We start from the raw sequence: 115,343 nt of genomic DNA on the forward strand, positions 1-115,343 counted from the left end.
TGGTATTGCTACAAATGCAGTATTTGCTTGGATTGACAAAGCAGACTGGTCAAGTAAGCTTATGCTCCAAAAAATGAGAGACGGATTAGGTTTAGCAGAAAGAATTGGAGGCTGACATAATGAAACTTTGTTTTAACCAAGCGACGACGCTTGAGAATTCCAACTTGGACAAAGATCTCAAGTACTGCGAAACACATGGTTACGACTATATCGAAATCCGTACAATGGATAAATTGCCTGAGTACTTAAAAGAACGCTCAATTGATGAACTAGCTGAATTTTTCAATACGAATCATATTAAGCCACTTGCTTTCAACGCTCTTGTGTTTTTTAATAATCGTGATGAAGTCGGCTATAAAGCGATTATCGATGAGTTTAAAAAAATGATGGTTATGGCGGAGAAGCTAGGTGTGAAATACGTAGTGGCGGTTCCACTTGTAACAGAAGATAAAATTTTGAAAGAAGACATTAAAAAGAGCTGTGTCGAAGTGTTAACAGTGCTATCTGAGATCGCAAAACCGTACGGTGTGAAAATTGCGGTGGAATTTGTTGGCCATCCACAATGTACAGTAAATACATTCGGTCAGGCATACGATATTGTTGAAACTGTCAATCGTAACAATGTTGGATTAGTGTTCGACTGCTTTCATTTTCATGCAATGGGATCTAATTTGGAAGACCTGAAAAAAGCGGATGGATCGAAAATTTTTATTTTACACATTGATGATACAGAGGATTTTCCAATCGGTTTCCTGACAGACCAAGACCGGGTGTGGCCGGGGCATGGCACTATAGATTTAGACAGTATATTATCTACATTGAAAGAAATCGGTTATTCTGACGTTGTCTCTGTTGAATTGTTCCGTCCGGAATATTATGAACTAGATGCAGAAGAGGCCATTAAAACAGCAAAAGAAACAACAATCCAAGTGATTTCAAAATACTTTGCGCTTGAGACTGTGTGAGTGAATCATGATAATTTCGGGAAACAGAGGTGATAGAATCATGCCTTTAGTATCAATGAAAGAGATGCTTTTAAAAGCAAAATCAGAAAATTACGCAGTGGGACAATATAATATTAATGGTTTGGAATTCGCCCAATCGTTTTTACAGGCAGCCGATGAAGAACGCGCGCCTATTATCCTAGCGGCTTCTGACCGGCTTGTCGATTATCTTGGCGGATTTAAGACGATTGCTGCTATGGTGAAAAGTCTTATAGAAGAAATGAACATTACTGTTCCAGTTGCCCTTCATCTTGATCATGGAGTGAATGTGGAACGGTGCAAGAAAGCGATAGATGCCGGATTTACATCCGTCATGATTGATGGTTCCCACCATCCAATTGATGAAAATATTGAAATGACCAAGCAGGTTGTCGACTATGCCCAGCAGAGAAACGTTTCTGTTGAAGCGGAAGTAGGAACCGTCGGAGGGACGGAAGATGGGCTCGTCGGTGGAATTAAGTATGCAGACCCCAATGAATGTATGCGGATTGTAAAAGAAGCGGAAATTGACGCACTTGCAGCTGCTTTGGGTTCCGTTCATGGTCCATATCAGGGAGAACCGAAACTAGGCTTCGAGGAGATGCAGCAAATTACCAACATGACGAACGTACCTCTCGTTTTACATGGAGGCTCAGGCATTCCGCTACACCAAATCAAAAAAGCGATAGAATATGGGCATGCTAAAATAAATGTCAATACAGAAAGCATACAAGTCTGGTCAAAAGCGATTCGGGAAGTTTTAGCAGCTGAGGGTAAAGTGTACGAGCCACGTTCTATTATAACACCTGCAAAAGCAGCTGTTATCGCTGGCGTAAAAAGTAAAATGTTTGAGTTTAACACAAGCGGAAAAGCGTAAGTTAAAAAGGTGTTCCCAATTACCGTTGCGGGCACCTTTTTGTATATGCCATGTTCAGAAATATCGATTAAAATGATTTTGCATAAAGTGGAAGTGATGATGCATTGAATACGTTACATACAGTCCCAAATAGGTTTTTATTTTTAGTACTTTCTTTTGTCTTTTGGTTTTCACATTTTATTTATGTTCCTATTTTATCGCCTTACCTTGAATCAATGGGAGGAGATTATACATTTATCGGCATTGTATTAGGTAGTTATGGACTAATGCAATTTCTCTTCAGGCTTCCATTTGGCATATTTTCTGATCTTGTAAAAGTAAGAAAGCCTTTTATCATCTTTGGAATGGTTGTCAGTACGTTGAGCTGCATGACATTTGCATTGACTGATAGTTTAGGGTGGATCCTATTATCCCGCTCGCTAGCGGGTGTTGCCGCAGCAACGTGGGTAGCGTTTACTATTTTATTTTCTAGTTATTTTGCTGAACGTGACCTTCACCGCGCTATGGGCAGTATCTCGTTTGCTGTGGTTACAGCACAGCTTCTTGGAATGATGGTCAGCGGATATATAGTTGATGAATGGGGGTGGCACGCGCCGTTTTGGATTGGCGGAACTATCGGTTTAGCTGGTATCGTCCTTTCACTTTTTATTTTCGAAACGAAAGAAAGGGTTCAAAGAGAGCCGGTTAAATTGAAGGAACTGGTATCTGTTATGCGTGAACCGGTGCTTTTAAAAGTTTCATTTCTATCGATTTTGGCGCATAGCATTATTTTTACGACAATGTTTGGTTTCACCCCGACGTATGCGTTAAAAATCGGACTGCAAACGAGTGATATAGGCATTATTATCTTTTCATTTATGATTCCTCATGCCATTGCCACCTTATTTAGCGGGAAAATATTTGTACCTCTATTCGGTCAATGGAAGTTACTGAAACTAGCATTCGGTCTTACAGCCATTTTTACATTCTGTACGCCATTTATTGATACAAAAGGGATGCTTTGTTTGTTTCAAGGATTGACTGGGTTCTCATTAGGCATTCTTTTTCCATTGTTTTTAGGAATGGCGGTGGAGTCGATTCCCCTTGAAAGAAGAGCGACAGCTATGGGGGCATATCAAGCAATCTATGCGTTCGGGATGTTTGCAGGTCCTTTTATTGCTGGAGTTTTGAATTCATATCTCGGGATTTCAGCAGGGTTTTATTTCTTGGGATTATTAGCTTTCGTCGCTGTGTTTTTTATAATTGTATGGAATCACAATGAAAGTACAGCAAATGAACAAAAATTGAAATTGAATGGATAAAGCAGAAGTGGAGCATTAACTGATGAAGATTGGTATAGTCACAGATATTTTGGGTTACATGCCATTTGAAGAGATACTTGATACATGTGTGGATTTGGGGATTAAAGCGCTGGAGTTAGGGTTCGGCAATTGGTCGAAAGCTCCACATATCAATTTGGAGGCATGGTCGGCATGAATTTTGACCCGATTCATTTATTTTAGATGGGCGGTGACCCCATTTCTGCTCTAAGAGAATTAGGAAGCGCGGTGAATCATGTTCACGTGAAAGATGTCCGGTTAGAAAGAGGAATATATGGTGTCGAGGGATTGATTGATGTTAAATCAATGGAGCGCTTCGGCGACCGGACATGGAATTACGTTGCGCTCAGAAATGGGCATGACATTGGCTAGTGGAAAGAGTTTTTTACTATCATTAAAATGATAGGTTATGAAGGACAGATTGTTCTCGAAATGGAAGATTTAACAATGAACCCATTAACAGGCGTGAAAAAATCTATGAATGTTTTGAAAGAAACGCTCCGAGTTAATTAGATATTTAAACATAATGTCTAAATTAATTTATAATAGACTTAATGAAAATGATAAATAGATAAAATAGGCAGGTGGAGATTAGAATATGAAAATGAGCGATGTGGCGAAATTGGCCAACGTATCTCCTGCAACCGTTTCAAGAGTGCTCAGACAGCCAGATTTAGTCAGCGAAGATACAAAACAAAAAGTGCTGCAGGTGATTGAAGAGATGAATTATAAACCTCACATGATTGCCAGTCAGTTTAGAACGAAAGAGACAAAGATTATTCTAGTTGTTGTTCCGGATATCACAAGGCCCTTTTTTTCCGAAGTGCTTCGAGGCATTGAGCATACAGCTGTTGAAAATGGCTATCAGGTTATTTTGGGAGATACGGAAAATGATATCGAACGGGAAAAAGAATACATTGATTTGCTGTACAAAAAGCAGGCGGACGGGGCACTGCTACTAACGGCAAGAATGAATAAAGAAAGCTTGGAAAATCTTTCAAATCAATTTCCGATTGTACTGGCGTGTGAATATGTTGATGGGCTGGATATTCCGACTGTTTCGATTGACAACGTTAGTAGTGCTAGAAAAGTAACAGAACATTTAATCAAGCTAGGACATACACAAATTGCCCATATTACCGGACCCATGAACATCATCCTTAGCAGGGATCGTCTGGGAGGGTTTAAGCAGGCAATGATGAATCATCGATTAAAGGTCAACCCGGAATTTATCCAAGAAGGGGATTACGGCATCGACTCTGGTTATGACCAGATGGTGAAACTATTATTGCTGGAAAACCGGCCGGAAGCAGTGTTTGTCTTTAATGACGAGATGGCCCTGGGAGCCGTTAAAGCGATACAAGACCATGGATTAAGCGTTCCGGAAGATATTGCAGTCGTGGGTTTTGATAACTTGAAGATAGCCTCGATTTTTAGTCCTCATATTACGACCATTGACCAGCCTAAATATGAAATAGGAAAAAAAGCGACGAATTTATTGTTGACCTTAATGAAAGGCGGAACGGTTGAAAAGAAAAAATTTGTTCTGAAGGATGAGTTAATCATTAGGGAATCATGTGGTTCCAAAATGGAGAAAAGCATAAATGCCTAAAAAGTTTTGACAGATAGTTTTTGCTACTAAATTAGGGGCTTCCTTTATGGGTAGCCTTTTTTGGTCCAAAATAAATTAAAGAGGAAAAATTATAGAATTTATACTATTCACCGTAAACCTCGATAGAATACATTTTATTAAAATCAACCTAAAAATCTAGGATAGTTTCTATTTGTTCTAGTTTTACTGTCTAAATGATGGCTTTTTTGTCTTCGTAAACATGTGCCTACTTTCGTAAGAGAAAAAGGGGAACATCGATCCAACTATTCGTAAAATCTTGATTTTACGAATAGTTGGATATAAGAAAGATGTTTGGTATAATATTCTTATAATCATTAGGGAGCGTGCCTTATGAAAACAGAAATGTTTCAATCAATTCAAGATTTCCTAATAAGCAAAATCAATCCGACTTTCATTATTGTTTTTGGTTCTTATGCTAAAAACTCTACACATAAAGAGAGTGACATTGATGTGGCATTCTATTGTGAGAATCAGTCACTTACTACATATGAAATATTCAGACTCGCTCAAGATTTAGCGGATAACTTAAAAATTGAAGTTGATTTGGTTAATCTTCGTACAGCGTCAACTGTTTTCAAAGCACAAATTTATACTACCGGTACGGTTATTTATTCAAAGGATGAAACAATACTTAAAAACAATCAAATGACTGCCCTTAGCATGTACGCAAAATTGAACGAGGAACGCGAAAATATTTTAAAAAAAATAGGTGAAAGCGGGACTATTTATGAAAAATGATGTGATTTTAAACAAAATCAGTGTTATTGAACGCTGTATCAACCGCGTTAAGGATGTTTATGCGAACGACCCAGAAAACTTAAAAGACTATACGAAACAGGATTCCATTATCCTCAATATACAACGTGCATGTGAATCCTCAATCGACTTGGCCATGCATATAGTAGCTGAACAACGTCTTGGATTGCCTCAGACCAGTAGGGATGCCTTTGATATGCTGCAAACTCACTCGATTATCGACGAAAACATAGCCAAACGCCTTAAAGCTATGGTTGGATTTCGAAACATTGCAGTACATGATTATCAAACCCTTAATTTAGACATCTTGGAAAAGATCGTCGATAACCACCTCGGTGATTTTACGGATTATACAAAACAAATTCTATCTTTTAATTAAGGGGGTTCGATGAGATACAAAATTCGAGACTATCATATTAATACGAATGACGAAGCAACAACGGTACGTGAAGTTTTTGAATCTAAAGAAGAGGTTGAAGTAGCTATAGCGGATCTAATATCAAATACCCTGGTGGATATGGTTATGTCAAAGTGCCGGATTTTTAAAAATGATTTCACGTTCTTTTCACATCCATTTATACGTAAAAATTGTATTTTACGCAAAAATGATAAATTTTAACAAAGGAGCTACCGTATGGCCAATACCAGACAACATCAAGTTCATGAACAAAAATTGGAACAGCTGGTTAAGTCCATGCCTTTCTACATCGCTGAATATGTCGATAATAAACTGGATACTCGGTCCCCTTCCACCCTCTTGAATTATGTTCTTGACTATAAATTATTTTTAGAGTGGTTGATAGCGGAAGGTATTGCTGAACAGGAAATTATTAAAGATATCCCTCTTTCAGTGTTGGAAAAATTGAAATTAGTAGAAGCTCAGTCTTTTATAAAGTTTTTAGAACGGCGAAATATTCCCATCAATAAGGAAGAAACGAAAAAGGCTGAAAGGGTATCAGTAAATCGGAAAATTTCAGCATTACGATCCCTTTTCAAGTATTTAACGACTCAAACAGAAAATGATGAAGGTGAACCTTACTTCTATCGAAATGTCATGCTTAAGATTGAAGTGAACAAAGTGAAAGAAACATTAGGGGCGCGCGCTTCCAGAATATCGACTAAGATTTTTCACAACAATGACGATGCTCGATTCCTTGATTTTGTTAAGCATGACTATGAAAAGGAACTACCTGAAAAATCTAGGAAACTCATCTATTTTAAAAGAGACAAGGAACGAGATTTTGCGATTTTATCCCTCTTCCTAGGAAGCGGGATTCGGGTAAACGAATTATCTAACTTAAGGTTACGAGACTTGGATTTTGAGGAAAAACAAATACATGTTTTACGTAAGGGCGGAAAAAAGGATGTCGTAGCTGTCTCTCCTCCATCCATGCAGGACATTAAAGATTACCTGGCTGTACGACAAGAGCGCTATAAGGGGTCAAACGATGATACGGCATATGTATTCTTGACTAAGGTGAATGATGGAGCAACCCCTATTTCCAACCGTGCCATCGAGGCTCTTGTAAAGAAATACACGAAGGCCTTTAAGTCCAATAAATCCATGTCCCCACACAAACTAAGACATACTTACGGCACAAACTTAATGGAGCAATCAGGGGATATCCATTTGCTGATGACTCAGCTTGGTCATACTTCAACCACTACAGCAGCCCTTTATACAAACCCTGAACAGGAAAAGGCCAAAAAGGCTGCGGAACAGTTGGGAGAGCGCAGAACTAATTATAGTGACAAGGATTAAATGATGGAAAAAAGAGAAGATTTTCTAGTCTTCTCTTTTTTAGTATGGAGTGCAAACTTTGAGAGACATGTATTCAACATGTTTGTTAATAGATTCCACTTTTGTCCGTGTCAATTTTCTTTTTGAGACATTATATATTATGAGTACTGCTTGTCCAAATTTGAAAATGAGAGAGGGATTTAATATGAGTCATAATGATATTCTATCAACCGGTGTATTAAGAAGACACTCTGCTACTTTATTTCTCACTGTTGAAGCCATGAATGTTGATCCAGATGACTTTCGTACAGTAACCGTTCAAATGTTTGACTGGTCATCAGGTTCTCCTGTTTTATTACCAATGGTAGATCCGGCTTCACAAACACTAGCCCCTAATCAATATGTAACTTTTAGATCAACAGCTCTTCCCGTTACGACTTTTGCTTATGAAGTAAGAATAATCCATCCGGATGACAAAGATGTTGTTACAAATGTTTTTGGACTTAATGATGTTGTGTTTAATCCGCAAGAAGGAAATAATGTTTTACAACATGACTTAGCTAAATTGAAATTGAAATAAAACATACTCGCGAAAAGTATATATTTATAGAACGAAATGTTTAGCAAAAACTATGTAATGAAGGATTAGTAAACCCTAGATTTATAGGTATGATCCTTTTTTTTGATATTTATTTTATATTTAACGATTCACCTGATTTGAATTCCATTTAAATTAATCACAGTATCAGACTGATTGGCTGATATTTTAAGTGAATTCGGACGGGCATAAATGATAATAACAAATAAAGAATATTCTTGGTGATGTAGAACTAAGGCTTTACTTGTTTGGTTAAGAGAAGGTAGAATCCAAAATCACTAGATTTTGTTCCATAATTTCTTTTATTTTCATTCTACGAAAATGATACAACGCGATTGGTTGATTAAACTTTGACATCACCATAGGGTCAGGAGAACCATTTTAGACCGGACAGTAGGCTCTGAAAAAGAGCATCTCTTTAGAGGCCATTATAAAATCCAAAATAACTATTTTGGTATTTTTGTTAGCATGTGCCCTCGCATGCTCGTCCTCATATGAATATACTACCAAGAAACAAAAAAATAAGGACTCCATCGTCAGGATACTAATGTGCTTCGATTCCCATCGTTTACCGTGAATATTTCTGTTCTGTCTCAATATTTGAAGAATACTTTTCATTTTGATACATTATTTCATCCATAGTACTACCTAGAATAAGTCTTATGTAAATTAGATATTTCTTTTAACACAAAGAGGACTCCCTCCTTACACCCTCTTGATTAAATCGATATATCCATTATGAATAGCATAGTCGAACAAGATCTTCGGGTTAGTTACGATTAAAACTCTTTATGCACACAGCTTCATAAACTTTTCGAAATTACTGCATATAGATTCCAATTGGAATCTATATGCCTCGTTCAACTGCTTGTAATCTTTGTACCAAAATTCGAAAGTTTTTAGGGCTCAAAGCTGTACTTGCATTAACTGTGGCCAATTTTGTTTAAATAATGATTAAAAGCACACTAAAAGCTCCTCGTTAAACTTGCAAACGTGTATTTTTTCCATTTACTTTAAATACAATTCACATGATTTCTGGGGGGCATCGTTTCGATCCTCCAAATCATCACAAGATTATTGAACGTCGGCGAAACTCTACCCTATCAGACCACGTAATTCAACCACAGCATTTTGAGTGATAGTGATGGTGAGGATTTTAATTGGGGCTTCTACATTGCTCAATGTTATTATAGGAGTAGACGAAGATATGCTTGCAGCTTATGAAAAGGCATAATTTAAGTTTCTTGTAGCCCCGGTTGCACCCGTGGCTTCTGTTGTCCCAGAAGATAGGTTTTTTCATCCACTTCAATGTTCATTTGCATTTGTATTTACATTTACTATGTCGCAATCCTTAATTTTTTTCAGGTGAGTTTACATTCACTACAATGTTTTGCACTACCTTTTGTCCGTTGCATTGGCATTTTCTATGTCCACAATCCTTACATTTTTTACCCTTAGGCAATTTGGTATCCTCCTTTTAACAAATATTACTGTATCTTATGAACCTAGTATTAATTGGATTGGATGAAAACACCTAATTTTCAAAAATGTAGAACATTTATTAAAACTCTGAGTAAGTGCTTAAAATTCACTAGACTAGGTCATACTTTATTCATGTTTTGTTACCCAGCCATTAAAGGGGCACACGACTTTTTATAAAAATAGAACAATGTAGATAAATATTTTAGTGTGACACGAGGCCTATAAACATGAAAAGACCGCAATGTATTCGTGAAGAAGAACGTTGCTGTCTTTATGCCTCTTTGTATCTGATGTGAAAACCAGTCATGTTCCATGTCTACTACGTGAAATAATTCATTAGCTGAAGGAAACAGAACGTAGGTCGATTTTATGGTTTTTTCGGTGGGGATCTTTTGATTCAAGATTTACTTTTAATATTTTGGTACTTGCTTAAGAAGGTGCATTTTAAATTCCTAGAAACCAAAACAACACTCAAGCTGCAGCTGGGTGTTGTTTTGGTACATCTTCAATTAATTAGGCTCTACGGCCGTCCCATCAAAAGCAGATTGATAGATTTTTCTAATATCGTCTTCTAATAAAGGTAGAGGGCTTCTAGCCAAGATTCTCGTTTGCTTCACGCCATCTTGGGTTAGGCTCTCTACAGCTGATTCCGGTACATCAAAGCCAGATAAAGTAGGTGGGATACCAACATCTTTCACAAGTCTCTCGAGTTCTTCTACGCATTTGTATGAAGCTTGTTCTTCAGATAAGTAGGTTGAATTTCCACCTAATGCATTCAAAATATCCGCCATCTTCTTTGTGCAGCTTTTACGAATATAGGCCATTACATAAGGTAAAAGGACCGCATTTGATTCACCGTGAGAGATATGGAATTGTCCTCCTAGTGGATAAGCTAATGCATGCACACCAGCTACTCCAGCGTTAAAGAATGCAAGGCCAGCTATATAACTTCCATTACTCATGTCAATCCGTGCTTGCTTGTCACTTCCGTCCTCTACCGCCTTGCGAAGGGATCGTCCAATTAAGCGAATCGCTTGAAGAGCTAAACCGTCAGTCGTCGGGCTTGCATTTACTGAAATATAGGCTTCTACTGCGTGAGTTAGTGCATCAATTCCTGTTGCTGCTGTTACTTTTGACGGAACAGATACAGTCAGCTCTGGGTCAACAATCGCAACATCTGCGAGTAGATAATCGTGTGTAACAACATCTTTTGTCGTTTCTAAGGACAGAACAGAGATATTCGTTACTTCTGAGCCTGTTCCAGACGTAGTAGGAATGAGGATTTTAGGTAATCCCCTCTTCTCTATACTTTTCGTACCAGTTAAATTTAAGTAATCAGCTGCAGATCCTTCATGGCCAGCCAAAACTGCTGCTAATTTTGCTAGATCGAGTGCACTTCCTCCACCGACACCAATAACCATTTCAAACTCACCTGTTCGAGTAAAGGCAACAAGCTTCTCTCCTGTTTCTACAGGTGGTTCAGGGATTACATCAGTGTATAAAGTGACAGAATAGCCTTGCTCTTCAAGTGGAGCTGTTATACGCTCCGTTAGACCAATCTTCGCTAGCATTGGATCTGTAACGACAAGAATTTTCTTTGGTGAATATTTCTCAACTTCAGGTAACAATTGCCTCAAAGCTCCCCACCCTGTATAAGTTAACGGAGTAAAAACTAACTTTGCAATATTCATAGATATCCCCTTCTCTCTTACTCGTAATAGCCTTCATTGGATTTACGGAATGTTTTAAATTGATTAGCATCATGCCCAAACCATACTTGGGAATTTGTTTGATTGGCTATTCTCCGTATTTTTTCAACTGCATTGGAATATCCAAGAGAATCATAGATAATACCAGGTGGCTGAATGGGCGGCCCAAAGCTTTCAGCTGTATAGATAGTGTCAGAAGCTAGAATAATCCCACCGGTTTCTGGCATATTGATTTGAAGCCCCAGCATTCCCCATGCATGTCCACTTCCGAAATTTAGGATATTAATTCCTTCTGCTAATTCAAGATTGTCTTCACTGCGTTTTACTGTTTTCCATTGAAGGTTATTTTTTATCCAGGCATCAATATCTCCCCAGATATAAGCACCCTCTTTTTCGTTTCTAGCATACGTTTGAAGCGCACCGTTTAGCTCATCTTCATGAACAATAATCGTAGCATTCGTAAATAACTCTAAGCATCCAGCATGGTCAAGATGAAGATGGGATGCTACTACGTATTTAATATCTTCGGGTCTTACCTTTAGCTCCTCTAGGCGATTATGAAGATAGCATTCCTCTCCCATATCAATTGGAAACATTTGTTGAGTTGCTTTTCCCCATCTGCCTTCTGGTCCCATAGAGTTAGGGTTACAAGCAGTATCGAATAGGATTTTACCTGCCGGATGGTCAATAAGAACAGTATAGACAGGGAACTCTACAAATTCAGTTTGTGCATTCGGATTGCTTACTGTCGCTGGATTATGCATTGCAATCATCCAGTTTTTATCCATACTCATACGACCGTTGTCCATTACATAAAGTTTCGGGTTAGGCTTAACAATATGAACCATAGTGCACTCCTCCTTAAAAAGTTGTTTTTATTGTAACGAATTTTAATTCGGTCATTTCTTCAACTGCATATTTAATACCTTCACGTCCGTAACCACTGTCTTTAATACCACCATAAGGCATATGATCCAGTCTAAATGTTGGGATATCATTAATAATGACGCCACCGGACTCTAGCCTTTTGGCAGCATTCAATGCATTCATGATATTTTGGGTATAGATGGCCACATTCAGTCCATACATGGAATCATTGACCATATTAATTGCTTCATCGAACTCATTATAGGGAACGATTGAAACAACTGGAGCAAATGTTTCTTGGCAAGAAACAGCCATATCATTTGTGACATTCAGTAAAACCGTTGGTGTGAATACGGACCCTTCACGTTTCCCACCTAGACCAATTTTAGCGCCTTGCTCAATTGCTTCCTTGACCCATGACTCGATTCGGTCCATTTCTTTACGATTAATCATTGCACTTATATCGGTTGTTTCTTCCATCGGATCACCGATTGTTAATTGTTTTGCCTGTTCTATAAAGTGCTTACTAAATGCCTCATAAATGGATTCATGAACATAAATTCTTTGCAGCGAAATACAAACTTGACCTGCAAAAGCGAATGCACCTTCTACGCATCGGGGAATAATTTTTTCTAAAGGTACGTCTGGTTCAACAATTAATCCAGAATTGGAACCTAGTTCTAACGTAACTTTTCGCAAACCTGCCTTTTCCTTAATCAGCTTGCCTACCCCAACACTTCCTGTGAACGTCACTTTTTTGACTCTTTCGTCTGTAATAAGAGCATCACTGAGTTCTCTTCCATCTCCTGTAATCACTTGAAGAGCACCGTCTGGAAGTCCGGCTTGCTGGAAGATCTCAGCAATCAAATACGCACTTAAAGGTGTTTGTTCTGCAGGCTTCAAGACAACTGTGTTTCCGGCGGCAAAGGCTGGTCCTAATTTATGGGCGACAAGATTGAAAGGGAAATTAAATGGGCTAATGGCCACCACAACACCTAATGGTTCCCTCCAGGTAAACCCTAGTCGATTTTCACCACCAGGCGCGGCATCCATAGGAATGGTTTCCCCGTAAATACGTTTCGCCTCTTCTGCTGCAAATTGGTATGTAGCGATGGTCCGGTCTATCTCTCCCCGTGCTGCTCGAATAGGCTTACCAGCCTCAAGCACCAAAACGTGAGCTAACTCTTCCCTTCGTTCATGAAGGATTTGAACAACCTCAAATAAAATCTCTGATCGCTTATAGGCAGGCATCTCTTTCATCGTTTCATAAGCCGCCTGTGCCCCTTCAAAAGCCTTTTTGACATCAGCTTCGTCTGCCATACTAATGTTACCTATAACATCTCCACTATATGGGGAATGAAGTGCATAGGTTCTATCTTTTGTTTCCCATTTACCATTAATGAATAAACCTTTCGTCTCCATTCAGCGCCTCCTTAAACTTTTTAAAAATTACAAAATATTTTAATGCAAGAACCGTGCCAACATCCGGAATGCTGTATTTTACAGATGTTTATTCATTGTCGAAATCTGATAATGGTGATAAAATTCACCACAATAGAGGCGGTTGTAGTAGCAATAGGCTGTTAAAGGTGGTGAAATAATTCACCAGATGGTGATTATATTCACCATGCCTGGAAGGAGGCTGATGTTCCCCTGAACAAAGATATTTTAGAAAGCATTTTCTCATCCATGTCAAATGGGGTCATTCTTGTGGACCATAATGAAAAGGTTCTGTTAATGAATGCTTCGGCACAAAAGTTATTAAATTATGATCATCAAGACTACATCGGTAAAGATGTTCGCGAGTTTGAACCTAATCTACAAATCTCTCACTTTCTTCAAAGTGGTGAAAGTACAATTGGAGTGAACATGACCATTGCAGGGTTACATTGTATGGTTAACCAGACCCCCTTATATCAGGGTGACAAGTTGATTGGAGCTGTATGTGTTATTCAAGATATATCTCAAATGGAACAGTATCGCTCCCTCTTAAGTCAAATGGAAAAAATCATCGAATTTTCCACAGACGGCCTTTATGTCGTTGATAAAGAAGGATTGACACTCATTGTCAATTCAGCCTACGAGGAAATGTCAGGGTTCCAAAGGGAAGAGCTCATAGGTCATAGAATGAGCGATTTAGTGAAACAAGGTCATTTTGACCAATCCGTCTCTCTCCTTGTCTTACGGGAAAAAAAGCGGATATCTATTCTTCAACAAATTGGTCAACATAAAGATGTCATGGTAACAGGAAATCCCGTTTTCGATGAGGAAGGCAACATTCATATGGTCGTCACAAGTGTCAGAGACATTACTCAGTTAAATGACCTGACAAATGAGTTAAAAAAGGCAAAAAGTTTTTTAGAAATGAGCCCAAATCGTTACACCTTTTCCTCCGACGGAACGGATGAAAAGGTAATATTTCAAAGTAGTCAAATGAGGGAAATAATCGAGAAAGTAAAACAAATTGCTTCATTCCCAACAAGTGTTTTACTTTCTGGCCCTTCAGGAGCTGGAAAAGAGGTTATTGCCAATTTAGTTCACCAATTAAGTGATCGAAAAGATAAGCCGTTTATTAAAGTAAATTGCGGGGCTATCCCTGAACAGCTATTAGAGTCTGAACTATTCGGATATGAAAAAGGAGCGTTTACCGGGGCGAGGCAGGAAGGTAAAGTCGGCCTCCTTGAGCTTGCAGACAAAGGAACAGTTTTGCTGGATGAAGTGGGCGAACTGCCCTTTTCCTTGCAAGTCAAATTACTTCGTGTCCTACAAGAGAAAAGAATTCAAAGACTCGGTGGAAGCAAAGTAAAGCAATTAGACATTAGAATTATTTCGGCAACTAATAGGAATCTACAAGAATTAGTGAGAAAAGGCGAATTTCGTGAAGATTTGTATTATCGACTACAAGTTATTGAATTATCTATTCCTCCATTAAGTCAGCGACCAGAAGATGTTGAAATCTTACTTGATCACTTCTTTGCATATTTTTGTAAATTATATAATGTCGAAAAGCATGTATCATCTGAAACAAAACATATTTTACAAAGCTATCATTGGCCAGGGAATGTGAGAGAATTACGGAATTTAGTTGAGAGTATGATTGTTTCAGTCCCATCGTTTACGATTGAGCCCGTGGATCTCCCCCCACATTTCAGCATTCATAGCTACTCAGAATCAGCTCATACCTTAAAACTAAGAATGGAACAGTTTGAAAAAAGAATGATTATCGAAGCTCTACAAAAGAAACCTTCGATAAGAAAAGCAGCTGAATATTTAGGTGTCGATCACTCAACCCTTGTGAAAAAAATTAAAAAGTGGAATATGACAATTCCTCCTAGAGCTTGATCTCCTTTCATACCATTGACTGGGATAGTTTTTAAAACTATAAACTTATGATATTTCTTTTATAGAATGTAGGATTATTTCATAATCCTACATTCTATAATAATCAGAGTTTAGATTCCTTCCCCTATACCAAGGGAGGCAACTTTTGAATAATAAGAGAAAAGGAAATCAATAATGGGGATAATTAATGAAAATATATTAGGGATATGAAATTATATCTTATACCATAAACCTCGATAAAATATATTATTAGAATAGCCTATAAATCTAGGACACCCTGACATTGTCCTAGATTTATAGGCCATTTATCTCCGAAAAAAAGTAATATGACTTTGGATAAATGAGATTATTTTTTCTTATTCCCTTTTTTCAACGGCAAATGATAGATGTTTGCATTATCAATCATTTTTTTTGCCAACGCAGCTGCGTCCTCTTTTTTCATAGACGGTTCTCCTCCCGATTGTCTTTTTATTCATCTTGGACAGGCTTTTCAAAAGTTATACATGCTTCCCCAGCCACTCTCATATAAATAGAATTAGCCGGGGACTAAATGACAGTGTCCTAACTATAAAATGAGATTTGGAGGGAAAAAGGATGTTAAAAGAAAAGTTGAGATCCACCCGATCGGATAAAAAACGAGATGTCAGGCCAACAATTCCGGTTACGCTAAAGGAATGCATCTACCGGATTTCCTATATCACGAATACACCGGTTAAGGATGTGTGTGTGGATATTTGCGAGGCGGGTGTCGTTTCGAAGAAGGTCATGGAGCATATGTCCGTCTATTTCCGTCGCCAGATTTGGTTGGATCAAACGTTATATAGAGGAGACTTAGCTAATGCCTCAATCAAGAGTGAAATTCCAGCCGGACAGAAGGAACGAATCACCATGCGGTTTTCCCAACGATCTTTTGAGAACATTAGGACCCTAGGCTACGCGTTGGATGTCACACCGACGACGGCTGTTGCCTTGCTGCTGGACGCCAGTGTGAAAAACTCGGATTTCATCAATGAGTATGTCCGGATTTTTTTAAGCAAACACGTGGATGAAGGTAGAATGAGGGAGCTGAAACAGGTCATGACATTCGTCAATAAGAACAATCCATATGAGGAACAGATATCCTGGAGCGCGATTACCTCGTTCATAGTGGATGAAATGAAAATCGGGACCAGCAATTTATCGCAATCAATCAATGGGTGGCTGGATAAACTGAAATAGCAGTACGTTTACGTACTGCTAGACTCTTCGTCAGACCATCAAACAGATACTGGGACTAAAAGAAAAACAACACAAGATTCTCCTGGTGAAGGCAAAACGCAAAAAAAATCTCGACATGTATATCCCGAATTGCTTCCAGGGTCTATGACTATGCTTAAAAAGTATAGACCCCTATTTATTCCAGTCGTCCAGGAAGAGAGAACAACCCCTTACCCCTACTTAGGCCTATCGGCAGTTAATTAAGCTGCAGAAAGTGCTGGCGTCGAACATGCCGGCAACTATACTTTACGAAAAACGTTTGGTTATTGGTTTTACAAGGCCACGAAGGATATCGGCATACTGAAGAAAAAACCCACAACTATTGTTCACTTTATTGTTTTTACACACTTGACTTGGATAAGGAATAAATAAACAGCAAAGACTAAGGCTTTTAAATCCCCTTAAGAGCCCCTTTTAGCGTCCTTACTTTTCGACTCATTGAAAAAATACTCAAAAAAATTCAAACAAATGAGATAGCCCATTAAATTGGTTTAACAATGGATTTTTAACACCTCTCTAAAAAAAGAATAAGAAAACGACCCTTTTATTCACTGTCCAACCATCTCCCCATTTCCTTCAGAAAAACCGGATCAACTATCCCCACCAAAATTAACAGCCTCCAATAAATAAAACACGCAGCCTCATCTAACCACGTTAATTACCTCATCTCTCCCAATTCCTTACCTTTACTACACTCTTCCTCCCCACTCTCTCTTACTTACTAATTCTTGCCCAGCCCGTTTACTCCATTTATACATATAACCTACTCTCTACTCCAACAAAATGTGAGTCCCACATAAGCCCACCCTGAATGTTGTAAGTCACACGTCATCCCATTTATAGTGAAATGTTGATATCGTTAAAACATAGGTTTTGCCTAGATATCACCCTCGGTGATATCAGTTTTTCCTTATCCTCTTCCTTTCTTTATTCATTCTTTCCAGAATTTCATAGCCTTTTTTATTAGAAGTATAGACGGTGACGTGTTTTTGTTTTGCTGAAGCTCTTGATGCTGTTTTTCAACCCGATTTAACTGCTTATTAACTTCAAGAAAATTAGCTTTTTCTATCTTCACTCCTCTTTTCATCTTGACTTAAATTAAAAACACAATTTAATAAATCCTCACATGTTGATTTATTAAACCGTTTCAAAATGGAAACCTATTAATAGAATACACGTATCCAACATGCGATGATCGACAGCTCATCCCTTATATAAACAGGGCGCAATTTTACATAGAATAAAATCTGCGTTTTTTGAACCAAAGAAGTTGGTTGATTTGCTAAAGCAAAGTTGTATAAAACGGACAAATCTCTTGGCAATTTACACTTTTATTTTTACAAAAGGTACTTACAACAGCGCACATCTTATGAATTGATATAAAAAAGGGAATATCCTTTTCGACTTGAAGAAGAATTGGTGGAAAACAAACTTTTTCTTTAAGAGTTTTCTATGGGTGTCCAATCTAGTATAAAACCAGATTCATATAATATCTCAGAGTTTATAAAGGGGGGAATTAATTTGGCTAAGGATAAAAAATGTAAGGATTGCGGACATAGTAAATGTAAATGCAATCATAAAAAATGTAAGGATTGCGGACATAGTAAATGTAAATGCAATCATAAAAAATGTAAGGATTGCGGACATAGTAAATGTAAATGCAATCATAAAAAATGTAAGGATTGTGGACATAGTAAATGTAAATGCGAATCTAAACAAGAACAAAAGGCAGAGCAAAACGTTAAAGTGATTGTAAACGTACCTGCTCAAGCACCTCAAGGTCCTCAAGGTGTTCAAGGACCTCAAGGTGTTCAAGGAGCTCAAGGACTTCAAGGTGCTCAAGGAGCTCAAGGAGCCCAAGGTGCTCAAGGACCTCAAGGAGCTCAAGGTGTTCAAGGTGTTCAAGGTGCTCAAGGAGCTCAAGGTGTTCAAGGTGTTCAAGGAGCTCAAGGTGCTCAAGGACCCGGCGTAACCCCTGCATTTGGGTCATTATATTCAAGTGATGATGATGGTAAATTAGCTAAAGAAGAAGTTGCTATGGATTTTGACTTCCCTGGTCCAGTTTTAAATGTACTAGCAAATCCAGCAACAGATTCAGTAATTATACTGATCGGTGGAGTATATGAAATAAGCGCAGACGTGTTAATATCAACTTTTGAGGGAGTAGTACAATTTGATATTAGAAGTAATAATGTAATTATGCCCGGTTCGCGATTTACAATATTCGGCAACGATATCTTCAATACTATCATCACAACCGGAAAAACGTTCCAAGTTCCTTTAGTTATAGGCGATAGCATAACAGTAGTTCCGTCGTTTGTATCCGGTTCTGTTTTTTATTTCTCCGCATCACTTACTGTAAATCGTATAGGGCCTTAAGGTCATGGCAAGGCTCCCGTTTTTCAGTTCGACTGTGCTTGAATCCCGTTACTGCCAGCTTTTTTATGTAACAATCCTTTATGCTATGTTATTAGTTGAAACGGCTGCCAACTTTAAACATATACAAGGACTTTTCTATTAATTTTTTGATTTTTAATCAAATTCCCTTTGTGATTCACGCTTTGTCAAACATCAGCCCACTATAGGGACATAAAAGGGATATTGAACAATAGCCAATGATCTCATCAAATATCTTCTTTTTTATGCTAAGTAGGTGTCCTATGTCAGTAAACTTTAAAAAAATGCGAGTCCCCATAAGCCCACCCTATCAATGTTGTATGTCCCACGTCAGCCCATTTATAGTGAAACAGTGATATCAGTATTTCCTTATACTTTTATTCCTTTCTTTATTCATTCTTTCCAGGACTACATAGCCTTTTTATCAGAGGTATAGACGGTGACTTGTGTTTGGTTTGCTGTTTTTTAACCCGATTTAAAAGCCTATTAACTTCCAAGAAAATCAGCTTTTTCTTTCTTCATATCTTCCCCCTTTTTCATTTTGCTTAAAGTAAAACACAATTTATCCTCTACATGTTGATTTATTAACCCGTTTCAAAATGGAAACCTATAATAGATTGACATATCCAACATGCCAAGATCGAGAACTCATCCCTTATAAATAACAGGGCACAATTATACATAGATTAAAATACGTTTTTCAAACCAATGAAGTTGGTTGATTTGCTAAAGAAAAGTTGTAATAAAACGGGCCAATACCTCGGCAATTTACACCCTTAGTTTATCCTGACTGAATCGGTGATTGAAAAAATTTAAACACCGAGAAAGCCGTTTAAATCGTTCTAACTTTATAAAATCGTTCAAAGACCATCTTAAACACGCAAAAAAATATGTACTGGTTTCCTCTTAAAAATATCAATTATTAAAAGTTAGTAGAATGAAATGAGCTCCCTTTACGTTTAGGCTGTTCTTTTTTGATAATTATTTGTGATAATATGTAACATTTGATTTTGCTTCTGTAAATTGTAATAACCTTTCTAAACATAATAAAATTGCTGTGTAGCCCAGAGACAAGTAAGCCTAATAAACCCGTGTTGAGCCCGTAATTCCTTGATTTAATAAGGGCCATAATCTAACCTCAAAATCAACTTCACTTAACAAAAAAGTCATCTATTAGGAAGTTAGATTCCTGATAGATGACTTTTGAAAAGTTTATTTGATTTTAAAGATAGAAATCCATAGTATACCAAGAGAGTTTCATATTAAATGCAAGAATCATCGAATGTTTTACTGATAAAAAAGATATAGTGTCTGAAAGTGAGTACTATCATTAATACGTACTATTAATTGTATATAATTATCCCTTCAATGTCCCCTCATTCTTTCAATATAGGGATTAAAGTATTCAATCTTTAATGTCCTTCCATCCTTTACTTGTCTAGTTCCATTTCTTTTTTTAACCGGTCTACGAAATTCTCATTGATATAATCTCGGACAAATTTGTCCTTTTTCTCCAAATCGATGTCTTTTCTGAAAAATCCAATTCGCTTCAGGCGCTGATCGTCAGGTAACCTGGTCCAAGCCTGGTTCGCTTCTTCTTCCAATGAGCTCTCAATTTTCCTTTGAATCACCATGGCTTGAAAGCTTTGATTCTTTTTTTCTTCTGTTGACGGTGGCTTGGGTAGGCTTGTGATTAATTGTTTATATTGATTTTTCAGCTCTTCAATTTGGCTGGCAGCCAACTCTTCATAGGTTCTTCTAACTTCCTCGGATATCTGCTTTTTTATGCTCTCTATATCGTCTACATGTGGTGCAGGTTTGTCCTCTTTTACGGGAAACGGGCGTAATTCAAAGTGATTGGGGAGATCTCTTGATATGGCGGAAAGCGCCCATTTCTCCCCCCTTCTTTTTTTGATGAATATTGCTATTTTCAAATCCAAATCATCGTATATCTTCTCTTTCGTTTCCATCGTTCGATTGATGTAATGAATGCTGCTCTTTTCCAAACGTTTAAACCAGCCATCAACCGTATTGATATGTACATGTTGATTATCGAATACTTTGTTCAGCTCTTCTACAAAATCGCTTATTCTCCAATGCCTATTTTCTTTCATGTATTAACCCTCCCCTATTTTTAGGTGCAATGGTTTATGTATTTCTATAAAAAATCGTAATTTGTGTTCCATATGTGTTTAGTGGAGTACATATTGTGTACAACATGTACATAAATGTTAGAGAACAATCTATATATGGTCCACTAATATCTTCATCATACTCTCTATTTTAATATAAAGAATAAAGAAGTTAAAACAAAATGAGTTGAATAAAATGATTCATGTATTCTAAACTAAAACTTTTCACTCCAATTGTAGACTACATACTATATATAGACCACAAAAAGTGAACGGATTATTGATTTGTGTAGACTATTTATGGAGTGTTGACCATAAGTGGTGCATAAAAATAGCGTTGTTCTTAGTATTAGACATCCCGTCCTGTTATTCCTCTATATTAGTTAGAGGGTTGGGCGGGACCTAGCATATTGTTTAGGATTTTCTGTAAAGTAATTTGAATGTGACTTTAAAAACCCCCATCTATGGATGGGGGTTAATCGTCTTCTTCGTCGAAATTCAAGAATGTTTTCTGGGCAAAGCTCTGAATCATGGCATTGGTCTTGAAAACAGGCTTTTTTTCCTCCACTGGATCTGTAAGAAGTTGCTGATCGAAATCTAGTGGGGTAGTAGGCTTTGTCACTACCTGATAAAGAAGCTGACTGATCAATGCCTTCGTATTGGGGTGCTTCACCCATTCTTTTTGATCGGCAGTTAAACCCTCGGGTAGGGTAATGGAGATTTGCGCATTATCTGCATTACCCAGGGCTTTTTGCGAAACGGCCTCAACAAAAATAGGAGCAATTTCGCTGCTGAATTTCCGGCCCAATTCATTCTTCTTTTGGGTTAGATAGTCTACAACATGTAAAGGGGTATCAGGTGGCAAGCGAAAAGAGACCGTTTTTCCAGGTTCAAAGCGTTCAGTCATGGAAAATCACTCTTTGATTAGGGCTTGTTTTTGTGTGGAAATCCCTTTACTTTGCAAATACATCAACAATATCTTGAAATATGCACGGGTAATCATCCAAATGCTATCATCTTCAGATACAAAGCGAAGAGGGTAGTTCTTTTCAGATTGATTCAATTCAGATAGGTAGGGCTTCAATACAAGCGAACCACCGCCAATTTGATAAGCAAGGCGGATATCTGGGACATTCCGCCACATATCTTTGATCAATTTATATTCCTCTTTTGCAAGAACGGATAGTTCCTCATCGATGATGTCCTTGATGGAAACCCGATTTCCATTTACCCAGATATGATATTGTTCTTCAGGTTGCTCATTTGTAATGATTTCGACCAGGGTCCGACGGCTTTTAATCGTGTATTTGAATTTGGTATACACTTTGCGAATGATGTTATCAAGATAGGTAGAAACACCTTTCTTGATACCGTTACTGTATTCGTTATCAACCTCTGCTTCAGCTGAAATGATAGCAGAATCTGTAGAAAGGCCACCGATATCATTGATTAAGAGGGTTTTTCCTATCAAATCCTCATTTTTGGTGGATCCATCATTGTTTGTTGTTAAATCAACGAATGCCGCGAAACCTTCCGTGTTGACCAGAACTTGTTCAAATTTAATCCGGACGATTTTACCTTCCAAAGATGGTGTTTTCAGGAATTTTACCTCATGCTGTGAACTTTTCAGTTTCTTTCTGAATTCTTTGGCTTTGCCTTGTTTAGTTTCGTCCAGAGGCAGCCCGGTAGATAAATAATAAGAAGCCTCGATCACGCCATCTTCTTCTGTGAACTGCCCGACAGCATCATAGGCAAGGGATGTTAATAGCATGATAACGGGCTGATCGCTATCAGCTTTATCTTGGTCTGGAGTCAATTCATCGTTATTAGGATATTTGGATGCCAATTTTCCTACCGCAAAACTGCCATTTTTATTTTTTAACGCAGAAGAAGTGATTTCTACATGCAAGGCATTCAGAGGGTTCTTTTCCATTTCTACGATTTCTCGGTCTTGTACATTTGCAATAACATTCGGTATGTAAAGGCGGGTTTCAAGGTCTCCCAAAAATCCTTTAACTGCATCATTACCTATATCGATTGATACGAATCTAGCCATATTAGTAAGATTCCTCCTTGGTATTTTTGGATTTTTATTCTACATTCCTTGCAATTGTATGCAATTTGCATACAAAAGTCAAGGGTGCATGCAAATTGCATACACTTATCATTTAATTAATTCTAATAAAGAAGACGTATGCTGCTCAAAAACGAAGAGGGTTTAAGGAACTGATATTTTTTGGCTATTAGGGATAAATAATAGTCCATGTCTTGTTGAGTTAGATTTTGCTCGACAAATGGGACAGTATAATTGAAACAGGAAATGAGGGAGAGTTTAATTTAACAATCTTCTAATAGAGCAGATTTAATGATTATTAAAAGAACAATAATCCGTGGTGTTCTTTTCGTCAACGGACCATCGTTTTACCAACGGTTCTATAATTATTTATGAAAGGGGAGTTACTTCAAAGTAGTAAAGCTCATTTTTTTGTGCTGTTGATTTAAGAAGGCCACATTTTCAGTGGCCTTTTTTTCATCTGAATTTGTCAAACTTGTTCAATGTGTAAAAATCATACTATATTTTTTTTTTCTCTTTTAGCCATTCGAGCATCTTTTCGTCATTTTTATTATTCTGGCGTTTGTTTTCTCTCCTGAGATACCGTGAGAGGGTAGTATGGGCAATGCCAATTTCCTCTGCCGTTTTCCTAATGCTCATGTTCAGAGAATCCATAGTCTCTATCATCGTTTCCGGAGACAAGCTGATTTCCATGTCCATTCCAAAATTGAATGACTGTTGGATGTCTATAGAAGGTGTCGCTGAAGGCATATCCAAGATAAATCCTGAATCATTGGAAACAGCTGATTCAACTTGAGCTAATTCTAAGTTCTGGGAAAGAGAATAAGGGTTTTCTTGATCGATAAGGTTCATTCTTTCAAGGATTTCTTCATTGACAAGCCGGTTGGAGTTGATCATCAGTTTTTTTTGATTTTCTCTTACGACCATCTCTGTCGGTAAAATGATAACATTGACCTTTGACCAGTAATTGTTCACCCATCCTTTTTTTCCAACCCGTTCTTCGTCAATCTCTTCGCTATAGGTCCAGCTCTCAATCACGCTGTCCGCCTTCAATTGATCCAAGACGTTTTCGAATTTATCCCTGATTTGTACCCCGTTATACCTGGGTGAGAAATCCATCACTTTCAATAGTGTGGACACTTTAAAGGGCTGCTGCAGAGTCCGTTTAAGGGTCCTGATTTTCCACTGGAGGTTCAAGTATCGGGTTAATCGTTTATGTTCCCTTTGAGTAAAGTGGCTGTATTGGAATACTTTCAGATCCAATACTCCAAGTGATTGGTTTGGTCCATCCAGGTAGGGGGTCAAGATAGGGGAGGGTTTCACTTGCACCGCATAAATCCCTTTTGGCTGCCCCGTCTTTTTATCATAGGCAACTCGCATCTTTCCAATCTCGAACATCCTTTGAAAGTCCTTGAATTCATACAGTTCATTGTCCTGGATATCTTGTGTCTGGACTACTTTTACCTGTTCATCACCAAGAGATACCCATATGCTTGAAAGGGCAGCCACCCGTTTCATGATATTGAAGCGATCCTCTTCACGAAAATCAATTTCTCTACCATGTGCAGACCGTTTCTTTAAATTTCGAAGGCGGAGGGCATCATTACTATGAAATTCGATATATCCGTCCGGGCTCTTGGGTGTCACCATCCATAAGTATGTAATTAAATCAAAGAGGTCGGCTGTCATTTCATCTAAGGAATTGATGGTGGATTCAATCAGCTCTAGCCACATTTCCTGTTGATCGGAGGTGATCTCGGTTGTTTGTAATTCATGGGGACGGAGTTCAGCCAACCCTCTGAACTTTCCTCTGTTGTCGATTATCTCGGTTGCCAAAAGACCAGTCTCCCCTTCTTTGAAGTCCTTTTTCTTCGTTACGATGTCCCTCATTAAATGAAAATCCATATCCATGCTGGAATAAATGTAATCCCGGTGTAGGGCTTCATCAATTTTTTCTTCGTTTACGCTACGCTTAATTTCATCCGTTGGAAATTCATTGATAAAGTGTCCGGCTAAAATGACCTTTATTGTGTCTTTATAGGTGTTCACAGCTTTTTTTATCATGTTTTTGCTGATAGGTTGTTCAAAGTATAACGTCTGGGTGAACAAGGAGTAGAGGGCGCGAAAACTCAATCCCATTGTATAGCCAGGAGCCTGTTTCCTCACTTCTTCCTCAGTCATATGGTAGGCTTCCTGTTTCCATTTCTCCAGAATATAACGCCGGTCATCAAATAAGGTCTTATTTTCTTCGTATATTGATATTTTTAAAAGTTCATAGTTTAAAATCAGAGAATCAGGTATGTTTTCATACTTCATCGATAACATCCTTTCTAGTACATGCAAGGCATTCTATAAAACTAGTAAACGTGGTGCATTCTATTAGATTCATGCAATAATGCACCACTCTTTTGCTATTATAGCAAGGATTTATGGTTTATCGTAATCAAAATGCACCAATTAGTACACAGAGACCGCAGTTTTTTTAGAAAAAGCACCAATACAGTTCAAAATAGAGCAATCATACTGGTATGTTCAATAAATATATGTAGAGTGAATGCACCAATTCATCTCGTGCTATATATCCGTAAAATCATCTGCGTAACAAATTGAATGAAAGGTGTATGGAACGATGTGCACCAAACGCACCGTTTTTTTGATTTTGAGCGGAACCTGCCTATATAAACCAATCTTAAATGCACCATTTGTAACACATGAATGGAAAGTTGAGCGGAACCTGTATACTAGATCAACCCATTGGTATATCTAGCTTTCAATCATTTTTGTACAGACATTATTCATAGGAACCCTCCTGTGAAATTGCAATTTGAGCGGAACCTGTCTATCTGATATGCACCACCTTCTTATATAGATGAGCGGAACCTGTGTAGCATTTATCAGAAGAGAAATAACTCAAACCCCTGCCATTACAAGGTTTTCATTGTTTTTCTCTATTCCGTACTTTAATCAAAAATGGAACATTTCGACTCATTTCGGTGCAATACTTGAGCGGAACTTGCATAGAAAAAAAAAAGTGATTTTTTTTTACCCCTTGGGGCTCTAAGCTTCAAGGGGCTTTTTTTTTTGGTGCATTTCCCTTAGAGAGCACCATTTTACAAAATTCGATTTCGCTATACTGATAGGAGCAAAAAGATGTACGACAACTGTGATCATTTCAGCGATTGAATTGGGGTCACGGTCGTAAATAGCCAGCGACATGGATCGTTTTTTGCACCACTAATTAAACTACATAACTTCAAAAGGGAGAAGGTGACATAGATGGGGATAAGGGAAATTGGGAATAAAACAGGCCATGTTGTTTCAATCGTTGAAATCATGCAGTTCATGACACATAACAGTCTTTTTTTATATAAGAAAAAGGGCTCTACGGCCCTCTCTGATAGACTGGCAGCCTATGAGGCAAGGGAAGGTAGTAATCTACACAAGAATGGCGCTGTCTTTGTCTCTCCATCGAAAGCCGACCTCACAGAAGGAAAAGGCTATGTTGTCACCTCATATGAAACGCTTCAGGAGAAACATCAAAAATTGACTCACTGGACACCCAATACCTATCGCGGTGGTGCATACTATGACTTCAAGAGACGACTGATCAAAGGTCACACCCGTGAAAATCTGAAGCAGATCAATGTCATGGGCTTTGATATCGATACGAAGGAAGTAGATTTGTACGCGCTTTATTTGGGCTGTGAGGAGCTGGGGCTGCCTCGTCCAAACCTATTACTGGAAACACCGAGAGGTTTCCAGGTCTTTTACATTTTAGAAACGCCATTTTATATACATAAAAATCAAGATTACAAGTCTCTGAGAGTTGCAGAACGATTGTCCGACAATATTCGTAAAGCCGTTTCCAAGTATGTACCGGTGGACAAGAACTGTGTGCCTTTCGGCTTTTATCGAATCCCAAGGGAAGATAATGTCCTGGATTTCTTTGACGAGCCAGCAAACACTAGAGAACTTCTTGCCTGGTCCAAGCAATTCGAAGAACAGGAAAAAAGGAGCTTCCTTCGGGTGGTTTACGATAAAAACGATTCAGCATTTGACCAAACATCTTCAGATTGGTATCGTGCACTAATCCTTTCGACAGGCATCCAAAAAGGATATCAAAGCGCCAGCCGTAATAATGCCCTGATGACGCTTGCCCTTGCCAATTATTCGAGTGGCCGCCCTTTGGAAGAAGCCTATGATGAACTGGACCAGTTTAATAGCCAATTGGACCATCCTTTGAAGAAAAGTGAGTTCGAGCGCACGTTGAGGAGCGCATATTCCGGTAAATATAAGGGCGTAAAACGCGCCTATGTAGATGGATTGTTGGAACTATGGACAGACGGTCGCGTTCAATTCCAAGGTAAAGAAGGCTGGTATAAATTCAAAAAACCACGCGAAGAGCGTGTCCGTTCCCATTATGATGAAAGGGAAGAGGACATCCTTGCCTATTTGACGGTTCATACGAGCCCTGTAACGCCGTTTTTAGAGGGGTCTTTACCTATGCTTGCCAAAACCTTCGGGATGGCGGTATCAACGCTAAAAGAAGTTTTGAAGCGCTCGACTAAGGTAATCAAGCATTCAGTCGGTCAGGGGAGGGGCGCATACACCCAATTAGCGAGCCGATCGATGATGTTCAGGAGTTTGTTGCAGAAGCGACAGGAACGGATTAAATATGCGCAATTGACATTTTCTGAGCTATTGCCTAAACCTAATGGATTTCCACAAAGGCTGATTTTCCCTTCCTTACAAACAGAATTCCTTACTTATGAGGTGGATATTCTATATAGGTCAGGGGCTTCTCCTCCTGGGAAAAGACAGCTAAAATTAATAAGCCAGTCTGCCATTACATATCTATAGTATCCTCTTCTTTGGTTATATAAGAATGCATGCTTAATTCGTCTCTTTTACTATTGTCAAACATAATATAGATTCATATACGTACATGGTGGGCTACTGATTGTCTTTATTATTTGCGGTTTAAAATGATGCCAAACCGCATCTTATAAAGGACAATACCTTCAACAGGAATGGACGGCAGTTAGACGTCATGCAATCATCCGAATCAATCGGGCGTCTGTCCGGAACTATTAGAGACCTTGAATATTCCATTCAAATTGGTGTGAAACATTTTGCGGAAGTGATGAAACAAAATGTTATTAACCTTGCTTTTCAAAGCTACAATTAGAGTGTGGGAGATATTCTAACGAGGTAGCCACTTAAATATGTGGTTGTTAGGGAAGGGTGGATAGGTTACGAATTATGTGAACTATGTTATGCACTATTACAATGGTGGAATTGGCAGAGTGGTTGTCGTGGGAGACGGTTAGCAATTTTTTGATGTAGAAGAAGCACATAACATGATGAAACAATATCTTGTCGATCCTACATATCTGGCTTTGTTTTATTGCGAATGATCGGTGTACATTCGCAGCTTTCCCGGTTGTAGGCTTTGTATATCCACTATTGAGATTTTAACAATTCCTAAAGATTGGGTAAATCTATCAATTTCTTAACTTTAATAGATTATGATGAAAAAAGTTAGTTGAAAAATGGAAAGTGAATCTTCACATTAGGATTATCTCTATTTGCATCAACATTTGTATTTGCAGAAAGGAACAAATATAAAGACAAAAAGCCTTCCTTTGAATTTGGGCTTATTACCGATATCCAATATTGTGATTGTGATGCAGCGGGTGTACGCTATTACCGGAATTCGATAAGCAAACTGCAGGAAGCAACAGATGAACTCAATCAGCATGATCTTAAGTTCACGGTACAAATGGGCGATATGATCGACAGGAATGTGGACAGTTTTAATACCACTCTTCCTTATTTTAACAAAAATGAAGGTCCCAAATATAATGTGCTTGGCAACCATGATTTCGCAGTACCAACAGACCAAGTGGTTGACATTTTAGGCATGAAGAATCAATATTATGACTTTTTTGAACAAGGCTGGCGTTTTGTCGTGTTAGACACCAATGACCTGAGCCTGTATGCAAATGAACCGGGTTCTGCGAAATATCAACAAGCCGAAAAGATGTATAATCAACTACATGCGTCCGGAGCGAAAAATGCTCAGACCTGGAATGGCGGAGTAGGCTCCGAACAAATGACATGGCTATATAACGTTCTTAAAAAATCGGCTAAAAAGAATGAAAAAGTTGTGGTGATTGGGCATCATCCGGTATATCCTGCCAACGAGCACAATGCATGGAATGACGCTGAAATCATGCGGGAACTGGAGTCTGCGGGCAATGTAGTGGCTTATTTCAACGGGCATAATCATGCAGGCAATTATGGCGAGAAAAACGGAATCAAATATGTGAATTTCCAAGGAATGCTGGATACATCCGATACCAATGCGTACTCTGTAATCCAAGCTTTCAAGGATCGCTTAGAGATTGATGGTTTTGGCCGGGAGCCGGACCGCACAATCAAGGTGAATAGCATCCATGAACACGATCAAGAGCAACAAAATGAAAATGACGAACATTAATAGATAGCATCGTTTACCAGAATAAAACAACCAAAGGGGCGAGCGGAAATCCGTTTGCCTCTTTGGTTTGTTTGTCCTAACAATTTCAAAGTATTTTATTTTCTAGCACTGTTACGCAGAATGTTGATTTTTTTCTAGTCATTGTAGTGTTTTTCATATATTTTACAAGAGGTTTAATAATGTGGAATATAAGTTTTAATATGTATGTTGATATTAAAACAATATATTTGCTAGAAACAGTTTATTCTTCGAAACTATGATACTGGAATAAAAGAAGAACAGTTTTTATGCCCTAAATTTTAAATGTAATAATAGTTTTTTTAACAAGCTTTACAAACAAAGACCGTCGATTTTTGGTCTCTTTTTTTTGATTACAATCAACAACTAAGTTTAATAGAGCTAAAAAGAAAGGCTGGTTATGCAAGGTTCCAAAATCTATTACTACCGAAAGGGGGCTGTATTCAGCTATAAGATACCTGATGATTTGGATGAAGATGTTATATCTCAAACAAAATTCATGCAGTTGACTAGAGAACCTTTTACTATATTAATGCATATAAAAAGATAGGGACACTGGCACTTTTTATATCATTGACATCTGTTAAATAATCATTATAGAGGCGTTCGTTTTTTTTAAAAGAGTAGGTTTAAAGTTTGCCTCTAAGGAAAACACTTCAGTGGTATTCTGTTGATTATAGTAACTGCTTTTTGTTTAGCTGTGGTAGTGTTTTCAAAAACGTATAGTCATAATTGTTATTTTATTAATATAGCAGGTTATTAATTAATAACTCTTATCGAGAGGTGGAAAATATGAGGGCTGATGCTGTTTTTGAAGGTGGTGGAGCCAGGGGAATTGCTTTTGTTGGAGCGATTCAAGCTATGGAAGAGGAAAACGTAGAATGGGAAAGACTGGCTGGAACATCTGCGGGAGCTGTAATAGCTGCTCTTTTAGCGAGCGGTTATAAAAGCTATGAAATTAGAGACCGATTAAGTGAAATTGATTTTTCAAAGCTTCGAGGGAAAACGATTTTAAATCGGATACCTATTTTCGGTACCTTTTTAGAGCTTATGGTTCATCTTGGAATTTACAAAAACGATTATTTGGAAACGTGGATGGATTCACTTCTTTCGAAAAAAGGTATTAAGACATTTGCGGATCTTCCAGATGGAAAGTTGAAGATTATTGCTTCTGATGTTTCGAATGGCCAAATGCTAATTTTGCCAGATGATTTAGATCGCTATAGTATGACTCCTGCTGATTTAAAAGTTTCGACAGCCGTTATGATGAGTGCATCCTTGCCATTTTTCTTCCGTCCGGTTATTTGGAGATCAAAAGACCGTAACAAATCCTACATTTTAGATGGTGGCTTACTTAGTAACTTCCCAATATGGATATTTGATACAACAGAGCAACCTCGTTTTCCAACGTTCGGATTCCATTTTGTTAAAGATGAAGTTAACATAGATGCGGTTATACCAACGCCGATCCATCTTTTCAAAAATATATTTAAAACGATGCTTCAAGCCCATGATTTAAGATATATGAACGAAGAAACGATTGAACGCACGATTCAAATTCCAACTGGCCACATCAATGCGACTGATTTTGAACTGAATGAAGATGAAATTGACTTTCTCTATAAATCAGGCTATAACTCTGCAAAAGAATTTTTGGCAAATTGGGATTTTGAACAATATAAGATCAAACGAATAACAAATAGGAAAGAATAGATAGAGAAAAGAAAACGCTATGGCTTAAAAACTGAGCAAGTGTGGTACAAGCTGAGCTGTTACAACGGCTCATTTTTTTATTGTGCCGAGGCAGGTTAGCATTCTTGTAGAGCGATAATTATAGGCTTTGAAAAATATAGAGCCCCCTTCTGCATCGAAAACGTTGTAAATTGGCCAGTATGTTTACATCTCGTTTTTTCATCAGTCCCAACACCTCGAATATAGCATCCACAATCTCAGTATCATCATCACTTTCATATTCTTTGGTGATCTTGTAAAATGAGATCTTTTTCAGTCCAAGTAACCTCAGTTCCCTTCTTTGATATATCTATAGACTCCATAGTCTTTTTGATCATTAAATAAAAACCTGTCATATAAATGACAGGTTAATTCCTAAATTGGAAATATTTTTAGATGTGGCGATTCATTTCCTGAATCGTTCGCCTACCCATGAAACAAATAGCCAAATACAATGCTCGAGTCTTTTTATGAAGGAGTGTAAGATAGACTGGCGCTAAACGAGAGCTGTGTAATATCAGCTGCTGAGGGATCAGTCGATGCAAGCGTCCTTACACGAATACCAATACGATCACCCGCTGCGACTGTTAATGATCCGAGATTTATATTGGTTGCTGTACGGAAAGTACCGGCAGTAATAATATTATTAGGAAATCCAAATCTAAGCGAGCTAGTCAGCGGAGTTGTCACGTAAGGTGAAGAAAGATGATCAATCCCATTATTAGGAACTGAAGGTGCGACGAAAACTGTAAAATCATATTGAAGACCTAGAGTATTTATAGAAACCACTGAAGCAACCAATAAATCTGCGCTTATTTGTAAATTTTGAACGGTTCCCGCAAAGGGAATTGGGAAAGCAAAACCACCTGCTTCTGGTGGCATAGTTGATTGTCCAGAACCGTCAATAACTTCAACCGTGTGATTACCGAAGCCCATTAAAATTGGAGCAGCTGATACTACTGTAGCACCACTGAGGATAATACCCGTTGAAAATGGAATTAATCCTCCAGATCCTCCAGATCCTTGAGGTCCCTGATTGCCTTGAGCACCAGTAGCACCTTGTGGCCCCTGGAATCCTTGAGGTCCTTGATTGCCTTGAGCACCAGTAGCACCTTGAGGTCCTTGTTCGCCTTGAGCACCAGTAGCACCTTGTGGCCCCTGGAATCCTTGAGGTCCTTGTTCGCCTTGAGCACCAGTAGCACCTTGTGGTCCTTGGAACCCTTGAGGTCCTTGTTCACCTTGAGCACCAGTATCACCTTGTGGTCCTTGGAATCCTTGAGGTCCTTGTTCACCTTGAGCACCAGTAGCACCTTGTGGCCCCTGGAATCCTTGAGGTCCTTGTTCGCCTTGAGCACCAGTAGCACCTTGTGGCCCCTGGAATCCTTGAGGTCCTTGTTCGCCTTGAGCACCAGTAGCACCTTGTGGCCCCTGGAATCCTTGCGGCCCTTGTTCGCCTTGAGCACCAGTAGCACCTTGTGGTCCTTGGAATCCCTGCGGCCCTTGTTCGCCTTGAGCACCAGTAGCACCTTGTGGCCCCTGGAATCCTTGAGGTCCTTGTTCGCCTTGAGCACCAGTAGCGCCTTGAGGTCCTTGAACACCTTGTGGTCCTCCAGAGGGTCCTTGAGGTCCTTGAGTCCCTTGAGTCCCTTGAGTCCCTTGAGTTCCTTGGGTTCCTTGGGTTCCTTGAGGTCCTTGAGTCCCTTGAGTTCCTTGGGTTCCTTGGGTTCCTTGAGTTCCTTGAGTTCCTTGAGTCCCTTGAGTCCCTTGAGTCCCTTGAGTCCCTTGAGTTCCTTGGGTTCCTTGAGGTCCTTGAGTTCCTTGGGTTCCTTGGGTTCCTTGGGTTCCTTGGGCTCCTTGGGTTCCTTGGGTTCCTTGGGTTCCTTGAGTTCCTTGAGTTCCTTGAGTTCCTTGGGTTCCTTGAGGCCCTTGAGTTCCTTGAGTTCCTTGGGTTCCTTGAGGCCCTTGAGTTCCTTGAGGTCCTTGATTACCTTGATTGCCATTAGTAGGTACGTTTACATTCACTTTAACGTTTTGCTCTACCCTTTGTTCTTGTTTAGATGAGCATCTGCATTGACTATGTCCGCAATCCCTACATTTTTTATGGGCGCATTTACATTGACTATGTCCGCAATCCTTACATTTTTTATGGCCGCATATACATTGACTATGTCCACAATCCTTACATTTTTTTTGATCGCACTTGCATTTACCGTGTCCACATTTTGAGCATTTTTTATCCTTACTCAATTCCTCACCACCTTTCCATTAATTACATAATATGGAACTACAATTAAAGTTGATTGGATTAAATTGGTTAAGTTGATTAAATTTGACGAATAACTATTATGTAGGTGACTAGCGCCATTGTTCTAGGAAGTCTATGATTATGCTAAAAACGTCCAGAGTCCCTATTTATTCCCGTCCGTTCAGGAAGGGAGAATACCCCATTCTATCTACTCAGGCCTATGGGCAGCTAAATAAGGCCGCAGAGTTCACTGGCGTGGAACATGCCGGCAACCATACTTTACAAAAAACGTTTGACTATTGGTTTTACAAGGCCTACGAAGGATGGAGATGCTGCAACAGATCCTTCAGCATTCCCATCCTTCTGTCACACTTCTTTATATTGGCATTATGGAAATCTATTAATAGATCGACATATCCACCGTTCCAAAATCAGCGATAGTTTATCCCTGGTAAATAAACAGGGCGCAATTATATACATTGTTTAAAAACTACGTTTTGCGAACCAAATGATGTTGGTTGATCTCCTAAAGCAAAGGTGTAATAAAACGGACCAATCCCTCGGCAAATTACACCTTTAGTTTATCCTGGCTAAATCGATAAAAACTGAGGTATGTAGTTAGAAAGAGCATAAGGAAAAACTGCCCCCAACTATGTTGTGGAACTAGGCAAAGCCTAGTGTTTAATGGGTGGAATTAAATTCTTTTAGTTGATGACCTGGGGCATCTAATTTTATCAAGTGGGTTTACATAGGGCAGATGTGCAGGGGAAAATAATCTTAAAGTAGAAGAACATCTCTCAAAATAAAAAAGACTTGATTTTCAAGTCTTTTTTATTTTCCCAGATTTTATTTCTTCTAATTATTTAACACATAAATGGAATGATAGTAACAAACGGTAAACCACCTACTTAAAATATAGAAGGTTTTACTTGGGGACCGTCAGCAAAACGCGAACTTACAACGTTAATGGGATCTGGATACAAAAATAGCCGATTTTCACCACGTTAAGGATGTAATCGGCTTTAGAACTATTCTTGATTTAAAGACCGCAATGATTCTAAGTTGGTAACTCCTTTTGGATCGAAGCGATACTCTCCAAGGAAGTTGATATGTTCCCATCCTAATGGAGATATTTGCTTTAATAAATCCTCCCGTAACATTCCTTTACTTTGAAGTAATTCGGTAGGTTTGCCTAAATAAATTGTATTCCATACACTAATTGCATTAATCAAGATATTTAAAGCACTTGATTTGAGAAATCGGTTTTTTATTATTCATAAAAACTGCCTTAAATGCTTAGACTTAGCAAGTGTAAATCTGCCCAAATAAATGATATGAATAAAATTACTTGACACATTTCTTCTACTTCGTAATACTATATAGTAGTACTAAGTAATAATAAGTAGTTTGTAAGGAGGATATATGAAACATCTAACGGAAATGCTTAAGGGAGTTCTTGAAGGTGTGGTGCTCCAAAAGATTCAAACAGGAGAAACCGGGAACCTACATGTACAGCTGCTGGATGGGAATGATCCAATGATCCGCGGTGTAATCATTTTGAAAGAAGCATAGGAGGAAGTAAAAGCTAGCTCCATAAAGAAAATCGGCTGTATCCAATGGGGATAGCTGGTTTTAAAAATATTTAGAAAATCCAGTGTGACCTACTACGTGTTATGATATACCTGTAGTAGGTCACACTGGATACCGACACCACTGAATAGCGAGGTTGCAAAAATATTTTTAAGAAAAATAGTTGACACCTCCGCTACTCGGTGTTACAGTGTACATGTAATAAGCAATACTGAATAGCATGATTTCCAAAAAGCTATTCAGTAAAAATTTCCCTTAGTACTAAGTTATACTGAATATAAGTCAGACAAAATAGAGGAGGCTCTGAACATGGAAAATTTAACTGAAATGCTGAAGGGTTCTCTGGAAGGCTGCGTGCTGGAAATCATCAGCCGCCATGAAACCTACGGCTACGAGATTACCCGACGCCTGAACGAGCTTGGGTTTACTGAAGTCGTGGAAGGGACGGTCTACACCATCCTCGTGCGATTAGAAAAGAAAAAACTGGTAACCATGAAAAAGAAACCGTCAGATATGGGGCCGCCCCGCAAGTTTTACTCACTTAATGAGGCTGGCCGCCAGGAACTTGAATTATTTTGGGAAAAATGGGATTTTCTATCATCAAAAATCAACGTCTTGAAGTCAATCTAGCTTCATAAGATATTCCGTACGATATTTTTGGAGTGTTTTGTTCAGCTTTATAAAAAAGGAGGAAAATAACATGATGGAAATGTTCAAAAAAATGATTGGTGATAAAAAAGAATACAAGATGATGATGGCACGGGTTGAAGCCCTGCCAGAGGACTACCAGTTTGTATTTAAGAAAATTCAAAACTACATGTGGAATTTCTCAGCGGGCAGCGGGATGGATATGCTGCACATTCAGTATGAATTAATCGAGTTGTTCGAAGCGGGTGCGGCGGAAGGCAGACAAGTGCTGGAAATCACTGGGGACGACGTGGCGTCCTTTGCCGACGAACTAGTGGCAAACGCTAAAACCTATGCCGCCAAGTATCGTGAAGATTTGAATCAGAGTATCATGAAGCGATTGGGAAAAAATAAATTCAATAGATAATACCGACTGAATAGCTGGTTACAAATGTGAATTGCCACCTTCGCTATTCAGTCATATTTTCAACCCGGTAATAAGTTATACAGATTATCAGTCAGACTATATAGAAGAGTATAGGCAATCTAGCTCCGCAAGGCGCTTTTTATAAGGAGGAAAAATAACATGATGGAAATGTTCAAAAAAATGATTGGTGATAAAAAAGAATACAAGATGATGATGGCACGGGTTGAAGCCCTGCCAGAGGACTACCAGTTTGTATTTAAGAAAATTCAAAACTACATGTGGAATTTCTCAGCGGGCAGCGGGATGGATATGCTGCACATTCAGTATGAATTAATCGAGTTATTCGAAGCCGGTGCGGCGGAAGGCAGACAAGTGCTGGAAATCACTGGGGACGACGTGGCGTCCTTTGCCGACGAACTAGTGGCAAACGCTAAAACCTATGTCGCCAAGTATCGTGAAGATTTGAATCAGAGTATCATGAAGCGATTGGGAAAAAATAAATTCAATAGATAATACCGACTGAATAGCTGGTTACAAATGTGAATTGCCACCTTCGCTATTCAGTTATATTTTCAACCCGGTAATAAGTTATACAGATTATCAGTCAGACTATATAGAAGAGTATAGGCAATCTAGCTCCGCAAGGCGCTTTTTATAAGGAGGAAAAAAGTATGAGCAATGCAGCGATTTCTGTAAAAGGGTTAAAAAAATCCTTTAAAGACAATGAAGTCTTAAAGGGGGTGGATTTTGAGGTGCGGCGTGGCGAAATTTTCGCACTGCTGGGCTCAAATGGAGCGGGCAAGACGACGACGGTCAACATCCTCTCGACTCTGATGAAGGCCGATGGCGGCGAAGTAGGTATTTGCGGCTTTGACGTCCAGCGTCAACCGGATCATGTTCGCCAGAGCATCAGCCTGACAGGGCAGTTCGCAGCTTTAGACGGCATGCTCACAGGGCGGGAAAACCTGATGATGATCGCCAAGTTGCGGGGAGTTTCCAATCCCGCTCAAGTCGCCGACAATCTGCTTGCAAGATTCAGCCTGACCGATGCGGCCAACCGCCGGGCGGACAAATATTCCGGCGGGATGAAGCGCCGGCTTGACATCGCCATGAGCCTGATCGGGACGCCAGCAGTCATTTTTCTCGACGAACCGACGACAGGGCTTGACCCCGAAGCACGGATTGAAGTCTGGGATACCGTCAAGGAGCTTGCCGGCGGCGGCACGACCATCTTGCTGACGACCCAGTACCTGGAGGAAGCCGAACAACTGGCGGACCGTATCGCCATCTTGCACGGCGGAAAAATCATCACGACCGGTACCCTTACCGAACTCAAGGAGATGTTCCCGCCAGCGAAAGTGGAGTACATCGAGAAGCAGCCGACATTGGAGGAAATTTTCCTCGCGATCATCGGCAAAAAGGAGGAGATGTAAATGAAAAGCAAAACAGGGGTATTACTAGGGCGTTTAATGCGCAACATCATGCGCAGCCCGGATACGATTATCACGGTGGCGATTACGCCGATTATGATGCTGCTGCTGTTTGTCTACGTATTTGGCGGCGCCATAGAGACAGGCACGGACAACTACGTCAATTATTTATTGCCGGGAATCTTGCTGATGGCTATCGCATCCGGCGTCGCTTACACTTCCGTGCGGCTGTTTACGGATGTAAAGAGCGGGCTGATGGCGCGTTTCATTACCATGCCCATCAAGCGCTCGTCGGTATTGTGGGCTCACGTGTTGACCTCGCTTGTTTCCAATGCGCTTACTGTCGTGGTGGTTATCCTCGTCGCGCTCTTGATGGGCTTCCGTTCCAGCGCTGATATCCTGGATTGGCTCGCGGTAGCTGGGATACTCGGGCTGTTTACGCTGGCGCTGACATGGCTGGCGATCATTCCCGGATTGACAGCGGGGTCTATGGAAGGGGCGACAGCCTACTCGTACCCGCTGATTTTCCTGCCGTTTATAAGCTCAGCGTTTGTACCAACCGAGTCGATGCCTTCGGTAGTTCGCGCCTTTGCCGAAAATCAACCTGTAACCTCGATAGTGGAATCCATTCGTGCGTTGTTGTCAAATCAGCCAGTGGGTAATGATATATGGATTGCTCTTGCCTGGTGCTTTGGGATTATGATAGTGGCTTATATCTTTGCAATGAGGGCGTATAAAAAGCGGGTATGAAGAATATGACGGAAAATATAAAATTAGCAGAGGTACAGCTACAGAGAGGGAAAATTGTAAAATTTTTCACTAAAACCAACGGGGGCGTTAGCTTAATAAGCCAAATTAAAAAATCGGTTCCTAAACATAAAAGGAATCGATTTTTTTCTATGCTGTAATTTGCTTAGCGTTGTAAATCCGCGTTTTGCTGGCGGTACCCCTATTAGGATATTTATGCCCGGCAAATCCAAATGTTCCAACATAGATTCTACTCTACCTCCTGCGTTTAAGAGCAAAAGACGTTTAAATGGTTTGGAATCCTCTTCACAGTTCTTCTTTCTACTTCTTCATTTATTGCAACACATTTACCCTAATTTTAATTCTTAAGTCAGCATCAGCGAATACCCCTGGTTCGCTCGGCGAAACCTCGACCAAATTTATGGATTGGCCTTGTCGGATATAAAAAAGGCAGCCTTGACTATGAAAGCGTTGGCCAACAAAATGTTCGCTCAATTAATGGCCAAGAATTACAAGGGAAGAATGTAGCAGAGAACGTAGCAGTAACGCCAACGAATCAAAGACAAACGATTCAACAAGTTATCGTTAACAGCTTAAATAATCATCCAAATGGTAACAAGAAAAACGAGCAAATCTTAGCAAAAATGAAATTTAAAGAAGCGTTAGATCCTCCTGAAAACTTAGATGCTACAAGTAATGTGCGATTAAATCCTGAGAATAAGTCGATCAATCATGAAACAAGTGGGGGTAGCACTAGCGATCATTCCAGACAAGAGAATATTCCATCTGGAAGTAATGCTACTCACTCCTTACAACAAGATGCCTTACAAAATGTTCAACCGAAATCTATGAATAGTTATCCAAATCAAGAAGATGTTGTTCAAAATATTAAGCCCAATAAAGTGAACAATAATCCATAAAGACAAGAAATAGAACAAGATATAAAATCTGCTCCACAGTCTAATCACAAAGGGAAACAATCCATTGTTCGAGATGTTCAGTCAGGAAACAGCCAGGTAGTTCCGAATCATCAAACGGTGATTCTGGACATTCAAAAAGGTTCAAATGGTTCCGAGTAAACAACGTGTGATTCAAGAAATAGAGAAGGCAAATGTGGCTACACCGCAACAAATACAACAAAATGTACAGAAAATTCTTACAAACGCTAGACTGCCACATGAAGCGCGTCAGACTGTTCAAAGAGTCATGGATGATGTTCATAAGCAAAGGGGTATTGCTCCCGAAACAGTCAAAACAAAAGTGATCCAGGAATTAGAAAAGGTTTCTTTCGGAGCAAAAGAGCCTATTAAACAATTAATTTTACAAGATGCCCAAAAAGCATTTACTGCTACACCGGAACAAGTACAACAAAATATAAAACAAATAGTAGAAACAACAAATGATGTAAAAACAGCAACTACATTGCAACCGAAACGAGAAGAGAAATCTGGATATTTCGGTACATTATTCGGTGAAAAAGTAAATGAATATGAAAGTAAAAGTACAGAAAGAAAGGATACTAGATTCGGTTTTATAAAAATCTATAAGATCCAAAAGTTGAGTGGAATTGTTGACTATATCTCTATAGATATTCCTATTTTAGACTATATCTTTAGAGATATTTAACTATATCTCTAGTATATCTACGCTATATCTAGACTATATCTTTCGATTGAAAAGTGACCCTAAAATGATATCACTAAAAAAGTACCTTGAACCCAATAGGCACAGCCTATTTAGCACCTTCCAAAATGGAAGTGATATCGGGTTCCCTTATGCTCTTTCCTAAAAAAGAGGTATTGAAAGAATGAGGTGACCAAGTGAACATCAACTAGCCGATATTCATTAACCATAAACAGAAAATAATTGAAGAATGGAAGGGATATTTAATAAGTGAGTACATTGGAAATTAGTTTTACGCAAACAAATATAGACATCATGGATGATCTAATTAAAAACAAGCGGGCATTAATAATTATGCTGATGCTGTTAGATTTGCAATTTTATCATTAGAGGATGATTCGAATTCTGTTAGTAATATAAAAATGAAAAAAAATAAATGCTATGTCCAAAAACATAGATATTCTTACTGAAATGGTTGCAGGAGGATTTCATGAAGCAGATGTGAAGGCAATCGGTAGGGCTGAAGACACTTATATTTATGCTGATTCTAAAAAGAATGTAGCAAACAATATACAACGATCTACCACGATTAAATCAAAGAAGGATAATTCCAAAAGTAATTTTTCTCGACTATGAACGGTGGATTTGAGTTAACTAAAGGGTATCTTTCTTATAAAAACTATATAAAAAATATCTAGCAGCAAACAAAACTGGAATGATCAAAATCGTACATTACAAAGACAAGAATTTTAAAGGGAACACAAAAACGACATATAGTGAATGGTGAAATCATGAAAAAATATTGGGTTTTTAAGATTTTAATAATTGTTTTACTTATGACTGCTTTATCAATTTTTTATCTTAAAGCTTTTTCGAAAACAGGATTCGTATTTTTAGTAGTAGCAGGTATAATCGTAGCTGTTTTAAATTTTCTAAACAACAAAGCGTATAAAAAAGAGGCTGATTTTTGTTTAAATCTCTCGGCTTATTCAGTCAAAGACTATTGGATTTTTCCATAGTCTTTTTTTTGCGGTTAACCGTTTTGTGTTTAGGGGGGGCAGGTAGCTAGTTAACCGTTGATATATTTAACTGCGGGGAAAGCCTTAAGATGGCAAAAAATCTCTGTATGGTGTCTGTCTACGGTACCGGACCGTAGGGAGGATAAGGAGTGGACAGACGCACTCTGCCACCCCCTATGATAGTAGTCTTGCCGTATACCGCTACGTACAGTGCGGTTGTACAGACCCTAGGGTGGGTCATATGAAGGTGCTAGCATTAGGAGGTTTGTGGATATGGTGGAATTTTTTCGAATCTGTACGAGGCCTCATAGAGTGCCCTATAGCCATAAAGAAAAGTTTCTGTAGATGGGTTAGACCTCCGCGTCACCACGAATGCATAAGAAAAACAGACATATACCTATGTCTGTTTTTCTTAAAATATATTTAACTCTTTAACACTTTTTTTAACATCTTATCCATGATTCCATCAGACGAATATCCTTGAAGGATTTCTTCAACTTTAGCTGAACCTTACTTATAGGCTATAAGTAAGGTTCACTTAAAGGATATGTTCAAGATGAGTGAAGGGAATTCACACCAGTATGGAGAATATGTGAAATAACAGTCATAACAGTGTGAAGGGAGTGTGAATAATGAAAATAAAAGAGGTATTAGACGAGCTATCCATGAAAGGAAATACAGTAGCCAAGATTGCAAAAAACAAGGCAAATATTGGAGAGGAAAAATTAAAGGAAGCATTGCATAATACAGGGTATGAGTATCATAACAAAAATCCTAAAGTCTGGTTTTATGCAGGTGAAGGAGAACAACCCCTTTATCAATCAGTGTTTGAGTTTATTAACGTACAGACTAGTTTACCCGTTGTGAAACAGGATTCACCTAGAAAACCACAAGTTAATTCACTCGATGTGAAAAGCGTAAGAAATGAAGGTGAACATAATGTTCACACGGGTTTCACACCAGAAGAAGTAGCAATATTGAGGGACCTGATAAGGATATATGTTCTTGATGAACAGCATAAGGAGAACCAGGGAGATAGAGACGATTTATATCAGAGGGTAATCACTTTAGAAAAAAAGGGTGACAAAGTAAGGAAAACCATAGTCATAAATCGAGAAGTTGGGTCTTTACTAGATAAGTTCGCAGACCAACAGAAGTTTAATAAGAGTGATCTCATAGAGATAGCAATATTGGATTTAATTAAGAAATATCAGTGAAGCATAATAAGAAGCTACAGGAGCCCCTATATAAGAGTATTTTAAATTGAAGGGTTACTATTAGGGGTCAAGGCCCCCCTAACAGTTTTTCATTCCCGTATAAACGAGGACCGCATCTCTTAAGAATTTAGCTGTTCCAGGCTGTTTAGCGTCATAGTATGAAGTGAATCTTTCATCGTCTACATATAACTGAGCAACTCCTGCATGTGCTTCTTTCGTATAGCTATCCCAATAAAAGCTTAACCACTGACGATGTAAATCAGCGCCTTTTTGAGCTAATTCTCCAGCAGGATCACCAGTTTTAAATGCAGCATGAAGTGTTTCAAGCACCTCTGTCTCAAGTTTTGTAACCTTTTCATATTGTTTTTGAGACATACCTTTTACTTTTTGATTAGCCTTGTTAACCGCGTCATTCCCGTATTTCTCACGAGCTTCCTTGCCATACTTCATTTCATTGTCATCAACTAACTTCTGCTTAAACCCATCAAACTTTTCTTTATTAGACATTGTAATTCTCCCTTCTGTTAACGAAATGGTTTTATCAACATTTGAAATCAGTAAATCCAATTGATCTCTTTTTTCAAGAAGCTTCTGGCGATGTTCTCTCAGTGCTTTCTCTCTATCAAAAGAGGGTGCGGTAACTATATCTTTAATGCTTTCTAAGCTAACACCTAGCTCTCGGTAAAAAAGTATCTGTTGTAGCTTATCAACTTCATCTTGACCATATATGCGATATCCTGACGAGTTAATTCTTGCTGGTTTAAGAATCCCAATTTCATCATAATATCTCAAAGTCCGAGTACTAATACCGGCTATCAACCCTAGTTTTTGCACTGTATACTCCATTGTCGTTACCTCCTGACAAAATAACTATAAACCTTTACGTTGCGTCAAGGTCAATAGTTATTTGAAATATTTTTATAGTAGATAAACGGCCTGTAGAACCCCCACAAAGTGCGTATCTGCATCTTTGAGACTCACGATTCTGTCTTTTACCGTGTAATCTGTGGTTGGTGCGACTTTGGTTTTAAGATGTTATAGGAAGACGGAAGCTGAATTTATTTATGACTTTTAGTTTACCTCGGAAGGTTAATAATGTGGTTGCCTGAAAAAGTTATTATCAAAACGTCACTTGATTATGTAAAAGAGCAAGGCTGCAAGGTTGATGATATAGGTGGGTTCTCTATTTTCGCAATTAAAACCATTCATAGTTTCTCTTCATTCAAAATTCATATATTAAGCCTGGGTGTTTTTTGATGGTCAATGTTTTCCCATTGCCGAAATTTATTAAATTTTAATAGATGCTAGCCCGTACAATGTCTTACATTTTTGAATTATATATGGGGAGGTTATAAATTTGTAATCTAGCAAGGAAAAAAGGTAAGAAAGAATTATGTATCTTTTTTCATGAAAGGAGAGAATTTGTGGACACGCAATACTTAAATCAATGCATACAAAATATACAAGTTCAAAATGTGGATAATGCAGACGTGGAGGTAGTCAATAACTCGCCATTGGTGATGATTGGTAAAGGACGTCAGGGAGCGGTTTTTCAACTTTCTGACGACATTTGTGTGAAATTGTTTGGTAATACTGAAGACTGTGAACGAGAATACTATGCTCTTTCCCTTGGGCAACACACAACACTATTTCCAAAAGTCTATGCGAATGGACCGCTTTATATAGCGATGGAAATCATTAAAGGGGTCGATGTACGTGAATACTTGCAATCGCAGCCACTAACTATAGAACTTTCCACTAAATTGATTGAGATGCTAATCACGTTTAAAGAAATAGGTTTTGAGCGAATTGACCATCATAAGAGGCAAATTTACCTGCTACAGGATGGCAGTCTTAAAGTAATTGATGTTGCCAGGACTGTTTGGCGTGATCGAGTCTATCCCTATCCCCGTAAATTATTGACTTCCCTAGGTGAAGAAAATAAGGAATTGTTTTTATCCCATGTGCAAGAACTAGCCCCCGAGTTGTATGGAGAATGGATGCACTATATCCGAATGGAAGAGATATCCCGTGAAGTGTACCAAGTACTCATGTCAGAACCGAAAAATACCAATGCTGTCAAAACTCTAAATAAAAGGTTGTTGACAACAAAAGATGAGAATAATTATGTTGTTCAACTAGAAGGCTTAGTACACAAAGTATTTAAAGAAGAATGGGTTAAAACGATGCTCGCACGGGGGGTTGATCCAGATACGGTAATGGGAAAAATCGACGAGTATTGGGACTACCATGAACAGGCATGGGAAAGTGTACTTGAAAAGGGAGGGCATAGTGAAAAGGACAAACAAAAAAAAGGGACAAAAAACGAGATAAGTACAAAAAGCAAAAAAACGGAAATGTTAAATAAGTATTGGGACTTTCTTGAAAAGGGAAGACATAGTGAGAAAGATAAAAATCGAGGCAAAGACAAAGATAAAGACAAACAACAAAACATGACAAAAAACGAGCAAAATCAGACAACAAAAGAGGACAAGAACCGAGATAAAGACAAACAACAAAACATGACAAAAAACGAGCAAAATCAGACAACAAATAAGGATAAGAACAGAGATAAATCAAACAACAAAAAAGGACAAAAACGAGATAAAACAAAATAGCCTCGTCATAAATAAGCGTGACAACCCCGATGATGCTTACAATAAATAAAGAAAAGTTCTATTTCTAAAGCTAAGTATTTGAGGCGGAGCCCAAATGTAAACGAGGAGAGACCAATATGAAAGTACTTGTTATCTGGCGTTTGCTCACAGTTGGAGGGGTAAATGCCGGATGGAGAAACCGCGCGATCTATTTTAAAAAATATGGAATTCAGACAGAATTTCTGTACACGACAGATCACGGTGGGCTACACATTATGCAGGATATAGCTCCTGTTTACTTAACTAAAAACGAACAGGAGATTATTAAAATAATTAAGAAAAACGCCTATGACGCAATCATTGTTGTAGACACAGGTGCTGCCTATAAATGGATTCGTAAAGCAAAGTATATGGGCCCCATAATTGTGGAAGCTCGTACACCAGAACTTATGAAGTTAAAACCTCACTTAAAATCCTTTAAAGGAATTGAACCGGTATCCATCGTTGTTCCTTCACAGTATCAAAAACGGTTAGTGTCCATACTGACTGATTTCATCCCCATCAATGTGATTTACAATGGTGTGGATCCTTCTTTTTTCCGCCCTTTATCTACTGAAGAAATTGATTTCGAGAGTACCCCGATACTACCAAAAAACAAAAAGATTATCGGGTGGATTGGCAGGTTGGACAAACGTAAAAACTGGCCAATGTTGCTTGAGGTTGCAAAAAGGATTAAAAGTGAGCGCGATGATATTGAAATTTGGGTTATTGGAGGAGCACAAAGCGTTCAACGTGAAGAATTTGAAGCCAAATGGCAAGAGGAACAGCTCACAGATATCATCAAATGGTTTCCAATCATTCCCTACCAACAAATGCCGCATGTCTATGCGAAAATTCGTCAATCAGGAGGATGCACTCTCGCTACCACAAAATCAGAATCATTTGGCAATACCTTTATAGAATCGATGGCTTGCGGTGTACCTGTTGTTGCTTCAAATATGATGCCAGTCACAGAATTGGTTGTAAAAGCGAAAACTGGACTGCTCTTTCGTGGACAAAATGTCGAAGACGCGGTTAAGCAACTATACGGTATCTTAGATCAACCAGATTCTTCCTATCATGATATGTCGGAAGCAGCCATAGTTCACATTCAAAATAAATTTGCAATTAATGTGGTGGCTGATCAGTATATTCATTTGTTACAAAATATTTGCGATATGGAAAATGGAGCGAATGAGGAGGGGAATGACACATGATAATGCCCACTGTTTATCAAAAGAAACTGGAAGGGAAATCGAACGCACATCTCATTACATTTAGTGATGGAAAAGATTATGTGGTGAAGTATTTTCAACCAGGCTTTGAAAAAACTTTACCAAATGAATGGGTCGCCTACTGTTTAGCCCGTTACCTCGGACTCCCTATTCCATATGCCCGATTGGTGGAAATTCCACAAGAATTTTCTTCCCAAGTTCCGGAACTGGCGCAGATGAGTCATACCAACTTTCAATTTGCCTCATCGTACGTACCCAATTGTATTGATGGTCACCAAGCTTTCCATGTTTCCAATATTAACAACCACCAGTCGCTAGCCAGTATTATTTTATTTGATTACTGGTTGTGTAATGGCGATCGAACCCGTAAAAACATTCTCCTACATGAAGAAAATCTGAATTCCTACCAATTGTGGGCCATTGACCATGCAGAAGTGTTCGGATCTTACAATTGGCTTCTACCTGATTTAGGAAGGCTTCCAGTTGGGATTCTGAAAAGTGCAACTCACCAAATAATGGCACTATTTATCGAAGACGAGAAACAATTTACCGAGCAACTGGAACTAATTCAGACGATGCCTATTCTATTAATCGAAGAAATTGTTGCTCTTATACCTGACGACTGGGGTGTATCAATGGAGGAAAAAAAGGGAATGGTTACTACGCTGCTGAGCCGCCGCAAAAACATTCTTCCAAAGCTCGTGCAGAAATTCATCCTAAATATATATCGACCATTACACCAAGACCGTGGATAATTACAATGTTTATTGAGTAACAGTCTTTAAATTTGGCACGAAACAAACAAGGGATTGAGCATTATGTACGATTAAATATTTTCTAGGAAGGAATCAAAAGAATTATTTTCGTTATTGAAACCGTTTTATTAGCAAAAAGACTAGCCTTAAGGCTAGTTCTCTTTACTTTGTTCTAAGAAAAGTAGTTTGACAGGGAATTTTATTCAAAGAAAAAGAAACGCTCTCGATAAGATAAGGATTTGTTTCCTAGTAGAAACAAATAGAAGGTTAGGGGAATTAATATTTAGAGTATTAGAAGATAAAAAGAGACTTAAATTGTAAACTTGCTTTTGTATATAATACATTTAAGTGTTTCGAGTGTGATGTAAAAGAAAAGATGATCAAAACTTTTTTCCTAGTTGATGTATGAGCCCACATAGGGTTCTTATCTATGTTTTGTTTCCCAATCAAAATTAATTTCTTTATCATCCCAAGGAATTCTTTTTTCATCTGGTTGGGAAGCGTTATACGACTTTGTCGTACAATACAGAACAGTTGCTGGCTTTTCGCCAAGCACGCGGTAACCGTGAGCCACACCTTTGGGTATGAGTAAAATACTAGGATTATTTTCGCCCATATAATAAACATTTGTTTCACCCTTGGTAGCAGAGTGTTCTCTCAAGTCATGTAAAACTACTTGAGCATTACCTGATGATATAAACCAAAGGTCATCTTGCTCTTCATGGTAGTGAAATGCTTTGATGACGCCTGGATAAGATGTTGTCCATGAAAGTTGACCAAAATGAGATAAAAGATGGTCATCATCTCTTACCACTTCTGCAAAAAATCCTCTATCATCACAATGCTTAATTAATTTTTTTGATATAACGCCTTCAATGGCCATTTTTTTCATCATCTTCCTTTTTTAAGTATTCATGTAATCCTTCTTTCCAATTTCGCAAAAAGATCCCATTGGAATTCAACTTTTTTTGACTTAAAATAGAATACATAGGTCTGGGTGTTTTAAGACCGTATTCTTCCGTAGAAACTGGGATGACCACTGTTTGTGAGTTTAAGAAGGTTACAATTTCGGTTGCAAATTCAAACCAGCTGCAACTTCCAGAGTTTGTGACATGATAAATGCCATGCGGTCTTGTTAGTAGTTTATTAATTGCTATTCCAAGATCTTTAGTGTAAGTAGGACAACCGTATTGGTCATGAACAACACGGATTTCTTGTGAATTACCCGCCAACTTTTTTATGGTATTGACGAAATTTTTCCCCTCATGTCCGTATAACCATGACGATCTAATGATTGTGGTACTATCATTAGCAGTTAGTGCTAATTCTTCGCCTAGTAGTTTGCTTTTTCCATAAATTGTTTGGGGGTCAGGATAATCCTCTTCTATATAAGGTTCAATTTTTTCACCATCAAATACATAGTCAGTACTAATATGAAAAAACTTCACTTTATTTTCCTTTGCTTCACAGGCTAGATAATAAGGTCCAATTCCATTAATTAAATAAGCTTGATCTATATCCGTTTCGCAAAGGTCAACTTGTGTAAAGGCTGCAGTATTAATAAGATAATCCGGCTGGATTTTCTCAATCATTTCTTTTATTTTCGTACGATTAGTAATATCTAATTGTTGTTTAGTATATGGAAATACCACATAACCTTCCTCTTTAAATAACTGAATGAGTTCTTTTCCTAATTGGCCGCCTGCACCTGTAATGACAATCTTCATATGGAAGTACCTTTAAATTTGTTCATGTGCCAACGAACTGTTTTTTCTAACGATTGATCAAAGTAAGAGGTTTGTTTCCAGCTTAACTCGTTTTGTAACTTAGAAGAATCAATGGCATATCTTCGGTCATGACCTTTTCTGTCTTCAACAAATTCAATCAAGTGGTCAGGCTTCCCCATTATTCCTAAAATTTGTTTTACGACATCGATATTTTTCCTTTCATTTCCGCCACCAATATTATAAACTTCACCCCAATTTCCATTTTCAAGAATAAGAGAAATTGCTTTACAATGATCTTCTACAAACAGCCAATCTCTTATCTGTAGACCATCCCCATAAACGGGGATTTTAAGGTTGTGAAGCGCCCTATTTACAATGGTTGGAATGAATTTTTCTATGTTTTGGAAAGGACCGAAATTATTACTGCATCTTGTCGTAATCAAAGGTAATTTAAATGTTTCATAGTATGATCGTACTAATAAATCTGAGCTTGCTTTCGTAGCCGAATAGGGATTGTTAGGTGAAAGAGGGGATTCTTCTGTGAATGGTTGTTGAGTCGAGCTTAAAGTACCATATACTTCGTCTGTTGAAATATGAATCATTTTTTTAGCATTGCCTTTGAGTAATCGTTGTAATAAATGATAAGTACCGACAATATTCGTTTGTATGAACTTATCTGCATTTTTAATACTGTTATCAACATGGGACTCCGCGGCAAAATGAACAATAGCTTCATATTTTTGATCCATCACAGCTTCGATATCTTTCTCATCTACAATGCTTCCTTTAATAAAGCGTAACCTAGAATCAGATGTTAGGGTACGTATTTCTTCAGGATGACTTGCATACGTAAGAGAATCTATAACGGTTATATTGTATAAAGTATTCTTTAGCAAGTAATGAACAAAGTTGAGACCGATGAAACCAGCCCCACCTGTAACTAGAAGATTCATAATTGCCTCCTTTCATTAAATAGCTGTTAATTTTCTATTAATCTTACAAGGTATTTCCCATATTCATTTTTCTCTAATGGTTTAGCTAAGTCCAGAAGTTGTTGTGATGAAATAAATCCTTTTCGAAAGGCTATTTCTTCTATACAAGCAATTTGAACGTTTTGCCGACTTTGAATGGTTTGGATAAATAAAGAAGCGTCAAGTAGTGATTCATGAGTACCGGTATCTAACCAGCTAAATCCTCTACCCAATAACTCAACATTCAACTGGTTTTTCTTGAGGTAACATTCATTCACCGAAGTAATTTCATATTCTCCACGAGAAGATTTCTTAATACTCTTTGCAATATCAATAACGTTATTATCATAAAAATAAAGGCCTGTAATTGCATAATGAGATTTAGGAGTTACAGGTTTTTCTTCCAAAGATATCACTTTCCGATTTTCATCAAATTCTACAACACCAAATCGTTCAGGATCTTTAACATGATAGCCGAATATAGTCGCACCATTATTTCGAGTAACGACTTCTTCTAGTGTTTTAGTGAAATTATGTCCATAAAAAATATTGTCTCCTAATATTAAAGATACAGAGTCCTTTCCTATAAAATCCTCTCCTACAATAAAAGCCTGTGCGATACCATCCGGTTTTTCCTGTGATATATAACTTATTTTGATTCCTAATTGTGATCCATCCCCTAATAAATTTTTAAAACGAGGTGTATCAAGAGGGGTAGAAATGATTAAGATATCTTTAATTCCAGCAAGCATTAGTACGGACAATGGATAATAAATCAAGGGTTTATCATAAACAGGTAATAACTGTTTTGAGACAACTTTCGTTAACGGGTATAATCTAGTGCCATATCCACCAGCTAATATGATTCCTTTCATTATTAAATGCACCTCCTCGAACAGAGATTTAAAAAACAAAATGAATGTAAATATTATCAGTTGCTGAACTTCACTGAAAAATTAATCCTTTTCATCATATGCACCAAGAATGTGATTGGATTCAGTGCAAATGAAGTGCGATTTTTTAAAAATGTATATAGATTTCTTATGAGTTCGAGGTTTAATGACATAAAAAGGCTACAAAGCTAAGTTGAAAACGTGCTTTGTAGCCTTTTATTCTTTTCTTTTGGTTTGCTGAGATAAAAGTAAATCGGGTTTCTATTGATAAAATAATCAGTAAGTGTAAGTATCCTTTAACCCTGTCTATTAGAATAATAACAGGCTGATATGTTATCAATTAAATGAGTTTTCATTGTCCATTCCATAAAACTATTTTGAAATTGTCTTGGGCTTAATTTTTTTCACTGGAACCCATTTAGTTTATAACTATATGTTAAGCTTTATTAACCTACATTCTAATCTAACTCTTTTTTTAACTGTGCAGGTACCCCTGCATAAAGGGTCTTCGCAGGAACATCATTCTTTACAAATGCTCCGCCTCCTATAACCGACCAAGCCCCAATATTGATTTTTTCACGGATAGAGGAACCAATGCCAATGTATGCTCCTTCACCAATTGAAACATTACCTCCAATATTAACTCCAGGACCTATCGTGACATAGTCGGAGATGATATTATCATGGCTAATGTTTGAACTCCTATTAATGATAACAAAATTCCCCACCTGAACATTTGTGGTTATAATGGTTCCTTCACAAATAATCGATCCAACTCCAAGTGTGCTCCTCTTTGATATGAAAACAGAAGGGTGCACTATTGTGTCAGCAATCTCAAAACCTGCATTTTTGGTTTTGGTGACAAACCGCTTTTTTAGAGATGGGTCTCCTACACCAGCACAAACAATTTTAACCTTGTTCCGAAGAGAATAAATATCATGAAGATCGCCCAATACCGGTACATCATCTATTATTATCCCCTTCATTTCCGATCTTTCATCAAGAAATCCTATAACCTCATAACTTGAATTTTCACTCAGATGATTAACCTCACGTGCATGCCCTCCGCATCCCCAGATGACGATTTTCTTCATGGTTCCAATCCTTTGGCAAGTACTTGCGTTATTTGCACAATATCACTTTGTTTCATTTCTTCCCATAGAGGTAAACTCAATATGCGTCCTGAAATATTATTGGAAACAGGCATTAATGTCCGGTTGAATGATGTAAAATAATTTTGTTGATGACAAGTAGGGGAAAAATAGGTTCGTGCTTCTATTTGATTGTCAGCCAGCAATTTCACATAATCTAGATTACTTTGATTTTTAGGACAGAGAACAGGCATAAATTGATGGGCAATTTCCCCTTCTGTTTTTTGGAGTTGCCACTCATTTTTTAACACAGGGGTTTGTTGGAATTGCTCTAGGTACCATTGATAAATTTGTTGTCTCTGTCGACTTTTTTCAGGAAAGGCATCCAGAGTTGCAAGAGCAATGGCTGCGCTATATTCTGATAGTTTGCTATTAAGACCTTGTGATATAGTTTCCCTATTAGTCGAGAACCCAAAATTTCCTGCTTGGCGAATTTGACTTATTAAGTCTTTGTCAGCGCTATATATTAAGCCGCCTTCACCAATACCAAATGATTTAGTAGCATGAAAGCTGAACACGATAGGGCCGGAGAAATTATTACCAAATGCTCCACTACGCCCTGATGTTCCAAAACTAGGGGCAGCATCAAAAACCACCGGTATCCCCGACTCATGGATTTGCTTATAAAAGGATAGGTCTAAGTCTGTTCCAAAGGTTGCGTAGGGAACAATGACCGCCACTTTATCTCCTAATTTTGTTAATGCATCTTTTACAAGTTCCTCATTCATACACCAATCGTCTTTGTTCACATCTACAAAATAAGGTTCTAAACCACACCACATAGCCGCTAAAGGGGTGGCTGAAAAAGTAAAGCTAGGCATTAGTGCAAACTGCCCTTTAGGCCGTTTACTCTGATTAATAGCTAACATCAGTCCACTGGTAGCATTGTTGACCGTGAGCACCGCTCCGTTTCCTTCATAGTATTCGGTTAGGACTCTTTTTTCAAAAAGAGTATTCAATGGTCCGTAATTGCTGTACCATCTGGATTTTTCAATCTGGGATAAATAATTGGCATATGTGTCTTGTGTCACCAAGTTGGGTCGTAAAAACGGAATTTTAAGGATACTTTTCATCTCCGTTTCAATTAATCTATAAATTTAACTTCTTTCTTACATAATTGCCGCTAATTATTCGATTATCTATCCGAAAATATATTTAAATTCCGAATCATGGCTGGTTTTTTCTATAAAGTAGGATTGTTGGAAAGACAGAACTGTATAATGTTATGACGCTGATACTGCTGAGCGATTTAATTAGATCTGAGCTTTTTTTTTAAAAACCTCTCTTGAACTCTTGAATTAAAAATTAAGTCTAGTCATTCATGATACGATTTATGATTGATGGAGATTTTTTGCAATTTTAACCACAATAGTTCTTTGGTGTACCTTCCATTAATATTCCTTGTAAATAAATTTTATGGCTATAAATTGGCGATTAATAGGAATCCTATAATTTTCAAATTTCTTTATTCAAAAATGATGAACAATGACATCCGTTTAGCTATATAAGAGATATCAGCTATAGTGTCAAGTTATGGTAAAAAGCAGGGTGGTTTTAATCGGACTAAAGTACATATACCAAGGCTGAGTTTTCATTATATTTCTGAGGAATTGAAAGATGATTTTTAGCATAAGATTACATTGCGGATTAAGAGAAAATCGGACTAGAAGTAGAAATATGTCAGAAAAACATATTTGTTACATTCTCAGTGGAGATAACTTTTAGGTTTATTGAGTAACCCGATAGTTTATAAAAATTTCCGGTCTAAGGATCATTGTAGTTTTATGGCTCATGTAGAGAAAAAGCAAAGTAAAACAAAGATTGCTTTGCAACAAAAAAGGTATTTTGCTATTGGTCTGAAAATGCCAGAATCAAGAAGTAATGTATTCGTGATGATCTGTATCCATTAGAATTTAGGAATAGAAAAAAATGATCATTACTAAACTACCTCAGGAACAGTTATTAAAAATTATACTCTGCATAAATGTGGATAAAAGGTGATAAAGAAAACGTATGTCAAAATGATCGCGCATGAGGAAATCGACAGGTACTTATCATGCTAGATAATTATAAGACTTAGGTGATTTTCGTTAAAAGCGGGAGAAATAAAGGTTATCGGAAAACCAAAAATGACCGAATAAGGGGGCATTTTTTCTCCCCTTGAAAACATTATATCTAGGAGAGCCAGCATAATACACATATTGCTTTCTTCTGGATAAAAAGGTGGTAATTACGACATGCAAGATGAATTAGCCTCAATCGAAAGAACATTAAAAGAAAGCCTGATTAACGATATACATGATGTGGACTCCTTGTTGCAACTTGGTGAGATATACTATACCAGTGGTCGACAACAGTTATCCAAAATCTGCTTTTCAAAGATTCTTGATATTTCCAATGATATATATGTAAAAGAAAAGTCGAGAACACTGTTATTTAAATCCGAACATGATATTCAAACTAATCAAAACAAGGTTCAACCTGTTCCTGATTTCTTAGATTTACTTATCAAAGAGCTACTCGAGCATTCAATGAATGACTATTACTATAATATCGATATGGAACTTTTTGAGCTTATGGCTGTACCAGTTTCTATTGATCGGATAGTTGTTAACACACAAAACGAGAAAAAGGAAATTCTTAAACACATACAAGGAATTATTGAACTGTTTTACCATCTTGAAGATCAAGCCTCACGGAATTTGTTGATGAAAGTTTTGGCATTTAGATTACTGGGCAATAAGAAAGTAAAGCTACCTCTAAATACTAATGAATATTGGTCTCAAAGGCAATCCCTTCAAAATCTTATTCACGCGAATGAGACTATTAAGACCAAATATCACGGATGGAACCTTTCCCTTTTTGATTTGAGAACAGTAGGATATGACCTCCAGCTATTCTGCATTTCTATTGGACTGAGCGCTACTTTTATGGATCGGCAATATGAGTACGATAAGATTGCACCTGCTATTAAAGCAAGGAAAGCTGATATTGTTATCGATGCAGGTGGGTGTTTTGGGGACACCGCACTTTACTTCGCTCATGAAGTTGGTGAAAATGGGCATGTTTATACAATAGAATTCATACCAAGTAATTTAGAGATTATGACTAAAAATCTAGGCCTGAATGAAAATCTTAAACAGCGCATTACTATTGTTGAGCGACCGCTTTGGAATGTATCAAATGAAAAACTTTATTACATGGATCAGGGAGCTGCGAGTTCTGTTTCATTCACCAAGACGGACGATTTCAATGAAGAAACATTAACGATTTCTATTGATGATTTGGTCAAAGAAAGAAATATTCCTAAAATTGATTTCATTAAGATGGATATAGAGAGCGCTGAAATGAATGCGCTGAAAGGGGCTACTCAGACTATCCAAACTTTTCGTCCTAAACTTGCCATTGCAATCTATCATCAAGTTAATGATTTTGCCAATGTTGTAAACTTCATTGCAGAATTAGATTTAGAATACAAGTTCTATTTAGGTCACTATACGATATATGCCCAAGAAACGATTCTTTTTGCAGTCCCGGAGTAAGAAATGGAAGGAGTTAAATTGAATTGGATATGAAAAATGGTGCTTTGTCTGACATGACACGTCGCCTTGCGGTAATCGATACCACTTTTCCATGGAAACAAAGTGGTTTTCGCTATTGGGAAAATATTGAAATTTTCAAACAGAGACCGGATACTCTTTTTTTTGCAACGGACTTAAATATGGATGAATTTCCTACACCAGTTTATAAGTTTGAGTTTTTTGAAATAATTGCAAAAAAAGAAGGGATTACTGATATATATTGTGTTTTTTTAAATCTTGTTTTAAGTTTGCAAGGTGCCTGTTATCTCTCTGATGGTACCTATATGCCTGGATCAAATCCAAGATTTAATATAAGTCCATTTATAAAAGAGAATGATATTAACATCCACACAACATTGTATCCTGGTGGTGGCCTGGATCCTTCCACTTCTGATCAATTTCTTCGTATGGCTGACCAAAATTGTAAAACGGTATTTACGAACATTGATGAAGTATTAAATGTTATCCCAACTAGCATTTATTTTCCGGTAGTAATCAATACGGATTTCTACTCTTATGTTCCAAAGTCTAAATCTAAACGAATACAATTAACTTTTTCTGCTCATCGTGCTGAACGTAAAGGTTTTCCATTATTGGCACAAGTATTTAATCAACTTGATGAACATTTTCATCTAAATATTATAGGTGATTGGCAGAATGACCTCCATTTACTAACGAATAAAAATTATACTTTTTTTGGTCTACTAAATCCTGAAAGAATAAAGATTCTTTATGAGCAATCCCATGTATTCATTTACTGTGGTACTCAAGATCAGTTTGCTCTGGATGGGTTTCCAACAACAGCAGCAGTTGATGCGATGGCAACTGGATGTGTTTTAGTTTCCACCAATCCTCGTAATGACCAATTTATACTTGAAAGCGGCGTAGACTATCTTGAGGTGGTAGCAGATGTGAACTCAATAACAGACACTTTGATCTGGATCAAGAAAAACTTCCAGCAAGCTATGGAGATTGGGATAAAAGGTGCAACTAAAATCAAAAATAATTTTGATTCTAAAGTTATTGTGAAATCAAAATTATCGCACATTTTCGGCAACAATCAATAATTAAATAAATTATACAGAATAGGAGCATATAAGTTAGGAGAAACGTTTTCTTGATATAGATGATACTGTCGAAAAATGGGGGTCTAAAGTGGATCATCATCTTGAAAAGAGACTCATATTCAAAACGTTCATCAAATCTACAAATTTTATCTGTAACTTTTCTCTTTACAAGTAAACACATCATTTTGTTGGTGGACAACTCACATAATTACTCACCGGACTAGCCTTCAATATTTTTTATTCCCTATAGAGCAACGTAGTCATTGATTGTAACCAATTTTATCGTTATTTAAAAATGAAATTGATCGCCAGTAGCGATATCTAGAACTTGATTACCATTTACCAAAACCTAAATTCTTTTCATTTATTAAACCTCTTGTGTCCCAATTGTTTCAGAACATGAAAAAAAGGGATTTGTTGCAAAATTCAGCTTTAAATCAACAGTTATTCAAGGGAAATATGAATCTGACATTACATTGGAAATGGTATCTGCGCTATAACCAAGTATTCTCATTTTGATAGATAATGGAGGGATTTAGCTTATCAAATGGCTCCAGCATAATTTATAATGGGGATGATATGATGATGGAGTATGACGTCATCTTTTAGCCATCCAATGATACCTGAGAGTCAGATGAAATGTAAATCAATTTAAGAGCTATTGGATGAGATTGTATCACGTTATAGATTCCTAAGAAAACACTATTGATTTTCCCCTTAGAAACAACAAGATAAAAGGCAGCAATGTTCTTCTTCAAGAAAACATTGCGGTCTTTCTATGTTTCTAGGCCTCGTGTCATACTTCACTATCTCCACTGTTCTATTTTAGTAGAAGATCATGTTGTCTTTATTAGCTGGGTAACAAAGGCTGGATAAAGTGTGACTTAGTCTAGTGAATTTTAAGGATATGCTCAGGGATTTTAAAATGGTTCTGTATTTTTAACAATTGGGCGAATTTTATCCAAGCCAATAAACTCCATATTCATAGAATAATGTATGTTTTGTGAAAAGGAGGATACAAAATTGGGTATGGATAAAAGAGATAAAAAATGTAAAGATTGCGGCCATAGCAAATGCAAATGCAATCAAAAAAAATGTAAAGATTGCGGCCATAGCAAATGCAAGTGCGATCATAAAAAATGTAAGGATTGCGGACATAGTAAATGTAAATGTGACAATAATAAATGTTCGGATTGTGGACATAGTCCATGCAAATGCGAATCTAAACAAGAACAAAAGGTAGAGCAAAACGTTAAAGTGAACGTAAACGTACCTTCTCATTGTAATCATGGACCTCGAGGGAATCAAGGACCTCAAGGGAATCAAGGACCTCAAGGTAATCCAGGATCACAAGGAGCTCAAGGCCCACAAGGGTCTACGGGTGCCCGAGGAGCCCAAGGCCCACAAGGGTCTACGGGTACCCAAGGAGCCCAAGGCCCACAAGGTTTTACGGGTGCCCAAGGAGCCCAAGGCCCACAAGGATCTACTGGTACCCAAGGAGCCCAAGGTCCACAAGGTACTCAAGGACCTTCTGGAGGACTTCAAGGTACACAAGGAGCCCAAGGTCCACAAGGTACTCAAGGACCTTCTGGAGGGGATCAAGGCCCACAAGGATCTACGGGTGCTCAAGGCGATCAAGGCCCACAAGGTTCTACTGGTGCTCAAGGAGACCAAGGCCCACAAGGATCTACGGGTGTTCAAGGCAATCAAGGCCCACAAGGCTCTACGGGTGCTCAAGGGGACCAAGGCCCACAAGGATCTACGGGTGTTCAAGGCAATCAAGGCCCACAAGGATCTACGGGTGCTCAAGGCGATCAAGGCCCACAAGGTTCTACTGGTGTTCAAGGAGACCAAGGCCCACAAGGTGCTACGGGTGCTCAAGGAGACCAAGGCCCACAAGGTGCTACTGGTGTTCAAGGAGACCAAGGCCCACAAGGTGCTACTGGTGCTCAAGGAGACCAAGGCCCACAAGGATTTACGGGTGCTCAAGGCGATCAAGGCCCACAAGGATCTACGGGTACTCAAGGCGATCAAGGCCCACAAGGATCTACGGGTGCTCAAGGCGATCAAGGCCCACAAGGATCTACGGGTACTCAAGGCGATCAAGGCCCACAAGGATCTACGGGTGCTCAAGGCGATCAAGGCCCACAAGGATCTACGGGTGCTCAAGGGGACCAAGGCCCACAAGGATCTACGGGCGCTCAAGGGGACCAAGGTCCACAAGGATCTACGGGTGCTCAAGGAGACCAAGGCCCACAAGGTGCTACGGGTGTTCAAGGAGACCAAGGCCCACAAGGTGCTACGGGTGCTCAAGGAGACCAAGGCCCACAAGGTGCTACTGGTGTTCAAGGAGACCAAGGCCCACAAGGTGCTACGGGTGCTCAAGGAGACCAAGGCCCACAAGGTGCTACTGGTGCTCAAGGAGACCAAGGCCCACAAGGTGCTACGGGTGCTCAAGGAGACCAAGGCCCACAAGGTGCTACGGGTGCTCAAGGAGACCAAGGCCCACAAGGTGCTACTGGTGCTCAAGGAGACCAAGGCCCACAAGGTGCTACTGGTGCTCAAGGAGACCAAGGCCCACAAGGTACTATTGGTGCTCAAGGAGACCAAGGCCCACAAGGTGCTACGGGTGCTCAAGGAGACCAAGGCCCACAAGGTGCTACGGGTGCTCAAGGAGACCAAGGCCCACAAGGATCTACTGGTGCTCAAGGCGTTCAAGGCCCACAAGGCGCCACTGGTGCTCAAGGAGACCAAGGCCCACAAGGATCTACTGGTGCTCAAGGCGTTCAAGGCCCACAAGGAGCCACTGGTGCTCAAGGAGATCAAGGCCCACAAGGTGCTACGGGTACTCAAGGAGACCAAGGCCCACAAGGTGCTACTGGTGCTCAAGGAGACCAAGGCCCACAAGGATCTACGGGTGCTCAAGGAGACCAAGGCCCACAAGGTACTATTGGTGCTCAAGGAGACCAAGGCCCACAAGGTGCTACTGGTGCTCAAGGAGACCAAGGCCCACAAGGAAATACTGGTGCTCAAGGAGACCAAGGCCCACAAGGTGCTACGGGTGCTCAAGGCGTTCAAGGCCCACAAGGAGCCACTGGAACTCAAGGAGACCAAGGCCCACAAGGTGCTACGGGTGCTCAAGGCGTTCAAGGCCCACAAGGAGCCACTGGTACTCAAGGCGTTCAAGGTCCACAAGGCGCCACTGGGAGTGGTGCAATTATTCCTTTCGCTTCCGGTACCCCAGTAACATTGACTAGTGTTCTAGGTGGATTACTTGATACTGGAGGTCTTATTGGGTTCGGAAGTTCTTTTGAAGGTGTTACTATTGGTGGAGGAACAATTACACTAAGTCCTGGTATTGGGGGCGTGCTTGACTTCGCATTTGTAGCACCTCGTGCTGGAACTGTATCATCAATATCTGCATTCTTTAGTACGACAGTGGCAGTAACTATAGGTACACCAGTTACTATTAGAGCAGAAATATATACGGCACCTGCAGCTAGCAATACTTTTTCTCCATCAGGCGCCTTTGTACTATTAACACCAGCTTTAGGACCTATAATTTCCATTGGAAATACAGCTAGTGGTACTGCTGCAACTGCACTAGGGGTTACTGCAGGGGAAAAATTATTACTGGTTTTCTCTATAGATACTGCAGTTTCGGTTCTCACTGCGGTTGAAGGTTTTGCAAGCGCGGGTATAACGATTAATTAACATTTTGTTAGTATTTTCTAATTCAAGACATCAGTTGCAGTTTAACAAAAACCGATTAGAAATTGCCCCATAACAATTTATTTGAAAACGGGAAGGATAATAATCTTCCCGTTTTTTTTTGTCTATTCAGTTTAAAATTAACAATTTATCAGTAAGAATCTCCCTCTCCAAAAATCATTAATACAGTTCATCGTATAGTTTGATAAAAAGGGGAATGGGAAGATATTTATGAAAAAATTCTGTTCCAGTTGGTAGTGATGTTGCATGTTCAGTGCAGGTTCCTTTATTTGGTATTGGTGTTACCGGGAACCTTGCTGGTCCTTTATTGTTACCGACAGACCCATCGAGCACAGGTGGGGCACAGGTATTTGTAAACGGAGTGCCTGTGGGTCCAGTCTTTACTTCACTTGCTGGTGCTCCAATAGTTGGTACTGTAACAGCCCTAATATCTGCTGCAGGTACAGTGGAAATACAGGTTGTAGGCATTGGTACAAGAGCTACTTCCGGTCGCCACATTAGTAGTTGAAACTTTGTTGTAATTTATACCAGAGAACCCTTTAATAAGTGTGGGATTTTCAATATATATCCAGCTTTTAAACATGAACGAAATCAAAGGCGTAATACTTATATTGTTACGCCTTTGGCATCATTCAATTTCAATACAAGAGAAAGAAGACTGCAAAGCATTTTTAATAGGAAGCTTTGTGGTCTTTTCATGTTTCTAAATACTGACATGAAAATCGGTAATAAAATTTCGACTTAGTAATTGAAGACGAACACAGAAAAAACGGAATATCCAATGAAGGTAAACCGATACATTATATACTGTACCAAAAGGTGAGAAAGATAGAGATTAAGCAATTTACAGTGATTTACTCCCCTTATGATGAACTAATTAGCCCGTAATTAGTGATAGAAACAAGCATTTATTCGCTTTTTTACATATTGTCGAACAAACATCTTTATCTCTGACGATTACCAAACGTTCGATGTCTTGTCCTTTTGTGTATACATAAGATTAACAAATTTGCTCGAAAGCAAGCTAATTTCTTCTTTATTAGAATTCGTTTTATTTTACGAGATAATTAAAAGGCTCTCTCAAGTTCAGAATCAAGGTAAAGATAACCGGCATCTATTAAAAATGTTATCCATACATTGTTATAATAGGAATAATTTTTAAAAAATACCAAAGGACAATCCAAGGTGAACAATTAAGATTCCCTTAATAACTAATATCCTTAATCCCTTTTTTAAAAAGAAATTAAGTCTTTGTATATGAACAACTGGCGCACATAGCTAGATTTTTAGTCCAAGGTTGTTAATATCATTTCAATCTGCTTGATATCTTCTACAAATTCATGATAATCCTTTACTCGCTCACGATAAGAGTGAAGAGCAGTTTTGAATAAATCGTTCGTATCAAGAAATCCATCTTCTCGTGAGGCAACTATAATATCTAACCATTGACTAAATGTTTTTAGACCTAGTATGTTGTTATTTTGATTCGGATGTCTTCGAAAATAACTAAGAGCTTCCGGAATATACACAGCTTTTCCTTTTGATAATAATGACAACCAGGCAGCTAGATCATTGATAAGAGAATACTGTTTCCCTTTGTATACTCCATAAAGTTCGGTAAGATCTTTTTTTCTAAATAACACTGTTGTCGGTTCACCGATGACATTGAGACAACGGGTTAATGCAACGTTCCCCAACATCTTTCCATCTAAAATTCTTGTTTCTTCATATAGCCTAGCCGTTGCACCGATAGGGGGGAGAAACTGACCTGATTCATCGATGGTTTGTCGATAAGAAGTAACAAGTGAAATATTTTCGAATTCATTAAAAAAATAGATCATTTTTGCGATTTTTTCTTTTTGAAAAACGTCATCATCCATCAAGTAATTGATATATTCCCCTGATGCTAGATCAAAGCATTTGTGCCAATTTTCAAGAAATAAATTCCGTTCGTTTTTATGATACTTGATCTGGGGAAATGAATGTAAATAAGGAACAAGCATATCTTGTACTCGATCATCTGAACTATCATCACAGATGATGATTTCTATATTCGGGTAGGTTTGTTCTAATACACTATCGATGGCTATTTTTAGAGTATGTGGTCGGTTATACGCAGGTATGACTATACTTACTAATGGAAGTACCACGGGATACTCCTCCTTCCTAAATAGTAACATTCCCTCCGATATGGACACTGGGGCAACTGTCACAAAATCTACAATTCGATTATCGCGGCTCTCCTAAATGATTTCGTTTAACAATGAACATAGAAGGATGTACTAACTAACGTACCTGCAAACTGAAAACTAAACTTCTTTGTTTTTTCAACTAGACGTTACTTTAGGAATGGATCCTTTGTGCTGGAATATACAATTTTTACCTGTTTTTAGTAGCGAAGAGATATTAGTAAATCACCTAAAATAGGAGCATCATCTACGATTAAGCCCTTTTAATTCAAGTCGTTCATCCAGAAATTCTGTCCCTTGAATTCCGATTTGCTCACAAAGTTAAAGAACTTTACGACCACAACACCAAATCACCATCGTCTTTCTGAAGGAACCATCCTTCAAACGAACATCTTTGTTTGTGATTTATTTCCATATAGATAAACTTAAGATTCGACTGGATATATTCTCCGGAACTAGCCAAGGCGTATAAGGATACCTATAAAAATGGATGCTGATAATAAGGAGGAGAAAAATAAGTCCGTGATTGGATGTTTTAACTCGTAAGCGAATGAATGATGTCATCGTTTTGTGGACCTTCTGGACCAAATAGGCATCCCGTAGATAAGGCAATTTTCCTTTCAGCTTTTTGAACTGTCCAGTCATTACCTAGAAATCTTTTTGATATAATTGTTTGAGGTACCAAGTATAAATTTGAAGTATCCTACAACCACTGGTACACCAGATTCGTGGATCTGTCGATAGAAGTCGAGGGTCATATATGTACCAAAGGTAGCATATGGAATAAACGTGTCCACTTGATCGCCCAGTATTAGCTACTCACTAAAGGCTCTTCTCATCCATACACGAGTTTTCCGAACGAGTATCTACAAAAAATGACTCTATTCCACACCATATCGTAGCCAGGAGTAGGGTTGTAAAAAATGTGAAATTCGGCATCGAGACATAGCTATTTCCCCCTTGAACGCTTACTTTGGGAAATAACTAATAATAAGCCGGCTCATAGGTTATCCAATACTCGTTGTTCACAGGTTATTGAGGGTGCCGAAAGTACTGTAAAATCGAGATAATTTTATTTCGGACAAATACGTGATCAACGACTCCTTGCTTCATCTAAAATATATTGCTATCGCTTTGGTAATAGACTTCAACTGATGAAAAATTAAATTGATCTTCCCTGAAAATGAATACTCTCTCTGCCACCGTTTCAAAAATAGCTCATGACCAAGCAGTGATTGTGACCATAGACGTCGTTTTTTGCTTGGTGGCTCTAAGATGGAGAGGGGCATATGCATTCTTTTTGAACATCAGCCTCCGTTGATATTGTAATGTTACTGATTCGTTCAAAATGAACGTCTGGGTTTGTCTTTGAGTTGCATGGAGTAATATTTTCTAATATTTCCTATATATATAATCGATGTAAAAAAATTTATATGATGAAGAGAATGAGTAATGGTTATAAAAACTTACTCATGAATCAATACGAATCTATAGTTTGTGTTGGATATTCTGAAAGGGGGATGGATATGTCATCGGATCATACTCCACTATTGACAACTCACCTATTTATTTCAAAGAAAAATTCATGGGATGGATTGGAAGATATGTTAATGAGACTGGCTGAAAGTGGAATCACAGTGAAGTTGTATGGACCTGATGATGCATTATTGGATATAAATCCTAAAAATCCTCGTGTATATGTTTCATTGGGAACGGAGTGGGAAGAATTTAGATCACTGAATGCGTTACCTGTTCACGAGAGAAAACGTTGGTTACATTACAATTCTTCAACAGAAATTCAACCATTCAATTTATTTTTCTGCTGGCTCAAACGGACCGATCCTCTCCCTGAAAGTAAAGCGCTACCTTCGACTCGTTTTTCTTCAGATACTCCTTTAGTGTCCGTGTTCACAGCTAGCTACAAGTCCAAAGACAAAATTCAGCGACCTTATCGCTCTCTATTGAATCAGACTTACTCTAATTGGGAATGGGTTATTGTAGACGACTCCGGTGATGAGGATGAGACATACAACCAAGATTTACTCCCTCTAGACGATCCCCGTGTGAGGAGGTATCGCCAAGATTCCCGCAATGGCTACATAGGGGCAATCAAACGGTATGCAGCAGGTCTATGTACAGGGGAAATTTTAGTGGAAGTAGATCATGATGATGACCTAACTCCAAATTGCCTGAAGAAAATCGTCGATGCATTTCAACAACACCCTGAATGTGGCTTTGCTTATGGGGATTGTGCAGAGGTGCACGTAGGGAGCCACCATGCTCATTGGTATGGTTGGGATTGTGGTTTTGGATTTAGTATTCATTATCGAGTCTGGGTACATGAAATGAATCGATGGCAAAATGTGCAAAGGCACACTACCATCAATGGGAATACAATCCGCCATTTGGTTGGTTTACCTAATCATCCTCGTGCGTGGGCGAGGGATTTTTACCATCTAATTGGAGGCCACCGCGAAGAACTATTGGTTGCAGACGATTACGATATGCTAGTTCGGACGTTTCTTAGTACGAAGTATGTATCTATTCCCGATTTACTCTATATCCAATATCGAAATGAAAATGGAGATAACTCTACTTTTCAGAGAAATAAGCAGATTCAAATCCTCGTAAAAGAACTAAACAGTTATTATTCCCAGAGAATCTACACAAGATTGGAAGAACTGAATTTACCCGAGAGTGTGCCATATAGTCGTATATGGGAGACAACTACAGATAATCCAGCACGAAAAACTGCTCATATCATTAATGAAGAATTATCTAGAGTTTCCATACTATTTCCTATTCCTCACTCCTGTCCTACAAATGAGCACACCCAATTATTTAAAACTCTTCAAAAGGGCATAGATACCAATTTTAATGAAATCGAGGTTGTTATTGTTGGTCGTATTCCTGCTGGAATCGAAAGCTTTGCGTCAAGGGCGCCCATGGGAGCCATCCGCTGGTGGCCAATGGAGGAGAATGATTCAATAGAAACGTGTATCCAATATGCCAAGTTTTGCTCTTCATGTTCTGAGAAAGTAGTAGTGTTGCCTTAACCTCTGCAAGGATGATAAGAGTTGCTGCTATAGGAGCTAGTTAACAAAAAATGCCCAAACTATGACTATTTCAACTTGAATCTTACTTTTATTATCACGCCTGATGACAAGTAAATTAAAAACGGGGAGGGTTAATAAACCTTCCCGTTTTTTTGTCTTCTCAATTATTAGATTAAGAATTTATCAGTAAAAACCTCCCCTTCAAAACCATAAAACAGTCAATCATATATTTTGATACAAAGGGGAAGGGAAAGGTGTTTATGAAAAAACCCCCTCATTAATTATTCGTCACAATTTTTAATATAATTTTAAAAAATAATCAATTTTTTTCACACTCAAGTTATTCGCTCCGTTTCTCATCTCAATAACACACCCCATAACTGAAGGTATGGATCACATGTTGAATAAATTTTTTGCCTAGATCCTTGGTTATTTTCTGACTCTTTTACAAGAGCTAGGCGATACCATATATGGGCTAGTTGAATTCTTTGTTTACTTTATATAAAATTCCTAATATTCAAGAAGCATCTTGGAGTGGTACATCATAATTAAATCATCACAAGTGATTCTTGATTCTTTTTCTTTTATTAAATCTCTAGAACACTCCCCTATGTCTTTTCATGCACAAATTTCATCCTCAATCCATCCTTTTTGTAGTTTAGAATTTTCGATTTCCTTAATAATCCCCTTTTCTCGTTGGTTAAAGACGACGGGGGTGTAACCATAGAGGAAAAAAAGATAATCGTTACTACGATATTGAACTGGCATCGCCCATACACCAAACCTTGGAAACTCCATCTAGCCCCATACTTAATAGTGTAATGGATCTTAATTTGGCACTAACTAACAGGTTGCGAAGCTCGGGATTCTTTCATATATAGCCGACTATAGCCGACTAAACCATGTTAAATAAAAGTGAGATTAAATGCACTACTTACTAGTCCAGAAGTTGTCCTTTTGCATAAAAAAGACTATGGGATGCCAAAATTTTACAATCGATAACTTTAAAGGGAAAATATGGCGGCAACATCCAAAAGGCAGTGAAATATCACATAGTGGAACAAACTTATGGGCCTAAGCGAGTTCGTTCAAATTCCCTACATATATATCAGGTGTTCACCACTTCCAAATTTAATTTTATATTCATAGGATACAGTAATGTCTGATAGAAAGGAGGATAAAATTGGGTAAGGATAAAAAAGATAAAAAATGTAAAGATTGCGGACATAGTAAATGTTTGGATTGTGGACATAGTCAATGCAAATGCGAATCTAAAAAAGAACAAAAGGTAGAGCAAAACGTTGAAGTGAATGTAAGCGTACCTGCTAATGGTACTCAGGGTACTCAAGGCTCTAAAGGGGCTCAAGGCCCTCAGGGATCTCAAGGAGTTCAAGGCCCTCAAGGAGTTCAAGGCTCTCAGGGGCCACAAGGAGTTCAAGGCCCTCAGGGATCTCAAGGAGTTCAAGGCCCTCAGGGATCTCAAGGAGTTCAAGGCTCTCAGGGGCCACAAGGAGATCAAGGCCCTCAGGGATCTCAAGGAGTTCAAGGCCCTCAAGGAGTTCAAGGCTCTCAGGGGCCACAAGGAGTTCAAGGCCCTCAGGGATCTCAAGGAGTTCAAGGCCCTCAGGGATCTCAAGGAGTTCAAGGCTCTCAGGGGCCACAAGGAGATCAAGGCCCTCAGGGATCTCAAGGAGTTCAAGGCCCTCAAGGAGTTCAAGGCTCTCAGGGGCCACAAGGAGTTCAAGGCCCTCAGGGATCTCAAGGAGTTCAAGGCCCTCAGGGATCTCAAGGAGTTCAAGGCCCTCAAGGAGTTCAAGGCTCTCAGGGGCCACAAGGAGTTCAAGGCTCTCAGGGGCCACAAGGAGTTCAAGGCCCTCAAGGAGTTCAAGGCTCTCAGGGGCCACAAGGTGTTCAAGGGGACCAAGGACTACAAGGTGCTACTGGTGCTCAAGGAGACCAAGGCCCACAAGGTGCTAGTGGTGTTCAAGGGGACCAAGGACCACAAGGTGCTACTGGTGCTCAAGGAGACCAAGGCCCACAAGGTGCTAGTGGTGTTCAAGGGGACCAAGGACCACAAGGTGCTACTGGTGCTCAAGGAGACCAAGGCCCACAAGGTGCTAGTGGTGTTCAAGGGGACCAAGGACCACAAGGTGCTACTGGTGCTCAAGGAGACCAAGGACCACAAGGTGCTAGTGGTGCTCAAGGGGACCAAGGACCACAAGGTGCTACTGGTGCTCAAGGAGACCAAGGACCACAAGGTGCTAGTGGTGCTCAAGGGGACCAAGGACCACAAGGCGTTCAAGGCCCACAAGGCGTTCAAGGCCCTCAAGGTGCTCAAGGACCACAGGGCGTTCAAGGCCCTCAAGGTGCTCAAGGCCCGCAGGGCGTTCAAGGACCACAAGGGGATCAAGGCCCGCAAGGCGTTCAAGGCCTGCAAGGTGCTCAAGGGCCACAAGGTGCTCAAGGCCCTCAAGGCGTTCAAGGACCACAAGGTGCTCAAGGCCCGCAAGGTGCTCAAGGACCGCAGGGCGTTCAAGGGCCACAAGGTGCTCAAGGCCCACAAGGGGATCAAGGCCCGCAAGGCGTTCAAGGCCCACAAGGTGTTCAAGGCCCGCAAGGTGTTCAAGGACCGCAAGGTGCTCAAGGACCGCAGGGCGTTCAAGGACCACAAGGCGTTCAAGGTGCTCAAGGACCACAAGGCCCACAAGGCGTTCAAGGCCCACAAGGCGTTCAAGGCCCTCAAGGTGCTCAAGGACCGCAGGGCGTTCAAGGACCACAAGGGGGTCAAGGCCCGCAGGGCGTTCAAGGCCCGCAAGGTGCTCAAGGGCCACAAGGTGTTCAAGGCCCGCAGGGCGATCAAGGGCCACAAGGTACTCAAGGCCCACAAGGTACTCAAGGCCCACAAGGTGCTCAAGGCCCACAAGGCCCGCAAGGCCCGCAGGGCGTTCAAGGCCCACAAGGGGATCAAGGTCCGCAAGGTACTCAAGGGCCACAAGGTGCTCAAGGCCCTCAAGGCGTTCAAGGCCCACAAGGTGCTCAAGGCCCGCAAGGTGCTCAAGGCCCTCAAGGGCCACAAGGTGCTCAAGGGCCACAAGGTGCTCAAGGCCCGCAAGGCGTTCAAGGCCCGCAAGGTGCTCAAGGCCCACAAGGTGCTCAAGGCCCGCAAGGTGCTCAAGGCCCGCAAGGCGTTCAAGGACCACAAGGCGTTCAAGGCCCTCAAGGTACTCAAGGGGACCAAGGACCACAAGGTGCTCAAGGTGCTACTGGTGCTCAAGGAGACCAAGGCCCACAAGGTGCTAGTGGTGCTCAAGGGGACCAAGGCCCACAAGGAGTTCAAGGCCCTCAAGGTACTCAAGGTACTCAAGGTACTCAAGGTACTCAAGGGGACCAAGGCGTTCAAGGCCCACAAGGTGCTCAAGGACCACAGGGCGTTCAAGGCCCTCAAGGTGCTCAAGGCCCTCAAGGTGCTCAAGGCCCACAGGGCGTTCAAGGCCCTCAAGGTACTCAAGGGGACCAAGGACCACAAGGTGCTCAAGGTGCTACTGGTGCTCAAGGAGACCAAGGCCCACAAGGTGCTAGTGGTGCTCAAGGGGACCAAGGCCCACAAGGCGTTCAAGGCCCTCAAGGTACTCAAGGTACTCAAGGTACTCAAGGGGACCAAGGACCACAAGGTGCTAGTGGTGCTCAAGGGGACCAAGGCGTTCAAGGCCCACAAGGTGCTCAAGGACCACAGGGCGTTCAAGGCCCTCAAGGTGCTCAAGGCCCTCAAGGTGCTCAAGGACCACAGGGCGTTCAAGGCCCACAAGGTGCTCAAGGCCCTCAAGGTGCTCAAGGACCACAGGGCGTTCAAGGCCCACAAGGTGCTCAAGGACCGCAGGGCGTTCAAGGCCCACAAGGTGCTCAAGGCACACAAGGTGCTCAAGGCCCGCAGGGCGTTCAAGGCCCACAAGGGGATCAAGGCTCGCAAGGCGTTCAAGGCCCTCAAGGTGCTCAAGGGCCACAAGGTGCTCAAGGCCCGCAAGGCATTCAAGGCCCGCAAGGCGTTCAAGGCCCGCAAGGTGTTCAAGGCCCGCAGGGCGCTCAAGGGCCACAAGGTGCTCAAGGCCCTCAAGGCCCGCAAGGTGCTCAAGGTCCACAAGGTCCACAAGGTGGAGTATTAGCCTTTGCAGATTTTTTTGCATTGATGCCTCCTGATAATGCAGCAACAGTTGCTGCCGGTACAGACGTAAGTTTTCCGCAAGATGGACCTACTAGTGGTTCTGCTATTTCCCGTACTGGTCCTAGTACATTTAACTTATTAGAAATTGGCTTTTATCAGGTCCTGTTTCAGGTGAGTGTGACCGAAGCGGGCCAACTGATTCTAACTCTCAATGGCGCTGACCTAGCCTATACGGTGGTCGGGCGAGCAACCGGTACTACTCAGATAGTAGGAATGGCTCTTGTGCAAACGACAGTGATCAACTCAATACTCACTGTACGAAATCCTGCTGGCAATACCCCGGCGCTTACCATCACTCCTTTGGCTGGAGGAGCAAGGCCTGTTTCAGCACACCTTGTTATCACGCGACTCGGATAGACGGAAAAATAATTAATATGACATTCTGTATCAAACCTGTTGGCTGGTTTGGTAGTAGCATTTAGCCCAATTAAAAACAAGGTACTCTCAATTTTAAAAATTAAACCTGTGATTAAAATGATAAAAGATATGGATTAGTCTGATTGCTATTTTTAAGAATCCTCAATTTTTTTTTGTTGAAATAATGGGTGCTTCGTACTATAAAAAGGTCAAGCAGATATTTAAAATGTACCCTTTGTAAAGGACATTAAAAAAAGGTTAGGCCACATTAAGAAGATGATTTCTGTTTATTCTACAGGGGGCATCTTTTTTTAATTCCATTGGTATCTAAACTAGTTATAATACGTCATATAACTTCTTATTTTCATTTTATGTACATTTATAGTATTACAAGGTTTAATATAGGCTTCATCTTTGAAATGACCAAAAAAGGAATCTATTAGAGTGTTATCCAACAGTTCCTCTTTTTTACATTTATTGCACGATTCCTAGTTTTTTTACGTGTTTCTGAAATGTGGAACTAGTATAGTGTACTCCTTGATCAGAGTGAATATAGGCCCCTTCCGCAAACTTTACTCGTTTATTCTTCATTAAATTTACTAATGTATCTGTAGCTAAATCTAATGTCATTCGACTAGACACATTATAGGCAAGTATTTCATTCGTTGAACTATCTTTAATCGTGGATAAATAAGCCTTCTGTCCATTGTCATAATATAAATATGTAATATCAGTAAGTAATACTTTTCCTGGAATTGCTTGTTTAAACTCTCGGTTTAATAAGTTCGGCAGAACGGTGTGTGTTCTTGAGTAGCTTTCAACGTCTTCTGATTAGGGTTGGTTCTTCTAATTGGACAAACAATCTTGTATTCATTATCAACAACATTCCTGACAGCTGGAGTTTTTCAAAGAAGGAAAAAAGGAAGACCTTACTAGGCTGCTGAACCGCCAAAAAGCTCACACAGAAGTTTATCCAAATACGTATAGACCATTACACCAAATCCATGGATAACTCAATTGCATAAAAAGTGTAATGGATTTTTTAATTTGGCACTTAAGTAACCAACAGATTGCAAGGCTCGGCCACGGCTATTTTGGGATTCTTTCATGTATAGCTGGTAGACCCCGTTAAATAAAAATGAGCTTACTAGGGCTAATAACTAGGCCGGAAGTTGTCCTTTTGCATATAAAGGATTAATGAATGACAAAAGGGAGGCAGCTTATGAAAATCCGAAAGGCCATTATTCCGGCCGCAGGCCTCGGGACTCGATTTTTGCCTGCAACAAAAGCCCAGGCTAAGGAAATGCTGCCGATTGTTGATAAACCAACGATTCAATATATTGTAGAAGAAGCAGTAGCTTCGGGTATAGAGGAAATTATTATCATAATCGGTAGAGGAAAAAGATCAATAGAGGATCATTTTGATAAATCCTATGAGTTGGAAGATGCACTTTTAAGAAAAAATCAGCTAGATGTTTTAGAGGAAGTTCAGAAAATATCTAGTTTGGCAAATATCTATTATGTCCGCCAAAAGGAACCGAAGGGGCTAGGACATGCAATTCTCTGCGCGAAAAGCTTCATTGGAAATGAACCTTTTGCTGTTTTATTAGGAGATGACATCGTTATGTCTGAAACACCTTGTCTGAAACAAATCATCAGTGTTTTCGAGTATTGTAACAGCTCCGTCGTAGCTGTTCAGAACGTACCGGAAAAGGATGTCAGTAAATATGGAATTATTAAGCCAAAAGGGACAATGATTGAGCCTAACCTTTTCCATATCGATTCTTTGGTGGAAAAACCCAAAAGGGAAGAGGCTCCTTCCAGATATGCGATTATGGGGCGTTATGTTTTAAGACCTGAGATTTTTGAAACACTAGCAAAGCTTCCAATTGGACATGGTAATGAATTACAGCTAACAGATGCCATAAATGAGCTAAATAAGCAGCAGGCCGTATTAGCATATAACTTTGAGGGAAACCGATATGATATTGGTGATAAAGTTGGATTTATTAAGGCAACAATAGACTTTGCCTTGCAAAGGGATGATATAAGAGATGAGGTACTTTCCTATTTAAGTCATGTAAATAAGAAAGAAAACCTTCAGATTATAAAGAGAGAGCTTGAATAATATGAAAATAGCTGTTTTAGGTACAGGTTATGTCGGGCTGTCCACTGGTGTTTGTTTGTCAGAAATAGGGCATAGTGTCATTTGTATCGATACAGATGAACAGAAAATTAAAAGCCTACGTCAAGGGATTTCTCCAATATATGAACCGGGTCTGGAGACTTTGCTTGTTCAAAATGCTGCAGCGGGTAGACTGCTATTTACAACTTCTCATCGAGAGGCATTAATTGGTGCCGAGATTATTATTATTGCTGTAGGAACACCGCAAAGGGATGACGGGGGAGCAGATTTATCGTATCTTGAGCAAGCGGCGAAGGATATTGCTGCCCACTTAGTACAGAGTGCTGTGGTCGTCTTAAAGAGTACAGTGCCTGTTGGTACGAATGAATTTATTAAAAAAATTATGGAAGATCAATGTAACGAAAGGTTCACCCTTGAAATGGTTTCAAACCCTGAATTCTTAAGACAAGGGTCTGCCATTATGGATACGATGCAACCAGATCGAATCATTATCGGTTTTGAAAATGAAGAGGCGGCAATGAAAGTACAAGAAATGTATCGTCCGTTGAATGCACCATTTGTATTAACAAGTATTAAAAGTGCGGAAATGATTAAGTATGCTTCTAATGCCTTTTTGGCGACTAAGATTAGCTTTATCAATGAGGTTGCCAATTTATGCGGGGTAGTAGGAGCAGATGTTGAAGATGTAGCAAAGGGAATGGGAAAAGATAAAAGGATTGGAGAATCCTTTTTACAACCCGGTATTGGTTATGGAGGATCTTGTTTTCCTAAGGATGTTAAAGCTTTGCTTCATACGGCCAATTTGCATGGAATACAGTTCTCCCTTTTGAAAGAAACAGTAGCGATTAACGATTTCCAGCAAGAACTCCTTGTAACGAAAGCTATAAAACGTTTTGGAGAATTAAAAGGAAAAAAGGTTGCGATGCTTGGTCTTGCTTTCAAGCCTGAGACTGACGATATGAGGGAAGCGCCATCAATCAAAATTGCACGTTCATTAGCCAAACTGGGAGCAGAAGTGGTAGCTTATGATCCCGTTGCAATAGATAATGCCAAGAAAATATTAAGGGATACAATTAGGTATGCAAGCTCAGCCCACGAAGCGGCATTGTATGCGGACGCAGTATTTATTGTCACAGAATGGAATGAGTTTAGACATTTAAATCTTGAGGCATTGATGAATATAATGAAACAACCGATTGTTTTTGATGGAAGAAATTGTTTTGGGGAAGAACGAATCAGAGCTTGTAAGAAAATTGAATATTATCCAATAGGAAGACCATCAATAATAATTGGAATGACTTAAATGATCAACATTTTCTAACATCTTCATTAATTCTAAAATGATTTTTTTAAGCCGTAGTATAGACTATTCTATAGGCGGGCAAACCGGCGAAGCAGCACCTTTGATAGTTCTTAGGTGCTTTTTTGTATTCCTTAAAATAGAAGTAATTATCTTTGAAGATATAAAGCGAATTATAATCGCTAAGTGACCGTCATTTCTTTGTGTCGATTTGCTTGGTATTTGAGAAACATAGAGGAATACAATAACTCCAATAAAAAGACCCTCTATTTAGTTTACTCTCATTAGTATTACCTAAACAATGGAAATACATAGAGAATCCACGAGTCTATCATATATTGACTTTTTATTAAATTTTCTTTCTTTTGTCAGTCATACTCGTTTTGTTATGTTTCTGGTCCTGATAGTCTATTAATCATTCTTCTCGGCCATTGAAGCCATAGATTAACATCAACTATTAGCATGTTGAATTATTAGCATCATTTGTCTTTTAATTAACATTATGTCATATCACTTACTTCAATCCTCTTTGTATTATGCTACACATACTCACTGCCATTAGCTTTACCGTATGGTATGAGCGCCAGCTATAGCTAATGAATCTTCAACAACTGCTATCTCACTTTTAAACGATTCCAAGGAAATTCGATTCCATTTAGTCCATGCGTACCTATATAGTCGTACATAATATACTTGAAAAGGACCAGAAAATTTGCTTACTATGCTTGAAAGGAGAACATTTACTTGCAAACAGTTATGCATTTGAATTTAAGAGTTGACCCGACCCAATATATCTCACAGATTCGAGAAGTTCCTGATTATGATTATATTCATATGGTACGACAACCTAAGTATATGATAGACCTTTCCCTTCTGGATGAGAAGGTTCATTACCTCAATGAAATTTTCTCTCCAAAAGAATATGTGGAAAGAAATAATATCTCCCTCTTACATGCTCACCATGGTCAATTAGGGATGTTATTACTTCCTTTTAAAGAGGAAACAAACCTTCCGTTGGTAACAAGTATTCGAGGCAGGGATGCAACCCTGGCTAATCAGCCTATTGGCTATCTTGAGAACATGAAAATGCTTTTTGAGAAAGGTGAGCGTTTTTTTCCAGTTTGTCAATATTTAGCTGATAGATTAATTGCTTGGGGCTGTCCTCCAGAAAAGATCAGAGTGTTATATGGGGGGGTTGATCTAAACCAATACAAGTACCGAACTCCACATAAAGAGGGCTCTCAAAACATTTTATCCATCGGAAGATTGGTGGAAAAAAAAGGGCACCATATCTTAATGCAAGCTTTTCAAAAAATCAGAGGTAAATTTCCAAATGCCACCTTGACGATTATTGGCAGAGGGGAGCTTGAAGACCAGATCAAGTCTTTGGCAGATCAACTTAATTTAGGAGATTCTTTTCGATTATTAAATCATCTCCCTAAAGATCAAGTACGAGAACAAATGACCAATGCAGATATATTTTGCGCAGCTAGCTTAGTGGCTGCCGATGGAGATGTAGAAGGTATACCTAATACATTAAAAGAAGCTATGGCGATTGGGGTACCAGTGATCTCGACCAATCATGCCGGCATCCCTGAATTAATAACAAATAACAAAGAGGGAGTTTTAGTACAAGAAAACAATGTAGATGAACTTGCAGAGGCTCTTGAATTTATGCTAACTAACAGAGAGCTGTGGGAAACATATACAGTAGCGGCTCGTCAAAAAATCGAACAAAACTTTAACCTCGTCCAACAGCTTCAACAACAAGCTGAATTTTATGATGAACTAGTAGCCCCTTATACAAAAGGTGAACAAAATTCAGTAGCACCTCGCAAAAAAGATAAAAAGAATAAAAAAGATAAAAAAGATAAAAAAACCCTTAAGAATACTGAACAGCCTCAACAGCAAGTTAAGTATGATGGCGAATCAGTAGAGCCTAGTAAAAAAGATAAAAAAGCCGAAAAAGTCAAAAAAGCCCTTAATTATATTCAGCAGCTTCAACAGCAGACTAAAGATAAAGATAAAGATAAAAAAGATAAAAAAGATAAAAAAGATAAAAAAGATAAAAAAGATAAAGATGAATTAGTAGTAGCATCTAATAAAAAAGACAAAAAAGATAAAAAATCCCTAAATAAAATTCAACAGCAGGCTAAAGATGATGATGAAACAATAGCATCTCGTAAAAAAGAAAAAAAGGCTCAAAAAGCTGAAAAAGTCAAAAAAGCCCTTAATTATATTCAACAGCTTCAACAGCAGGCTAAAGATAAGCAGTCAGGAGGATGATCATGGAGGATTTTAAAACTATTACGGTAACCAAAGGTGAAAAATCCTTAGAAATTCACAATCCCACTACCTATCCGCTGATAGGAATGGGTGCTCAAGGTGCAGTATTTAAACTTGCAGAAGATAAATGTGTGAAAATCTATTCAGATCCGGTACAAGCGAGAATGGAGGAAGAAGCCCTTAAAGCAGGACAACATTTACCCTTTATGCCTGTGGTATATGATACAGGTTCAAACTATATAGTCATGGAATATTTTAATGCTCCAACCTTAAAAGAATACCTTAGAAATTGTACCTATATCCCTGATTCTATAGTAAAGAAACTTCTCTATATATTAAAGGAATTAAAACAAGCAAAATTCACCATGATAGATGCCCCTTTGCGCCATATTTTTGTCCTTGATAATGAGGAACTTAAGGTAATTGACCATGTAAATTCCTTCAAAAGAATGCACCCTGTACCATTAAAATTATTAAGAGATTTAAAAATAATCCTGTTAAAGGACTCGTTCTTAGCCCAAGTGAAAACGCTTGAACCGGATACCTTCAATGAGTGGGAGAATTATTTCAATCAAAATAGTTTGGACTTTAGAAACATTCCTGTCCTCTCTGGAGGGTCAGGGAGTGGAGTGAAAGTGGATAGCGCTATTACACAAACACTAATTGGAAAAGGACATCAAGGTGCTGTTTATCGAGTGTCTGAAGACCAATGCGTAAAACTTTACGGGAAAACTGAACATGCAAATCAGGAAAAAAAGGTTCTCTTATCAAGTCAAGACTTGCCTTTTATCCCGAAAGTCTTTGAAACAGGACCAAATTATATTTTAATGGAATATCTATTAGGGCCTGATTTAAATACGTTTCTAAAAAAACAATCTGTACTTTCTGAGGATATAACAAGACGATTACTCTATATATTGAAAACAATGGAAACATCAGGTTTCAAACAAATTGATGCCCCACTTAGGCATATTATTATAACCAGAAATGGTTTTAAATTAGTCGATCATGTGTACTCGTTTTCACGTGAACAAAAAAGACCTCTCGAGTTATTTAAAGACCTGCGAGAAAGAAATTTTTTAGATTCTTTTCTAGAACAAGTGCAAGCAATAGATCCTGATACGTATGCTGAATGGACAAAAACACCAATACCATTAGATGAAAATGATAATACGCTTGTATAGTCATATAAAATTATTAAGAGATTTAAAAATAATCCTATTAAAGGACTCTTTCTTAGCCCAAGTGAAAAGGCTTGAACCGGACACCTTCAATGAGTGGGAGAATTATTTCAATCAAAATAGTTTGGACTTTAGAATATTACCGTCCTTTCTGGAAGGTCAGGGAGTGGAGTAAAAGTGGATAGCGCTATTACACAAACACTAATTGGAAAAGGGCATCAAGGTGCTGTTTATCGAGTGTCTGAAGACAAATGCGTAAAAATTTACGGGAGAACTGAACATGCAAATCAGGAAAAAAAGGTTCTCTTATCAAGTCAAGACTTGTCTTTTATCCCGAAAGTCTTTGAAACAGGACCAAATTATATTTTAATGGAATATCTAATAGGGCCAGATTTAAATACGTTTCTAAAAAAACAATCTGTACTTTCTGAGGATATAACAAGACGATTACTCTATATATTGAAAACAATGGAAAAATCAGGTTTCAAACAAATTGATGCCCCACTAAGGCATATTATTATAACCACGAATGGTTTTAAATTAGTCGATCATGTGTACTCGTTTTCACGTGAACAAAAAAGACCTCTCGAGTTATTTAAAGACCTGCGAAAAAGAAATTTTTTAGATTCTTTTCTAGAACAAGTGCAAGCAATAGATCCTGATACGCATGCTGAATGGACAAAAACCAATACCATTAGATGAAAATGATAATACGCTTGTATAGTCATAGCTAGGCAAAGCTTAAACTATTTATTATGAGTAAAAAAACCTGGTGAAAAGCAAGGTGACATTTATTCCGCTACGTTCATTATTTTCAATATGGAAAACCTTGTTTTTCATTCCCTCATTCAGTTGGGAAAAGTATATGGTTCTCGTTGTCTCGTTACTGCACCTGTAGTGACAGAGGGCTATTGATTTACTATTTTCTTCCCTAATTTAAAAGAGCATTGCCAAAGCCAGCATTCCCTTTCAAAAGCAAAAAAGACTTGGCACTTGAATTGATTCAGGACTATCCATCTTCAAAAAATGAAATCTTTTTTGTGCTAGTTGATAGCTGATATACGAGTGAAAAAATCATGAGGTTTGAAGCGAAAAAGGATTTCATGTCATTGGTGGATTACGAATGAATTGTAAAGTCAATCCCCCTGAGGGTTGGAATGGAAATTTCTGAGTTTGCCTCGTCTAATATCCAACAAAATGACCTTTGCTCTGTTGCCGTAAAGGATCGAAAGTATCAGTGTATGAATACGAAGGCTTACTCAGTATTCTAGATAATGTCAAAGTCCTATTGTATAGAAAGGATCGGAATAAATACTATGAAAATTTTAGTGACGGGAGCGGCAGGTTTCATTGGTTTCCATCTAACAAAACGTTTGTTAGCTCAAGATATCAATGTTATAGGTGTAGATAATACTAATGATTACTATGATGTTAATTTAAAGAACGATCGTCTCAAGATATTAGAAAAAAACCCTAAATTTGAATTTTATAAAATGGATATATCAAATAAAGAAAAATTAAATCAAATATTTAAAGACAGATCGATTCATATAGTCATCAACTTAGCAGCCCAAGCGGGAGTACGTTATAGTATAGACAATCCAGACTCTTATGTTAATTCCAACCTAGTTGGGTTTGTTAATATTTTAGAGGCATGTCGACAATATAATGTAGAGCACTTGATTTATGCATCTTCTAGTTCTGTTTATGGAGCTAATACTAACATCCCTTTCTCAACTAAAGACTCAGTAGATCATCCAGTAAGTTTATATGCTGCCACAAAAAAGTCTAATGAATTAATGGCTCATACTTATAGTCATTTATTTAATATTCCAACCACAGGACTCCGATTCTTTACAGTGTATGGTCCTTGGGGGAGACCTGATATGGCTTATTACTCTTTTACTCGAAATATTATTGAGGAGAATACAATAAGGGTTTTTAATAATGGAGATATGAGAAGAGATTTTACTTATATTGATGATATAGTTGAGGGAATAATACGATTACTCGATAATCCACCGATATATAACGAAACATGGGATAGAGCTAATCCTGATCCAAGTTCAAGCTATGCCCCATACAAAATTTATAATATTGGTAACAATAATCCCATAAAATTAATGGATTTTATTAATACATTAGAGAATCTAATTGGCAAAAAGGCAAGAATAGAATTCTTACCAATGCAACCAGGAGATGTTAAGGAGACCTATGCAGATATTTCCGATTTGCATGCTGATGTGGGATTCTATCCTGCAACAACAGTAGAAGAAGGTTTAACACAGTTTGTAAATTGGTACAATAAGTACTATATAAAATAAGGAAAAAGGAAGTAGTGAAGAAGTGAATAAAAAATATTGATGGAATCTCTACTTCAGTCAGTAAGGATAAAACCGCCCGTATCAATCACCTCAACTTAGTTAATGATAACAAAGTTGAGGTGAGATACTATGGCTCAAGATGTTCTGTGTGAAGTCGATAACTGCACCTATTGGGGTTCTGGAAACAAATGTAATGCTGATGCTATTTATGTAGTAAGTCATAAGGGTAAACAAGCATCTAAAAATGAAGAAACAGATTGCAAAACATTTAAACCAGAATTTTTTTAAAAGGATAACCAATATTTTGGTTATCCTTTACTATTTTTAGTATTGATAATAACGATCATTTTCATTCGCATTTTTTGAATTACTTTTATTTTTATATCTGGGTTATGCTAAGGTATTCCAAGAAGAGTTATGAATGAAACTGTATCTTTTTTTTGTTTTTAAATAGCAGGAAATGGGCATTTCCCACTTTTTCTTCTATGTAGTCGAGCGAATAATCACCTAATGGATCAGATAAATCGCCAATTGCCCTAGCTAGGTTATCTATTACTGGTATTAAAGTATCAAACTGTCTTTTCTCTTTCCTTGCATTCATCTCATCCATGATATCATGAGCTAGATGTAGGATTCGACGTAAGCGCATTGCTTTTGTTTGCAGATATACTCATCCCCTCTATATACCACTTTATCATTTCCCGCCAGAAGACTCCCTCTTCCAGCGTGTGAAGGGCGAGATGAATAAGCCAAAGTGATCTTTTGACAAACGTATGTTCTTTGGTTAATAATAACTATAAGAGGGTGAAACCAATGGTCGTAAACAAAGCTTATAAATTTCGAATCTATCCAACTAAAGAACAACTAGTTCTAATCAATAAAACGATTGGCTGCTCCCGTTTTGTCTATAACTTCTTTTTAGGCAAACAAAAGGAGAAAGATGCCTACTGGTATATATGTGAAGAAATGAAGCAGAACGGCCAATTACCCTCTAATGAATGGAAAGGTTCTTTTCTGAATAAATACGCAACAATCAAAGAACTTCCAGCCTTAAAGAAAGAGTATTCTTTCCTGAAAGAAGTAGACAGTATTGCCTTACAGAAATCGGTGGAAAATTTAGCAGATTCCTATAGTCGATATTATAAAAAGCAAAACAAGTCACCACGCTTCAAATCGAAAAAGAATCCTATCCAGTCCTATGCAACTAAACATACGAATGGTAATATTGGAATTGCTGGAAACAAAATCAAATTGCCAAAACTCGGTCTAGTTCGTTTTGCTAAAAGCCGCGAAGTCGAAGGGAGAATCATCAATGCCACAATCAGGCGGAACCCTTCGGGTAAATATTTCATTTCCGTTTTAGCCGAAACCCATGTACAAGTACTTCCTAAAACGAATCGTTCGTGCGGTGTAGATGTTGGTTTGAAGAACTTTGCTATTCTTTCAGATGGTACGGTCTATCAAAACCCAAAATTCTTCCGGACGGTCGAAAAGAAATTGGCCAAAGCACAACGGATTCTTTCAAGGCGACAAGAAATAGCCTTGAATCAAAATAAACCATTGGCTGAAGCCAAAAACTATCAAAAACAAAAACGAAAAGTGGCTATCCTACACGAAAAAATTTCAAATGCCCGAATGGATTACTTACATAAAGTTTCTACCGAAATCATCAAAAACCACGATGTTATTGGAATGGAAGACTTGCAAGTGTCGAATATGATGAAAAATCACAAACTAGCTAAGGCTATTTGTGAAGTATCTTGGTATCAATTCAAAAAAATGTTGGAATACAAAGCAAAATGGTATGGTAAACAAATCGTGACCGTATCTAAAACGTTTGCTTCTAGCCAATTGTGTTCTAGCTGCGGTTACCAAAATAAAGACGTTAAACATCTGAATCTTCGTGAATGGGATTGTCCTTTTTGTTCTACTCACCACGATCGAGATATTAACGCAGGACTCAATCTAATGAATGAAGCCATAAGGCTTCTAACCGTAGGAACTACGGGAGTAGCCTAATTAAAAATTGGCCGATAGGCTAATGTTCTTAGGAATCCCCCACTTCAATCAGACCGTAAGGTCGATAAGTGGTGGGTAGTTCAATGAGCTGAGTTTGCGCCTTTTTGTACATCTCATCCTTTTTCACACGTTCTTCTATTTTCATATATTCTTCATAGTTTGGGTACTCCCATAAGGTGATAATCTCATCTTTATTTTCCGTAATCCAGCGGCCGACTAACTTCGCACCATTTTTCAGCTGATTAGGCAAAAGATAGGCATGAAAGAATCCGGTAAATAAACTCACTTTTTCAGGCAGTACTTTGTATGTTTCTCTTCGATATATCATGTTTTTTCCCCATTCGATATGTATTTTCGGCTCGAAGTATGTAGACCCAATGCGAAAATCTGTTTTACACCAAGATCGTTGAAGTCAGACTAACAATTGGGCTCTATGGTCCATTGTTCTTCGACCTACCTCGCCAACCATATAAACAGTATAGTTAAGGGATTAATTTTAAATATATGCCAGAACATACTTGGCAATGAGGTTATTTTGGAGTGTTGGGAGTTATGGTATTAGTTTTGGCGTAACGGTTGATTTAAATGATAACGAAAAAATAAAAAGCCGATGCTAAAAGATGCAAACGCTTTTTATTTTTTCAGAATGTAGCTGTTGTAGTAGTTAATATAATAATCGAAATGAAATTGCCACAAATAATGCAGATGGATAATCTTGAAATGGAATCGGAACTTTCAGAACTAAAAACCTATTAGCATTGTTGGTAAAGCTGTTAGCAAATAAAATAAAGAAAGTTAAATTAATCTGTTTTTAAAAAAATATAGACATCGGTGCAAAGAAACGGTTTACCGTAAGGACAGTTCTCTCTTATGAACTTCCATGAAAATTAAGTTCGGTTCAAAACCAAAAAAAGGAGCACAAAACTAGAGTCAGAAAAACATTTTTTAAAAGTGCTGACCCTTTTGAGTGCCTATTGAGTTTGGTAGATTGATTAAGTGAAAAAGATTCCTATCATAACAAATAAAGTGTGACGTCCTTCTTCGCCAGCCGTAGTATTAGCATATTTCAATTATATATGTGGTGTAGAGCTGCTTTTTGCGCTTTCTGGAGTGCTAACTGGTGCTTGAGTTTAGGACCACAGGGGGGAGGAAAGACATGGGCATAAACATTTTGTATTACAAAATAAAAAAGGTGATGTTAAGCCTATCGACTATATCAAATGTTCAATGAACATGTTGGAAAATAATTGTTTATTTTCTTATGTCCTTTCATTTTCATCCATATACTCACCAATTTTGCGGAACTTATCAAAACGTTGTTGGCGTAGAATTCCTTTATCAAATTGACCAAGTTCTTGCAATGCTTTTCGTAAGGTTTCTTTGATATATTGTGATTGAAGTGGGAGGTCAATATGAGCTCCTCCAGCAGGTTCTTTGATGATTTCATCAATCACTCCTAGTTCCATCAAGTCCTTAGCCGTAATTTTCAAAACTTCGGCTGCTCGTTTTGCTTGTGTGGCGTCCTTCCATAACAATGCAGCTGCTCCTTCAGGCGAAATAACCGAATAAAATGTATTTTCTAGCATGAAGATTCGATTGCCAATACCTAAAGCCAACGCACCACCACTCCCACCTTCACCAATTACAAAACAGATGATAGGTACTCCAAAACTCGCCATTTCACGTAGATTGCGGGCGATAGCTTCAGATTGTCCACGTTCTTCGGCTTCACGACCTGGGAAGGCTCCAGCCGTGTTTATAAATGTAACGATGGGTCGATTGAACTTATTGGCTTGTTGCATAATTCTTAAAGCTTTTCTGTAGCCTTCAGGTTGCGACATGCCAAAACGACGATAGATATTATCTTTTGTATTTTTACCTTTTTGATTTCCTAATACAGTTATAGGCATTCCCTCGAAGGTAGCTATTCCTGAAACTAATGCAGGGTCATCTCCATAAAGTCTGTCACCATGAAGTTCAATAAAATCTTCAAAAATATGATGGATAAAATCTAAAGTAGTTGGGCGTTGTTGAATTCTAGATAGTTGAATTTTATCCCAAACTCCCATATTCTCATTAAGATGAATTTTGATTTCATTGGCTTTTTGCTCAAGGTTATTTAATACTTCGCTAAGGTTAAGATTATGCTTTGTAGATATCTCTTTTAGTTCAGCAATATGGTTTTCTAGTTTTTTTAATACTTTCAAATTCATTGTTGAAGACGCTCCCTGAAATTGAGATGATGGATTTTTAAAATGGTTGTTAATGATTGTTTTAATTCACTCCTATTTACAACCATATCTAGTTGACCATGTTCTAATAAAAATTCAGAAGTTTGGAAATTTTCCGGGAGTTCTTCTCTTATAGTCTGTTCAATTATGCGTCTACCTGCAAAGCCAATTAATGCTTGTGGTTCGGCAATGTTGATATCGCCTAATGAAGCGAAACTAGCAGAAACGCCACCCGTTGTAGGATTTGTTAAAACGGATACGAAAAGAATTTTTTCGTAGTTTAGTTTTTCTAAAGCAGCACTCGTTTTTGCCATCTGCATGAGACTAAGAATTCCTTCTTGCATGCGAGCTCCACCGCTTGCTGAAAACAATATGAAGGGTTTTCGTGTTTTTAATGATTCCTCAATGGCTCTTGTAATTTTTTCACCAACTGCTGAACCCATGCTACCCATTCGGAAGCGAGAATCCATGACACCAATTACAACCGGATAGCCACCTATGGAAGCTTCCCCGGTAATAACCGCATCATTTAATGCAGTCTTTTTCTTATCCGAAACTAATTTATCTTTATATTCAGGGAAGTTCAACGGATCAACGGAAGTTAAACTTTTATTGAATTCCGAAAAAGAACCACTATCTGTAAGCATTGAAATGCGGTCATAAGCTGTAACGGGGTAGTGATATTGGCACTTCGGACAAACATTCAATTCTTTTTTCATAAGAGACTCATCATAAGTTTCCCCACACGATATACAAGTAAAAGGGATGGGGGGAAGGCTTTTGTCTCTTTCAAAAAAAGAGTTCGATTCTATTTTTTCTCCCTTAAATGGATACATCTTCATCAATCCTCCTGTGGTAAAACCGCTATATTACACATTACTCTCCCAATTCTTTAAAATAAGGGAGCGTGATTTTTTGCTTTTTTAAAAATCAAAAATCATTCATAGAGAATGAAGATCTTATGAATGGTGCTTCATAATGATTTTTCTATTCCTTTATTCATGCATTTTTACTGGAAGATATAGATAGAAGTGAATGAATTCGAAACACAGGATTATATTGCCGGGATTTACATGGGCTTGTATAAAAACAGAGTATATTAAGCAAAAAAGACTTCTTCTTATCTTTTGGTTTCCAATTATTAGAAATACAATATACAAAATAGCATCTTCTTTTAATGAGGGCGGTAAGCGGTTCGAGTCATTTAATAAAGTCATAGAAACAATAATAGGCGAAATAGAGATTCATTAGGAAATAATCGGCAACGTGCTGATGACCTTTCTATCCGGGGTAGAGAAAAAACATATGGGAATATTGGGGTGATTTTAGATAGTATCAGGAGGTATCTAAGGAAAATTTAATTATTTGAATTATAGTTTTATTTTCGGTCATTACTTCCATCAATTGTATAAACTCATAATATGCAATTACCAATGTAATTGAATGGGTTACAATGTTTATTCTTGCGTGGATAATATTGTATTGGTTTATCAGACTAGTTAAAAATTTAGATAAAGTTGAATAGTTTTCTTAGGCTAAAGAGGCATGTTAGAAAATACACATTATGAAAGAGGACCATATTAGAAAAATGGAATGTAAATGAAACTTTAAGAGCTATATAATCGTATAGACTGATAGGTATTTCAACCGAAAGTATAATATATCACAACGAACTACTAGACAATAAAGAAAAAATCAGGTGTTTAAGATGTTTATGGCTAAGTTAGGGAAAAGTGCAGCAACTGTTCATTTGCGATACGAAAACTGTTGATATTATGCTGGTGAGACGCTAAAAGTTTGAATCGTTGTAGTAAAATTCCAGGAGGGAAACCAACTTGTTGTTAAGAAAATATCTGTCACAATTAGGAATAGGAAAGGCCATAATCGACCTTAAATTGCCCAAGGTAATATATGGGCTGGGAGAACGAGTAACAGGTGAATTCTTCATAATAGGGGGGATTTGTGAGCAAAAAATAAAACGGTTGGAGTGTGATTTAGTGCAGATAGACAAGATGAACAATACCCAACAGATCATTGACACCACGACCATACTGACAACGAAGTTTATAGAGGAGGAGCAGGAAATCCGTATTCCATTTTCATTCCAGTTGCCGGTTTCCGCTGCGGTGTCATCAGAGCACATATCCTATCGATTCAACACTAGGTTATTTTTTGATAAAGGGGTAATAAGCGAGGACCAGGATATCATTCAAGTAGTAGACCAAAATAGTAAAGAAATTGATGTTGGACAATAATATATATCTGTTTGGATTATGATAATCATATTGCACCCGATTATGGCGGACTATCTTAATTATCTGATCCTTGCAATAAAATTCAGTCTGAATTTTGTAGCCGCACATTATCCTAGTAATAATAGATCGTTATTTTATCAGCGATATACAGAACGACGAAATAAACGGAACAAGCTATTAAAAGCTAAAGGAATACCCCTTCTTCGAAGAGATATTCCTTTTTAATTATGATATAGGTTTTCTGAAATGGATTTTGCACTTTGGCAGCCAACAGTTTTTTTGTCTAAATTGTTTCTGAGGTAGGATATGCTAGTAAAGTAACATCTGAATTAAGTCCAAAAAGACCCATTCCACAGGAAATACTTGAAAAAAATTAGAAATAACGAGGGATACAATAAAGGCAAACTAGGTATAGAAATGTTGACTAAGTCCTTCATAAGTTAAATAAGATGTATATCTTTGATTTCCATGTATTAAATAGACATGTTGCCCCAACTACCTATTACTTATGAAACTACGGATTTATCCTGCTTCTTTTCAACAGTCGTTAACTCAGGATTATTTCCTTCCTCCTCTTTATCTTCATCAGATACTAATCCCTTGGTCGCACTCTTGAATTCGGTTAAAGTACGTCCAAAAGCCCGGCCGATTTCTGGCAGTTTTTTAGGTCCAAAAATAATCAAAGCGATGACCAGTATTAAAATTAAACCTGGAATTCCGATACTTGACAACATGTATAATCAGCTCCTGAAATTTGATTTTTTACTAGCGTCACACAAAGACGAGGCATTATTTCACCAGGGCGATACGTCCATACACCACACGGGTGTTGTACTAATCTCCAATAAGGGCATAAAGTCCTCCCTTAAAATTTAACAAAAAATGCAGTAAAGTACATGATTAACAGTCCAATGGTGAATCCTGAAAGGTTCAACCATGAAACAGATGGTTCCTTATGTGCTCGATGATCTTCAATGAGCATTTTCGTTATCACATAAATTACTTGAAGAATTGCCCCTGCACCAGTACCCAGGAACAAAGCTCCTAAAATTGGTGAGAAGATGAATCCGCCAACCCAAGTACCTACAATGGCGGGGGCGCCTGCGATAACTCCCAGTAGTAAAAAGTCTCTGAATCGAGGTGAGGTTTTTAATAAAGGAGCAGCGATTCCAATACCTTCCGTAATGTTGTGAAGGGTAAATCCTATAATTAAAAAGGTACCTAGAGCGGCTTCACCTAGGGAAAAGGATGAACCAATTGCCAAACCTTCCCCAAAGTTATGAAGTCCTATTCCGGTAGCCATCAACAAAGCCAGACCAAAAGGGGAATATCCTTTCTTTTCTTGCTTTCTTTGTTGATACTGATCAAAGCCGATCAATAATAAGAAGGTTAAAGAAGCTCCAATAATGACAACCATATTGCCCTGGAAGACAGAAGGAGCTTCTGCACCGATTTCAAATCCATCAGCTAGAGTCCCGACAAATAAAAATAAAAGCAACCCAACGGTAAGGGCAAGAATCGAATTAATCCACTTTCGTGAGAAACGTTTCATAAATGGATACCACAACAACCCTAATGTAATCGGGACTATCCCAACGTAAAAGCCTATTAAGCCGTAGTTCAAAAAGTTGCTCCAGTTGGTTTCAGGAGTGAGAGTGGCAGCTGCAAGTTCACCTTCAGTGATAATCCCATTCTCAGTGATTAATTTAATGGTATGTGGATCACCTTCCACCCAGGGGTAAGTGATGGTCACCTTTCCTTCTTCAAATCGTTCAAGCATTGCTTGAGGAGAGACACTGTAATTCCATACTGAATCATTGACCATAACTTGAGAAATCGTTAATGGTTTTGGCCCCGTATTACTAACAGATAATTCGAAACCGTTTTTAGTTACCTTTATTTGTTCAATGTTCAAGACTTCTATCGGTGCAGCAGGATCTTTTTCTACACCTGCTCCATTCTTTAGCACCCACCCCAGAACTCCTATGAGTAATACTAACGGTATTAAACCAGTAATTAGCCATTTTCCCTTCATATTATTATCTCCCCTTCTTTACTCGACCTCAAAGAATCCCATCCAGCCTAACTCAGCGAATTCACTTACATGGGCATGAAACATATATGTTCCCTTGAATGGAAAACGAACTTCAAGAATTCCACGTTCTCCCTGACATTGCATGATGGTATCTGTAAACTGGGAGGGGTTATCGTTTCTACCGGTTGGATAGTACGTAAAGTAATTTGCATGCAAGTGAAATGAATTTAATAAGTCGAATTCTGTTAAATTACTTAGATAGATACGAACGAGTTGGTCTTTTTTGATTTTAATAGGGTGATTCATGTATGCGAAGGCATAGCCATTAACAGTGTAAAACTCGTTTTCGCCGTCTAAATCCAAATCAAATCCATTCATAACCATGTTTAACTCTAATGCCGGCTCTCTTGGCTTCTTTGGATCAATTATAAAATTACCATATAAGCCTTTATGGATATGGCGGGCTAAGGGGAGTACATGGCAATGGTAAATTTGTAATCCGTATGGCTTCGCTTCAAATTCGTATGTGAATTTTTGTCCCGGATAAATGGAAGTTAAACCGTCCATCTCTGGAGGATGGATTCCATGAAAATGAATAGAGTGGGGATGGCTACCCTTATTAATAAAGTGAAACCGCAAAAGATCCCCTTCCGTACAACGAAAAGTTGGTCCTGGAATAGTCCCGTTATAAGTCCAGCCTGGAAATTTAATTCCTTTGGCAATTTCGATTTCTTTATCAATCGCCACGACTTCATATTCCCGAAGTATTTGCCCGCTTGGCAGCTTGGTAACTTCTCCATAATCAAATTCAGTAAGGAGCCGTTCTGCCATTTTATAACCTGTGGTTTTTGTTTTATCACTCATATTTGTATGATTGGAATGATTGCTAGTTTTGTGAGACGAATCGTTGGATGCTTGAGCCACAGTTGGAAATTGTGCCATTTTATTTAAGTAATAAGTTCCAGCTATCCCAAAAGCTCCAGCAGTCCCCATCTTTAAAATATCTCTACGGGAAACCTTGTTCTCATCAGACATTACTTGACCCCCTCCTAAAAAGTTTCCTTAAGTAAACTTTTTGTAGTATAAGCTATACTTTAAGGTAGAGACAACTTTTGTGTCAACTCTTTTTTATTAAATGTGTAAGCGCTGACAATCAAGGACGAATCTGGGGGAGGTGTAGGAATAATTCATGCACCCACTCTATTTATAAGTGTTTGTTCATTTATAGTAGAGAAATAGTACCTTTTCTATAGTCTCCAAAGAATGAACTTTGGATGATTTTGAAAGGGGTAGAAAAACGAATATTTAGTGGGCTTTAGATGAAAATAAACTTAAAAAAAGGAATCATAGCATGAGCAGATAAGGAGACAGTACGATGAGGAATTAAGCGATTAGGGGAATGAAAGGGACTCGTTTTTCTTCTTGTGAGCTTGGAAAGCAAGGAAAATGAGGAAGCCCCTTAATATCGTTGGTGTAAAACGACAGAAGAAATAGACGGATGCATCGAACAAATCAAGGATAAACTTACTTAAAATTCAAAAGGAGATGGAGTTATTTAAAGAAAGAAATTCTGGTTCAATTAAATTGCTGATTAATGAAATAACAAGGGCTTTAGTGCAGACAAGATTTCATGATCAAACTTTATCTCCCTCCATAAGAGTGTTTACTGTTACCTGCTATCTTCTACGGGACTTCCAACCTTCTTAAAGTCCAATCTCAGATCCTTCTGAAACTCCATTGATAATTCCGTATAAACCTCTTTCAACAGCTTTAACTAGTTGTCCTTTTTTCTTTTGTCCCATCGACTGTGATTGACCTCTAACTTCAAAAGGACCGTCCCACTTCCGTTAAGGGCAAAAGCTCCTAAACTTACATTGAAATACGTCAGTCCGTCTAATTTTTGATTTGTTGTTTGTTGAAAAAGGTAGGAATTATCCGATATATAAAGATAACTAGGGTGGTTTTATTGTGGACTCGTATAAAACAGGAGGTAAGTATATGAGTAAGGAACCTTTAATGAAATACGCATGTTTAGAATGTGGCAATGAATTTATTACCCAGGTTCAAATTAAAGAAGTGGAACGGAACCTCGTATGTCCATTTCCATATTGTCAAAGTGAAGTGCAGGTGGTAGTTAGTACAAGTGAAGATAACATGGATCTGTACGAAGAATTAGGAGGCCAGATTAAAAAATGTCAGCAATTAAATGCAAGTCTTGTAAAAAAAATTTTAAAAAATAGGACGACATTATAGTTACAGACAAAAGGGTACATGAACTGAATAGTCTGTCTAAACAGTATAATTCATGTTGCTGAGACTATCTGTAGCGAAATTAAATTTGTTATTGTGTAGAAACTTACCTATTAATTTGGTCTGAGGAGGCTACAGAGATATGGAATTAATCAAAGAAATTCAGTTGGATAGCAAAGAAGTGGAAGAAGCCATTACAGCATATTTAAATAAAGAGGGATTCAAGGCTGTCTCCTTCAAATTCAAGTCAACAAACGTCTTGGGCTTGCCGTATCCCATTAGTGCCTCCATCGTTGTGGAAGATCTCGATTAACAAACAACTACATAACTGTCTGGCAAGTATTTGTGGTATACCAGAAATCCTATAAAAGATAAATTGGATATTTTCTTCTGTTGGGGTCCTAGAGAAAAAAAGGAAAAGTTGCATGAATGTTTTTTAACTATTAATCAGTTGTTTTTACAGGAACACCATGTGTATATCCATAACTCTGCAGCGGTTTTTTTTCTTATGGAACTAAAGGGTCAGGATATTTTAAGAAATAATGGTAGAATAAAGGAGGTATTCACATGGTGAGGTGATATAGTATGAAAGGTTGGCTTTATGGCTTATATGCTCTACTAATAGCAATAGTCTCTATATTTACAGGGGAATTAGTAACATTTATTATGCTGGGCTTTATTTTAATTAGCCTTCAAAATATTCATTCTACATTAAAGGATATACTGAAAGTTAATAAAGAGAAAATTGACTAACGGGTGCTTTACTTCAACGAGGGAGTTGCTTCGGCAGCTCTTTTTCATATGAAGCTAACGGGGTAGGTTAGTTCCAAAAGAATAATAAAGTAACCTCAGTGTTTATAGACTAATACTATGGTGGTTAAATAAAAAAGCAATATTATTCGGACAAATTACGGTCTCCATTCTAAACTGCCGAGAACTGCCATTATGTACTAATGATGTATAAGGTATTCATTCCCTTCAATAATTGATTTCTCTATGTAAGGTAGATTAAACTTTTAAGTATGGGATATAAAGTTTATTATTAAGATAATGCCTAGTAAAAGCTAGCCTCTTAAAAATTATAGTTTTTTAATAGGAATCCCGATCACAAGGCAAGGTGTGTGAAACAGATGGAAATTAACGATACAGATAAAAAAATCTTAGAGATATTAATGCAAAATGGTCGAACTTCGTATTCGGATATAGGAAAAGAACTAAATCTATCACGCAATGTTGTACGTGATCGTGTGCAGCAACTAATGGAAAAAGGTGTTATTGAAAAAATCAGCGCTGTTGTCAACGCTGAAGCTGTAGGAAAAAAAGTATCAGCCTTTTTTGAAGTGGATTGCGAACCTGCCGACTTAGTGAAAGTTGCAGAAAAACTAGCTAAAAATCCAAGTGTTGCAAGCTGTTACCAAATGACAGGACCTAGTACTTTACATATGCACGTTTTAGTTGAGGACTTTTCTTCCTTGGAATTCTTTATCAATAATGAACTATACGGGATAGAAGGTATTTCTCGAGTCGAAAGTCATATTTTACTACGTCGTTTCAAAAGCAGATCAGGATTAAAACTATAATAAACTCCTCTTATAATCGGGGAGTTTATTTTTTTTGAGTAATTTTATTGAAAATTAAAAACTTTTGTAAAAATATGTTTTGTTTTTCCGAAAAATAGTATATAGTTATTTTGAAATCGTGCAATTGTTAATTAATAATTGAATTTTAATTAACAAACGTTAGAAAATAACATTTTTTTCGTTCGTTTTGTAATTATACTACTTAAAAATGAGTGCGTATTACGTTTAAAGGGAGGGGTATTATAATGGCTTTACAGTTAGATCCACATTATTCACCTTATACATCACAACGAAATGTAGTATATGCCAAGAATGGAATGGTCGCTACGTCTCAGCCTTTAGCTGCACAAGCAGGGTTAGATATTTTGAAAAAAGGCGGAAATGCGATTGATGCAGCCATTGCAACAGCTGCTTGTTTGACAGTAGTAGAGCCTACCTCAAACGGAATTGGGGGGGACGCTTTTGCGCTTGTTTGGACTAAAGGACAATTACACGGACTAAATGCAAGCGGTCCAGCACCTATGAATATCTCTATCGAGAAGGTAAAAGAAAATGGACACGAAAGTATGCCAAAGTACGGCTGGCTGCCGGTAACTGTACCAGGTGCTCCGGCAGCTTGGGTAGAATTATCAAAACGTTTTGGCCGACTACCGCTACTAGAAGTTATGAAGCCAGCAATTGAATATGCCGCAAACGGATTTCCTGTTTCACCTACGCTAGGTCGATTTTGGAAAAAGGCATTTGAACAATACAAACGGGAATGTACAGGAGCAGAGTTCGAAGCTTGGTTTGAGACATTTGCTCCTAAGGAACGAGCACCTGAAGTCGGAGAAATATGGTCGTCTCTTGACCACGCTGACACACTAGAAGAAATCGCAAGAACAAACGGAGAAAGCTTTTACAAAGGGGCACTTGCAGAAAAAATTGCAGCAGCTTCTGCGACTTATGGGGGCTATTTAACAAAAGATGATTTAGGAAACTTTAAACCAGAGTGGGTTGATCCCATTAAGGTAAACTATCGCGGTTATGATGTTTGGGAAATCCCACCAAATGGACAAGGTATCGTAGCTCTTATGGCACTAAACATACTAAAAGGATTTGATTTTACAGCAAAAGAAGAAACAAACACATACCACAAACAAATCGAAGCAATGAAACTTGCTTATACTTGCGGCAAGCAATACATTACAGACCCTAAGCATATGGGTGTAACTGCAGAAGAGCTATTAAGTACTTCGTATGGCCAGCAGCGTCAAGCACAGATTGGAAGTGAAGCATGCATGCCAGCTCCAGGTGTACCGCCACGTGGAGGAACGGTATACCTTGCAACAGCAGACGGAGAGGGCAACATGGTATCGTTTATCCAAAGTAATTACATGGGCTTCGGTTCTGCGGTTGTAGTACCAGGAACAGGAATTGCCTTACAAAACCGAGGACATGATTTCAGCCTTGATCCTACTCATTATAATTGCCTTAAGGGCGGTAAGAAAACGTACCATACGATTATTCCAGGTTTTTTAACGAAGGATAATCAACCTGTGGGGCCATTCGGTGTAATGGGGGGATATATGCAGCCGCAAGGGCATGTTCAAGTTATTATGAATACAATAGATTTTCACCTACATCCTCAAGCAGCTTTAGATGCACCAAGATGGCAGTGGAAGAACGAAAAAACAGTAGAAATAGAAAAAACATTCCCATCCCACATTGCAGAAGAATTAGTACGAAAAGGACATGATATTAAAGTGGCGGTAGACTCAGGTTCGTTTGGACGAGGTCAAATTATATGGCGAAATCCTGAAACAGGTGTACTAATTGGTGGCACAGAATCAAGGACAGATGGGGCAATTGCCAGTTGGTAATCCACAGTAAAGGTGCTTCTTGGAGTGATGGCATTTCAATCATTCTATGAATCTTATTTTCAAATAGGAACAGGACACATTCTATTCTTAGGAATAGGCAGTTATTTATTAATGAAAAAAGTGAAAGTACACCCTGGATTAGTAGTATTTGCTTCACTCATATACGGTGCAATCAATTTGTAGTGTAAACACTAGGTAGAGTCTCTATTTAGAGGCTCTACAGATTACACAATAGGGTGTGTTCATAAACCCAACTACTTAATTAACAGATGAGCATTACACTTTATATTTTGAATTTTCAAAAATTAAAGCGCTTTCTTCCCTATATTGATCTTAATTAAAATTAATAGAGTTTAGATGCTTCCTTTACTAAGTTGATTCATGTATTGAACCTATATCATTTTATTATCAAAAAAGGATGTGTTTTCTGTTATGAAATTAAAATGGGTTGTTCTAGCTTTTTTGTCCGTTCTTTACTTGATTAACTTTACAGATAAGGCGATTATAGGGTACGCAGCTATTCCTATTATGGAAGATTTGGATCTTAACTATAGTCAATGGGGTATAGTTGGAAGCAGCTTCTTTTGGTTCTTTTCAATTATGTCTATAGTTGGAGCTGCATTGTCAGATCGAATTGGAACGGGTAAAATGCTCGCTTTCATGGCTATTGGTTTGACAATAGTGCAGTTTGGAGCATTGACAATTTACGGATTACCAATGCTAATTTTGTGTCGTGTCCTGCTAGGTGCTATTGAAGGACCGTTTCATGCAACTGCTATTAGCCATATAAGCAAACATTTCGCTCCTGAACAGCGAGGGCTTGCGATTTCCATTATGAATACAGGTAGCATGATTGCTAAATTTATGGTTCCTCTTCTCATTTACATGATTGGAATTTATGGTTGGCGAATGGTATTGGTTTTTTTAGGAGTATTAAGTATGGTTTGGGCAGTGCTGTGGCTAATGACTTTGAAAGGGGAAAATGAGAGAAATATAGTGAAAAGTGAATCTACCTTAGTTTCCGAGAAAGTAAAATGGTCAGAGATATATCCACTTTTTCTATCTTCTACTTTTATCTTTACTTGCCTTGCTCTTTTCATGGCTTACTGGATTCTTACATGGTCGTTTATATGGATGCCGACCTACCTTGTTAAAATTATCCATTTAACACAAACTCAGATGGGCTATGCTGTAATGTTCATAGGCCTTGGTTCTGCTCTTGGTGGTATACTTATCTCATTTATATCAGATCGGTTACTTAAAAAAACAAAAAATCTTCGACAATCCCGTGTGCTTGTTGCTGGACCATCTCTAATATTAGCAGCTGTATGTTTTTATTCTACAACAGTTGTCCAAAGTACAATTGGAGCAATTATTGCCTTATTTTTGGGAATGGCGTTTGTAAATGGTATGTTTCCACTTGCACCCCAGATTGTGAATCACTTACTTCCTGAACGAAGAGGATTAATGTCAGGTGTTTTGCTAGGGATTGCAAACTTGTCAGGAATTATTGGTCCAGCTGTAATTGGTTTTGTTGTCCAATCTGCAGGAGATAACATTAGGGTCGGTTTTAATTACTCTGTTCTATTGACTGCCACTTTATTATTAATTGCCAGTCTTATTTTCTGCATTTTTACTAAACCTGATAATCATACGAAAAAATCATCGTTATCTTCTAAGGTTATAAATTTATAGAAAATTAACAGATAGGAAAACTAACCACCGACCTCTCCGTATACCGTGTGTACCATCCGGTATAACGCTGGTTCAATTAAGTTAAATTCAGAATTGAAAAAGCCGAAGCACTGAATAAAAAAGAGCATGGTTTGCAAATGAAATTAGTAAGTGAATTAGAACGTTAAAAGCCTACATCCCGTTTTTAAGGATGTAGGCTTTTATTGAATTAATATTAGTTCTTTATTTTAAATGTATTTGTACATTATAATTCTAACACAACTACACAATTGTACAATTACACAAATTCATATTTTCTTCTTTATATTATAGATAATCATTCTTGTTCCACCTGTTTTTTCACTTATATTTTTCACTTGTTGCTTTGAAATAAAGTTTGATCAATAACACCTCATAAGCCGGCATTTTACGATAAATAAAAAGAATCCATTTTGAAAAAAGATTGATCAAAATGGATTCTTATCCAGCAGATTTAAGTTTCGGTTTTATAAAAAAGTTTAATTATTTTCTATCTGTCTGCTCTACAATCGTGCCATATTTGTTGAAAACATTGCAAAGCAAGCCCCTTAGAATGTTGATTCTTCACTCCCACCAATGCTTCATTTCACTGAATCTAACGTCCCATAGTTTAGCGTTCCCGGAAACGATAATCGTAATTTCGTTTTCTTTATAATAAAATGGTATCTCTACAAATTCTGCGCCTTTATTATATTGTTCATTGAACTGAGCTCTTACTTTTCCATCTGCCAGTATAGTGACTTCTCCCTTGAAATCACCATTGTCTGGAATGCCATAATAAGAATAGAGTATGACATCTTTCTTGTTCCCCAAGATGTAAGTGTATGATTTGCTTTTATCCCCTTCACTGTTATACACATTCATTTTTGGTTCTATTTTCTTGCCTGCTACGGTGATACTTGGAAGATTTTCAGTCATAGGCATGGTTCCATTCATTTCTTTCACATCGTGTAATGCTTGAATCGGGCTTTCTCTTGTCGCTACAACATAATTGATAGTTTCCGAGACCACGATTACCCCAACTAGAAGAACACCAATAGATAGAGCCGAAGCAATAAGCTTTTTATAAGAAATTTTTGAAGAAAATCCAACTCTATAGGCGATAAAACCTATCGTTGCACCTAATGTATTGGATATAACATCATCTACATCAAAGCTGCCAAGATAAGTTAAAGCCTGCAGCGATTCCAAAACGAGAATCGTTAAGACAAACAAGGATATGAACTTCCCAAAACTGGAACGATACAACAGAGGAATTACTACTCCAAAAGGGATAAAAGCAGCAATGTTTCCAAAGTTATATAACCACGAAAAAGTTGGTTTTGGAAATTGAAGCGGAACTCCTTCTGGAACAAGCATAAATACATATTCATAATCGCCGGTTGCATGATCTAATCTATTAAAAGCAAAGAACATAAAATATAAAATTAAAATTGTATATAAAATGGTTCCTACAATGATAAATTTCCGTAATTTCGCTTCCATAATCTCTCCTTAATTTCGACATATCATTTACAATAAATCTTATCCTACTAAAATATCAGCTCAAAAAAAACGGGAATATGATAATTCCTGTTCGTTTTTTGTAAACGGTTAAACTTTGTTCAAAACGGTACGACTTTCTTATAAACAATACATCTTATTTCAAACCAACAATAATTGCTAAGAGGTTATTTTTGATTTATTCATGAAATATATATTTGAGAAAAATAAAATTAAAGGCTATGCAAACATTCATCCTATAATAAAGAAGGATGAATGTTTGCTTACTATAAACAATATCTTCACTTAGTATACAACTTTTTTGTCTAGTACATAACTTTATTGTAAAGTATACAATTTTTTGTAATTTAACAGGATCTTTAATCAAACAGTATTTTAAATAATCGAACTTTGTTTTAAATGATCAATCTTTTTTATAAAACTACATCACTGACTCATTTTCATTGAGCAAACGGATTATTTCATTGGAACTATCAGATTAATTATTTGAATAGTCTGAAAATTTTTGATATAATAGAAAAAAGGTCAAGGAGTTGGTTTCCTATGGAAAATAATTTGGCTAATACACCACTACAACCTGAAATAAACGTCAAGGATTCTGAATTTGCTGAAATGGTGATAAACAAAGCCCTTCTTAACTTCCGAAAAGAGCAAATCCGAAAAGAGATTGACCAGTCATTACAGGATAAAAACAAAGAAGAATTCCTACGATTAACAGAGGAATTGAAAAACATTTCTTAAAATGTTGTTTATAAAATGAACTTAACATATTTGTAACTTTAAGAAGTACGCCAAAACGCCAATCCCATTTCTATAAGGGATTGGCGTTTATTTGATTTTTATCGATTAAGCACGATATTATAAATAAGTTATTATTTGTTCCAAAACTCTGTTCATTATTCTGTGTTCAATAACCTACCTGTTTTTATCTTATGTTACAATAAATATAAAGGAAAAATAAGAAAGAGTGATTTGAGTGTTAATTGGATATGCACGTGTGTCGACGGGATTACAAAATTTAGATTTACAGATGGACGCTCTTACGCAATATGGCTGTTCCAAAATTTTTCACGATAAAATGAGTGGGGCAAAAAGACAGCGTCCTGGTTTAGAGGAAGCACTTCAGTATGCACGTGAAGGCGATACGATTGTTGTTTGGCGATTGGATCGATTAGGACGCAATATGCAAGATTTAATTCAAATTGTGAATAGCTTAAATGAACGTGGTGTGGGCTTCCACAGTCTACAAGAAAATTTAACAATGGACAAAAGTAATGCCACAGGCCAATTGATGTTTCATCTATTTGCGGCATTTGCGGAATTTGAACGTAATTTAATTGAGGAACGTTCGGCTGCCGGACGAGCTGCAGCTAGAGCACGTGGTCGTCTTGGGGGGCGTCCTGAAAAATTTGGACCGAAAGATATTGAAATGATGAAGTCACTAATTGAAAATGGTACACCGATTAAAGACGTCGCAGAAAAATGGGGTGTATCTCGAACAACGATTTATCGGTATTTAGAAAAACAGTAAAAATAAGAAACCCAGCTAATCTCTTATGAAGGTAGTTGGGTTTTAAAGCTGCATGGGTAAAATAGCACTTAAAATAAGTGCAAATTATCGCCTAAAGTGACATGCGGGCATACCCTATTTTTTTACCTTTTCCCATAACCAACTCTTCCTTTCAATCTATTTATCTAATTCATTTATTATACAACTTAAATTTTACAAACAAAATCCACTTAAAATAGCATTTTTAATTGTCTACTATGAGTGTACTCTAAATTTACAAATGTTCATTTGAAATAAGGATAAGGTTGTAACTTTGATTTAAATGGATTTCGAAAACGTTCCTATTGGGTGTACTCTATTGGAACGGATTTTTGAGAGTTTTTTTTTCAATAGAAGACTCGATAAGATAAAAGCACTGAACTTAGGTAATTTGGACAAGCATGTATTTTTTCATCCCATATATATAGTAGAAAAAGGAGTGTTGTATATATGGGATGGTATAACAAAAGCTACAATCAGCGTCCTCCACAGCTTCCAATCCCACCAGATCCACCAGAACCACCAGAACCACCAGAACCACCATCAGTATCAGTCTAAGCTGAAATTGGGGTACAGACATCAAAACGAAAACCTGCTTAGCTTGTAATGGGCTGGGCTTTTTTACTTTTTACGGTATGGCGGAAACTATCAGAACCTTGTTATTGAAAAGAAAAGAATGGAAATTAATACAAATAAAAAAACTCCCCGCAGGGAGCTTTCTAATACCAAAACAAAATCCAATCTTTCCTAATCCACGTTTTCCTTCCATCTCTAAACCTTACTATGTAATATTGATCATTTCCGATACCAACGATTATCCCTACTATGAAACTGTTCCATCTTTTCTTTGCCTTGCCTACATAAACTTTCATATTTAACATTTGAATTCCCCCTCTTACTTAATCAAGTGGAGTATATTCTATTAAAATAAACCGTTTAAACCCTCTAGCCATTCAAAATAAAAAAACTCCCCTTATTCATTCACAGGATTTCATAACCCTTGAAAATATATTAACAGTTAAAAGCAATGAGTTCAGATCATTTTGGCTTCGTGGAGGCATAGTTAAATAAAGGAGTAATAGAAAAATCCATATTCTACTAAGTGAGTATTCGAGAGCTATAGCTATCATACCGAGGGAGTTCAACAAACGTAGTGACTAGAACTGTTAAAACGATGAAGATGACGCAACCAAAAGATGTTTGAATCTAATAAGCTATAGTCATTTTTAATCATTTTAATAATCAGTTTATTCTGATATTATAAAAGGGATAAAGATTGGAGGAGGAAATAACATAAAAAGCTTATTTTCAATCTTAAGTACCTTTGTGTTAGTTCTGGTAGGTGGAATGGTATTAGGTACTTCTTCTGCTCAAGCAAGTGTTCCTCAGTATTCTTTTCAAACAGAAGATGGAAAATGGGATGGTGAAATTGGAAATCCTAACAATGGTAGTGACTTAGAGGTAGAACTAGTTTCCCCAATCTATTTAAAGACTTCTTCTGGAAGTAAGTTATTGACTAATTATAGTAACGTATGGTCTCGTCTCTGCAATGCTAGTACTGGAAAGTGCACAGGCTATCATAGCTTAGCAGGTGGAAAGACATTATTCACAGGTATGAAAATAGGTAAATTTTATGTTGATGTGAAAGATGGATACTCTTCTGGCAAAGTATATGGAAAACTACAAATTGTTTTCAAATAACTTGTATTACTTGCTACCCACTCTTAATGGGTAGCTTTTTATATGAAAAGTTTCTAAAAAAAAATTAATATCTAAATATTTTTGTATAATTTATTAAAATTGAGCTTTACTACTGCCCTTTTTTCCAGAAAAGAAGTGAAGTTAACTGAATTGACTAGTACGTTCACAAACGCTACACGAGCCATAATACAACAAGATACAGTAAATGGTGTTTGTGTAGACATGAAATAAAGTTTGATACTTTGTTAATGAACTAACGGGGCAGGTTAGTTGCATAAGAGGTACATATTACCTTCTGTGGATGTAATAATTAATGTTAGAATTTTCATGAGAAAGCGTAAATAAAATGGTCTTCGGGGGCAAATATATGAATTCTTTTTTTAAAAAAATTATGAGCTTGTTCTTTGAAAAAGCTGAACGTAGAGTTAAACCTCTTATGTATGCACAATTAACTGTATTTGTTGGTGTAGTATTTGCTTGGTTTTTAGTGAGGAATAATATTGATAATTATTGGAGCTATTCTGCAATTATGTACCTTATGCTTGGAACAGGAATCCTATTAATTGGCATAGAAAATTTTATAGTTAGAGAAAAAAAGCGTAAGGACTACTTAATTTGGTTTATTAGTGCATTACTCTTTTATTGGATAGCTATTGACTATTATTTCTTCAACTTACAGGTGCGTTAGCTGAAGATCAGAGCTGTCTTTAAGGCAGCTCATTTTCTTACGGAACTAACGGGGCAGGATAGTTCAACAAGGGGATGGATTGTTAAAGAAGATGGTAAATGAACTTAATCGAGCAAGTTAATTTAATAGATTTAAATCGGTTGTTTGATAAAATTACAGAAAATTAAAAAAAGTTCAGGGTGATGTAAAATGAATATTAAAGGATTTTCGATGTCTACTAATAAACAGTATTTAGATGTAGATTTAATACATAATTTTTTGAATCAAGAAGCTTACTGGTCAAAGGGGATACCAAAGGAAACAGTAATAAAGTCAATTGAAAATACGACATTATGTTTTGGGGTTTATAAAGGTGAAATAGGAAATGAAGGTATTGAACAAGTTGGTTTTGCAAGGGTAATAACAGATTTAGCAACATTTGCGTACCTTTGCGATGTGTTTATATTACCAGACTATCGTAAATTGGGATTATCAAAATGGTTAATGGATGTTATCACCAACCATTCCGAACTACAAGAGGTTCGTAGGTTTATGTTAGCTACCAATGATGCACATGCATTATATAAAAAATACGGTTTTAATCAGATTGATAATCCAGAACGATTTATGCAAAAAGTCCGTAAATCCCCATATCAACAATAAGACTATTTCAACAACAGGTGCGAAAGGGATTAGACCCTACATAATCGTGCACAGAATGTCGGATGATTCGTTTCAACTCCTGCTATTCTATTGATATAAGGAGGTCATTGAATGGATTTGCTCAAAAATATGAATGATGCCATTAAATTCATTGAAGAAAATCTTACGAACGAAATCGACTTTAAAGAAGTTGCAAGGCTAGCTTATTGCTCGGAATATCATTTTAAAAGGATGTTTTCGTACCTTGCAGGTATTTCACTATCCGAGTATATCCGCCGAAGACGACTTACGCTTGCAGCGTTTGAGCTTAAAGATAACAACATAAAGGTCATTGATATAGCGATAATGTACGGGTACAGCTCACCAGACTCTTTTGCAAGAGCGTTTCAACATTTGCATGGCATCACACCATCAGAAGCGAGAAGTAATGGCCATTCACTTAAAGCCTATCCACCGATGTCCTTCCAATTATCCATTAAAGGAGGCAGTGAAATGAACTATCGAATTGAAGAAAAAGAGGCATTTCACATAATTGGAATTAAAAAAAGAGTTCCAATCATTTTTAACGGGGTTAATCCAGAGATCGCATCTATGTGGGAAAGTTTAGACGAGAAAACGATAAATGAACTTAAAAACCTATCGAATGTCGAGCCATTAGGACTGCTTAGTGCATCTGCGAACTTTTCCGAAGGAAGGTTGGATGAAAAAGGGGAGCTTGATCATTATATCGGCGCAGCAACAACGAGGGAGTGTCCAGATAACTTAACACAGCTTGAAGTTGATGCATCTACATGGGCGGTATTCGAAGCAGTCGGCCCCTTTCCTGAAACACTGCAAAATGTATGGGGACGTATTTATTCTGAATGGTTCCCATCCTCTAACTATGAACAAATAGATGGGCCGGAAATCCTTTGGAATGAAATTAAAGATGTAACCTCACCAACATTTAGAAGTGAAATATGGATCCCCGTTATGAAAAAGTAAGGATGGACGAAAGATTTAGTCGAAGAGCTGTCCTAAGGCAGCTTTTTCTTATGGAACAAACAGGGCAGGATAATGGAATAAGTGCCAGGTGATATTTGCCATAACGAGCTATAATGATGGTTAGAAAGTGCTTATATAAGGAGATTGAGAAATGCCTGTTATTGAGTATCAGCAATTTATTAAAGCACCAGTTGAATTATGTTTTGACCTTGCGAGGAGCGTGGATATCCATACCAAAACGACAGCGAAAACAAAGGAAATTGCTGTTGATGGTGTGACAGAAGGGCTATTAGAGGAGGGAGATACTGTAACTTGGGAAGCCATTCACTTTGGTATTAAGCAAAGGCTGAAAGCCCAAGTGACATTCATGGAAAAACCAAATAAGTTTGTAGATGTTATGGTGAAGGGAGCCTTCCATTCCTTCGTACACACACATCAGTTTATAGAAGAACCAGGTGGAACTATAATGATAGATAAATTTCAATATAAGTCACCGTTCGGTCCAATTGGAGTTTTAGCTGATAAGTTGTTTTTAGAGAAGTATATGAGAGAATTTATCGTTTCTCGTGCAAAGGCACTGAAAAAGATTGCCGAGAATATGCTCTAACCTTGTTTAACTAACAGGTTGTTGTTGTTGTTGCCTTTTTTTGTTCCAGAAGAGTGGACTTGTTATTATAAAAATGCTTTTAAATTATACAAAAACGACTTGATGGATTAGGAGTAATGGTTGATTAATAGCTGTACTCGTTTTAAAATTACCAGCTCTTAATGAACTAACTGGTGCTTTAGTTCATTAAGAAGAAGAAAAAAAAGTCGATTCCTTAACGTCTTTTACGAACTTTTTTGATTGTTACTTCTTTAAAATAAACTCTGTTAAACAATGCTTTTGATTTTTCTTCTTCAACTAACGAAAAAACGCTAGTTCACATAATCACGCTTATAGGCATGAAAAAAGGATCTTCGATTAAAGATCCTTTTTGCTGCTTGTGAACTAAACTTCCCTGTTAGTCTAAACTCAGATATTTAGTGACGGCCGGTAATCGCATTTTGGGTACCCCAACCATCTGATGAATAAATCCACACTTCGGCCGAAGCTTTATACGGGTCTTTATCCCATAATTGAGGGGTATAACAAGAGGTTTGACCTTTCATTACCATCCCGTTTCCACCGGAAGAAGCACAATCAGTAAATGTTCTCCGAGTAGTGCCATTGGTGTAACTATTTACGATTGCTTTGGCATAATAATTGTACGGAGCAGCAGAATAAAACTTTACATAACCCCAAGCCGTATGACAATAGGCACTTCCTTTTAGCTGTACATATCCAATTTTCACGCCGGTTCTACTATAGATATATTTTGTTTCATAGGTGATTGGACTTTTATCTGCACAACCTGTTGAGTAAGGGTTTGAATAATCATAAGATAGGGCAGATGCTTTATTTATTGGTGTAATTGCAAATATCATTGAAAAGCATAAAACAAACAGTAATAGCCATTTCTTTATAATCCCTTGAGATAATGTCATTTTTTTCTTCTCCTTTAAAATAAGTTTTTAATACCAACTAGTCGGTATTAATCAATTTATTATATGATGAAGAATTTGTTGCGATTAATAAAATATTCAGATTTATTTTAAAAAGGGGGTTGCTATGTTAAATCATCATCAGAAACAATAAAAAAAGAAGCTTCGAAGAGCTTCTTTTTTTATCGACCTAATAGTCGATTCCTTAACATAGGGGTAGCATCAGGAAAATGCGTATTTACAACGATAAGCATTCTGATACAAGTCATATGGACATTATGAACTCTATTTTGTAGGTGATTGGATTGTGTCTAAAAAGGCTCTAAACTATTGAGATTGTGAAAGAATGTACTTAAACTAACGGGGCAGGATAGTTGCATAAGAGGTATTTTCAAATCGGTAAAAATATTACTTTATAGATAATTAAGTAGTTTAGTTTTGTTTTAGAAATGCAGTACCCTCTTGTGATGGGAGGTTATTAAAGTTGTCTACTTTAAACAATATTTTAGGAATAAAGCTATTTATTATCGGAAAAAGAATCATATATCTTAGTACCAATTCATAAAAAATTAAAATTTAATTCATCTAAGTGTATACATCTAATATCACTCATTCGTTGTATAAGTATAGGGGAGACAAAAGATGAAAAAAGAAAATGTATTAACCTCCTTTCTTATCAATTTAGGAGAGGAAGTGTTCAAGCTATTACTAGCGAGAGGAGCAAAAAAAGAAGATGCAGAAGATATAATTCAAAACACCTACTACAAAATTTACACGCTATTGGATAAATTAACAGAGAGCAATATACGTCCTTGGTTTTTTAGAGTATCACTTAATCAATATATTGATTTGAAAAGGAAAAAGGAGCAGCAGAACATTTACTTAACTGAGGAAATTTATTCAAAGCTAACACATATCGATTGCGATTTTGATACGGTTTTAAATAAAGATGAGATTTTTTATTTATTAAAAGACATAAAAAAAGAATACAAAGAAATTTTCTTTTTAAAGTATTACTATGATTTTTCATATGAAGAAATTGCAACTATTTTGGATATTCAAGTAGACAGTGTAAAGCAAAAATTATATCGTGCACGTAAATTTATTCACTCAAAAATAGGAGGACCATATTGATGGAATCTTCGTTAAATGATGCTTTAAAAAAGGCTAAACGAAAACATCTACTAAAAATTATCATCACTTCAATTATTGTAGTACTAATTCTCTTACCTATCTTTTATAAAACAGGTAACTACTTTGCAGCGAAAAGCTCTACAAAGCTTCACGGAAAGCTTTTTTTACATAATGTCATTGCTGAACCTAATATTTATATCGACTCTCAAGTAACAAGTAGTTCATCGATGTTTGGGGGGAACATTATTACAAACCGTTCTAAGAATATTAATGGTTATGTAGTTCAATGGAGCACTCTTACAAGTTCATATGATTGGTTTCGAGTCAATATTGACTCGAACGAGTTAGTACCGGGATTTCATTGGTCTGATACAGAGTTCTATGAGTATGATAAACAGACAAAGAGTAAATCAGCAACATTTTATCATCCATCCATAAAAAAATACTATGATGGTGTACAAAATGAATTAGGGGAGGTTTCGGAAATGGAGAACCACGTTGCAGAAGTTGCCATTTCCTTTGATAAACCATACACGTTACAGGAAATACAAGCAAAAATCCCTGATAATTTAAACATTGTATGGTTGTATATGGCTTCTCCAATTAGTGATGAAAGCAAGGGGCCAGCTGGTATGCCAGTTTATGGGTTTGAACTTTCCGACAACCCTAAAGAATCATATTCAAGCTTTGTCGATGGTCTTAAAGAGTATGATTCAGATTGGGATGATGAAACAATTCAAGAATTTTTAAAGGTAAATAAAAATAAGCAGTTCGGTGAAGTGAAAATTTTAGGGGTAATGCTCACTGGAAAAACAAACAATTTCAAAGCCTTAGAGAATCAAGATTTTATCCGCGGTGCTTCAGTAGGTGCCACTGCACAAGTCGTTCCTTATATTAAACCTGAAAAATAAATATGCAAGAGACCCAATAAAAATTATGTTCTTAATTAACTAAATGGAGAAAGTTTAAGCTTAAGACTGCCAATTAGCAGTCTTTTTTGTTATGAAGCTAACGGTAAAGTGTTCTTGTAAAGAGTGCTAATGAGATTTAATCTATTTTAATACATAGAAACCACAGTTTGTGAATAAATGTACTTAAACTAACGGGTGCGTTAGTTCATTAAGAAGAAGTAAAAAAAGTCGATTCCTTAACGTTGAACTAACGGGTGCGATTCTTCATTAAGAAGGATTGCTTTTTCTTATGCAGCTAAAGGATCAGGTTAGTAAAATAAGGTTTTTGGAACTTTTTAAAGTAATATCCTCTAAAAATAAGGGGGAGGGCGATAAAATGTGGTGTGTTTTTATTGGTATAACACTTCTTCTTTTGGTAATTGCAGGATGTCAATCAAATAATATTGAGGAAGTAGAACTTATTTATCGTTTAAAGTTATTCCCCCATGGCAAAAATGTTTTAAAAAAGAGGTGATTTATTATAGCTACTATTAAAGTTAATGATAATGGTTCACTACGTGTATCAGGGAATGTAGAGCTAGTCGATGGTGAAGGGAATAAAATTGAAACAAAAGAAGCCTTTTCCCTATGCAGATGTGGACTTTCCGATAATAAACCTTTTTGTGACGGATCCCACAAAAGTAATTTCGAAAGCGTAGTTAGGGCTGAATAAAGCTAGTGGGACAGAAGCTTTAGGGCACCCTTTTGGGAAATCGAACCCCAAAAAGCCGCCCGATTCATTTTTCTTTTACGAAAGAGTATGTTGTTGAACTATCGGGTGCGTTAGTTGAGAACCGGGGCTGCCATTTGGTGGCCTTTTTGCTTAATGAACTAAAGGGGCAGATTAGTTCAATAACAAACGTATTATAAAAGTTTGGAAATGAGAAATACGGGAAGTGAAATTGAACTTGAACTTGAATTTACTAAAGTTTCAGCACTAGATGTGTAATAATAGATTATTTGTCTAAATTGGAATCAAATTAACCAATTCCAATATACATTTCCGTTTAGGAAAATGTAACTTCATTGAAGAATTATTGGACAATCCATTTTAATAAACTTATAGATAATCATTTTATATACTCTATATAGTTATTGCAATAATAGGAAGTTTTCCATCAAAGAAGTTTTTATTTAGAATTTCATATACTCGATGTAATTCACTTGTGATTGTTTGCATCATTTATCCTCCTGCGTTCCCTTTTTAATCGTCTTTAAAACAAAGTCAATTGTTCTGGCTCTAACAAAGGCTCCTTCATTCTTATAGAACTTAGTGGGACTAGAGTTCCGTTCATTAATTCTGCGCTGCGCTTCTCTATTTTCACAGACTTAATGATCGCTGTCCGTCCACCAAATACAATGACATCGCCATTCTGATAAGGATAGTCCATACTTCTTTCAACAATTCGCCAAGCAATTGCATAGAGATTCCATTCGTGAAGTTGAGCCCCATCTAAAACATAAAACTTTAAGACATGCAAAATTGTAGAAGGATTATTTGTATAGATAGTCATTCTTGTTACACCTGTTTTTTTACTTATGTTTTTCACTGATTTATTTTCATTGAGTAAACGGATTATTACATCTCCTTTTTAAAATGAAGTTAAATATTTAAAAACTTATGCAAAATATAATGTGTTTTACCTGGAATTTATGCAATTTGCTATGTTCTTCGATTCAATTATTTCTTACTATTAATAACATAAACAGAATTTTCACGATAATTAAGTTGGCAACCTAGGATTAAAGCAACATGCACTGTATGAATTTCTATTAAACATTTTACTAGTATCTTTTTCGAAGAGTACTAGTAGGTCCAGGCGCCTTGCGCTTTTTTAACATTTGGAAGTTTATCAACAGGCGGAATTAGATGATGTCACGACTGTCCAGGCGGCGAACCGTCTTTGCGAAAAGCGCATGGAAGACCGCAAAAAACAAAATAGCTTTTTCACTCACACAACGCGTCGCACAACAGTCGATAATATTTTTGCCATTGGCGACATTGTTGATGGGAGTTAGGAAAGAATTAAAGGATTTAGAGGAGAAAGGATATATTACTATTGGGAAAGGGAGATCTGGTTGTTCAATAACCCAAAAAGGTTTGAGTATAACTTAAATTTAAAGGGATAAATAGGGTTAATACCCCATTTATCCCTTTTCTTTTTTGACTTTTCTTCAATATTAACGTGATTTAAGACTTGGCACAGTTTTTGCAACTACTATAAGAAACATAAAATTTATAAAAGTTTGGGGGGTTTTTTTGAACACTCACGTCATGTGAGCAACGCTGTAACCCTCGCTATCCATGGCTCCCCTCCATAGGAAGTTGGAGCCTCTGAGAAGGAACCGCTTTTTGGTTTCGCAGGAAAAAGCGAAATTGCCTTAGGAGCTGGCTCGTGCAGCTGTAAAGCAGTTTGGGGAAACGATAAAATAAACTTTCTAGTAAATCCTATAGTATATAAGGGTTAGGGAAGGTTGGCTATAAGGTCGCAGAACGTCTATTAGAAGAGGGTGCGACAATTTATGTAAACGATATAAACAAACAGTCACTAAAGATTATATTTGAAAAAGCTGAAACTTTGCCAGGGAAAGTGGAAATTGTTAAAGGTGCTGAAATTTATAGTATAGATGCTGATGTATTTGTACCTTGTGCATTAGGAGGAATAATAAATGACGAACAATTGAAAAGTTGCGAGTAAAGGCAGTCGTAGGTTCCGCAAATAATCAATTGTTAAAAGAGTACCATGGAGAAATTCTTCAAGATAAAGGTATTCTTTATGCCCCTGACTATATAGCAAACTGCGGTGGCTTAATTCAAGTAGCAGATGAACTCTATGGTCCTAATAAAGAACAAGTACTACAAAAAACAAGAGCAATTTATGATTCATTGCTAAAAATTTATGATACATCACAGAAGAGAAATATAACAACAACTGAAGCTGCAAACGGGTTTTGTGAAGCACGCTTAAGATCAAGGAAAAATAATAATAGTTTTTTCTTACACAACAAGAGGCCTAAATGGCAAGTAAACTAGCATATAGTCAATATTTTAATTTTAAACGTGGGGTGATTAGATGAATTATGAAACTCAATATCCAATTCAGCAGATTCTTGATAAAGAGGGCAATATGGTAGATGAGTATTATAAAGACGAAATATCAAAAGATTTAGTACAAACATTCTATCAACATTTAATAAAGGTAAGAAACTTTGATAGAAAAGCTAAAAACTTACAACGTCAAGGGCGTTTAGGAACATATGCCTTATTTGAAGGACAGGAAGCAGCACAAGTTGGAAGTGCATTAGCACTAGATAAGAATGATTGGATGTTTCCCACTTATCGCGACCATGGTGCAAGTATTACATTTGGTCATTCCCTTACTACGACACTTTCTTATTGGAACGGACGCTTTGAAGGTGGCGTTCCCCCTGAAGGGAAACGAATTGTTCCGCCTTCAGTTCCAATTGCAACGCAGATACCATTAGCTGCAGGGGCTGCATTAGCTGAAAGACGTAAAGGTACTACTCAAGCTGTAATCTCTTATTTTGGAGATGGAGCTACTTCAGAAGGAGATTTCCATGAGGGATTAAACTTTGCAAGCGTGTTTAAAGCACCAGTAGTGTTTTTTAATCAAAACAACAGTTATGCAATTTCTGTACCAATTTGGAAACAAATGAACTCGAAGACTATTGCTCAAAAATCAGTGGCTTATGATATACCTGGTGTAAGAATAGATGGGAATGATATATTCATAGTTTACTTTGAAACGAAAAAGGCGTTAGAAAGAGCTCGGAAAGGTGAAGGACCAACGCTCATTGAAGCTGTCACATGGAGATATGGAGCTCATACTACAGCGGATGATCCAACTAAATATCGTGATCAAGAAGAAAGTGAAAAGCGACGTGAGTTTGACCCAGTTACTCGTCTAGAGAAGTTTATGAAAAGCAATGGATATTGGGACAATGCTTGGGTTCAGCAAGTACAAGAACAAGCAGATGATGAGGTAAATCAAGCTGTAATGGATTTAGAAGCGATGCCAGAAGCTGATATAAACGATATTTATGATCATATCTTTGCTGAGCCAACTTGGACAATTAAAGAGCAGAAGGAAGCTTATTTCAAATATTTGCGAGGTGAAGGGTAATGACAACATTAACAAAAACTAGCCAATTAACGTTAATTCAAGCGATAACGGATGGAATGCGAATAATGCTTGAAGAACGTGAAGAGGTTCTCGTACTCGGAGAAGATATTGGTAAAAATGGAGGGGTATTCCGAGCAACTGATGGTTTACAAGAAGAGTTTGGTGAAGATCGTGTTATTGATACTCCACTAAGCGAAGCGGGTATCATCGGTTCTTCAATTGGTATGGCAATGAATGGCTTATTACCAATTGCTGAAATCCAATTCTTAGGTTTTATTTATCCTGCATATGAGCAAATTATGACTCACGCTACTCGTATGCGCTATCGCTCTAAGGGTGCTTTCACTGTTCCTCTAGTTATTCGTGCTCCATATGGTGCGGGTGTTCGTGCACCTGAAATACACTCTGATAGTGTAGAGGCGCTATTTACACATATGCCTGGAATTAAAGTTGTTTGTCCTTCTAACCCTTATGATGCAAAAGGTCTTTTAATTTCAGCTGTAGAGGATCCAGATCCTGTATTATTTTTAGAATCATTAAGGTCTTATCGTTCAGTGCGTGGGGAAGTACCTGAAGGAAAGTATACAATTGAAATTGGTAAAGGTAAAAAAGTAAGAGAAGGCGACGATGTGACACTTATTGCATGGGGAGCTATGATACCTGTAGCAATGAAAGCAGCAGAAGAAGCTGAGAAGAATAGGGTTCAATGTGATGTGATTGATTTACTTACATTATACCCAATTGATAAAAACATAATTGCTGAATCTGTTCAAAAAACAGGCCGTTGTGTAATCGTACATGAAGCTCATGCAACAGGTGGATTAGGTAACGATATTGTTTCTATTATAAATGATACATCTTTCTTATCCTTAAAAGCACCAATTAGACGTGTGACTGGTGCGGATGTACATGTTCCATTCTTTGCATTAGAGGATCATTATTTACCAACTCCAGCTCGTGTTAAGGAAGCGATTGATAAAGTCATCAATTTCTAGGAGGAGAAAAAATGGTTGAAGTAAAATTACATGATATTGGTGAAGGGATTCACGAAGGTGATATTCTTACCTATTTTGTAAAAGTAGGCGACCGTGTTACAGTTGATCAGCCACTCGTTGAAGTTCATACAGAAAAAATGGTTGCAGAACTTACATCCCCAGCTTCTGGTATTGTTAAAGAACTAATGATTGAACCAGGTACAACGATCGAAATTGGTACAACGGTTTTAACCATAGAAGCAGAAGGTAGTTCAGCTTTACAAACAAATGAAACGGAAGTAAAAGCTGAAAAATTAACTCCAAAAAATGCGGAAACCAAAATGGAAGCACCTCAGCGCGGCAAAAATAAAGGAAGAGGACTTGCAGCTCCTTATACTCGTAAAATTGCTCGTGATCATGGAGTAGATATTAACCTTATTGAAGGAACTGGTCCTGCAGGGCGCGTTACTGAAAAAGATGTGATTCGCTTTGCTCGAAATAGAGAAGAGAATGCTGCTGGTGTTGAAATAACTTCAACACCAGCAACTACTACAGCATCTCAAACAACAGAAGTAGAAACTGTTGAGCCTGATGTGATTCCGTTTAAAGGAATTCGAAAGCAAATTGCAAAGAAAATGTCACAATCTTTATATACGATTCCTCATGTTACTCATTTTGAAGAGATTGACATGACGAACTTACTTGATTATCGTAAAGAATTAAAAGCAATTGATGTTAATATTTCAGTTGTTGCATTCTTTATTAAAGCACTAGCAGTATCTCTAAAAGACTTCCCAATCTTCAATGCAAAGTTAGATGAAGAAAATGAAGTGATTCGACTTGAAAAAGTAGTTCACATGGGTTTAGCAACAGATTCAGAACAAGGGTTAATCGTACCAGTTTTACGTGATGCTCATAAAAAGTCACTTCGTCAAATTCATGCTGACATGAAAGAGCTAACGAAGAAAACGCAAGAAGGAAAACTATCTGGAAAAGAAATGTCAGGAAGCACATTTACAATTAGTAATGTAGGTCCAATGGGAAGTATTGGAGCAACTCCTATCATTAACTATCCAGAAACAGGCTTAATTGCATTCCATAAAACGAAGAAAATGCCAGTAGTAAATGAAAACGATGAAATAGTGATTCGTTCAATTATGAATATCTCAATGTCATTCGATCACCGTGTTGCAGATGGTGGAACAGCAGTAGCATTTACAAATAGATTTAAAAAATTAATAGAAGCACCAAACCTATTATTTTTGGAGCTCAACTAAATAGTTTTTTCTACTACAGCTCACAAAAATGAAATGTTGAGTATTGGAAATTTAATAATTCAATGGAAAAAGCCTCGTATAAGGATTTTCAGAAAACAGCGGAGGTGTTTTGTTAACAATTGAGTGGCATGGGTAATATCTCTTTCTTATTAGCGAACTTATTCTATCTTTATTAATTTAAAGCAAACCTTGTTTTGGAGGAAGAATTGTTGATAGTTGAAGGGGATATCTACAGGAAACGTGACTATATAGACTATGATCCATTCTTTAATTATATTATTTTTCTAGAATTAAAAGTAAATATAGAAATCAACGGAGATAATATTAAAATTTTACCAGTTATATGTAATCGTTCAAGAATCAGATATAAAGTAGGAGATAGTATTAAGTTACAAGGCCGGCTACTATTTAAAAAGATTAGTACTTCCATGGGAACAAGGTGTGTATCGCCAGTACCGGTATTTAAACTGAAAGAGTAATGGGTCAATGTAGATTATATGTAATGATAGAAAATAAAGTGTTTATTATGTGGGAATAAAGATTTTTTTAATATCTAGATATCTAACAATCTTATGTGTAGTGAAAATTAAGAGTTTCAGAGTATGTAGGAGGTAGACTTTTATGGTTGTTGGAGATTTTCCAATAGAATTAGAAACCCTTGTTGTTGGAGCTGGTCCTGGTGGATATGTTGCAGCAATACATGCGGCACGACTTGGACAAAGAGTAGCAATAGTTGATAGAGGGAATCTTGGTGGCGTTTGTTTAAATGTTGGCTGTATTCCATCTAAAGCTTTAATTTCTGCTGGACATCGTTATAATCATGCTAAACACTCTGAGGAGATGGGAATTATTGCAGAAAATGTAAGAGTTGATTTTACTAAAGTCCAAGAATGGAAAGAAAACATTGTAAAAAAGTTGACTGTCGGAGTTGATGGCTTACTAAAAGGTAATAAAGTAGAAATATTAAGTGGTGAAGCTTATTTTGTGGATAAAAATACAGTTAGTATTATGGATGAAATGAAATCTCAAACTTATAAATTTAAACATGCGATTATTGCAACTGGCTCACGTCCAATTGAAATTCCTTCTTTTAAATATACTGAACGTGTTATTGACTCAACAGGGGCATTAAATTTAAAAGAGATCCCTAAAAGATTAATTGTGATTGGCGGAGGCTATATTGGAACAGAGCTTGGTTCAGCATACGCTAACTTTGGGACGGAAGTTGTTATTCTAGAAGGTGCAGAACAGATTCTTGCTGGCTTTGAAAAGCAAATGACCCAAATTATAGAAAAACGGTTAAAGAAAAAAGGGGTATCTGTTCATACGAACGCAATGGCAAGAGGGGTTAAAGAGACAGCAGATAGTGTAAAGGTGACAGTTGAGATTAATGGAAATACTGAAACATTTGAAGCAGATTATTGTTTAGTAACTGTAGGTAGAATTCCTAATACTAATGAAATTGGCTTAGAACAAGTTGGTATTGGACTAACCGAACGTGGACTAATTAAAATTGATAAGCAATGTCGCACAACAGTCGATAATATTTTTGCCATTGGCGACATTGTTGATGGGCCGCAACTTGCACATAAAGCTTCATATGAGGGGAAGGTTGCTGCTGAAGTCATATGTGGTGAGAATTCTGAGATTGATTATTATGGAATTCCGGCAGTTTGCTTTACAGATCCGGAGCTAGCGTCTGTAGGCTATACAGAAGAAGAGGCAAAAAAAGAGGGAATAGAAGTGAACGTTAGTAAATTCCCATTCCAAGCTAACGGTCGTGCACTATCTTTAAATGATGCAGAAGGTTTTGTAAAGCTAGTAACACGAAAGGAAGATAATGTAGTTATTGGTGGTCAGATTGTTGGTCCTAATGCTTCTGACATTATATCAGAAATTAGTTTAGCTCTTGAAACTTGTACGCGTGTGGAAGATATAGCTATGACAATCCATGCACATCCTACATTAGGAGAGATAACAATGGATGCGGCTGAAACTCTAATGAGGAAGTTGTAAAAAATATATTTAAAAGGAATTGATACTATACTATATAAATTATTAACTGCCACCTGGGATGAAGAATAATGAAACAGTTCAACTTTATTGAACTAGGAATCAGTATTTGATTGTGTAATTTATTCATTGGGATATTGTGACAAACATGGAACATATTCTGTAGGAAAGATAGTAAGTTAGTCAATCTAATAGGCTAATCTGATAGTGATGTTATATTGGATTTAAATTCGATAATCCCCCCCTTAGTGTATTTTAGGGCTAGAGAATAAGCTGTCAAAAGTGTTTACAGTTATGTATATTAATAAATTATTTTGAAAGGAGGGGGGTGGAGTGAATGATCGTCCAGAAAAATATTGTAAGGAATCACTTGTAGTAAAAACTAGTCGAGTTTTTACTCAAGATACTAATAACCATAATACCTTATTTGGCGGTAAACTAATGAGCTACATTGATGATGTTGCATCAATATCAGCCGGAAAGCATTCAAGGTGTGATACAGTCACAGCATCAACTGACTCAGTTGACTTCTTACTTTCCATTGGACAATGCGATTCAGTCAGTTTAATATCATATGTTTCCTGGACAGGTAAAACATCTATGGAGATTTTTGTGAAAATAATTAAAGAGGATTTAAAAACTGGTAAGAAACAGCTTGCAGCAACATCCTTCTTAACTTTTGTAGCACTAAATACTTTGGGTAAACCACAACTTGTTCCACAAGTCATTCCAGAAACAGATGAAGAAAAAATGTTATATAGGACAGCTAAGAATAGAAGTATAGAGCGAATAAAACGAAAACAGGAGAGTAAAGCATTAGTAAAAAAAATTGGTAAATCACTTGCAAATTATGATAATAATTTATTAATTTAAAGCAAGTAGAAATTTTTCATATTTAAGGTTCAACGTCAATGTTGGGGTGAATTGATTATTCCCCCCTTTTTCCAACGTGAACCCCCATTTTAAATACTTATGTGTTAATAAATCTTCGCTTAAAAACGAATCTCTAATTTTGTACCATAATTATGTAAGTAATGTTTTATAGTTTTCTTGTAAAATATAAATCGGTTCTTTAGTCTCGCCATCTGCAATAATGAGCTCTACTTTCGTATTGATGACAATTACTTTGAATAACTCTTTTGGTTCAGCTATATCATCGAATCGT

The 115,343-nt window shown here is 37.7% G+C and carries 99 protein-coding genes and 7 pseudogenes (1 of these 106 running past the window's edge); 74 read left to right on the forward strand and 32 right to left on the reverse strand.

Going from position 1 to position 115,343, the window contains the following annotated elements; genetic code table 11:
- From JFU24_RS30490 to JFU24_RS29020, 12 genes and pseudogenes are all read left to right on the forward strand, one after another.
- Positions 1 to 115: pseudogene (locus JFU24_RS30490) on the forward strand (hypothetical protein); the annotation flags it as partial.
- A 4-nt stretch (positions 116 to 119) separates the two neighbouring features.
- Positions 120 to 965, forward strand: coding sequence for a 2-keto-myo-inositol isomerase (gene iolI / locus JFU24_RS28975; protein WP_201250994.1), 846 nt, complete (start codon positions 120 to 122; stop codon positions 963 to 965).
- A 40-nt stretch (positions 966 to 1,005) separates the two neighbouring features.
- Positions 1,006 to 1,860 (forward strand): class II fructose-1,6-bisphosphate aldolase, encoded by an 855-nt coding sequence (gene fba / locus JFU24_RS28980; protein ID WP_201250995.1) that lies wholly within the window; start codon positions 1,006 to 1,008, stop codon positions 1,858 to 1,860.
- A 104-nt stretch (positions 1,861 to 1,964) separates the two neighbouring features.
- Positions 1,965 to 3,161 (forward strand): MFS transporter, encoded by a 1,197-nt coding sequence (locus JFU24_RS28985; protein ID WP_201250996.1) that lies wholly within the window; start codon positions 1,965 to 1,967, stop codon positions 3,159 to 3,161.
- 22 nt (positions 3,162 to 3,183) lie between these two features.
- Positions 3,184 to 3,336: a hypothetical protein gene (locus JFU24_RS30495; RefSeq protein WP_242485517.1), complete on the forward strand. Its 153-nt coding sequence runs from the start codon at positions 3,184 to 3,186 to the stop codon at positions 3,334 to 3,336.
- Positions 3,337 to 3,407: 71 nt separating this feature from the next.
- Entirely contained in the window at positions 3,408 to 3,551 is a 144-nt protein-coding gene (locus JFU24_RS30500) for a hypothetical protein (RefSeq protein WP_242485518.1), read from the forward strand.
- Between the two features lie 226 nt (positions 3,552 to 3,777).
- Positions 3,778 to 4,791, forward strand: coding sequence for a LacI family DNA-binding transcriptional regulator (locus JFU24_RS28995; protein ID WP_201250997.1), 1,014 nt, complete (start codon positions 3,778 to 3,780; stop codon positions 4,789 to 4,791).
- Between the two features lie 351 nt (positions 4,792 to 5,142).
- On the forward strand, positions 5,143 to 5,550 hold the full coding sequence (mntA, locus tag JFU24_RS29000; protein WP_201250998.1) for a type VII toxin-antitoxin system MntA family adenylyltransferase antitoxin: 408 nt from the start codon (positions 5,143 to 5,145) through the stop codon (positions 5,548 to 5,550).
- Complete coding sequence (hepT, locus tag JFU24_RS29005; RefSeq protein ID WP_201225809.1) at positions 5,540 to 5,947, forward strand: type VII toxin-antitoxin system HepT family RNase toxin; 408 nt, start codon at positions 5,540 to 5,542, stop codon at positions 5,945 to 5,947. Before mntA ends, hepT begins: the two co-directional genes overlap by 11 nt.
- A 9-nt stretch (positions 5,948 to 5,956) precedes the next feature.
- A complete protein-coding gene (locus tag JFU24_RS29010; protein ID WP_201250999.1) occupies positions 5,957 to 6,187 on the forward strand; it encodes a hypothetical protein in 231 nt (76 codons plus the stop codon).
- 15 nt (positions 6,188 to 6,202) lie between these two features.
- Positions 6,203 to 7,330, forward strand: coding sequence for a tyrosine recombinase XerS (xerS, locus tag JFU24_RS29015; RefSeq protein WP_201251000.1), 1,128 nt, complete (start codon positions 6,203 to 6,205; stop codon positions 7,328 to 7,330).
- Positions 7,331 to 7,514: 184 nt separating this feature from the next.
- Entirely contained in the window at positions 7,515 to 7,889 is a 375-nt protein-coding gene (locus JFU24_RS29020; protein ID WP_242485519.1) for a hypothetical protein, read from the forward strand.
- Positions 7,890 to 9,898: 2,009 nt separating this feature from the next.
- Here JFU24_RS29020 and JFU24_RS29025 read toward each other — a convergent pair.
- Genes JFU24_RS29025 through JFU24_RS29035 form a run of 3 tightly spaced genes read right to left on the reverse strand, consistent with a single transcriptional unit; the run spans position 9,899 to position 13,387 of the window.
- Entirely contained in the window at positions 9,899 to 11,080 is a 1,182-nt protein-coding gene (locus JFU24_RS29025; protein ID WP_201184435.1) for an iron-containing alcohol dehydrogenase, read from the reverse strand.
- 17 nt (positions 11,081 to 11,097) lie between these two features.
- Positions 11,098 to 11,946 (reverse strand): AhlS family quorum-quenching N-acyl homoserine lactonase, encoded by an 849-nt coding sequence (gene ahlS / locus JFU24_RS29030; protein WP_201251001.1) that lies wholly within the window; start codon positions 11,944 to 11,946, stop codon positions 11,098 to 11,100.
- Between the two features lie 13 nt (positions 11,947 to 11,959).
- The gene (locus JFU24_RS29035) at positions 11,960 to 13,387 is read right to left on the reverse strand and encodes an aldehyde dehydrogenase family protein (RefSeq protein ID WP_201251002.1); all 1,428 of its coding nucleotides are present in this window, start codon (positions 13,385 to 13,387) and stop codon (positions 11,960 to 11,962) included.
- Positions 13,388 to 13,618: 231 nt separating this feature from the next.
- Between JFU24_RS29035 and JFU24_RS29040 the strand changes: the two genes are divergently transcribed.
- The 3 genes from JFU24_RS29040 (at position 13,619) to JFU24_RS29050 (ending at position 18,943) form a co-directional block, all read left to right on the forward strand.
- Positions 13,619 to 15,307, forward strand: coding sequence for a sigma 54-interacting transcriptional regulator (locus JFU24_RS29040; RefSeq protein WP_274608170.1), 1,689 nt, complete (start codon positions 13,619 to 13,621; stop codon positions 15,305 to 15,307).
- 594 nt (positions 15,308 to 15,901) lie between these two features.
- Positions 15,902 to 16,525, forward strand: coding sequence for a hypothetical protein (locus JFU24_RS29045; protein WP_201184427.1), 624 nt, complete (start codon positions 15,902 to 15,904; stop codon positions 16,523 to 16,525).
- A 1,560-nt stretch (positions 16,526 to 18,085) separates the two neighbouring features.
- Positions 18,086 to 18,943 carry a hypothetical protein gene (locus JFU24_RS29050; RefSeq protein WP_201251003.1) on the forward strand — a complete coding sequence of 286 codons (858 nt, stop codon included), beginning with the start codon at positions 18,086 to 18,088 and terminating at the stop codon, positions 18,941 to 18,943.
- Between the two features lie 1,448 nt (positions 18,944 to 20,391).
- Here JFU24_RS29050 and JFU24_RS29055 read toward each other — a convergent pair.
- From JFU24_RS29055 to JFU24_RS29070, 4 genes are all read right to left on the reverse strand, one after another.
- Positions 20,392 to 21,075, reverse strand: a complete 684-nt coding sequence (locus JFU24_RS29055; protein ID WP_201184424.1) for a MerR family transcriptional regulator — start codon at positions 21,073 to 21,075, stop codon at positions 20,392 to 20,394.
- A 493-nt stretch (positions 21,076 to 21,568) separates the two neighbouring features.
- On the reverse strand, positions 21,569 to 22,000 hold the full coding sequence (locus JFU24_RS29060) for a hypothetical protein (protein WP_201251004.1): 432 nt from the start codon (positions 21,998 to 22,000) through the stop codon (positions 21,569 to 21,571).
- A 6-nt stretch (positions 22,001 to 22,006) separates the two neighbouring features.
- Complete coding sequence (locus JFU24_RS29065) at positions 22,007 to 23,149, reverse strand: ParM/StbA family protein (RefSeq protein ID WP_201251005.1); 1,143 nt, start codon at positions 23,147 to 23,149, stop codon at positions 22,007 to 22,009.
- A 516-nt stretch (positions 23,150 to 23,665) separates the two neighbouring features.
- The gene (locus JFU24_RS29070) at positions 23,666 to 25,483 is read right to left on the reverse strand and encodes a hypothetical protein (protein WP_201184421.1); all 1,818 of its coding nucleotides are present in this window, start codon (positions 25,481 to 25,483) and stop codon (positions 23,666 to 23,668) included.
- A 960-nt stretch (positions 25,484 to 26,443) separates the two neighbouring features.
- Between JFU24_RS29070 and JFU24_RS29075 the strand changes: the two genes are divergently transcribed.
- The 4 genes from JFU24_RS29075 to JFU24_RS29090 all read left to right on the forward strand — a co-directional run bounded on the left by JFU24_RS29075 (position 26,444) and on the right by JFU24_RS29090 (position 31,400).
- Positions 26,444 to 28,027: a primase C-terminal domain-containing protein gene (locus tag JFU24_RS29075; RefSeq protein WP_201251006.1), complete on the forward strand. Its 1,584-nt coding sequence runs from the start codon at positions 26,444 to 26,446 to the stop codon at positions 28,025 to 28,027.
- 145 nt (positions 28,028 to 28,172) lie between these two features.
- Entirely contained in the window at positions 28,173 to 28,355 is a 183-nt protein-coding gene (locus JFU24_RS29080) for a lysozyme family protein (RefSeq protein ID WP_446728250.1), read from the forward strand.
- A 471-nt stretch (positions 28,356 to 28,826) separates the two neighbouring features.
- Positions 28,827 to 29,669 carry a metallophosphoesterase gene (locus JFU24_RS29085; protein WP_342214763.1) on the forward strand — a complete coding sequence of 281 codons (843 nt, stop codon included), beginning with the start codon at positions 28,827 to 28,829 and terminating at the stop codon, positions 29,667 to 29,669.
- An 810-nt stretch (positions 29,670 to 30,479) separates the two neighbouring features.
- Complete coding sequence (locus JFU24_RS29090) at positions 30,480 to 31,400, forward strand: patatin-like phospholipase family protein (protein ID WP_201184409.1); 921 nt, start codon at positions 30,480 to 30,482, stop codon at positions 31,398 to 31,400.
- Positions 31,401 to 31,886: 486 nt separating this feature from the next.
- Here JFU24_RS29090 and JFU24_RS30505 read toward each other — a convergent pair whose 3' ends face one another.
- The 3 genes and pseudogenes from JFU24_RS30505 to JFU24_RS29100 all read right to left on the reverse strand — a co-directional run.
- Complete coding sequence (locus JFU24_RS30505; RefSeq protein WP_242485529.1) at positions 31,887 to 32,354, reverse strand: hypothetical protein; 468 nt, start codon at positions 32,352 to 32,354, stop codon at positions 31,887 to 31,889.
- Positions 32,355 to 32,420: 66 nt separating this feature from the next.
- Positions 32,421 to 33,119 (reverse strand): annotated as a pseudogene (locus JFU24_RS30510) (Gly-Xaa-Xaa repeat protein); the annotation flags it as partial.
- A 1,572-nt stretch (positions 33,120 to 34,691) separates the two neighbouring features.
- Positions 34,692 to 34,934: pseudogene (locus JFU24_RS29100) on the reverse strand (Tn3 family transposase); the annotation flags it as partial.
- Between the two features lie 151 nt (positions 34,935 to 35,085).
- On the opposite strand from JFU24_RS29100, the gene JFU24_RS29105 reads away from it, so the two are divergent.
- The 10 genes from JFU24_RS29105 (at position 35,086) to JFU24_RS29150 (ending at position 42,343) form a co-directional block, all read left to right on the forward strand.
- Positions 35,086 to 35,235, forward strand: coding sequence for a hypothetical protein (locus JFU24_RS29105; protein WP_201251009.1), 150 nt, complete (start codon positions 35,086 to 35,088; stop codon positions 35,233 to 35,235).
- A gap of 327 nt (positions 35,236 to 35,562) precedes the next feature.
- Positions 35,563 to 35,883 (forward strand): PadR family transcriptional regulator, encoded by a 321-nt coding sequence (locus JFU24_RS29110; protein ID WP_098174449.1) that lies wholly within the window; start codon positions 35,563 to 35,565, stop codon positions 35,881 to 35,883.
- Positions 35,884 to 35,953: 70 nt separating this feature from the next.
- Entirely contained in the window at positions 35,954 to 36,307 is a 354-nt protein-coding gene (locus tag JFU24_RS29115) for a DUF1048 domain-containing protein (RefSeq protein WP_201225752.1), read from the forward strand.
- Between the two features lie 159 nt (positions 36,308 to 36,466).
- A complete protein-coding gene (locus JFU24_RS29120) occupies positions 36,467 to 36,820 on the forward strand; it encodes a DUF1048 domain-containing protein (protein WP_057219647.1) in 354 nt (117 codons plus the stop codon).
- A 158-nt stretch (positions 36,821 to 36,978) separates the two neighbouring features.
- Positions 36,979 to 37,740 (forward strand): ABC transporter ATP-binding protein, encoded by a 762-nt coding sequence (locus tag JFU24_RS29125; RefSeq protein ID WP_057219648.1) that lies wholly within the window; start codon positions 36,979 to 36,981, stop codon positions 37,738 to 37,740.
- On the forward strand, positions 37,741 to 38,487 hold the full coding sequence (locus JFU24_RS29130) for an ABC transporter permease (protein ID WP_201251010.1): 747 nt from the start codon (positions 37,741 to 37,743) through the stop codon (positions 38,485 to 38,487).
- Positions 38,488 to 39,128: 641 nt separating this feature from the next.
- A complete protein-coding gene (locus JFU24_RS29135; protein ID WP_201251011.1) occupies positions 39,129 to 39,404 on the forward strand; it encodes a hypothetical protein in 276 nt (91 codons plus the stop codon).
- Positions 39,405 to 39,597: 193 nt separating this feature from the next.
- Entirely contained in the window at positions 39,598 to 40,110 is a 513-nt protein-coding gene (locus tag JFU24_RS29140) for a hypothetical protein (RefSeq protein WP_201251012.1), read from the forward strand.
- Positions 40,111 to 40,898: 788 nt separating this feature from the next.
- A complete protein-coding gene (locus tag JFU24_RS29145; protein WP_201251013.1) occupies positions 40,899 to 41,126 on the forward strand; it encodes a hypothetical protein in 228 nt (75 codons plus the stop codon).
- Positions 41,127 to 41,758: 632 nt separating this feature from the next.
- Positions 41,759 to 42,343, forward strand: a complete 585-nt coding sequence (locus tag JFU24_RS29150) for a hypothetical protein (RefSeq protein WP_201251014.1) — start codon at positions 41,759 to 41,761, stop codon at positions 42,341 to 42,343.
- Positions 42,344 to 42,421: 78 nt separating this feature from the next.
- On the opposite strand, the gene JFU24_RS29155 is transcribed toward JFU24_RS29150, so the two are convergent.
- Entirely contained in the window at positions 42,422 to 43,189 is a 768-nt protein-coding gene (locus JFU24_RS29155; RefSeq protein WP_201251015.1) for a MerR family transcriptional regulator, read from the reverse strand.
- A 578-nt stretch (positions 43,190 to 43,767) separates the two neighbouring features.
- Here JFU24_RS29155 and JFU24_RS29160 point away from each other — a divergent pair.
- From JFU24_RS29160 to JFU24_RS29170, 3 genes are all read left to right on the forward strand, one after another.
- The gene (locus JFU24_RS29160; RefSeq protein ID WP_242485520.1) at positions 43,768 to 44,961 is read left to right on the forward strand and encodes a hypothetical protein; all 1,194 of its coding nucleotides are present in this window, start codon (positions 43,768 to 43,770) and stop codon (positions 44,959 to 44,961) included.
- 116 nt (positions 44,962 to 45,077) lie between these two features.
- Positions 45,078 to 46,196 carry a glycosyltransferase family 4 protein gene (locus JFU24_RS29165; RefSeq protein WP_201184364.1) on the forward strand — a complete coding sequence of 373 codons (1,119 nt, stop codon included), beginning with the start codon at positions 45,078 to 45,080 and terminating at the stop codon, positions 46,194 to 46,196.
- Positions 46,193 to 46,969: a HipA family kinase gene (locus tag JFU24_RS29170; protein ID WP_201184361.1), complete on the forward strand. Its 777-nt coding sequence runs from the start codon at positions 46,193 to 46,195 to the stop codon at positions 46,967 to 46,969. The genes JFU24_RS29165 and JFU24_RS29170 overlap by 4 nt, the downstream gene beginning before the upstream one ends.
- 424 nt (positions 46,970 to 47,393) lie before the next feature.
- Here the strand turns inward: JFU24_RS29170 and JFU24_RS29175 are convergent, their stop codons facing one another.
- The 6 genes from JFU24_RS29175 to JFU24_RS29200 form a co-directional block, all read right to left on the reverse strand.
- On the reverse strand, positions 47,394 to 47,852 hold the full coding sequence (locus JFU24_RS29175) for a dTDP-4-dehydrorhamnose 3,5-epimerase family protein (RefSeq protein ID WP_201184549.1): 459 nt from the start codon (positions 47,850 to 47,852) through the stop codon (positions 47,394 to 47,396).
- Complete coding sequence (rfbD, locus tag JFU24_RS29180) at positions 47,842 to 48,696, reverse strand: dTDP-4-dehydrorhamnose reductase (RefSeq protein WP_201251016.1); 855 nt, start codon at positions 48,694 to 48,696, stop codon at positions 47,842 to 47,844. Before rfbD ends, JFU24_RS29175 begins: the two co-directional genes overlap by 11 nt.
- Positions 48,693 to 49,649 carry a dTDP-glucose 4,6-dehydratase gene (gene rfbB / locus JFU24_RS29185; RefSeq protein ID WP_201225722.1) on the reverse strand — a complete coding sequence of 319 codons (957 nt, stop codon included), beginning with the start codon at positions 49,647 to 49,649 and terminating at the stop codon, positions 48,693 to 48,695. Before rfbB ends, rfbD begins: the two co-directional genes overlap by 4 nt.
- A gap of 26 nt (positions 49,650 to 49,675) precedes the next feature.
- Entirely contained in the window at positions 49,676 to 50,542 is an 867-nt protein-coding gene (gene rfbA / locus JFU24_RS29190) for a glucose-1-phosphate thymidylyltransferase RfbA (RefSeq protein ID WP_201184353.1), read from the reverse strand.
- Positions 50,543 to 51,018: 476 nt separating this feature from the next.
- Entirely contained in the window at positions 51,019 to 51,654 is a 636-nt protein-coding gene (locus JFU24_RS29195; protein ID WP_201251017.1) for an acetyltransferase, read from the reverse strand.
- Positions 51,651 to 52,775: an aminotransferase class I/II-fold pyridoxal phosphate-dependent enzyme gene (locus tag JFU24_RS29200; protein ID WP_201251067.1), complete on the reverse strand. Its 1,125-nt coding sequence runs from the start codon at positions 52,773 to 52,775 to the stop codon at positions 51,651 to 51,653. Before JFU24_RS29200 ends, JFU24_RS29195 begins: the two co-directional genes overlap by 4 nt.
- 1,173 nt (positions 52,776 to 53,948) lie before the next feature.
- Between JFU24_RS29200 and JFU24_RS29205 the strand changes: the two genes are divergently transcribed.
- The 5 genes and pseudogenes from JFU24_RS29205 to JFU24_RS29225 all read left to right on the forward strand — a co-directional run bounded on the left by JFU24_RS29205 (position 53,949) and on the right by JFU24_RS29225 (position 60,599).
- Positions 53,949 to 55,253 carry an FkbM family methyltransferase gene (locus tag JFU24_RS29205; protein ID WP_201184347.1) on the forward strand — a complete coding sequence of 435 codons (1,305 nt, stop codon included), beginning with the start codon at positions 53,949 to 53,951 and terminating at the stop codon, positions 55,251 to 55,253.
- 29 nt (positions 55,254 to 55,282) lie between these two features.
- Positions 55,283 to 56,359, forward strand: coding sequence for a glycosyltransferase (locus JFU24_RS29215; RefSeq protein WP_242485523.1), 1,077 nt, complete (start codon positions 55,283 to 55,285; stop codon positions 56,357 to 56,359).
- 653 nt (positions 56,360 to 57,012) lie between these two features.
- Positions 57,013 to 57,160, forward strand: a pseudogene (locus JFU24_RS31435) (IS6 family transposase); the annotation flags it as partial.
- Between the two features lie 456 nt (positions 57,161 to 57,616).
- Positions 57,617 to 60,073, forward strand: coding sequence for an exosporium glycoprotein BclB-related protein (locus tag JFU24_RS29220; RefSeq protein ID WP_446728311.1), 2,457 nt, complete (start codon positions 57,617 to 57,619; stop codon positions 60,071 to 60,073).
- Positions 60,074 to 60,344: 271 nt separating this feature from the next.
- Complete coding sequence (locus JFU24_RS29225) at positions 60,345 to 60,599, forward strand: hypothetical protein (RefSeq protein WP_201251019.1); 255 nt, start codon at positions 60,345 to 60,347, stop codon at positions 60,597 to 60,599.
- Positions 60,600 to 61,377: 778 nt separating this feature from the next.
- Here JFU24_RS29225 and JFU24_RS29230 read toward each other — a convergent pair.
- Positions 61,378 to 62,241, reverse strand: coding sequence for a glycosyltransferase family 2 protein (locus JFU24_RS29230; protein WP_201225713.1), 864 nt, complete (start codon positions 62,239 to 62,241; stop codon positions 61,378 to 61,380).
- A gap of 1,565 nt (positions 62,242 to 63,806) precedes the next feature.
- Here JFU24_RS29230 and JFU24_RS29235 point away from each other — a divergent pair.
- Positions 63,807 to 65,336, forward strand: a complete 1,530-nt coding sequence (locus tag JFU24_RS29235) for a glycosyltransferase (RefSeq protein WP_201251020.1) — start codon at positions 63,807 to 63,809, stop codon at positions 65,334 to 65,336.
- Positions 65,337 to 65,954: 618 nt separating this feature from the next.
- Here JFU24_RS29235 and JFU24_RS29810 read toward each other — a convergent pair.
- Positions 65,955 to 66,134 (reverse strand): hypothetical protein, encoded by a 180-nt coding sequence (locus tag JFU24_RS29810; protein ID WP_201225708.1) that lies wholly within the window; start codon positions 66,132 to 66,134, stop codon positions 65,955 to 65,957.
- Between the two features lie 604 nt (positions 66,135 to 66,738).
- Here JFU24_RS29810 and JFU24_RS29240 point away from each other — a divergent pair.
- Together JFU24_RS29240 and JFU24_RS31085 are read left to right on the forward strand one after the other, a co-directional pair.
- Positions 66,739 to 69,486: pseudogene (locus JFU24_RS29240) on the forward strand (collagen-like protein); the annotation flags it as partial.
- A gap of 291 nt (positions 69,487 to 69,777) precedes the next feature.
- Positions 69,778 to 69,912, forward strand: a complete 135-nt coding sequence (locus tag JFU24_RS31085; protein ID WP_342214760.1) for a hypothetical protein — start codon at positions 69,778 to 69,780, stop codon at positions 69,910 to 69,912.
- A 311-nt stretch (positions 69,913 to 70,223) separates the two neighbouring features.
- On the opposite strand, the pseudogene JFU24_RS30515 reads toward JFU24_RS31085, so the two are convergent.
- Positions 70,224 to 70,784: pseudogene (locus tag JFU24_RS30515) on the reverse strand (IS3 family transposase); the annotation flags it as partial.
- 350 nt (positions 70,785 to 71,134) lie between these two features.
- On the opposite strand from JFU24_RS30515, the gene galU reads away from it, so the two are divergent.
- From galU to JFU24_RS29285, 7 genes are all read left to right on the forward strand, one after another.
- Positions 71,135 to 72,040 (forward strand): UTP--glucose-1-phosphate uridylyltransferase GalU, encoded by a 906-nt coding sequence (galU, locus tag JFU24_RS29255; RefSeq protein WP_056521356.1) that lies wholly within the window; start codon positions 71,135 to 71,137, stop codon positions 72,038 to 72,040.
- 1 nt (position 72,041) lies between these two features.
- Positions 72,042 to 73,361, forward strand: coding sequence for a UDP-glucose dehydrogenase family protein (locus JFU24_RS29260; protein WP_201184330.1), 1,320 nt, complete (start codon positions 72,042 to 72,044; stop codon positions 73,359 to 73,361).
- A gap of 741 nt (positions 73,362 to 74,102) precedes the next feature.
- Positions 74,103 to 75,644 (forward strand): glycosyltransferase, encoded by a 1,542-nt coding sequence (locus JFU24_RS29265; RefSeq protein ID WP_201251021.1) that lies wholly within the window; start codon positions 74,103 to 74,105, stop codon positions 75,642 to 75,644.
- A 2-nt stretch (positions 75,645 to 75,646) separates the two neighbouring features.
- Positions 75,647 to 76,828, forward strand: a complete 1,182-nt coding sequence (locus JFU24_RS29270) for a hypothetical protein (RefSeq protein ID WP_201184321.1) — start codon at positions 75,647 to 75,649, stop codon at positions 76,826 to 76,828.
- Between the two features lie 174 nt (positions 76,829 to 77,002).
- Positions 77,003 to 77,527: a hypothetical protein gene (locus JFU24_RS29275; protein ID WP_242485521.1), complete on the forward strand. Its 525-nt coding sequence runs from the start codon at positions 77,003 to 77,005 to the stop codon at positions 77,525 to 77,527.
- Positions 77,528 to 78,141: 614 nt separating this feature from the next.
- Positions 78,142 to 79,149 (forward strand): NAD-dependent epimerase, encoded by a 1,008-nt coding sequence (locus tag JFU24_RS29280; RefSeq protein ID WP_201251022.1) that lies wholly within the window; start codon positions 78,142 to 78,144, stop codon positions 79,147 to 79,149.
- 129 nt (positions 79,150 to 79,278) lie between these two features.
- Positions 79,279 to 79,437: a DUF1540 domain-containing protein gene (locus JFU24_RS29285; protein WP_201251023.1), complete on the forward strand. Its 159-nt coding sequence runs from the start codon at positions 79,279 to 79,281 to the stop codon at positions 79,435 to 79,437.
- Positions 79,438 to 79,564: 127 nt separating this feature from the next.
- Here the strand turns inward: JFU24_RS29285 and JFU24_RS29290 are convergent, their stop codons facing one another.
- Positions 79,565 to 79,798, reverse strand: a complete 234-nt coding sequence (locus JFU24_RS29290) for a hypothetical protein (RefSeq protein ID WP_446728312.1) — start codon at positions 79,796 to 79,798, stop codon at positions 79,565 to 79,567.
- A gap of 164 nt (positions 79,799 to 79,962) precedes the next feature.
- Between JFU24_RS29290 and tnpB the strand changes: the two genes are divergently transcribed.
- A complete protein-coding gene (gene tnpB / locus JFU24_RS29295) occupies positions 79,963 to 81,168 on the forward strand; it encodes an IS200/IS605 family element RNA-guided endonuclease TnpB (RefSeq protein WP_201251024.1) in 1,206 nt (401 codons plus the stop codon).
- A gap of 28 nt (positions 81,169 to 81,196) precedes the next feature.
- Here tnpB and JFU24_RS29300 read toward each other — a convergent pair whose 3' ends face one another.
- The 3 genes from JFU24_RS29300 to accD all read right to left on the reverse strand — a co-directional run bounded on the left by JFU24_RS29300 (position 81,197) and on the right by accD (position 84,241).
- On the reverse strand, positions 81,197 to 81,496 hold the full coding sequence (locus tag JFU24_RS29300) for an NIPSNAP family protein (protein WP_201251025.1): 300 nt from the start codon (positions 81,494 to 81,496) through the stop codon (positions 81,197 to 81,199).
- Between the two features lie 931 nt (positions 81,497 to 82,427).
- Positions 82,428 to 83,381, reverse strand: coding sequence for an acetyl-CoA carboxylase carboxyltransferase subunit alpha (locus tag JFU24_RS29305; protein ID WP_201251026.1), 954 nt, complete (start codon positions 83,379 to 83,381; stop codon positions 82,428 to 82,430).
- Positions 83,378 to 84,241 (reverse strand): acetyl-CoA carboxylase, carboxyltransferase subunit beta, encoded by an 864-nt coding sequence (accD, locus tag JFU24_RS29310; RefSeq protein WP_201251027.1) that lies wholly within the window; start codon positions 84,239 to 84,241, stop codon positions 83,378 to 83,380. Before accD ends, JFU24_RS29305 begins: the two co-directional genes overlap by 4 nt.
- A gap of 993 nt (positions 84,242 to 85,234) precedes the next feature.
- Here accD and JFU24_RS29315 point away from each other — a divergent pair.
- Positions 85,235 to 85,654 (forward strand): sporulation protein, encoded by a 420-nt coding sequence (locus tag JFU24_RS29315; protein WP_201251028.1) that lies wholly within the window; start codon positions 85,235 to 85,237, stop codon positions 85,652 to 85,654.
- A gap of 506 nt (positions 85,655 to 86,160) precedes the next feature.
- Here JFU24_RS29315 and JFU24_RS29320 read toward each other — a convergent pair.
- The 3 genes from JFU24_RS29320 to JFU24_RS29330 all read right to left on the reverse strand — a co-directional run bounded on the left by JFU24_RS29320 (position 86,161) and on the right by JFU24_RS29330 (position 88,724).
- Positions 86,161 to 86,388: a twin-arginine translocase TatA/TatE family subunit gene (locus JFU24_RS29320; RefSeq protein WP_057219691.1), complete on the reverse strand. Its 228-nt coding sequence runs from the start codon at positions 86,386 to 86,388 to the stop codon at positions 86,161 to 86,163.
- 131 nt (positions 86,389 to 86,519) lie between these two features.
- A complete protein-coding gene (locus JFU24_RS29325; protein ID WP_201251029.1) occupies positions 86,520 to 87,689 on the reverse strand; it encodes a ZIP family metal transporter in 1,170 nt (389 codons plus the stop codon).
- 18 nt (positions 87,690 to 87,707) lie between these two features.
- On the reverse strand, positions 87,708 to 88,724 hold the full coding sequence (locus tag JFU24_RS29330; RefSeq protein ID WP_201225695.1) for a multicopper oxidase domain-containing protein: 1,017 nt from the start codon (positions 88,722 to 88,724) through the stop codon (positions 87,708 to 87,710).
- A 963-nt stretch (positions 88,725 to 89,687) separates the two neighbouring features.
- Here JFU24_RS29330 and JFU24_RS29340 point away from each other — a divergent pair.
- From JFU24_RS29340 to JFU24_RS29370, 7 genes are all read left to right on the forward strand, one after another.
- On the forward strand, positions 89,688 to 89,942 hold the full coding sequence (locus tag JFU24_RS29340; RefSeq protein WP_201251030.1) for a hypothetical protein: 255 nt from the start codon (positions 89,688 to 89,690) through the stop codon (positions 89,940 to 89,942).
- Positions 89,943 to 90,081: 139 nt separating this feature from the next.
- Positions 90,082 to 90,252, forward strand: coding sequence for a hypothetical protein (locus JFU24_RS29345; RefSeq protein WP_157443828.1), 171 nt, complete (start codon positions 90,082 to 90,084; stop codon positions 90,250 to 90,252).
- A 272-nt stretch (positions 90,253 to 90,524) separates the two neighbouring features.
- Positions 90,525 to 90,692 (forward strand): hypothetical protein, encoded by a 168-nt coding sequence (locus JFU24_RS29350; RefSeq protein ID WP_200949405.1) that lies wholly within the window; start codon positions 90,525 to 90,527, stop codon positions 90,690 to 90,692.
- A 377-nt stretch (positions 90,693 to 91,069) separates the two neighbouring features.
- Positions 91,070 to 91,519 carry an Lrp/AsnC family transcriptional regulator gene (locus tag JFU24_RS29355; RefSeq protein WP_056521307.1) on the forward strand — a complete coding sequence of 150 codons (450 nt, stop codon included), beginning with the start codon at positions 91,070 to 91,072 and terminating at the stop codon, positions 91,517 to 91,519.
- Between the two features lie 245 nt (positions 91,520 to 91,764).
- Positions 91,765 to 93,381, forward strand: a complete 1,617-nt coding sequence (ggt, locus tag JFU24_RS29360; RefSeq protein WP_201251031.1) for a gamma-glutamyltransferase — start codon at positions 91,765 to 91,767, stop codon at positions 93,379 to 93,381.
- A gap of 24 nt (positions 93,382 to 93,405) precedes the next feature.
- A complete protein-coding gene (locus JFU24_RS29365; RefSeq protein WP_201225691.1) occupies positions 93,406 to 93,564 on the forward strand; it encodes a hypothetical protein in 159 nt (52 codons plus the stop codon).
- Between the two features lie 249 nt (positions 93,565 to 93,813).
- Complete coding sequence (locus JFU24_RS29370; RefSeq protein ID WP_201184510.1) at positions 93,814 to 95,076, forward strand: MFS transporter; 1,263 nt, start codon at positions 93,814 to 93,816, stop codon at positions 95,074 to 95,076.
- A 582-nt stretch (positions 95,077 to 95,658) separates the two neighbouring features.
- Here the strand turns inward: JFU24_RS29370 and JFU24_RS29375 are convergent.
- Positions 95,659 to 96,579 (reverse strand): VanZ family protein, encoded by a 921-nt coding sequence (locus JFU24_RS29375; protein ID WP_201184507.1) that lies wholly within the window; start codon positions 96,577 to 96,579, stop codon positions 95,659 to 95,661.
- Positions 96,580 to 97,140: 561 nt separating this feature from the next.
- On the opposite strand from JFU24_RS29375, the gene JFU24_RS29380 reads away from it, so the two are divergent.
- Both JFU24_RS29380 and JFU24_RS29385 read left to right on the forward strand, forming a co-directional pair.
- The gene (locus JFU24_RS29380; protein ID WP_201184504.1) at positions 97,141 to 97,338 is read left to right on the forward strand and encodes an IDEAL domain-containing protein; all 198 of its coding nucleotides are present in this window, start codon (positions 97,141 to 97,143) and stop codon (positions 97,336 to 97,338) included.
- A 235-nt stretch (positions 97,339 to 97,573) separates the two neighbouring features.
- Positions 97,574 to 98,128 (forward strand): recombinase family protein, encoded by a 555-nt coding sequence (locus JFU24_RS29385; protein WP_201251032.1) that lies wholly within the window; start codon positions 97,574 to 97,576, stop codon positions 98,126 to 98,128.
- A 737-nt stretch (positions 98,129 to 98,865) separates the two neighbouring features.
- On the opposite strand, the gene JFU24_RS29390 is transcribed toward JFU24_RS29385, so the two are convergent.
- Positions 98,866 to 99,027 carry a hypothetical protein gene (locus JFU24_RS29390; protein WP_201251033.1) on the reverse strand — a complete coding sequence of 54 codons (162 nt, stop codon included), beginning with the start codon at positions 99,025 to 99,027 and terminating at the stop codon, positions 98,866 to 98,868.
- 466 nt (positions 99,028 to 99,493) lie between these two features.
- Here JFU24_RS29390 and JFU24_RS29395 point away from each other — a divergent pair, with 466 nt between their 5' ends.
- The 5 genes from JFU24_RS29395 to JFU24_RS29415 all read left to right on the forward strand — a co-directional run bounded on the left by JFU24_RS29395 (position 99,494) and on the right by JFU24_RS29415 (position 102,768).
- Positions 99,494 to 99,847, forward strand: coding sequence for a hypothetical protein (locus JFU24_RS29395; protein ID WP_207203276.1), 354 nt, complete (start codon positions 99,494 to 99,496; stop codon positions 99,845 to 99,847).
- Positions 99,848 to 100,214: 367 nt separating this feature from the next.
- Positions 100,215 to 100,535, forward strand: a complete 321-nt coding sequence (locus JFU24_RS29400; protein WP_201251034.1) for a hypothetical protein — start codon at positions 100,215 to 100,217, stop codon at positions 100,533 to 100,535.
- Positions 100,536 to 100,724: 189 nt separating this feature from the next.
- The gene (locus JFU24_RS29405) at positions 100,725 to 101,177 is read left to right on the forward strand and encodes a GNAT family N-acetyltransferase (protein WP_056521532.1); all 453 of its coding nucleotides are present in this window, start codon (positions 100,725 to 100,727) and stop codon (positions 101,175 to 101,177) included.
- 111 nt (positions 101,178 to 101,288) lie between these two features.
- Positions 101,289 to 102,161 (forward strand): AraC family transcriptional regulator, encoded by an 873-nt coding sequence (locus JFU24_RS29410; RefSeq protein ID WP_201251035.1) that lies wholly within the window; start codon positions 101,289 to 101,291, stop codon positions 102,159 to 102,161.
- Between the two features lie 151 nt (positions 102,162 to 102,312).
- Positions 102,313 to 102,768, forward strand: a complete 456-nt coding sequence (locus JFU24_RS29415) for an SRPBCC family protein (RefSeq protein WP_201251036.1) — start codon at positions 102,313 to 102,315, stop codon at positions 102,766 to 102,768.
- A 416-nt stretch (positions 102,769 to 103,184) separates the two neighbouring features.
- Here JFU24_RS29415 and JFU24_RS29420 read toward each other — a convergent pair whose 3' ends face one another.
- Positions 103,185 to 103,688, reverse strand: coding sequence for a DUF2690 domain-containing protein (locus JFU24_RS29420; RefSeq protein WP_201251037.1), 504 nt, complete (start codon positions 103,686 to 103,688; stop codon positions 103,185 to 103,187).
- Positions 103,689 to 104,327: 639 nt separating this feature from the next.
- Between JFU24_RS29420 and JFU24_RS29425 the strand changes: the two genes are divergently transcribed.
- The 4 genes from JFU24_RS29425 to JFU24_RS29440 all read left to right on the forward strand — a co-directional run bounded on the left by JFU24_RS29425 (position 104,328) and on the right by JFU24_RS29440 (position 106,442).
- Positions 104,328 to 104,819 carry an RNA polymerase sigma factor gene (locus JFU24_RS29425; protein WP_201251038.1) on the forward strand — a complete coding sequence of 164 codons (492 nt, stop codon included), beginning with the start codon at positions 104,328 to 104,330 and terminating at the stop codon, positions 104,817 to 104,819.
- Positions 104,819 to 105,730: a sigma factor regulator N-terminal domain-containing protein gene (locus JFU24_RS29430; RefSeq protein WP_201251039.1), complete on the forward strand. Its 912-nt coding sequence runs from the start codon at positions 104,819 to 104,821 to the stop codon at positions 105,728 to 105,730. Before JFU24_RS29425 ends, JFU24_RS29430 begins: the two co-directional genes overlap by 1 nt.
- A 289-nt stretch (positions 105,731 to 106,019) precedes the next feature.
- The gene (locus JFU24_RS29435) at positions 106,020 to 106,244 is read left to right on the forward strand and encodes a hypothetical protein (protein WP_201251040.1); all 225 of its coding nucleotides are present in this window, start codon (positions 106,020 to 106,022) and stop codon (positions 106,242 to 106,244) included.
- Positions 106,245 to 106,247: 3 nt separating this feature from the next.
- Positions 106,248 to 106,442: a CDGSH iron-sulfur domain-containing protein gene (locus JFU24_RS29440; RefSeq protein ID WP_081109037.1), complete on the forward strand. Its 195-nt coding sequence runs from the start codon at positions 106,248 to 106,250 to the stop codon at positions 106,440 to 106,442.
- A 541-nt stretch (positions 106,443 to 106,983) separates the two neighbouring features.
- On the opposite strand, the gene JFU24_RS29445 is transcribed toward JFU24_RS29440, so the two are convergent.
- A complete protein-coding gene (locus tag JFU24_RS29445; protein WP_201251041.1) occupies positions 106,984 to 107,283 on the reverse strand; it encodes a hypothetical protein in 300 nt (99 codons plus the stop codon).
- A 948-nt stretch (positions 107,284 to 108,231) separates the two neighbouring features.
- Here JFU24_RS29445 and JFU24_RS30520 point away from each other — a divergent pair.
- The 7 genes and pseudogenes from JFU24_RS30520 to JFU24_RS29480 form a co-directional block, all read left to right on the forward strand.
- Positions 108,232 to 108,803: pseudogene (locus JFU24_RS30520) on the forward strand (Glu/Leu/Phe/Val dehydrogenase family protein); the annotation flags it as partial.
- A gap of 40 nt (positions 108,804 to 108,843) precedes the next feature.
- The gene (gene pdhA / locus JFU24_RS29455) at positions 108,844 to 109,914 is read left to right on the forward strand and encodes a pyruvate dehydrogenase (acetyl-transferring) E1 component subunit alpha (RefSeq protein WP_201251043.1); all 1,071 of its coding nucleotides are present in this window, start codon (positions 108,844 to 108,846) and stop codon (positions 109,912 to 109,914) included.
- A complete protein-coding gene (locus tag JFU24_RS29460; RefSeq protein WP_201251044.1) occupies positions 109,914 to 110,909 on the forward strand; it encodes an alpha-ketoacid dehydrogenase subunit beta in 996 nt (331 codons plus the stop codon). Before pdhA ends, JFU24_RS29460 begins: the two co-directional genes overlap by 1 nt.
- Before the next feature lie 11 nt (positions 110,910 to 110,920).
- On the forward strand, positions 110,921 to 112,165 hold the full coding sequence (locus JFU24_RS29465; RefSeq protein WP_201251045.1) for a dihydrolipoamide acetyltransferase family protein: 1,245 nt from the start codon (positions 110,921 to 110,923) through the stop codon (positions 112,163 to 112,165).
- 209 nt (positions 112,166 to 112,374) lie between these two features.
- Positions 112,375 to 112,644, forward strand: a complete 270-nt coding sequence (locus tag JFU24_RS29470; protein ID WP_201251046.1) for a hypothetical protein — start codon at positions 112,375 to 112,377, stop codon at positions 112,642 to 112,644.
- A 142-nt stretch (positions 112,645 to 112,786) separates the two neighbouring features.
- Positions 112,787 to 114,181, forward strand: a complete 1,395-nt coding sequence (gene lpdA, locus JFU24_RS29475; RefSeq protein ID WP_201251047.1) for a dihydrolipoyl dehydrogenase — start codon at positions 112,787 to 112,789, stop codon at positions 114,179 to 114,181.
- 330 nt (positions 114,182 to 114,511) lie between these two features.
- A complete protein-coding gene (locus tag JFU24_RS29480) occupies positions 114,512 to 115,051 on the forward strand; it encodes a hotdog domain-containing protein (RefSeq protein ID WP_201251048.1) in 540 nt (179 codons plus the stop codon).
- A 150-nt stretch (positions 115,052 to 115,201) separates the two neighbouring features.
- On the opposite strand, the gene JFU24_RS29485 is transcribed toward JFU24_RS29480, so the two are convergent.
- Positions 115,202 to 115,343, reverse strand: the 3' portion of a protein-coding gene (locus JFU24_RS29485; protein WP_201251049.1) for a hypothetical protein. The gene runs 29 nt beyond the window's last position; only the last 142 of its 171 coding nucleotides appear in the window; its start codon lies beyond the right edge, outside the window; it ends in the stop codon at positions 115,202 to 115,204.

It is taken from the genome of Peribacillus sp. TH27, assembly GCF_016650915.1.
Taxonomy (GTDB): Bacteria; Bacillota; Bacilli; order Bacillales; family DSM-1321; genus Peribacillus; species Peribacillus butanolivorans.

Bases quoted from the DNA above. Each gene is read 5' to 3' on its own strand.
- iolI (WP_201250994.1), top strand. From the start codon at position 120: ATGAAACTTTGTTTTAACCAAGCGACGACGCTTGAGAATTCCAACTTG.
- fba (WP_201250995.1), top strand. From the start codon at position 1,006: ATGCCTTTAGTATCAATGAAAGAGATGCTTTTAAAAGCAAAATCAGAA.
- JFU24_RS30495 (WP_242485517.1), top strand. From the start codon at position 3,184: ATGAAGATTGGTATAGTCACAGATATTTTGGGTTACATGCCATTTGAA.
- JFU24_RS28995 (WP_201250997.1), top strand. From the start codon at position 3,778: ATGAAAATGAGCGATGTGGCGAAATTGGCCAACGTATCTCCTGCAACC.
- mntA (WP_201250998.1), top strand. From the start codon at position 5,143: ATGAAAACAGAAATGTTTCAATCAATTCAAGATTTCCTAATAAGCAAA.
- hepT (WP_201225809.1), top strand. From the start codon at position 5,540: ATGAAAAATGATGTGATTTTAAACAAAATCAGTGTTATTGAACGCTGT.
- JFU24_RS29010 (WP_201250999.1), top strand. From the start codon at position 5,957: ATGAGATACAAAATTCGAGACTATCATATTAATACGAATGACGAAGCA.
- xerS (WP_201251000.1), top strand. From the start codon at position 6,203: ATGGCCAATACCAGACAACATCAAGTTCATGAACAAAAATTGGAACAG.
- JFU24_RS29020 (WP_242485519.1), top strand. From the start codon at position 7,515: ATGAGTCATAATGATATTCTATCAACCGGTGTATTAAGAAGACACTCT.
- JFU24_RS29025 (WP_201184435.1), bottom strand. From the start codon at position 11,080: ATGAATATTGCAAAGTTAGTTTTTACTCCGTTAACTTATACAGGGTGG.
- ahlS (WP_201251001.1), bottom strand. From the start codon at position 11,946: ATGGTTCATATTGTTAAGCCTAACCCGAAACTTTATGTAATGGACAAC.
- JFU24_RS29035 (WP_201251002.1), bottom strand. From the start codon at position 13,387: ATGGAGACGAAAGGTTTATTCATTAATGGTAAATGGGAAACAAAAGAT.
- JFU24_RS29045 (WP_201184427.1), top strand. From the start codon at position 15,902: ATGTTAAAAGAAAAGTTGAGATCCACCCGATCGGATAAAAAACGAGAT.
- JFU24_RS29055 (WP_201184424.1), bottom strand. From the start codon at position 21,075: ATGAAAGAAAATAGGCATTGGAGAATAAGCGATTTTGTAGAAGAGCTG.
- JFU24_RS29060 (WP_201251004.1), bottom strand. From the start codon at position 22,000: ATGACTGAACGCTTTGAACCTGGAAAAACGGTCTCTTTTCGCTTGCCA.
- JFU24_RS29065 (WP_201251005.1), bottom strand. From the start codon at position 23,149: ATGGCTAGATTCGTATCAATCGATATAGGTAATGATGCAGTTAAAGGA.
- JFU24_RS29070 (WP_201184421.1), bottom strand. From the start codon at position 25,483: ATGAAGTATGAAAACATACCTGATTCTCTGATTTTAAACTATGAACTT.
- JFU24_RS29075 (WP_201251006.1), top strand. From the start codon at position 26,444: ATGGGGATAAGGGAAATTGGGAATAAAACAGGCCATGTTGTTTCAATC.
- JFU24_RS29090 (WP_201184409.1), top strand. From the start codon at position 30,480: ATGAGGGCTGATGCTGTTTTTGAAGGTGGTGGAGCCAGGGGAATTGCT.
- JFU24_RS30505 (WP_242485529.1), bottom strand. From the start codon at position 32,354: ATGGGCTTCGGTAATCACACGGTTGAAGTTATTGACGGTTCTGGACAA.
- JFU24_RS29105 (WP_201251009.1), top strand. From the start codon at position 35,086: ATGAAACATCTAACGGAAATGCTTAAGGGAGTTCTTGAAGGTGTGGTG.
- JFU24_RS29110 (WP_098174449.1), top strand. From the start codon at position 35,563: ATGGAAAATTTAACTGAAATGCTGAAGGGTTCTCTGGAAGGCTGCGTG.
- JFU24_RS29115 (WP_201225752.1), top strand. From the start codon at position 35,954: ATGATGGAAATGTTCAAAAAAATGATTGGTGATAAAAAAGAATACAAG.
- JFU24_RS29120 (WP_057219647.1), top strand. From the start codon at position 36,467: ATGATGGAAATGTTCAAAAAAATGATTGGTGATAAAAAAGAATACAAG.
- JFU24_RS29125 (WP_057219648.1), top strand. From the start codon at position 36,979: ATGAGCAATGCAGCGATTTCTGTAAAAGGGTTAAAAAAATCCTTTAAA.
- JFU24_RS29130 (WP_201251010.1), top strand. From the start codon at position 37,741: ATGAAAAGCAAAACAGGGGTATTACTAGGGCGTTTAATGCGCAACATC.
- JFU24_RS29135 (WP_201251011.1), top strand. From the start codon at position 39,129: ATGAAATTTAAAGAAGCGTTAGATCCTCCTGAAAACTTAGATGCTACA.
- JFU24_RS29145 (WP_201251013.1), top strand. From the start codon at position 40,899: ATGAAAAAATATTGGGTTTTTAAGATTTTAATAATTGTTTTACTTATG.
- JFU24_RS29150 (WP_201251014.1), top strand. From the start codon at position 41,759: ATGAAAATAAAAGAGGTATTAGACGAGCTATCCATGAAAGGAAATACA.
- JFU24_RS29155 (WP_201251015.1), bottom strand. From the start codon at position 43,189: ATGGAGTATACAGTGCAAAAACTAGGGTTGATAGCCGGTATTAGTACT.
- JFU24_RS29165 (WP_201184364.1), top strand. From the start codon at position 45,078: ATGAAAGTACTTGTTATCTGGCGTTTGCTCACAGTTGGAGGGGTAAAT.
- JFU24_RS29170 (WP_201184361.1), top strand. From the start codon at position 46,193: ATGATAATGCCCACTGTTTATCAAAAGAAACTGGAAGGGAAATCGAAC.
- JFU24_RS29175 (WP_201184549.1), bottom strand. From the start codon at position 47,852: ATGGCCATTGAAGGCGTTATATCAAAAAAATTAATTAAGCATTGTGAT.
- rfbD (WP_201251016.1), bottom strand. From the start codon at position 48,696: ATGAAGATTGTCATTACAGGTGCAGGCGGCCAATTAGGAAAAGAACTC.
- rfbB (WP_201225722.1), bottom strand. From the start codon at position 49,649: ATGAATCTTCTAGTTACAGGTGGGGCTGGTTTCATCGGTCTCAACTTT.
- rfbA (WP_201184353.1), bottom strand. From the start codon at position 50,542: ATGAAAGGAATCATATTAGCTGGTGGATATGGCACTAGATTATACCCG.
- JFU24_RS29195 (WP_201251017.1), bottom strand. From the start codon at position 51,654: ATGAAGAAAATCGTCATCTGGGGATGCGGAGGGCATGCACGTGAGGTT.
- JFU24_RS29205 (WP_201184347.1), top strand. From the start codon at position 53,949: ATGCAAGATGAATTAGCCTCAATCGAAAGAACATTAAAAGAAAGCCTG.
- JFU24_RS29215 (WP_242485523.1), top strand. From the start codon at position 55,283: ATGAAAAATGGTGCTTTGTCTGACATGACACGTCGCCTTGCGGTAATC.
- JFU24_RS29235 (WP_201251020.1), top strand. From the start codon at position 63,807: ATGTCATCGGATCATACTCCACTATTGACAACTCACCTATTTATTTCA.
- JFU24_RS29810 (WP_201225708.1), bottom strand. From the start codon at position 66,134: ATGGAGTTTCCAAGGTTTGGTGTATGGGCGATGCCAGTTCAATATCGT.
- galU (WP_056521356.1), top strand. From the start codon at position 71,135: ATGAAAATCCGAAAGGCCATTATTCCGGCCGCAGGCCTCGGGACTCGA.
- JFU24_RS29260 (WP_201184330.1), top strand. From the start codon at position 72,042: ATGAAAATAGCTGTTTTAGGTACAGGTTATGTCGGGCTGTCCACTGGT.
- JFU24_RS29270 (WP_201184321.1), top strand. From the start codon at position 75,647: ATGGAGGATTTTAAAACTATTACGGTAACCAAAGGTGAAAAATCCTTA.
- JFU24_RS29280 (WP_201251022.1), top strand. From the start codon at position 78,142: ATGAAAATTTTAGTGACGGGAGCGGCAGGTTTCATTGGTTTCCATCTA.
- JFU24_RS29285 (WP_201251023.1), top strand. From the start codon at position 79,279: ATGGCTCAAGATGTTCTGTGTGAAGTCGATAACTGCACCTATTGGGGT.
- JFU24_RS29290 (WP_446728312.1), bottom strand. From the start codon at position 79,798: ATGCGCTTACGTCGAATCCTACATCTAGCTCATGATATCATGGATGAG.
- tnpB (WP_201251024.1), top strand. From the start codon at position 79,963: ATGGTCGTAAACAAAGCTTATAAATTTCGAATCTATCCAACTAAAGAA.
- JFU24_RS29300 (WP_201251025.1), bottom strand. From the start codon at position 81,496: ATGATATATCGAAGAGAAACATACAAAGTACTGCCTGAAAAAGTGAGT.
- JFU24_RS29305 (WP_201251026.1), bottom strand. From the start codon at position 83,381: ATGAATTTGAAAGTATTAAAAAAACTAGAAAACCATATTGCTGAACTA.
- accD (WP_201251027.1), bottom strand. From the start codon at position 84,241: ATGAAGATGTATCCATTTAAGGGAGAAAAAATAGAATCGAACTCTTTT.
- JFU24_RS29320 (WP_057219691.1), bottom strand. From the start codon at position 86,388: ATGTTGTCAAGTATCGGAATTCCAGGTTTAATTTTAATACTGGTCATC.
- JFU24_RS29325 (WP_201251029.1), bottom strand. From the start codon at position 87,689: ATGAAGGGAAAATGGCTAATTACTGGTTTAATACCGTTAGTATTACTC.
- JFU24_RS29330 (WP_201225695.1), bottom strand. From the start codon at position 88,724: ATGTCTGATGAGAACAAGGTTTCCCGTAGAGATATTTTAAAGATGGGG.
- JFU24_RS29340 (WP_201251030.1), top strand. From the start codon at position 89,688: ATGAGTAAGGAACCTTTAATGAAATACGCATGTTTAGAATGTGGCAAT.
- JFU24_RS29345 (WP_157443828.1), top strand. From the start codon at position 90,082: ATGGAATTAATCAAAGAAATTCAGTTGGATAGCAAAGAAGTGGAAGAA.
- JFU24_RS29350 (WP_200949405.1), top strand. From the start codon at position 90,525: ATGAAAGGTTGGCTTTATGGCTTATATGCTCTACTAATAGCAATAGTC.
- JFU24_RS29355 (WP_056521307.1), top strand. From the start codon at position 91,070: ATGGAAATTAACGATACAGATAAAAAAATCTTAGAGATATTAATGCAA.
- ggt (WP_201251031.1), top strand. From the start codon at position 91,765: ATGGCTTTACAGTTAGATCCACATTATTCACCTTATACATCACAACGA.
- JFU24_RS29370 (WP_201184510.1), top strand. From the start codon at position 93,814: ATGAAATTAAAATGGGTTGTTCTAGCTTTTTTGTCCGTTCTTTACTTG.
- JFU24_RS29375 (WP_201184507.1), bottom strand. From the start codon at position 96,579: ATGGAAGCGAAATTACGGAAATTTATCATTGTAGGAACCATTTTATAT.
- JFU24_RS29380 (WP_201184504.1), top strand. From the start codon at position 97,141: ATGGAAAATAATTTGGCTAATACACCACTACAACCTGAAATAAACGTC.
- JFU24_RS29390 (WP_201251033.1), bottom strand. From the start codon at position 99,027: ATGTTAAATATGAAAGTTTATGTAGGCAAGGCAAAGAAAAGATGGAAC.
- JFU24_RS29395 (WP_207203276.1), top strand. From the start codon at position 99,494: ATGGTATTAGGTACTTCTTCTGCTCAAGCAAGTGTTCCTCAGTATTCT.
- JFU24_RS29400 (WP_201251034.1), top strand. From the start codon at position 100,215: ATGAATTCTTTTTTTAAAAAAATTATGAGCTTGTTCTTTGAAAAAGCT.
- JFU24_RS29405 (WP_056521532.1), top strand. From the start codon at position 100,725: ATGAATATTAAAGGATTTTCGATGTCTACTAATAAACAGTATTTAGAT.
- JFU24_RS29410 (WP_201251035.1), top strand. From the start codon at position 101,289: ATGGATTTGCTCAAAAATATGAATGATGCCATTAAATTCATTGAAGAA.
- JFU24_RS29415 (WP_201251036.1), top strand. From the start codon at position 102,313: ATGCCTGTTATTGAGTATCAGCAATTTATTAAAGCACCAGTTGAATTA.
- JFU24_RS29420 (WP_201251037.1), bottom strand. From the start codon at position 103,688: ATGACATTATCTCAAGGGATTATAAAGAAATGGCTATTACTGTTTGTT.
- JFU24_RS29425 (WP_201251038.1), top strand. From the start codon at position 104,328: ATGAAAAAAGAAAATGTATTAACCTCCTTTCTTATCAATTTAGGAGAG.
- JFU24_RS29430 (WP_201251039.1), top strand. From the start codon at position 104,819: ATGGAATCTTCGTTAAATGATGCTTTAAAAAAGGCTAAACGAAAACAT.
- JFU24_RS29435 (WP_201251040.1), top strand. From the start codon at position 106,020: ATGCAGCTAAAGGATCAGGTTAGTAAAATAAGGTTTTTGGAACTTTTT.
- JFU24_RS29445 (WP_201251041.1), bottom strand. From the start codon at position 107,283: ATGACTATCTATACAAATAATCCTTCTACAATTTTGCATGTCTTAAAG.
- pdhA (WP_201251043.1), top strand. From the start codon at position 108,844: ATGAATTATGAAACTCAATATCCAATTCAGCAGATTCTTGATAAAGAG.
- JFU24_RS29460 (WP_201251044.1), top strand. From the start codon at position 109,914: ATGACAACATTAACAAAAACTAGCCAATTAACGTTAATTCAAGCGATA.
- JFU24_RS29465 (WP_201251045.1), top strand. From the start codon at position 110,921: ATGGTTGAAGTAAAATTACATGATATTGGTGAAGGGATTCACGAAGGT.
- lpdA (WP_201251047.1), top strand. From the start codon at position 112,787: ATGGTTGTTGGAGATTTTCCAATAGAATTAGAAACCCTTGTTGTTGGA.